At 45.3% G+C, this 115343-nt stretch carries 107 protein-coding genes (1 of these 107 only partly in view); 63 read left to right on the top strand and 44 right to left on the bottom strand.

Annotation, left to right across the window (positions count from 1 at the left end; translation table 11 throughout):
• Nucleotides 1-80 precede the first annotated feature (80 nt).
• Nucleotides 81-842 carry a class I SAM-dependent methyltransferase gene (locus tag ACHUFW_RS09995; protein ID WP_394202675.1) on the bottom strand — a complete coding sequence of 254 codons (762 nt, stop codon included), beginning with the start codon at nt 840-842 and terminating at the stop codon, nt 81-83.
• Nucleotides 843-1085: 243 nt separating this feature from the next.
• Here ACHUFW_RS09995 and ACHUFW_RS10000 point away from each other — a divergent pair, with 243 nt between their 5' ends.
• The 3 genes from ACHUFW_RS10000 to ACHUFW_RS10010 all read left to right on the top strand — a co-directional run bounded on the left by ACHUFW_RS10000 (nt 1086) and on the right by ACHUFW_RS10010 (nt 5667).
• The gene (locus tag ACHUFW_RS10000) at nt 1086-3386 is read left to right on the top strand and encodes a multiheme c-type cytochrome (protein WP_394202677.1); all 2301 of its coding nucleotides are present in this window, start codon (nt 1086-1088) and stop codon (nt 3384-3386) included.
• Nucleotides 3387-3536: 150 nt separating this feature from the next.
• On the top strand, nt 3537-4772 hold the full coding sequence (locus ACHUFW_RS10005; protein WP_394202679.1) for a winged helix-turn-helix domain-containing protein: 1236 nt from the start codon (nt 3537-3539) through the stop codon (nt 4770-4772).
• 52 nt (nt 4773-4824) lie between these two features.
• On the top strand, nt 4825-5667 hold the full coding sequence (locus ACHUFW_RS10010) for a 23S rRNA (adenine(2030)-N(6))-methyltransferase RlmJ (RefSeq protein ID WP_394202681.1): 843 nt from the start codon (nt 4825-4827) through the stop codon (nt 5665-5667).
• Nucleotides 5668-5710: 43 nt separating this feature from the next.
• Here ACHUFW_RS10010 and ACHUFW_RS10015 read toward each other — a convergent pair whose 3' ends face one another.
• Nucleotides 5711-6085: a nuclear transport factor 2 family protein gene (locus ACHUFW_RS10015; protein ID WP_394202683.1), complete on the bottom strand. Its 375-nt coding sequence runs from the start codon at nt 6083-6085 to the stop codon at nt 5711-5713.
• Nucleotides 6086-6136: 51 nt separating this feature from the next.
• Nucleotides 6137-7030, bottom strand: a complete 894-nt coding sequence (locus ACHUFW_RS10020) for a LysR family transcriptional regulator (RefSeq protein WP_394202684.1) — start codon at nt 7028-7030, stop codon at nt 6137-6139.
• Nucleotides 7031-7128: 98 nt separating this feature from the next.
• Between ACHUFW_RS10020 and ACHUFW_RS10025 the strand changes: the two genes are divergently transcribed.
• The gene (locus ACHUFW_RS10025; RefSeq protein WP_394202686.1) at nt 7129-8514 is read left to right on the top strand and encodes an MATE family efflux transporter; all 1386 of its coding nucleotides are present in this window, start codon (nt 7129-7131) and stop codon (nt 8512-8514) included.
• On the opposite strand, the gene ACHUFW_RS10030 is transcribed toward ACHUFW_RS10025, so the two are convergent.
• The 3 genes from ACHUFW_RS10030 to ACHUFW_RS10040 are packed head-to-tail and all read right to left on the bottom strand — an operon-like array spanning nt 8511 to nt 10817.
• Nucleotides 8511-9206: a lytic transglycosylase domain-containing protein gene (locus tag ACHUFW_RS10030; protein ID WP_394202687.1), complete on the bottom strand. Its 696-nt coding sequence runs from the start codon at nt 9204-9206 to the stop codon at nt 8511-8513. The two genes, ACHUFW_RS10025 and ACHUFW_RS10030, sit on opposite strands and share 4 nt — an antisense overlap.
• Nucleotides 9206-10216, bottom strand: a complete 1011-nt coding sequence (locus ACHUFW_RS10035; protein WP_394202688.1) for a DUF3137 domain-containing protein — start codon at nt 10214-10216, stop codon at nt 9206-9208. Before ACHUFW_RS10035 ends, ACHUFW_RS10030 begins: the two co-directional genes overlap by 1 nt.
• A 31-nt stretch (nt 10217-10247) precedes the next feature.
• Complete coding sequence (locus tag ACHUFW_RS10040; protein ID WP_394202689.1) at nt 10248-10817, bottom strand: LemA family protein; 570 nt, start codon at nt 10815-10817, stop codon at nt 10248-10250.
• A gap of 1486 nt (nt 10818-12303) precedes the next feature.
• On the opposite strand from ACHUFW_RS10040, the gene ACHUFW_RS10045 reads away from it, so the two are divergent.
• Nucleotides 12304-13917 (top strand): AbgT family transporter, encoded by a 1614-nt coding sequence (locus ACHUFW_RS10045; protein WP_394202691.1) that lies wholly within the window; start codon nt 12304-12306, stop codon nt 13915-13917.
• Nucleotides 13918-13975: 58 nt separating this feature from the next.
• On the opposite strand, the gene ACHUFW_RS10050 is transcribed toward ACHUFW_RS10045, so the two are convergent.
• From ACHUFW_RS10050 to ACHUFW_RS10065, 4 genes are all read right to left on the bottom strand, one after another.
• Nucleotides 13976-14401, bottom strand: a complete 426-nt coding sequence (locus ACHUFW_RS10050; protein ID WP_394202692.1) for a hypothetical protein — start codon at nt 14399-14401, stop codon at nt 13976-13978.
• Between the two features lie 124 nt (nt 14402-14525).
• A complete protein-coding gene (locus tag ACHUFW_RS10055) occupies nt 14526-17669 on the bottom strand; it encodes an efflux RND transporter permease subunit (RefSeq protein WP_394202694.1) in 3144 nt (1047 codons plus the stop codon).
• Between the two features lie 9 nt (nt 17670-17678).
• A complete protein-coding gene (locus ACHUFW_RS10060) occupies nt 17679-18842 on the bottom strand; it encodes an efflux RND transporter periplasmic adaptor subunit (protein ID WP_394202696.1) in 1164 nt (387 codons plus the stop codon).
• A gap of 593 nt (nt 18843-19435) precedes the next feature.
• Complete coding sequence (locus ACHUFW_RS10065) at nt 19436-20122, bottom strand: DNA-3-methyladenine glycosylase I (RefSeq protein ID WP_394202698.1); 687 nt, start codon at nt 20120-20122, stop codon at nt 19436-19438.
• Between the two features lie 132 nt (nt 20123-20254).
• On the opposite strand from ACHUFW_RS10065, the gene ACHUFW_RS10070 reads away from it, so the two are divergent.
• Both ACHUFW_RS10070 and ACHUFW_RS10075 read left to right on the top strand, forming a co-directional pair.
• Nucleotides 20255-21163: a LysR family transcriptional regulator gene (locus ACHUFW_RS10070; protein WP_394202700.1), complete on the top strand. Its 909-nt coding sequence runs from the start codon at nt 20255-20257 to the stop codon at nt 21161-21163.
• A 78-nt stretch (nt 21164-21241) separates the two neighbouring features.
• Nucleotides 21242-21886, top strand: a complete 645-nt coding sequence (locus tag ACHUFW_RS10075) for a glutathione S-transferase family protein (protein ID WP_394202701.1) — start codon at nt 21242-21244, stop codon at nt 21884-21886.
• A 3-nt stretch (nt 21887-21889) separates the two neighbouring features.
• Here ACHUFW_RS10075 and ACHUFW_RS10080 read toward each other — a convergent pair whose 3' ends face one another.
• Together ACHUFW_RS10080 and prlC are read right to left on the bottom strand one after the other, a co-directional pair.
• On the bottom strand, nt 21890-22420 hold the full coding sequence (locus tag ACHUFW_RS10080) for a thioesterase family protein (protein ID WP_394202703.1): 531 nt from the start codon (nt 22418-22420) through the stop codon (nt 21890-21892).
• Between the two features lie 127 nt (nt 22421-22547).
• On the bottom strand, nt 22548-24587 hold the full coding sequence (gene prlC / locus ACHUFW_RS10085) for an oligopeptidase A (RefSeq protein WP_394202705.1): 2040 nt from the start codon (nt 24585-24587) through the stop codon (nt 22548-22550).
• Between the two features lie 272 nt (nt 24588-24859).
• On the opposite strand from prlC, the gene ACHUFW_RS10090 reads away from it, so the two are divergent.
• The 6 genes from ACHUFW_RS10090 (at nt 24860) to ACHUFW_RS10115 (ending at nt 30848) form a co-directional block, all read left to right on the top strand.
• A complete protein-coding gene (locus ACHUFW_RS10090) occupies nt 24860-25627 on the top strand; it encodes a hypothetical protein (protein ID WP_394202707.1) in 768 nt (255 codons plus the stop codon).
• A 107-nt stretch (nt 25628-25734) separates the two neighbouring features.
• Complete coding sequence (locus tag ACHUFW_RS10095; protein WP_394202709.1) at nt 25735-26217, top strand: hypothetical protein; 483 nt, start codon at nt 25735-25737, stop codon at nt 26215-26217.
• A gap of 113 nt (nt 26218-26330) precedes the next feature.
• On the top strand, nt 26331-27686 hold the full coding sequence (gene gorA, locus ACHUFW_RS10100; protein WP_394202711.1) for a glutathione-disulfide reductase: 1356 nt from the start codon (nt 26331-26333) through the stop codon (nt 27684-27686).
• A gap of 234 nt (nt 27687-27920) precedes the next feature.
• Entirely contained in the window at nt 27921-28457 is a 537-nt protein-coding gene (locus ACHUFW_RS10105) for a porin family protein (protein WP_394202713.1), read from the top strand.
• Between the two features lie 302 nt (nt 28458-28759).
• Nucleotides 28760-29731 carry a TDT family transporter gene (locus ACHUFW_RS10110; protein WP_394202714.1) on the top strand — a complete coding sequence of 324 codons (972 nt, stop codon included), beginning with the start codon at nt 28760-28762 and terminating at the stop codon, nt 29729-29731.
• Nucleotides 29732-29900: 169 nt separating this feature from the next.
• Nucleotides 29901-30848: a YeiH family protein gene (locus ACHUFW_RS10115; protein WP_394202716.1), complete on the top strand. Its 948-nt coding sequence runs from the start codon at nt 29901-29903 to the stop codon at nt 30846-30848.
• Here the strand turns inward: ACHUFW_RS10115 and ACHUFW_RS10120 are convergent.
• Both ACHUFW_RS10120 and ACHUFW_RS10125 read right to left on the bottom strand, forming a co-directional pair.
• Nucleotides 30819-30983 carry a hypothetical protein gene (locus ACHUFW_RS10120; protein ID WP_394202718.1) on the bottom strand — a complete coding sequence of 55 codons (165 nt, stop codon included), beginning with the start codon at nt 30981-30983 and terminating at the stop codon, nt 30819-30821. The two genes, ACHUFW_RS10115 and ACHUFW_RS10120, sit on opposite strands and share 30 nt — an antisense overlap.
• Before the next feature lie 113 nt (nt 30984-31096).
• Nucleotides 31097-31777: a DJ-1/PfpI family protein gene (locus ACHUFW_RS10125; protein WP_394202720.1), complete on the bottom strand. Its 681-nt coding sequence runs from the start codon at nt 31775-31777 to the stop codon at nt 31097-31099.
• A gap of 424 nt (nt 31778-32201) precedes the next feature.
• Between ACHUFW_RS10125 and ACHUFW_RS10130 the strand changes: the two genes are divergently transcribed.
• Nucleotides 32202-35465 carry an ATP-binding protein gene (locus ACHUFW_RS10130; protein WP_394202721.1) on the top strand — a complete coding sequence of 1088 codons (3264 nt, stop codon included), beginning with the start codon at nt 32202-32204 and terminating at the stop codon, nt 35463-35465.
• A gap of 54 nt (nt 35466-35519) precedes the next feature.
• Here ACHUFW_RS10130 and ACHUFW_RS10135 read toward each other — a convergent pair whose 3' ends face one another.
• From ACHUFW_RS10135 to ACHUFW_RS10165, 7 genes are all read right to left on the bottom strand, one after another.
• Nucleotides 35520-36704 (bottom strand): HD-GYP domain-containing protein, encoded by a 1185-nt coding sequence (locus tag ACHUFW_RS10135; protein WP_394202723.1) that lies wholly within the window; start codon nt 36702-36704, stop codon nt 35520-35522.
• A 246-nt stretch (nt 36705-36950) separates the two neighbouring features.
• Nucleotides 36951-37160 (bottom strand): hypothetical protein, encoded by a 210-nt coding sequence (locus ACHUFW_RS10140; protein ID WP_394202725.1) that lies wholly within the window; start codon nt 37158-37160, stop codon nt 36951-36953.
• An 8-nt stretch (nt 37161-37168) separates the two neighbouring features.
• A complete protein-coding gene (locus tag ACHUFW_RS10145; RefSeq protein WP_394202726.1) occupies nt 37169-37909 on the bottom strand; it encodes a DNA-binding protein in 741 nt (246 codons plus the stop codon).
• Nucleotides 37910-37913: 4 nt separating this feature from the next.
• Nucleotides 37914-38453: a core component of ECF transporter gene (locus ACHUFW_RS10150; RefSeq protein WP_394202728.1), complete on the bottom strand. Its 540-nt coding sequence runs from the start codon at nt 38451-38453 to the stop codon at nt 37914-37916.
• 28 nt (nt 38454-38481) lie between these two features.
• Nucleotides 38482-39159, bottom strand: a complete 678-nt coding sequence (locus ACHUFW_RS10155) for an energy-coupling factor transporter transmembrane component T (protein WP_394202730.1) — start codon at nt 39157-39159, stop codon at nt 38482-38484.
• Entirely contained in the window at nt 39152-40489 is a 1338-nt protein-coding gene (locus ACHUFW_RS10160; protein ID WP_394202732.1) for an ABC transporter ATP-binding protein, read from the bottom strand. Before ACHUFW_RS10160 ends, ACHUFW_RS10155 begins: the two co-directional genes overlap by 8 nt.
• Before the next feature lie 18 nt (nt 40490-40507).
• Nucleotides 40508-42637 carry a TonB-dependent receptor plug domain-containing protein gene (locus ACHUFW_RS10165; protein ID WP_394202734.1) on the bottom strand — a complete coding sequence of 710 codons (2130 nt, stop codon included), beginning with the start codon at nt 42635-42637 and terminating at the stop codon, nt 40508-40510.
• 388 nt (nt 42638-43025) lie between these two features.
• Between ACHUFW_RS10165 and ACHUFW_RS10170 the strand changes: the two genes are divergently transcribed.
• Complete coding sequence (locus tag ACHUFW_RS10170) at nt 43026-44384, top strand: isochorismate synthase (protein WP_394202736.1); 1359 nt, start codon at nt 43026-43028, stop codon at nt 44382-44384.
• Nucleotides 44385-44401: 17 nt separating this feature from the next.
• On the opposite strand, the gene ACHUFW_RS10175 is transcribed toward ACHUFW_RS10170, so the two are convergent.
• Nucleotides 44402-45148 carry a substrate-binding periplasmic protein gene (locus ACHUFW_RS10175; RefSeq protein ID WP_394202738.1) on the bottom strand — a complete coding sequence of 249 codons (747 nt, stop codon included), beginning with the start codon at nt 45146-45148 and terminating at the stop codon, nt 44402-44404.
• Between the two features lie 276 nt (nt 45149-45424).
• On the opposite strand from ACHUFW_RS10175, the gene ACHUFW_RS10180 reads away from it, so the two are divergent.
• Complete coding sequence (locus ACHUFW_RS10180) at nt 45425-46084, top strand: 7-cyano-7-deazaguanine/7-aminomethyl-7-deazaguanine transporter (protein WP_394202740.1); 660 nt, start codon at nt 45425-45427, stop codon at nt 46082-46084.
• A 102-nt stretch (nt 46085-46186) separates the two neighbouring features.
• Complete coding sequence (locus tag ACHUFW_RS10185; RefSeq protein WP_394202742.1) at nt 46187-46651, top strand: GNAT family N-acetyltransferase; 465 nt, start codon at nt 46187-46189, stop codon at nt 46649-46651.
• A 641-nt stretch (nt 46652-47292) separates the two neighbouring features.
• On the opposite strand, the gene ACHUFW_RS10190 is transcribed toward ACHUFW_RS10185, so the two are convergent.
• Both ACHUFW_RS10190 and ACHUFW_RS10195 read right to left on the bottom strand, forming a co-directional pair.
• Nucleotides 47293-49446 carry a sensor histidine kinase gene (locus tag ACHUFW_RS10190; protein ID WP_394202744.1) on the bottom strand — a complete coding sequence of 718 codons (2154 nt, stop codon included), beginning with the start codon at nt 49444-49446 and terminating at the stop codon, nt 47293-47295.
• On the bottom strand, nt 49436-50818 hold the full coding sequence (locus tag ACHUFW_RS10195; protein ID WP_394202746.1) for a sigma-54-dependent transcriptional regulator: 1383 nt from the start codon (nt 50816-50818) through the stop codon (nt 49436-49438). Before ACHUFW_RS10195 ends, ACHUFW_RS10190 begins: the two co-directional genes overlap by 11 nt.
• A 327-nt stretch (nt 50819-51145) precedes the next feature.
• Between ACHUFW_RS10195 and ACHUFW_RS10200 the strand changes: the two genes are divergently transcribed.
• The 9 genes from ACHUFW_RS10200 (at nt 51146) to ACHUFW_RS10240 (ending at nt 58369) form a co-directional block, all read left to right on the top strand.
• Entirely contained in the window at nt 51146-51907 is a 762-nt protein-coding gene (locus ACHUFW_RS10200) for an ABC transporter substrate-binding protein (RefSeq protein WP_394202893.1), read from the top strand.
• Entirely contained in the window at nt 51904-52611 is a 708-nt protein-coding gene (locus tag ACHUFW_RS10205) for an ABC transporter permease (RefSeq protein ID WP_394202747.1), read from the top strand. Before ACHUFW_RS10200 ends, ACHUFW_RS10205 begins: the two co-directional genes overlap by 4 nt.
• A 3-nt stretch (nt 52612-52614) precedes the next feature.
• Nucleotides 52615-53337 carry an ABC transporter ATP-binding protein gene (locus ACHUFW_RS10210; protein ID WP_394202749.1) on the top strand — a complete coding sequence of 241 codons (723 nt, stop codon included), beginning with the start codon at nt 52615-52617 and terminating at the stop codon, nt 53335-53337.
• Nucleotides 53321-53911: a molybdenum cofactor guanylyltransferase MobA gene (gene mobA, locus ACHUFW_RS10215; RefSeq protein ID WP_394202751.1), complete on the top strand. Its 591-nt coding sequence runs from the start codon at nt 53321-53323 to the stop codon at nt 53909-53911. The genes ACHUFW_RS10210 and mobA overlap by 17 nt, the downstream gene beginning before the upstream one ends.
• A gap of 13 nt (nt 53912-53924) precedes the next feature.
• A complete protein-coding gene (locus ACHUFW_RS10220) occupies nt 53925-55727 on the top strand; it encodes a bifunctional molybdopterin-guanine dinucleotide biosynthesis adaptor protein MobB/molybdopterin molybdotransferase MoeA (protein ID WP_394202753.1) in 1803 nt (600 codons plus the stop codon).
• 20 nt (nt 55728-55747) lie between these two features.
• The gene (gene moaA, locus ACHUFW_RS10225) at nt 55748-56734 is read left to right on the top strand and encodes a GTP 3',8-cyclase MoaA (RefSeq protein ID WP_394202754.1); all 987 of its coding nucleotides are present in this window, start codon (nt 55748-55750) and stop codon (nt 56732-56734) included.
• A gap of 76 nt (nt 56735-56810) precedes the next feature.
• Nucleotides 56811-57272: a hypothetical protein gene (locus ACHUFW_RS10230; protein WP_394202756.1), complete on the top strand. Its 462-nt coding sequence runs from the start codon at nt 56811-56813 to the stop codon at nt 57270-57272.
• Between the two features lie 8 nt (nt 57273-57280).
• On the top strand, nt 57281-58096 hold the full coding sequence (gene mutM, locus ACHUFW_RS10235) for a bifunctional DNA-formamidopyrimidine glycosylase/DNA-(apurinic or apyrimidinic site) lyase (RefSeq protein ID WP_394202757.1): 816 nt from the start codon (nt 57281-57283) through the stop codon (nt 58094-58096).
• A gap of 93 nt (nt 58097-58189) precedes the next feature.
• Nucleotides 58190-58369, top strand: a complete 180-nt coding sequence (locus tag ACHUFW_RS10240; protein ID WP_394202759.1) for a hypothetical protein — start codon at nt 58190-58192, stop codon at nt 58367-58369.
• A gap of 60 nt (nt 58370-58429) precedes the next feature.
• On the opposite strand, the gene ACHUFW_RS10245 is transcribed toward ACHUFW_RS10240, so the two are convergent.
• From ACHUFW_RS10245 to hldE, 3 genes are read right to left on the bottom strand one after another with little or no spacing between them, the layout of a single operon-like run.
• The gene (locus tag ACHUFW_RS10245) at nt 58430-59935 is read right to left on the bottom strand and encodes a capsule assembly Wzi family protein (protein WP_394202761.1); all 1506 of its coding nucleotides are present in this window, start codon (nt 59933-59935) and stop codon (nt 58430-58432) included.
• A gap of 10 nt (nt 59936-59945) precedes the next feature.
• A complete protein-coding gene (gene coaD / locus ACHUFW_RS10250; protein WP_394202763.1) occupies nt 59946-60419 on the bottom strand; it encodes a pantetheine-phosphate adenylyltransferase in 474 nt (157 codons plus the stop codon).
• 27 nt (nt 60420-60446) lie between these two features.
• A complete protein-coding gene (gene hldE / locus ACHUFW_RS10255; protein WP_394202765.1) occupies nt 60447-61877 on the bottom strand; it encodes a bifunctional D-glycero-beta-D-manno-heptose-7-phosphate kinase/D-glycero-beta-D-manno-heptose 1-phosphate adenylyltransferase HldE in 1431 nt (476 codons plus the stop codon).
• A gap of 350 nt (nt 61878-62227) precedes the next feature.
• On the opposite strand from hldE, the gene ACHUFW_RS10260 reads away from it, so the two are divergent.
• Nucleotides 62228-63235: a glycosyltransferase family 9 protein gene (locus ACHUFW_RS10260; RefSeq protein ID WP_394202767.1), complete on the top strand. Its 1008-nt coding sequence runs from the start codon at nt 62228-62230 to the stop codon at nt 63233-63235.
• A 68-nt stretch (nt 63236-63303) separates the two neighbouring features.
• Nucleotides 63304-64257 (top strand): ADP-glyceromanno-heptose 6-epimerase, encoded by a 954-nt coding sequence (rfaD, locus tag ACHUFW_RS10265; RefSeq protein ID WP_394202769.1) that lies wholly within the window; start codon nt 63304-63306, stop codon nt 64255-64257.
• Between the two features lie 33 nt (nt 64258-64290).
• On the opposite strand, the gene ACHUFW_RS10270 is transcribed toward rfaD, so the two are convergent.
• Both ACHUFW_RS10270 and ACHUFW_RS10275 read right to left on the bottom strand, forming a co-directional pair.
• The gene (locus tag ACHUFW_RS10270; protein ID WP_394202771.1) at nt 64291-64683 is read right to left on the bottom strand and encodes an FAD synthase family protein; all 393 of its coding nucleotides are present in this window, start codon (nt 64681-64683) and stop codon (nt 64291-64293) included.
• Nucleotide 64684: 1 nt separating this feature from the next.
• A complete protein-coding gene (locus tag ACHUFW_RS10275) occupies nt 64685-65749 on the bottom strand; it encodes a CDP-glycerol glycerophosphotransferase family protein (protein WP_394202773.1) in 1065 nt (354 codons plus the stop codon).
• A 212-nt stretch (nt 65750-65961) separates the two neighbouring features.
• On the opposite strand from ACHUFW_RS10275, the gene ACHUFW_RS10280 reads away from it, so the two are divergent.
• The 3 genes from ACHUFW_RS10280 to ACHUFW_RS10290 all read left to right on the top strand — a co-directional run bounded on the left by ACHUFW_RS10280 (nt 65962) and on the right by ACHUFW_RS10290 (nt 68939).
• Nucleotides 65962-67071, top strand: a complete 1110-nt coding sequence (locus ACHUFW_RS10280) for a glycosyltransferase family 9 protein (protein ID WP_394202775.1) — start codon at nt 65962-65964, stop codon at nt 67069-67071.
• Between the two features lie 22 nt (nt 67072-67093).
• The gene (locus tag ACHUFW_RS10285) at nt 67094-67942 is read left to right on the top strand and encodes a glycosyltransferase (RefSeq protein WP_394202776.1); all 849 of its coding nucleotides are present in this window, start codon (nt 67094-67096) and stop codon (nt 67940-67942) included.
• 211 nt (nt 67943-68153) lie between these two features.
• Nucleotides 68154-68939, top strand: a complete 786-nt coding sequence (locus ACHUFW_RS10290; protein ID WP_394202778.1) for a glycosyltransferase family 2 protein — start codon at nt 68154-68156, stop codon at nt 68937-68939.
• A 32-nt stretch (nt 68940-68971) separates the two neighbouring features.
• On the opposite strand, the gene ACHUFW_RS10295 is transcribed toward ACHUFW_RS10290, so the two are convergent.
• The 3 genes from ACHUFW_RS10295 to ACHUFW_RS10305 all read right to left on the bottom strand — a co-directional run bounded on the left by ACHUFW_RS10295 (nt 68972) and on the right by ACHUFW_RS10305 (nt 72272).
• Nucleotides 68972-70063, bottom strand: a complete 1092-nt coding sequence (locus ACHUFW_RS10295; RefSeq protein ID WP_394202780.1) for a glycosyltransferase — start codon at nt 70061-70063, stop codon at nt 68972-68974.
• On the bottom strand, nt 70060-71127 hold the full coding sequence (locus ACHUFW_RS10300; protein ID WP_394202782.1) for a glycosyltransferase family 9 protein: 1068 nt from the start codon (nt 71125-71127) through the stop codon (nt 70060-70062). The genes ACHUFW_RS10295 and ACHUFW_RS10300 overlap by 4 nt, the downstream gene beginning before the upstream one ends.
• 110 nt (nt 71128-71237) lie before the next feature.
• Nucleotides 71238-72272 (bottom strand): glycosyltransferase family 9 protein, encoded by a 1035-nt coding sequence (locus ACHUFW_RS10305; protein ID WP_394202784.1) that lies wholly within the window; start codon nt 72270-72272, stop codon nt 71238-71240.
• A 159-nt stretch (nt 72273-72431) separates the two neighbouring features.
• On the opposite strand from ACHUFW_RS10305, the gene ACHUFW_RS10310 reads away from it, so the two are divergent.
• On the top strand, nt 72432-73157 hold the full coding sequence (locus tag ACHUFW_RS10310) for a 3-deoxy-D-manno-octulosonic acid kinase (RefSeq protein WP_394202785.1): 726 nt from the start codon (nt 72432-72434) through the stop codon (nt 73155-73157).
• A 10-nt stretch (nt 73158-73167) separates the two neighbouring features.
• Here ACHUFW_RS10310 and waaA read toward each other — a convergent pair whose 3' ends face one another.
• The gene (gene waaA / locus ACHUFW_RS10315; RefSeq protein ID WP_394202787.1) at nt 73168-74430 is read right to left on the bottom strand and encodes a lipid IV(A) 3-deoxy-D-manno-octulosonic acid transferase; all 1263 of its coding nucleotides are present in this window, start codon (nt 74428-74430) and stop codon (nt 73168-73170) included.
• 145 nt (nt 74431-74575) lie between these two features.
• On the opposite strand from waaA, the gene ACHUFW_RS10320 reads away from it, so the two are divergent.
• From ACHUFW_RS10320 to polA, 8 genes are all read left to right on the top strand, one after another.
• Nucleotides 74576-75214, top strand: a complete 639-nt coding sequence (locus tag ACHUFW_RS10320) for a TetR/AcrR family transcriptional regulator (RefSeq protein ID WP_394202789.1) — start codon at nt 74576-74578, stop codon at nt 75212-75214.
• A gap of 139 nt (nt 75215-75353) precedes the next feature.
• Nucleotides 75354-76016, top strand: a complete 663-nt coding sequence (locus ACHUFW_RS10325) for a TetR/AcrR family transcriptional regulator (RefSeq protein WP_394202791.1) — start codon at nt 75354-75356, stop codon at nt 76014-76016.
• Nucleotides 76017-76358: 342 nt separating this feature from the next.
• The gene (locus tag ACHUFW_RS10330; RefSeq protein ID WP_394202793.1) at nt 76359-77552 is read left to right on the top strand and encodes a glycine C-acetyltransferase; all 1194 of its coding nucleotides are present in this window, start codon (nt 76359-76361) and stop codon (nt 77550-77552) included.
• A gap of 9 nt (nt 77553-77561) precedes the next feature.
• On the top strand, nt 77562-78587 hold the full coding sequence (gene tdh, locus ACHUFW_RS10335) for an L-threonine 3-dehydrogenase (protein ID WP_394202794.1): 1026 nt from the start codon (nt 77562-77564) through the stop codon (nt 78585-78587).
• Nucleotides 78588-78671: 84 nt separating this feature from the next.
• Entirely contained in the window at nt 78672-78974 is a 303-nt protein-coding gene (gene glpE / locus ACHUFW_RS10340; RefSeq protein WP_394202796.1) for a thiosulfate sulfurtransferase GlpE, read from the top strand.
• 40 nt (nt 78975-79014) lie between these two features.
• Nucleotides 79015-79857, top strand: coding sequence for a rhomboid family intramembrane serine protease GlpG (gene glpG / locus ACHUFW_RS10345; protein WP_394202798.1), 843 nt, complete (start codon nt 79015-79017; stop codon nt 79855-79857).
• A gap of 118 nt (nt 79858-79975) precedes the next feature.
• Nucleotides 79976-80974: a glycosyltransferase family 9 protein gene (locus ACHUFW_RS10350; RefSeq protein WP_394202800.1), complete on the top strand. Its 999-nt coding sequence runs from the start codon at nt 79976-79978 to the stop codon at nt 80972-80974.
• Between the two features lie 695 nt (nt 80975-81669).
• Nucleotides 81670-84420: a DNA polymerase I gene (polA, locus tag ACHUFW_RS10355; protein WP_394202895.1), complete on the top strand. Its 2751-nt coding sequence runs from the start codon at nt 81670-81672 to the stop codon at nt 84418-84420.
• A gap of 596 nt (nt 84421-85016) precedes the next feature.
• On the opposite strand, the gene yihA is transcribed toward polA, so the two are convergent.
• A complete protein-coding gene (gene yihA / locus ACHUFW_RS10360) occupies nt 85017-85682 on the bottom strand; it encodes a ribosome biogenesis GTP-binding protein YihA/YsxC (RefSeq protein WP_394202802.1) in 666 nt (221 codons plus the stop codon).
• A gap of 168 nt (nt 85683-85850) precedes the next feature.
• Here yihA and ACHUFW_RS10365 point away from each other — a divergent pair, with 168 nt between their 5' ends.
• The 7 genes from ACHUFW_RS10365 to ACHUFW_RS10395 all read left to right on the top strand — a co-directional run bounded on the left by ACHUFW_RS10365 (nt 85851) and on the right by ACHUFW_RS10395 (nt 93531).
• Nucleotides 85851-86471: a c-type cytochrome gene (locus ACHUFW_RS10365; protein ID WP_394202804.1), complete on the top strand. Its 621-nt coding sequence runs from the start codon at nt 85851-85853 to the stop codon at nt 86469-86471.
• Nucleotides 86472-87215: 744 nt separating this feature from the next.
• Nucleotides 87216-87884, top strand: a complete 669-nt coding sequence (locus ACHUFW_RS10370; RefSeq protein ID WP_394202805.1) for a class I SAM-dependent methyltransferase — start codon at nt 87216-87218, stop codon at nt 87882-87884.
• Nucleotides 87885-87932: 48 nt separating this feature from the next.
• Nucleotides 87933-88466 (top strand): Der GTPase-activating protein YihI, encoded by a 534-nt coding sequence (gene yihI / locus ACHUFW_RS10375; RefSeq protein WP_394202806.1) that lies wholly within the window; start codon nt 87933-87935, stop codon nt 88464-88466.
• Nucleotides 88467-88543: 77 nt separating this feature from the next.
• Entirely contained in the window at nt 88544-89020 is a 477-nt protein-coding gene (locus tag ACHUFW_RS10380) for a DUF2489 domain-containing protein (protein ID WP_394202808.1), read from the top strand.
• A 152-nt stretch (nt 89021-89172) separates the two neighbouring features.
• Complete coding sequence (gene hemN / locus ACHUFW_RS10385; RefSeq protein WP_394202810.1) at nt 89173-90549, top strand: oxygen-independent coproporphyrinogen III oxidase; 1377 nt, start codon at nt 89173-89175, stop codon at nt 90547-90549.
• Between the two features lie 122 nt (nt 90550-90671).
• Nucleotides 90672-92507, top strand: a complete 1836-nt coding sequence (locus ACHUFW_RS10390; protein WP_394202811.1) for a DUF885 domain-containing protein — start codon at nt 90672-90674, stop codon at nt 92505-92507.
• Nucleotides 92508-92595: 88 nt separating this feature from the next.
• Entirely contained in the window at nt 92596-93531 is a 936-nt protein-coding gene (locus ACHUFW_RS10395) for an alpha/beta fold hydrolase (protein ID WP_394202813.1), read from the top strand.
• Nucleotides 93532-93567: 36 nt separating this feature from the next.
• Here the strand turns inward: ACHUFW_RS10395 and flhA are convergent, their stop codons facing one another.
• From flhA to ACHUFW_RS10430, 7 genes are read right to left on the bottom strand one after another with little or no spacing between them, the layout of a single operon-like run.
• Nucleotides 93568-95649, bottom strand: coding sequence for a flagellar biosynthesis protein FlhA (gene flhA / locus ACHUFW_RS10400; protein WP_394202815.1), 2082 nt, complete (start codon nt 95647-95649; stop codon nt 93568-93570).
• Nucleotides 95650-95664: 15 nt separating this feature from the next.
• Nucleotides 95665-96798, bottom strand: a complete 1134-nt coding sequence (gene flhB / locus ACHUFW_RS10405; protein ID WP_394202817.1) for a flagellar biosynthesis protein FlhB — start codon at nt 96796-96798, stop codon at nt 95665-95667.
• Nucleotides 96795-97574, bottom strand: coding sequence for a flagellar biosynthetic protein FliR (fliR, locus tag ACHUFW_RS10410; protein WP_394202819.1), 780 nt, complete (start codon nt 97572-97574; stop codon nt 96795-96797). The genes flhB and fliR overlap by 4 nt, the downstream gene beginning before the upstream one ends.
• A 2-nt stretch (nt 97575-97576) precedes the next feature.
• Nucleotides 97577-97846 (bottom strand): flagellar biosynthesis protein FliQ, encoded by a 270-nt coding sequence (fliQ, locus tag ACHUFW_RS10415; RefSeq protein ID WP_394202821.1) that lies wholly within the window; start codon nt 97844-97846, stop codon nt 97577-97579.
• A 38-nt stretch (nt 97847-97884) separates the two neighbouring features.
• Complete coding sequence (fliP, locus tag ACHUFW_RS10420; protein WP_394202822.1) at nt 97885-98613, bottom strand: flagellar type III secretion system pore protein FliP; 729 nt, start codon at nt 98611-98613, stop codon at nt 97885-97887.
• A gap of 2 nt (nt 98614-98615) precedes the next feature.
• A complete protein-coding gene (fliN, locus tag ACHUFW_RS10425; RefSeq protein ID WP_394202824.1) occupies nt 98616-98972 on the bottom strand; it encodes a flagellar motor switch protein FliN in 357 nt (118 codons plus the stop codon).
• Nucleotides 98965-99750 carry a FliM/FliN family flagellar motor switch protein gene (locus tag ACHUFW_RS10430; protein ID WP_394202826.1) on the bottom strand — a complete coding sequence of 262 codons (786 nt, stop codon included), beginning with the start codon at nt 99748-99750 and terminating at the stop codon, nt 98965-98967. The genes fliN and ACHUFW_RS10430 overlap by 8 nt, the downstream gene beginning before the upstream one ends.
• Before the next feature lie 663 nt (nt 99751-100413).
• Between ACHUFW_RS10430 and ACHUFW_RS10435 the strand changes: the two genes are divergently transcribed.
• The 8 genes from ACHUFW_RS10435 (at nt 100414) to ACHUFW_RS10470 (ending at nt 108266) form a co-directional block, all read left to right on the top strand.
• Nucleotides 100414-101292 carry a MotY family protein gene (locus ACHUFW_RS10435; RefSeq protein ID WP_394202828.1) on the top strand — a complete coding sequence of 293 codons (879 nt, stop codon included), beginning with the start codon at nt 100414-100416 and terminating at the stop codon, nt 101290-101292.
• On the top strand, nt 101292-102599 hold the full coding sequence (locus tag ACHUFW_RS10440) for a sigma-54 interaction domain-containing protein (protein ID WP_394202829.1): 1308 nt from the start codon (nt 101292-101294) through the stop codon (nt 102597-102599). Before ACHUFW_RS10435 ends, ACHUFW_RS10440 begins: the two co-directional genes overlap by 1 nt.
• Before the next feature lie 29 nt (nt 102600-102628).
• Entirely contained in the window at nt 102629-102967 is a 339-nt protein-coding gene (fliE, locus tag ACHUFW_RS10445; RefSeq protein ID WP_394202831.1) for a flagellar hook-basal body complex protein FliE, read from the top strand.
• 65 nt (nt 102968-103032) lie between these two features.
• A complete protein-coding gene (gene fliF, locus ACHUFW_RS10450) occupies nt 103033-104730 on the top strand; it encodes a flagellar basal-body MS-ring/collar protein FliF (protein WP_394202832.1) in 1698 nt (565 codons plus the stop codon).
• 80 nt (nt 104731-104810) lie between these two features.
• Complete coding sequence (locus tag ACHUFW_RS10455) at nt 104811-105797, top strand: flagellar motor switch protein FliG (protein ID WP_394202897.1); 987 nt, start codon at nt 104811-104813, stop codon at nt 105795-105797.
• A 2-nt stretch (nt 105798-105799) separates the two neighbouring features.
• Nucleotides 105800-106504 (top strand): flagellar assembly protein FliH, encoded by a 705-nt coding sequence (gene fliH, locus ACHUFW_RS10460; protein ID WP_394202834.1) that lies wholly within the window; start codon nt 105800-105802, stop codon nt 106502-106504.
• Entirely contained in the window at nt 106497-107840 is a 1344-nt protein-coding gene (locus ACHUFW_RS10465) for a FliI/YscN family ATPase (RefSeq protein ID WP_394202836.1), read from the top strand. The genes fliH and ACHUFW_RS10465 overlap by 8 nt, the downstream gene beginning before the upstream one ends.
• A 9-nt stretch (nt 107841-107849) precedes the next feature.
• Nucleotides 107850-108266 carry a hypothetical protein gene (locus ACHUFW_RS10470; protein WP_394202837.1) on the top strand — a complete coding sequence of 139 codons (417 nt, stop codon included), beginning with the start codon at nt 107850-107852 and terminating at the stop codon, nt 108264-108266.
• On the opposite strand, the gene ACHUFW_RS10475 is transcribed toward ACHUFW_RS10470, so the two are convergent.
• The 3 genes from ACHUFW_RS10475 to flgA form a co-directional block, all read right to left on the bottom strand.
• Complete coding sequence (locus tag ACHUFW_RS10475; RefSeq protein ID WP_394202838.1) at nt 108263-108715, bottom strand: flagellar protein FlgN; 453 nt, start codon at nt 108713-108715, stop codon at nt 108263-108265. The two genes, ACHUFW_RS10470 and ACHUFW_RS10475, sit on opposite strands and share 4 nt — an antisense overlap.
• Before the next feature lie 7 nt (nt 108716-108722).
• On the bottom strand, nt 108723-109010 hold the full coding sequence (gene flgM / locus ACHUFW_RS10480; protein WP_394202840.1) for a flagellar biosynthesis anti-sigma factor FlgM: 288 nt from the start codon (nt 109008-109010) through the stop codon (nt 108723-108725).
• 85 nt (nt 109011-109095) lie between these two features.
• Nucleotides 109096-109821: a flagellar basal body P-ring formation chaperone FlgA gene (gene flgA / locus ACHUFW_RS10485; protein ID WP_394202842.1), complete on the bottom strand. Its 726-nt coding sequence runs from the start codon at nt 109819-109821 to the stop codon at nt 109096-109098.
• A 107-nt stretch (nt 109822-109928) separates the two neighbouring features.
• Here flgA and flgB point away from each other — a divergent pair, with 107 nt between their 5' ends.
• The 8 genes in view from flgB to ACHUFW_RS10525 are tightly spaced (at most 35 nt apart) and all read left to right on the top strand, a layout consistent with a single transcriptional unit that may run on beyond the window.
• The gene (gene flgB, locus ACHUFW_RS10490) at nt 109929-110279 is read left to right on the top strand and encodes a flagellar basal body rod protein FlgB (protein ID WP_394202844.1); all 351 of its coding nucleotides are present in this window, start codon (nt 109929-109931) and stop codon (nt 110277-110279) included.
• Nucleotides 110280-110290: 11 nt separating this feature from the next.
• On the top strand, nt 110291-110710 hold the full coding sequence (gene flgC, locus ACHUFW_RS10495) for a flagellar basal body rod protein FlgC (RefSeq protein ID WP_394202845.1): 420 nt from the start codon (nt 110291-110293) through the stop codon (nt 110708-110710).
• 1 nt (nt 110711) lies between these two features.
• On the top strand, nt 110712-111380 hold the full coding sequence (locus ACHUFW_RS10500) for a flagellar hook capping FlgD N-terminal domain-containing protein (protein ID WP_394202846.1): 669 nt from the start codon (nt 110712-110714) through the stop codon (nt 111378-111380).
• A gap of 25 nt (nt 111381-111405) precedes the next feature.
• Nucleotides 111406-112614 carry a flagellar hook protein FlgE gene (gene flgE / locus ACHUFW_RS10505; protein ID WP_394202848.1) on the top strand — a complete coding sequence of 403 codons (1209 nt, stop codon included), beginning with the start codon at nt 111406-111408 and terminating at the stop codon, nt 112612-112614.
• Nucleotides 112615-112622: 8 nt separating this feature from the next.
• Nucleotides 112623-113357: a flagellar basal body rod protein FlgF gene (locus ACHUFW_RS10510; RefSeq protein WP_394202849.1), complete on the top strand. Its 735-nt coding sequence runs from the start codon at nt 112623-112625 to the stop codon at nt 113355-113357.
• 12 nt (nt 113358-113369) lie between these two features.
• Nucleotides 113370-114155, top strand: a complete 786-nt coding sequence (flgG, locus tag ACHUFW_RS10515; RefSeq protein ID WP_394202851.1) for a flagellar basal-body rod protein FlgG — start codon at nt 113370-113372, stop codon at nt 114153-114155.
• Between the two features lie 26 nt (nt 114156-114181).
• Nucleotides 114182-114844 carry a flagellar basal body L-ring protein FlgH gene (flgH, locus tag ACHUFW_RS10520; RefSeq protein WP_394202852.1) on the top strand — a complete coding sequence of 221 codons (663 nt, stop codon included), beginning with the start codon at nt 114182-114184 and terminating at the stop codon, nt 114842-114844.
• Between the two features lie 35 nt (nt 114845-114879).
• A protein-coding gene (locus tag ACHUFW_RS10525; RefSeq protein ID WP_394202854.1) for a flagellar basal body P-ring protein FlgI crosses the window boundary here: on the top strand, nt 114880-115343 show its beginning. 670 nt of this gene lie beyond the right edge of the window; only the first 464 of its 1134 coding nucleotides appear in the window; the start codon lies at nt 114880-114882; its stop codon lies off the right edge, out of view.

Consider the following 115343-nt stretch of genomic DNA (forward strand, 5'->3'; position numbering starts at 1 on the left):
AAAAGCCCACCATGGACAACAAAGATTATGCTTACTACGCCAAGATAAGACAGCAAACAACGACGCGCTAATAACAAAACTTAGCTTTTCATTGCCGCTTTAACATAAACATCAAAGCGATTTTTTTTAGTGGCAATCACGGTGCTTGGCTTAACACCGGCGAGATCATCGGCATAATCAGGGCGTTTTACCACCACCCGTTTCGTGGCAAGGGCCATTGCTGGTGCCAACAAACCGTCGGCATCAGTGTCGGCACCAACTAAGGTTTGAAATACACGCATCTCTTTTTTAATCTGCGCTGATTTCTCTCTATGGGGATACATGGGATCTAAATAGACCACATCGACCTCTCCACCTGACTGTTCACCAGCTTGTGCCAGCGCCTGTAAACTCGAACCATGAAACAATTGCATCCGCTGACGCATCCAACTACCTATTTCACTATCTTCGTAGGCACGGCGCAAACCATCTTCCAGCAGTGCGGCAACCACAGGGTTACGCTCCACCAAGGTCACCTTGCAACCTAATGATGCCAATACAAATGCATCTCGACCAAGACCCGCTGTGCCATCAACTACGCTTGGTGTCACGCCTTGTTTTAAGCCAACGGCTTTGGCAATCGCTTGCCCACGGCCACCGCCAAACTTACGTCTATGGGCGACAGCGCCACTGACGAAATCAACACTAATGCCTTTTAACTTGGGCTCATCTCGCTTGTTAAGAATTAACTGACTGTGCTCAAAAATTAATTCAAACGGCGCCTGACTGTCATGAACAAGCCCCCAACGTTGTGCGATGGATTCTAGGGATGGATATTGACGGTTAAAACAAATCTTAGTCACAACATAACTCAGTTAAAAAGCGGCTTCGCCATAATACCATTCATTGAATATAAGCGATGAAAAATTATAAAAACTCCTCAAAAAAGTCTCTCAAAAAATCTCAAAAATCCCCAATCCCGGTCAAAAGCGCCGAAGAAATTAGAAATAACAGCTAAACCGGTTTGTGTTCACAAAGGCACGGCACTAAATCAGGCAACCTTGCTATCAGCCTGACGTAGATAGGCATGATAAATAGAGAGTGAGATGATGAAACAACTACCATTTAAACAAAAACTAAGCCACGTGGCTTTGTTGTCAGTACTGTTGGCAGGGATGACCGCATGTTCTGATGGCGAAGACGGTAAAGATGGTCAACCTGGTGAGCCAGGTGGCCAAGTCAGTACTTCTGCAAAAGTGCTGACATTAACAATTGATCAAACCAGTATTACCGATAATGTGCTGACCATCGATTTTCGTGCAGAAAATGAATTGGCCATTCCGGTCATCAAAATTAATGCATTTAAAATCAATAGCGCCCAACTACTCCCAGAGCTGGAGGGCGAGCGTTCACAATGGCAAAAACTCGTTGGTGAAACCTGTTCGCCTAGCAAAGGTTGCCCGGGTGAATTAGTTGACAATATGGACGGGAGTTATCGCTACACGCTAGCCCAACCTCTGGTTAATGGCGGCATTAGTTTCGACGATAGCCTAACTCAACGCGTGCTATTTACCGCTTTGGAAACCGACAATATCCCTGCCACCGAAGTCATTAGTGACTTTATGGTTGATGGTATGGAAGTCAGCAATAATCGCAGTATTATCAACGCCGATACCTGTTTGAGCTGCCATGACGATATCGCCAGCATCAAGCACGGTGGAGCCCATCTAGAAAACTGCGCCAGCTGCCACACAAGCAACAACATGGACAACCCAGACGCCATTTGGCCAGTCCTTGCTCACCAAGCCCATATCGGTGTGATCCCTCAAGCACTGGGACAATGTACAACTTGTCACAGTAAAGAAGTGAATGAGCAGCACAAGCAAGCCACCAACTGGCATCAAGTTCCAACACGTGAGACTTGTTCAAGTTGTCATGATATGAGCAGCAACCCTGTTTATGATCACAGTACTCAGCCTGACAACAGTAACTGCTTAACTTGTCACGCGCCTGACAACACCTACGACGTGCACATGAGCGCTTCTGAAAAAGCCGTTGAAGGTGATGAGCGCAATATCGTCAACATACAGCTTGAACAAGCCAAATTGGTTGAGAAAAACAATCAATACTTTGCTGAAATCAGCTTCGCGCTGCTTGACCGCCAAGGGCAACGTATTAGCGTACCCGATGGTAACCCTGCCAATGCAGATTGGATTAAAAACCTGCAACTCTACACAAACTGGGGTACCTCTGTTGATTTCACCACCAGCCGTGGATACAGCATTTTTGTCAAGAGTAACAAAAAAGACATCACCCAAGATGGTAGCGATGGCATCACACCACCAGGTGAACGGGCGCGCACACCATTGTACAAATCAGAAGATAATGTCTTTACCTACTTGATGGGGCCAATTGTCACTCAAGACGCAATTTCTGGTGACTTAATTGACGACGCAGGATTTATTACCAATCGCCTGATTTACTGTTTCGATGCTGGCCAGAACCTCGTTAGCTGTGATCAAGCTGGCCACACTAAAAATGCCGAAGCAAACAAGCGTTGGTTCTTCAATAAAGATGGCCTCACTACCGCTCCTGAAGCCAAGCGTCCAGTGATTGTAAGCAACAAAACCTGTGGATCTTGCCATGGTTACGATGAGTTTAATGATAACTCTGAGTTAGGTTGCCGCAACTGCCATAGCCGTGATACTGAAATCAACCACGAACTGGCTAACACCACGTGTTTCTCAGGTCATGATCACGACGAACTAGGAGAACATGTTCGCCCATTCAAAGAACGAGCGATGGTCGCTAAAGGTAAGCCAGGCTTCTTAAGCTCTACCGCTGATATTGTTGACCCTTGCCTAGCGTGTCATAACCCGAATACGCCGCCAACTCAGGCTATTCGTGAGATGCACACTAAACCTAGTGACTGGGATTATGTTGAGCAGCTCACTGTCAGCCACCCTGACCACAAAGTATGGATGCACTCTTTGCATACCAACCAACGCGCAACCCAAGACCGTGAAAATGGTGTACGTAACATTGAGTACCCTGCTGATAAAGCCAACTGCTATCGCTGCCACGAGGGTGATACTTTTGGGGTTGACCGCCTCACAGCAGTGGGTCGCCCATTGGCACTAGATCTTGATTACGATCCGGATTCACGTGCGCATCCTGCCACGGATATCTCTGTTAACGCATACACCTCGCCAGTCTCTGCAACCTGTTATGCTTGCCATGCTAAACATGAAGACGCTAACGGTAATATGGTCATCAACAAAGCTGTTCGTGCCCATATGGAGCAAAACGGCGGCCGTTTTGGTGTTGCAGCCCATGAGCTTCAGGTTGAATCATGTGGTGTTTGCCACTCGGTGATGAACCTAAAAGAGGTACATAACTTAGACTAACCCTGCCATCAGTATTGCCACCTAGACTGCATTCTAGGTGGCAATTTATGAGTAAATAAAGACGCTGATCAAAAATCAATTGTTAAGATTTTTCCCTAGTCGTCACTGAGCATATACTGGTGTTGACAGCAAGTAAGATAGAGAAAACCTTTGCAACTTACCCCACACTTATCCCTCGATACTACGCAACAGCAACTTTACGATGCTGTGGCCGATACCGCTATTGAGTTAAGTTTTGCCGAAACAGCCGTTTTGGCACTGCTCATCGAGCAACATGAGCAAGTGGTGACTAAAGAGCAAATGTTAGCAACAGGCTGGCCTGGACGCATAGTCTCGGATTCGTCGATTCAACAGTGTATTAGCGTGCTGCGAAAGAAGCTTTGCAACTATCCAGATATCACCCTTAAAACCATTCCCAGACACGGATATGTGTTGCATTTACCTCGCACCAAATCGCGCCCAAAGTACAAGACGGGAACAAATGTACAATGGCTACTGTTGGTGTTGTTAATCATGGGGAGTGTGCTGTGGTATTTCACCTACTCGCATCAAAGCGACTTCCCATACCAAGAGCATAGCCTAGTAACAACTATCAGTAATACTGGTGGCGACATTAACTTGCTAACACCCAGCAATAGTGCAGGGCTAGATAACCATCAGGTCAACACCCGTCTGCACCAGCAAATTGTTGATGAGCCTCACTGGCAGCCGCCATTTGATTATTTTATGGGGTTTGCCCAGCTTAGGTCGCAAACCGATAGCATCGCCATCTGCCCCGACTACCGACAGACACAATGTCACTCAGACAAATTGATTAATATCACCGGCTTGCCCCAGCAGCCCGGTGAACTGCGACTCTCTGACTTTTTTGCCACCAAAATTCGCATGGAGCAGAAAACCTATAACAACCTCGTATTACCTGAATTAGATAACTATCAAGGCGAGCTTATCGAGCAGCTATATCATGGCGACCTGTATTTTTCTCAACACAATGCCCGTTTGGTTCGAGGGGATCTGAGAATTTCACTGGTGGATTTGACCGCCCACAGTGGCATATTCTACTTTGCCGCCTGTATCACCGATGAAGATTGCTATTCAGACCCAACCCGCTATGTATTTAAGGGGCAATTCCAGCGCACCACAGAAAAATGGCAACAACGTAAGGTTGAACGTTTTAGCGTCACCATTGAGTCCTCTGATCTCGCGTCTCCTAAGAAGCTGTCTAAAACCGCTCAAATCATCTATTTAAAGCTACGCAAACAACGGTTGACTGAAAATGAGATCACTTTTTATCGTATTTATCAGGATGACGGTTCAGCGGTTTGGCAAATCCCCGTATTGAATGACAGTCTAGTATGGATGATGCGCAAAAACCTAAAACTATGATCGGCTAATCAGATATACTGAGCCTATCGACTCCCTAAAATGACACCGCTCCATGTTAAGTTACCGTCACGGCTATCACGCTGGCAATTATGCTGATGTACTCAAGCACAGCATGTTGCTGCAAACCCTGCAGCTATTACATAAGAAAAATAAGCCGCTGGCTTATATCGACACCCACGCCGGTGCAGGCGGATATGCACTGAGCGATGCATTTGCTCAAAAAACAGGGGAGTATTTAGAAGGTGTTGCTAAGCTGTGGCAACGCAGTGACTTGCCTCCAGCATTGCAGCAGTACGTTGATGATATCAAACACTTTAATCAAGATAGTAACGATCTTGATTTGTATCCTGGCTCGCCCGCCTTTGTCGATATGAACCTGCGCGACAAAGATCGTATGGTGTTACATGAATTGCACAGCAGCGACCACCTTACCCTTGCAGAGCAATTTGCTGGAGACAGACAAATAAAGGTGCTAAAAACCGATGGGTTGAAAGGCTTGATAGCTGCAGTACCGCCCATCGAACGCCGAGGCGTGATTCTGATTGACCCAAGTTATGAGATAAAATCAGATTACCTTGAGGTTGCTAAAACGGTCATCAAAGCGCATAAGCGCTTCGCAACTGGCATTTATATGATTTGGTATCCAGTGGTCGATAGGGCACAAACCGAGGCGATGTTTGATTTACTCAAGCAAAGTGGCATCAAAAAACAACTAAGAATTGAGCAAGCGATTCGTGCTGATAGCCCAGAATATGGCATGACAGCTGCTGGCCTATGGGTGATCAACCCACCATGGCAACTGGATGAAATCGCAACAGAAACCCTAAATTATCTGCATCCTATTTTAAACAAAGGTGATGGCCATATCCGCGTTGAATGGGAAGTCGGCGAGTAGCAGAGACTATGCGAAGCAAGGTGTCACCACGCCGTGACACCTTTTATTCAAATGCTTCACACTCTGTGCCCTGATGATAGGCCATTTGCCAGTGGCCGCCATTGAGTTTCCAAATCGAACAACGATGAGAATAACGAATCATGAACTCACCGCTTTTTTGCATTTTGGCGCGATAAAGCAATTGTGCGACCCCTTCGGCCAGCATGCGCAGCTCAAAATCACTGGCGTGGAATTGCGGACAACTTTCTTGCGGTAAACGGCTCAATACCACCTGCTTGCCAAATCGCTGCCCTGATGCGCCTATTTCAATAAACTCATCATGTATTAGCTGAGACAATTCCGACACCGACGCGCGCACTTCAGCTTTGAGTAAATACAGTTCTAATTCAACGATACGTTGCTTTAATCCAGCCTCCACTTGCGAGCCCTCTTATTGCTACCGTGTTGTTAACTTAGCACGATTTTCAATCTATGCCTGTAATCGTTGCTGTTTGGCCAGCTGTTCTATTTCGTCATATAGCCAATTCATCACCGGCCCAAAAGCCTGATCTCGACGGTTTACCACCCCAATTTCAACCAATAACGGATCGGGAATATAATCGGTCGACAAGCAAATAAGATCATCAGCATACCAAGGCGATGTTGCAACATGCTCTGGCACTAACGCCCAACCCACACCATGAATGACCAATGCGGTCATATAATAATAGCTGTCGATGTACCAATGATTAGCCGATAACGCCTTTGGCTGGCTATCGCCGACGCGATCACGAATCACTAATTGTCGATATTGGTTTAACTGTTTAATCGTGGGGGCGTCCACCGAGGCTAGCGGGTGGTTTCGTGCCACCACAAGATGCTGCCTAAACTGACCAATAGACATAAACTCCAAGGTGTCAGCAAGCTGCTTTACGTGAAACAGAATACCGACATCCGCACGGCCGTCATCAACCCACTGAGCAATGTCATCTTGGCTACCATTAAAAATCGACAGTCTTAATAGCGGAAACTGGGTCGCTAAACGTGCGAAGATTTGCTCAAAGGCATTGATTGGCACCGCTTCATCAATCACCACGTTTAACGCCACTTCTTCACCACTGCTTACGGTTAAGGCCCGCGATTGCAGGCGTTGACATTGCGCTAATACCGCCTGTGCTTCGGCAAACATTTCTCGACCGTCAGCGGTCAATATCGGTGCTTTACCTGTTCGGTCAAATAAATGGATCCCTAAATCTATCTCTAAATTTGCCACTGCGGTACTTACGCGAGATTGCGCTTTACCCAGCTTACGGGCTGCGGCAGAAAAAGAGCCTTCTGTCACTGTGGTAACGAAAGCCTCCAACTGCGCAATGGACCAATTCATGCTGTGCTCCTATTATCCGAAATTCGGATAGTAACTAACTTTTTCTCTGCCCTATTGAGAGAGTAACCTATGCGCTCAAACATTGGCTAGAGTAAATCATGAGTACAGCAGCACCTTCGGCACAAGATCAATCGACAATGGATCAACACAGCGTAAGACGAGTGTTTTGGCGTTATGCCATTCCCTCAATCGCGGCAATGTTGGTTAACGGTGTCTATCAGATCGCCGACGGTATTTTCATCGGCCATTACATAGGCTCAACCGGCTTAGCCGCCATCGGTATGGCTTGGCCAATTATCTATGTTGTTGCAGGACTGGGGCTAATGGTCGGTATGGGCTCTGGCGCCCTAATTTCGATAGCTCGCGGTGCAAAAGCATCTACTGAGCAGGTTAACCAAATTCTCTGGCATGCGTTTACTATCATTATTGTGATGGGCTTACTTGGCGCACTATTTTTGCAACTGTCGGCCAGTAAACTACTGATGCTACAGGGCGCAGACGCTGCAACCTTAGCCATGGCACAAGACTACGTTAGGCCGTTTATCTGGGGCGCACCTATCACTATTTTAGCCGCCGCTATGCCAATTTTGATTCGCAATGATGAACAACCTAAGCTCGCTACGCTGTTTATGATGATCGGTGCCAGCCTCAATATTGTGCTCGATTATCTATTTATTGGTGTACTGGATCTCGGGCTATCAGGCGCCGCTATGGCGACCGTATTGGCACAAACCAGTATCTGTGTCTTGGGACTGATGTATTTCTTACGCCGACCCACCTCGGTAATGTCTGGCAGCAACGCACCATTTTCTTGGAGCTTGATTAAGAAGATCAATCTACTGGGCTCATCTAGCCTAGTCATGTACCTCTACACCAGCTTTGTTTTCGCTATTCACAACCGATTATTTATGGAGTTCGGTGGGACGATTACCGTTGGTGCATTTTCCATTGTTGGCTATCTTATGGTGCTGTATTACTTAATCGCTGAGGGTATTGGCGAAGGGGTACAACCGCCTGCAAGTTATTACCATGGCGCTGATAAGCAACATAAAATCAAACAGCTGATGGCGCTTGCTAGTAAAATAGTCCTTGGCCTAGGCCTAGCCTGGATGCTGCTACTGAACTGCATTCCAGAGTTAATGATTTCGTTGTTTAATAGCCAAGATCAAATCTTAATTGCTTCTGCAACCACAGGGATTCGTCTACACCTCAGTGCGATGCTTCTCGATGGCTTCATTGTGTTAGCAACCATGTATTTTATGGCGGTTAACCAAGGGGCGAAAGCACTGGCGATATCAATATCCAATATGCTGATCCAACTGCCTTTTTTATATTTTCTTCCACAGTATTTAGGACTAAATGGTGTTTGGTTAGCACTACCACTATCTACGGTAATACTCAGCACAGTGGTGATCCCTTTGGTTTGGCATGATGTTAATCGTAAGCCAACACCGCGGGCTCTGTTAACTCGCTGTCCAGGCTAACTTTCAGTGCGATAGCGGGCTAATAGAATCTGTACCCGTTGCACATAAGCTTGGGTTTCTGGGTAAGGTGGAATGCCTTGATAATGGCTTACTGTACTTGGGCCGGCATTATAAGCAGCGCATGCTAATGCAATATCACCGTCAAAGCGTTTGAGCATTTTAGCCAGATAGCGGCTACCACCATCAATATTCTGTTGTGGGTGAAATGCGTTTTCCACTCCCAGCTCTTTGGCGGTTTCTGGCATCAATTGCATTAAGCCCATGGCACCTGCACGTGATAAGGCGTATACATTAAACGCCGACTCGGCATGAATCACGGCTTGGATAAGCGCGGGGTCAAGATCATAGTCTTTAGCCGCGGCCAAAATCAGCTCAGTGTAATCATGGCCTTTAAGGGGCATATGTTGCCAATCAAGCGTTGAGTTAACGTCACAAGCAAAACAATCATATAACAGTACCCGATAGGTCGATTGACTAGGTGCGTGATCAGCAAACATCACCACACCATTGGCTTGGGTGTATTGGTAGACTTTGACTTGGTTGGTTTCATCAACAGGCGTAGCACTGGCACTGTTCAATATGCCATGCTCAGAATATTTCGCTTTATAGTGTGGCTTTTCCCCTCCTAGAGCCTGCAACCCCAAGCCCCAAACAAGCCACACTAATATTGATATCAGCCAAACCTTCGCCACTAAAGTCCCGTATATTCATCTAGCTTAAGTACTTCAATCATAGCAAACAGCTGGCGCATTTCGCGGTTTATCTGGCTAAACTCATACTCAAAAGTTGCCCCTTTAAAGATCGAGCCAAGCTCAAAACGGTTTTTGTTGCACGCCAACATGATAAGTAGTTTGTCTTCATAGAACGCACATTGGATCTTGCCACTAAAGCACCCCGCTAGCGCAAGCAAACGCTCCATGAAGGTTACCGTTAGCAAATAACGGGCTTCAATTTGATCTGAAGAAAACACATCAAACTGCTTCTCAAATTTAGGATCTTCAAGCTTAACCCGAGACAAACGTTTAAATGAGGAGGAGAGGAAATTAACAAAACTGCCACGGCTTCTGACTACCACCGTATGGCCTTTAAATGCCTTATGGCAATCGAGTTGCACCATCACACCATTAAATACGGTTTGCTTTTCAGTACGCTTATCTCTTTTTACATTGATGGTTAAGTGCAGCTCATTAATTGCAATACCTACGCCCTTATGGGTTCCTTGAACATAATCATCAAAGTTAGCGTCATGATAACTGGGCAGGAGTTTCGAGCGCTTCAATGTCGACAGGCTCATAGTATGGGTTTGACTATAAATAAAATCATTGCCGAAATAGCGAAAGATTTTTGGGAAAATAATCGTTTTGACATCACTTTGGTAACGACTAATGGGCCGCGCGCACCAAAAAACAAACGGTACAATAAGACCGACATAGATGAAAAACAGCCAATCACTGGGTTGACGACTGGCCAGCAGCGTAACCCCTAAAGCCAAAATAGCGTAAATGATAATACTGCTGTAGATTCGTTGCCGTAACGACTTTAGACACGCAACACGACGATTTTCAAATTGACGACAATGGGGAGCTAAATGCTGTTGATAGTATTCTTGAAGTGATGCTACCTCTTGCTCTTGCCCGCTGAGTTTTCCCGTCTGCCGCATTGGCTTGATTTTGGCTCCCAATAGGAAGCTAACTGCATTCATCAGCACTTACACCCTTGCTGGGACCAAGCAATCACTTTAAATAATCGCTGGCATCGATACTTTGTTTAGCGGCTTCATCTGCTTGATAAAACGGCATCACTTTAACACTCGCCATCGCAGCGATAATGGAACCTGGAAAAATCTCAACCGCATTGTTTAATTCGGTAATGGCTGCATTATAAAAACGTCGTGCAGCAGAAATATGTGCTTCAACCTCATTATAGGTTTGCATCGCCTGCAACATGGTCGCATCTGATTTAAGTTCGGGGTAGTTTTCAACATTCACCATAAGCTGGCTCATTTTTTGATTTAGCTGCTCAGCCGCGGCTAAATGTTCGCTGATGGCTTGAGTATCTTGCAGGTCATAACCACTGGCGACTTGAGTACGTAACGCGGTGATCTCAGTTAATAATGCCTGCTCATGATCCATGAATTTTTGTGATATTTTCAGAATATTAGGCACAAGGTTAGCGCGCTTTTTTAATTGCACGTCAATACCTGATAATGCCTCTCTTGCGGTATTACGTTTTTTAATCAAGCTGACATACCAAAGGTAAGCCACGATGGCGACCAATGCCAAAGCTAATAGTAACCCTTCCATTCTTATGTCCTTATTATTGTTTTAACGGCATACGACATTCGCTATAACCCTTAAACATCCCCTATTTTGTTCAATAATTCCAGTAATTTATAAAAAATAACCTATTGAGATAGCTGGTTACTTATTACGCCTTTTTCACTATAAGGCATTAACTTGCGCAACTTATGTTCAAGTTATCATAGTAATTTGTCAGCTAGCGAAGGAAATCCCTCTCAAGTAGGTAAAAGGTAAAATATTCTTAATCCCTATTAAGCTGTTTTAAACATAACCAATTAATTTTAAATAAAAAATTTAAAATTTACTGGCGGTATTATTTGGCCAGAGCGACAAACAATTAGGCAAAATCAAACCTATTTACCCTGCTAATTAGGATATAAACCCGCAATAACGAGATCTTGATCGCACTAATCAATAGTTCGGCCTAATTCAAGTTTGATTTCAGCTAGCGTTAAGTATGCATTGGCTATAATTGCGGCATCCTTTTTAAGGAAGCTTGTGAATATTCCCGTTTAGCCTCTTATTGATTAAGAGGCTTTTTTTTGCGCCAAATCCTCCTCTAACCCCAGCCTCCCTTACCGGAGTGGCCTTGCACGATTTTTGTTCAGCTTTGGTACAGATACCCTAGAGTAATATCCCTATTACCAAGCGAGACCACCATGATTAATCCCACCATGGCGCTAGGTAAAAGTTCAATCCAAGATATCCCTTCGGAACCCATGTGGGTTCCTTTTTTTTTGTCGCAAGACAAACACAATATACTTTTGATTTTAAAGTCAAAATAGCAATTTTCATTCAGCTTGGATACAGGGTTGTTTAGCTATGATTAACTCAACCAAGCGAGACCACCATGAAGATTCCCAACATGGCGCAAGGTGAAGTGTTCAATCCCAAATACCCTTTCGGAACCCATTGCGGTTCCATTTTTTTTGCCTGTAAAACACCGCAATGACTTTATTAATTTAATCTTAAAAAATGCGCTGTTTGATTCAGCTTAGATTCAGACTATCAGTCGTATGATGAATTCAACCCGGCGAGACACCATACGAAACCCCGACATGGCGCTAGGTCAAAATGCAATTCTTAATCTCCGTTCGGAACCCTATGTGGTTCCTTTTTTTTACCTGAATAAAACTGCCGCCGAACATTAACTTTTGTAAATGAAAACAAGGATTTTCATTCAGCTTAGGTACAGGCAATCTCACATAATATGAACTCAACCAAGCGAGACCACCATGATGACTCCCAACATGGCGCTAGGTGAAAAAGTTCAATCCCAAACATCCTTTTGGATCCCACTGTGGATCCTTTTTTTTTGTCCTTTATAATGCTCCCACTGCCTGTAATAGCAGCAAAGTTGCCTGAAATTTAAGTTTCAATTAAAGCTTCTGCGCCACTATGGCCGGTCTACTCGAAATTACCGAGTATTCTCACCTAAAAAAACGATATTAGGGTACATAAGATACCCACAAAATTTGAAGGATATGGTATGAGTGTAAACAAGTGTGACAGCGGCTCGCCGCCAAACACCAAACCTGAACAAATCGCCCAAAGCGGTGCGTTTGTACGTTTTCTTAATGTTGTAGAACGATTGGGTAACCTGTTACCACATCCCATCACCCTGTTTGCCATGTTCTGTTTAGCTGTCATCGCTATCAGTGGTATCGCAGGCTATTTTGAATTAACCGTGATAGACCCTCGTCCAGAAGGCGCTTCTGGCCGCAGCCCTGACGGTATGATCCACGTCGTTAGCCTGATGAATGCCGAAGGCTTACGAATGATCGTGTCAAACTTGGTCACCAACTTCACTGGCTTTACTCCCCTAGGTACCGTGCTTGTAGCACTTCTGGGTGTTGGTATTGCTGAGCGTTCAGGGTTATTGTCTGCAGCTATGCGCACGTTAGTAATGGGCGCTTCAAAACGACTTGTGACACTCACCATTGTATTTGCGGGTATTGTGTCAAACACCGCTTCAGAACTTGGCTACGTGGTACTGATTCCAATGGCGGCAATGATCTTCCATTCATTGGGTAGACACCCACTGGCTGGTTTAGCTGCGGCATTTGCTGGGGTTTCAGGTGGCTATAGCGCTAACTTATTGCTAGGTACGGTTGATCCTTTGCTGTCTGGTATTACAGAAGCAGCTGCGCAGATGATAGACCCTGACTATCTTGTCGGCCCAGAAGTTAACTGGTACTTCATGTTTGTTTCCACCTTCCTAATCACTATTTTAGGTGCACTGGTTACCGAAAAAATCGTAGAACCTAAGCTGGGTAAGTACGACACCTCTGAAGCCTCTATCAACCTTGATGAGCAAAAAATGGATGGTGTCACCGACGTTGAGCGACGCGGACTAAAAGCCGCTGGTCTGTCGATTTTGGTGCTAGGTGGCATACTCGCATTAACCATCATTCCAGAAGGTGCACCGTTACGTAATCCAGATACTGGCTTAGTTGCTGGCTCACCATTCCTAAAGGGCATTGTTGCGTTTATCTTTATCTGCTTCGCTATTCCAGGCCTAGTTTACGGTAAAGTGGTGGGCACGATGAAGAAAGACAAAGATGTCATTGACGCCATGTCTCACAGCATGAGCACCATGGGCATGTACATTGTATTAGTATTCTTTGCCTCTCAGTTTGTCGCATTCTTCAAATGGACCAACCTAGGCGCCATCTTAGCGGTAACTGGTGCCGATGCACTTAATGCGATTGGATTAACTGGGCCATTAGTCTTTGTGCTGTTTATTATGATGTGTGGCTTCATTAACTTGATGCTAGGTAGTGCCTCGGCACAGTGGGCGGTAACGGCCCCCATCTTTGTACCTATGTTGATGCTAGTTGGCTACGCACCTGAAACCATTCAGGCGGCCTATCGAATCGGTGATTCGGTCACTAACTTAATCACACCAATGATGAGTTATTTTGGCCTTATTCTCGCAGTGGCATCTCAATATAAGAAGAACTTAGGCATCGGTACATTGGTCGCGACAATGCTGCCATATTCTATCGTATTCTTTATTGGCTGGACTTGCTTCTTCTTCCTATGGGTATTTGTGCTCGGCTTCCCTGTCGGCCCTGGTGCAGCAACCTACTACACACCATAGTCCCGTGTAAGATAAATATCCGACAAAAGGCATCTCAACAGGTGCCTTTTTTATTGCCTCAATCGGCTCTCTTACTATATGAGCTCGTCTTTCGGTTCAAATTTCCGTTGCGGTATAAGCCCCAGCAACTGAGCAATGCCAGCATGATAAACAGTGGATCGACTAACCAACCTCCACCAAGGGAGAAGTCGCCTACTGGAATTCCTAGAGAAATCGGTGCACCTAACACCCAGAACGCATTTTGCCCTATGCCGCGAACACACAATAGTAACGACCAAAATAGGCTCATCCACAACCCTAGCCTTCGCCCGGTTGCTAACATCCCCAGCATGAATAGCGGCAACAGCATAAACGTAAATAGATAAACGAAGATTTCAAAGGTAAACGCAGCATGGGCAAGATGGGCGACAACGATTAACACCGCGATAATCGCTGTGCTAAATAGCAGCAGGCTAACGACAGAACGAACACTGATTGATCGCAATTTAGGCAGTATCCTTGTGGCTAAGCACCAATGAAAGCCTGCCAAGTATTCACTCGATACAGCTATCAAATTGTGGCCATAAAAAAGCCCAGCTTAGCTGGGCTTTTTCTTTGAATCAAACAACTTACTGTTTGGACGCTTGTTTGGCTGCTTTAGCCGCTTCGCGTTCACGCTTACTAAACAAGCGCTCTACCACCACAAAGAAGATTGGGATGAAGAAAATACCTAAGAAGGTAGAACTCATCATACCGCCAAGTACACCGGTACCAATCGCGTTCTGGCTACCAGAACCTACACCTGTACTGATGGCCAAAGGTACAACACCTAGACCAAATGCCAGCGAGGTCATGATAATCGGACGTAAACGTACTCGAACAGCATGTAGCGTCGCATCGACTAAGGTTGCCCCTTTTTCGTAGTACTCTTTAGCAAATTCTACAATCAAGATGGCGTTCTTGGTGGCTAGACCCACCGTTGCCAGCAAGCTTACTTGGAAGAATACATCGTTGGGCAAGCCACGCGCATTCATCGCGATCAATGAACCAATAATACCTAGTGGCACTACCAAGATTACCGCGAACGGTACTGACCAGCTTTCATATAACGCAGCAAGTACTAGGAACACCACAATAATGGACAAGGCATACAGTAACGGGGCTTGGTTGCCTGATAAACGTTCTTCATAGGATAGACCGTTCCATTCAATACCAAATCCTGGTGGAAGCTGCTTCACCATGGCTTCAATATCAGCCATTGCCGCACCAGTACTGTAACCTTGTACCGTACCACCTTGAATATTCACTGCGGGTAGACCATTGAAACGCTCTAGACGAGGCGAACCAAACTCCCAAGAACCAGTGGCGAACGCCGAGAATGCGACCATCTCTCCGTGTGCATTACGTACGTACCAAGTGTCTAAGTCTTCAGGCTGCATACGATATTGCGCCTCACCCTGAACATAGACTTTCTTCACACGACCACGGTCAATGAAGTCATTGACGTAACTGCCACCCCAAGCTGTACCAATTACACTGTTTACAGCATCAATATCGACACTTAACGCACGTAATTTAGCGTGATCAACATGGATCTGATACATAGGCGCATCTTCTTGGCCATTAGGACGAACACCCACCAAATTCGGGTTTTGTGACGCCATACCCAGTAGCATGTTTCTGGCTTCAATCAGCTTCTCATGCCCCTGACCACTACGGTCTTGCAGATACAAATCAAAACCGTTGGCTGTACCAAGTTCGATAACTGCTGGCGGAACAAACGCAAATACAAAGGCTTCTTTCATTTGCATAAACATGCCCATTGCACGTCCTGCAACTGAATGCACATCTTGTCCAGCTCCCTTACGCTCTGACCAATCTTTAAGACCGACAAACGCAATACCCATGTTTTGACCACTACCCGCGAAACTAAAACCAGATACACTAAACACTGATTTAACGTTGTCACCCTCTTGGTTTAGGTAAAAGTCAGTCACTTTTTCCATCACCTCTTTGGTGCTTTCTTGGGTAGAGTTCACTGGCAAAATAGCCTGAGTAAACAAGATACCTTGGTCTTCATCGGGTAAGAAAGCAGTTGGCATGCGCATAAATACCCAACCAACAGCAACCGAAATCGCAAGGTAAACCATCATCACTCGGCCAGTGCGCTTAATCATCTTGGCAACATTGGCTTCATAACGCGAGGTTAAGTTGTCAAAGCTACGGTTAAACCATCCGAAGAAGCCTGTCTTGGCATGACTAGCGCCCTTCTTAATCGGTTTAAGCATTGTCGCACACAATGCAGGGGTCAGGATAATCGCAACCATCACAGATAGTGCCATCGCAGTTACAATAGTCACTGAGAACTGACGATAAATGACCCCGGTTGATCCTGACATAAATGCCATAGGAACAAATACCGCTGACAGCGTTAAACCAATACCGACCAATGCTCCTGTGATCTGATCCATTGATTGCTTAGTTGCCTCAATCGGACTCAGACCCTCTTCTTGCATTACCCGCTCAACGTTCTCTACCACAACAATCGCGTCATCAACCAGTAGACCGATGGCCAGTACCATCGCGAACATGGTTAGTGTGTTAATGGAGAAGCCAAGCGCCGATAGCACGGCGAATGTACCCAATAGCACCACAGGAATCGCAATCGTCGGAATCAAGGTTGCACGGAAGTTCTGTAGGAACAAGAACATGATTAAGAATACCAGTACCACTGCTTCTAGTAAGGTATGGACAACGCCTTCAATCGAGTTCTCAACAAAGGGAGTGGTGTCGTAGGGATAAACCACTTCCATCCCTTCTGGGAAGAAAGGTTTTAACTCTTCAATTTTCTCACGTACAAGTTCGGCAGTCGCTAGCGCGTTAGCACCTGTTGCTAGCTGAATACCAATACCCGCTGCTGGCAAACCGTTGTAGTAGGATTCCACATCATAGTTTTCAGCACCGAGTTCCACACGTGCAACATCTTCTAAGAAGACTTTAGCACCTGAAGGATCGGATTTAATGATGATTTTTTGGAACTCTTCCGCTGTGGTTAAACGGCTTTGTGCCGATACAGTCGCATTAAGCTGTTGGCCAGCAACCGACGGTGCACCACCTAATTGACCTGCAGATACTTGAGCGTTTTGCTCACGAATTGAAGCAATAATATCCTGAGTTGTAAGGTTATATTGAGTCAGCTTCATCGGGTCAACCCATATACGCATCGCATATTGAGCACCAAATAGCTGAATAGAACCTACACCTGCAACACGGCTTAAGGGCTCTTGAATATTCGAGCCAACATAGTCAGAAATATCATTCTTTTCCAACGAGCCATCTTGGGAAACGAAACCCAGTACCATCAAGAAACCAGCACCGGATTTAGAAACGTTAACCCCTTGCGCCTGTACTTCTTGTGGCAGCAATGGCATCGCTAATTGCAGCTTGTTCTGAACCTGAACTTGGGCAATATCAGGATCGGCTTCGGCATTAAACGTCAGCGTGATCTGGGCATTACCAAAGCTATCACTGGTTGAGGAGATATACCTAAGGTGGTCTAACCCCGTCATACGTTGCTCAATAACCTGAGTAACCGTATCTTCCATGGTTTTTGCTGATGCACCGGGGTACACAGCCTGAATGACCACCGATGGTGGTGCAATACTCGGATACTGTGAAACCGGTAGCTTGGAGATAGATAGCACACCGGCTAACATCACCAAAATTGCGATCACCCAAGCAAAAATAGGGCGATCGATGAAAAAACGTGCCATAACTTAACCCTATTTCTGTTGCGCAGTTTCTGACTTAGTCATATCAACTTCTTTAGCCGATACTGGAGCGCCAGGACGAATTTTTTGTAACCCTTCAACAATCAGCTTGTCACCTTGAGCTAGACCGTCAACAACGCGCCATTGGTTATCAATCACTTCAGCAGTCGTGATGATACGCGACTCCACTTTGTTGTCAGCGTTTACTAGCATTGCCACTGCCTGACCTTTGGTGTTGCGAGTGATCGCACGCTGCGGAACCATAATAGCCTGCGGATCGGTACCAGCATTTAACATGGCACGCACGTACATACCGGGTAACAACACGCCATCAGGATTAGGGAATTCAGCACGTAATGTGACTGAACCGGTATTTTCATCCACACTCACTTCAGAAAATTGCAGCGAACCAATATGGTCATACTGAGTTCCATCTTCCAAAATCAAAGACACATCAGCATTTTCAGCGGCTTGAAGTGAACCTTGTTTCAGTTTGGATTTAAGACGTAGTAACTGAGCGCTCGACTGAGCAATATCAATATTGATCGGATCAAGTTGTTGGATTTTGGCTAGAATGTCAGCCTGATTCGCAGTCACTAGGGCACCAGCAGTCACCGAAGACTTGCCAATACGACCAGAAATAGGTGCATTGACATCGGTATACACTAAATTGATTTTAGCGGTGTGAATAGCCGCCTTGGCCACAACCACATTTGCTTGTGCTTCTTTATACAAAGCATCAGCTTCATCAAAGTCCTGTTGACTGATAGCATCGGTTTTAATCAACTCTTTAAATCGCAATGCTTTTGCTTTAGCTGATACAAGTGACGCTTCTGCACGAGCTAAATCAGCTTCGGCACTTTTCAGCGCAGCTTCATAGGTAGCTGAGTCAATTTTATACAGCGATTGACCTTCTTCTACCACGCCACCTTCAACAAAGCTTCGAGCAGTAATAATACCGGTTGCTTGGGGGCGCACTTCCGCCTCTAAATATGCCTTACTACGACCAGGAAGCTCTATTTCAATGGCTTGTGATTGCGCTTTAACGGTGATAACACCAACCTCTACGCTTTGTGGCCCTTGAGCTTGACCTTGCCCTTGCTGTTCCTGCTGCCCACAAGCAGTCATCCATAACGCCACACTGATTATCGAGGCAATTTTAACTATTTGCCGCATGAGCACTCCTGATCTTAACTTATCATTAACCAACCCTCCGCCTGAGTAGATAAAATCTACCAATAGCAGAAGATTAACCGCTTAAAATTTCGGGTAATATTTGAACGTGCTGTTATCTCACAACTTACTAAATGCAACAAGCCAAACTGCAGGGCTAAATTGTAAGTTTGTGCAAATAATTGGGAGAAATCATGATGTTATGTTAAGCAATGGTTAAATTGCGATCGATAACGGATCAAATGTTATTTTTGTGTAAATGGAGACTAAATGAGGCATATTCTCACGCTTCTTGTCTGTCACACTTACGCCGCTAACCGCAATATTTAACATCATAAATTCAACACACCGACTCAGCTAGGATTTCTGGCCACTCAAGAGCCTAAAAAAGGAAACCGAACAGCTATTCAATTAACATACTACCTACATTAGCATTACTATAGTGAATATAGGATGAATTTATCATGCTATTTACGATATAAATCGGAAAAACATCAGCATAAAAGTGTAATGAGCTTTTACAAGATAGCGCGATAAGCAAAAAACCATGATTGCCTTGAGTCACACTCCAATGATCAAGCCGTTTCCAGCCTACTTTATAAACGATTATCACCGACACTCATGGCTAGAATTCGGCTAATATCACTGTAGCTGCGTCCGGACTGTTGCTGCCAATCATTAAAAACAGCTTGAACTTGCGCTAAGCCTCTCTTGGAGGTGAATCCAGCATCAATCAACTTGTGAGCCTTAAAATAAGCCTGCACATCCTGGGTCAATAAAAAGGTATCTTTACCCACGGCCCGAAGAAAATAAGGCCCAGTATTGCCCCCCAATCGCTGGCCTTTACGTTTTAGGGTTTGCCACAACTCCACCAATTGATCATTTGGCCATTGCGCTAAAAACTGGGCAAAACTGCCGTGCTCGATAGCAAGTTCATGCACCATCAATGCATTATCATAAATCGCTTGGGTTTTCTTAAAATGACGGATGAGATTTGGATCTTCTGCCCGCTGTTGAATTTGCTCAGGAGACAGCATCAACACCTTATGCGGCACAAAATCGAAGAAAGCCTGCTGATAAGCAGGCCACTTATTATCTACCACCCGCCAAACAAAGCCACTTTGAAACACCTTTCTACTGACTTCCGACAATAGCTGCGCATCAGATAATTCGGATAAACTAAGCGATGGCTGATACTGCGCAAGCAACTGCTGCAGCTGGCTATCACCGCCTTTTCGTTCACTGGCACGCTGAAAAATAGTATTAAAAGACTCAGCAGTCATTAGGCTTACCTTAAACAATCAACTCTGACCGTTATTATACCCATTAGCCCCAAAGAATTGAGTATATTTGAGTAATTAATAAACAAGTAATATAGTTAATCTGTTAGTTTGAATAACCAATTGAGGAATCAAATGGACGCAGGCCACTTATATCGTATGCTGGTATTTGCCAGTGTCGTCAAACAAGGTTCATTGACCGCAGCAGCTGATAGCCTAGGGATTAGCCGCTCGATGGTTAGCCAACATCTTAAACGCTTGGAAACTCAATGTGATAAAACCTTACTGCAACGCACGACCCGCAAAATAAGCTTAACCTCCGAGGGGCAAGCCTTCTATTTTTACTGCGCAGAACTGCTACAGCTCGCCACACAAGCCGATGAGGCACTACTACCAGCAGATAATCAATTACGAGGTAGCTTAAAAGTATCCGCGCCAACGACATTTGGAGAACGTTGCTTAATTCCGGTACTTAACCTATTTCATCAACAATATCCGCAGGTTCACCTCAATTTATTATTGGAAGATACACAACGAGACATCATTGAGCACCATATCGACATTGCCATTACCAATAATCCGGTAACCGATCCGGCGATGACCCATATAAAAATTGCCCAGTACGATGAATACCTTGTCGCTAGCCCGCGATATATCGAACAGTTTGGCACCCCATTGCATCCTGATAATCTAAGTGAGCAACATTGGGTACTGCACAGCGGCAATCAATTACCCATCAAAATCAGATTAGACAATAGTGATAATGAGCGTTTCAATATTGCTATTACGCCCTTTGCGAACTGCAATACCATCAGTGGCACACTGGCATTGATCTCCCAGGGAATTGGCATTGGTATGCTAGAAGAGCACTTAGTGAGTGAGGCATTACTCAAAGGAGATTTGGTAAGGCTGTTGCCCGATTACCACTTAGGTAATAAAGGCATTTTTGCTTGCCACCCTTACCAGGACCAATTACCGCCTAGAGTGTCGGCATTGATTCAATTACTACAGCAGCATTTTAGCACCAATCAATCTCAGTACTAGGGGGCAATTCCCTGCAATGTGAAGATTTAGCAACTAGAATTAGGACTCTAGTGACGTAAAGAAAGGGAGGGATTAAAGATGGAGCTGTTTTACCATCCTTTATCTCGCTACAGCCAAAAGGTGTTACTTGCCTTATACGAAAAACAGGCTAACTTTTTTGCTCGGGTTATACACCTAGATGACCCAGTATCTCGGCAACAATTTCTCAAATTAAACCCCTTGGGTAAACTCCCCCTGTTGCAAACAGCTTCTGGTGAACATTTACAAGAAGCCAGTATTATCATCGAATACATAGACCAACAGTTACACCAAGGCACTCAGCTGATTAGTTCGCAGCCTGAACAAGCCTTGCTCATCAGGCGCTTCGATCGTTTGGTAGACCACGATTTTAATGACATCCTTTACCAAATATCTTGTTGCAAACAGGCATCGCTGGATGAAATAAAGCTATTAAGCCTACATAAACGACTTGCGCTAATGTTAGATCAGCTCGATAGCCAACTGAGTCAACATCATTGGTTATGTGGAGATGGATTTACCTTAGCTGATTGTGGCCTTATTCCATGCCTTGTAGAAGCTAAGGAACATATTAAGCTATATCAATATCAAGAGGTGAGTCGCTATTTGCATCGTGCGACAACCCGTGGCGCTTATGAACAAGTATTTGCCGAAGTGGCCAGTGCCAAGGAAAACGTACTTGCGGGCTACCGACCGATTCGGTAACTCTTACATATTACGCTCTTTTTTCAGCTGTAAGAACGCGATCCACTTTTGAACTTCTGGCGGTAACTCAGGTTGTGGGCCAGTAAAGCCCGCTTCTTTAACAATATCCGTAATCGGCACTTGCTTACCTTTACAAACAAATACACCCCTTACATGCACAATACAGTGCAACCCTTTAACACTGACAAACCTTTGTTCAATATAAAAATACTTCTCATCCCAGCCAACCAATTTAGATTCAATCTCAAATTTGGCAAACGGCTTGATATCGCGGATATATGTAAACTCAGCCGCATTGACTATCGGGAACCACTTCAGTTGTAAAAAACGCTTTAAAGAACCCATTTCAGCCAACATATAGGTGCGCGCCAAATCCATTAAGGCAGGATAACGCGAGTTGGTCATGTGCAAATTAATATCGCAATCTAGCGGTAATGCCCGAAAATCAATACGACTAGTGCCTAAGAAATCAATTTTATTGCAATGGCGAACCCGCCAGACCATCAACCAAATCAACCTAAAATAGAGATTCATTTACCACTTTCCCCTGTTTGTAAGGCGAAAAAGGCTATCAGAGGTCTTACCAGATCACAAGTCACAAAATTTACCAGTTATAAAAAAGGGAAAGCAGATGCTTTCCCTTTTTAACGTTTATATTTGCCTACTGTTCGATGCCACTATGACGTAACAACGCATCGATTTGCGGTTCACGTCCTCGGAAACGTTTGAACAATGTCATGGGGGATTCACTGCCACCCATTTCTAAAATATTTTCAAGGAAGCTTCGCCCTGTTTCTGGGTTAAAGATCCCCTCTTCTTCAAAACGAGAAAATGCATCTGCCGATAAGACTTCAGCCCATTTATAACTGTAATAACCGGCCGCATAACCACCAGCAAAGATATGAGCAAAGCTGTGTTGGAATCGGTTAAAGTCAGCCGCTTTTACCACCGCCACTTGCTGCCTAACTTCATCGAGCTTTTGCTGCACATTCGCGCCTTTTTCACTATCAAACTCATGATGTAAGCGGAAATCAAATAAAGAAAATTCCAACTGACGCAGCATCATCATACCTGACTGGAAGTTCTTCGCTGCCAACATTTTATCTAGCAAAGCTTTTGGCAACGGCTCTCCGGTTTCAAAGTGGCCCGAGATCTGTGCCAACGCCTGCTCTTCGTAACACCAATTTTCTAAAAACTGACTTGGCAACTCAACGGCATCCCAAGGCACGCCATTAATACCTGACACCCCACCAACATCTATCTTAGTTAGCATATGGTGGATACCGTGGCCAAATTCATGGAACAGTGTTGTTACCTCATCATGGGTAAATAACGCCGGCTTGCCATCCACAGGGGCATTAAAGTTACAAGTAAGATAAGCCACAGGTTTCTGTAAACCATCAACCGTGATACGACGCGCTCGACACTCATCCATCCAAGCACCGCCGCGCTTGCCTTCACGGGCATACAGATCTAAATAGAAACTACCACGGTGGGTATCGCCCTTGTCATAAATGTGGAAGAAGCGAACATCTTTATGCCAAGTATCAACATCTTGCTGCTCTTCAATACGCAAACCAAACAACTGTGAAACTGTGTAAAACAAACCCGATAGCACACGGTCTTCTGGGAAGTAAGGTCTTAGGGTCTCTTGGGATATTTCATACTTATGCTGTTTTAGCTTTTCAGCATAAAAACTGAGATCCCACGGCGCGAGTTCACTCACATCAAAATGAGCTTTGGCGAAGGCCGTTAACGCTTTTAATTCGTTTTGCGCTTGTGTTTTGGACTGCAACGCCAGTTCATTCAAAAACTCAATCACCTGCGCTGGCGTTTCCGCCATTTTGGTCGCTAGTGACTTTTCAGCAAAGTTGTCAAAACCTAGCAAACGCGCTAACTCGTGACGCAGTGCCACGATTTCATCCATCAAGGGGCTATTGTCAAACTCACCCGCGTTCGGACCTTGATCCGATGCCCGCGTTACGAAAGCACGGTAGCACTCTTCACGTAAAGCTCGATTGTCACTGTAGGTCATCACGGGTAAATAGGAGGGAATATCTAACGTAAACAGCCACCCTTGCTGATCTTTTGCGTTAGCCATCGCCTTCGCTGCAGCAACCGCTGACTCAGGTAACCCAGCTAATTCAGCTTCATCTGTGATGAGTTTTTGCCAAGCTTGAGTGGCATCTAACAGTTGATTTGAAAAACCACTGGTTAATTCTGATAAACGTTTAACCAGTTCACCATATTTTTGTTTACCCTCATCATCCAATCCAATGCCAGACAATTCAAAATCACGCAAACTATGAGTAACCACTTGCTGCTGCGCTTGGCTCAAGGTTGCAAACTGTTCAGACTCATGAATTTGTTTGTATGCTTGATATAAACCTTGGTGCTGACCAACGTATGTACCGTACTCTGAAAGCAAGGGTAAACACGCATCATGGGCTGCACGCCATTCATCTGTGCTAAGCACAGAATTCATATGCGAGATCGGCGACCAGATTTTACTCAGCTGATCATCAACTTGCTCTAAAGGCGCAATGAGGTTTTCCCAAGTAAAACCCGCTTGGTTGGCAAGCACTTCATCAATTTTTTGCCGACACTCGGCAATGCCCTGTTCTACAGCGGCTTGAATATGCTCAGGTTTGATTTCAGAAAACAGTGGCAACTCACTGCCGCGTAGTAGGGGGTTACTCATATCTCGACCTCTAAATCATAGTGTTAACCATTGACATATGGGCTAAGTACAACAGATTCAAGCGCAAACTGTTATCAGGGTTTGCCTATATGGCAGTAGCAGTCTAAAAACAAAAAAACCTTGAGCTTGTTCAAAAAAATAATTTACACATAATTTACGCTATAGGTATTGATAAGTGGTTCGCAAATAAAACCTATTAGCATTTACAGTTACGATTAGCGCACTAAGATGGCAGCGAATCTTTCGCCATCTACCTGAAATAGAGCCTTTCTATGACCAGACTGATTAATGTAACACTCACCAGTGCGCTGCTGTTGACAGCCAGTCAAGCATACGCGCAAACATCTAGCATCGCCGTCGACGATGTCCATAGCAAACCAACAATCGAACTTGACCAACAACAAGATGTACAAATTCTGCTAGACCTAGGTTGGGACTCAAAATATATCTCTGAGGGCCGTAACAACCTTGAAAACGGTGGAATATATTGGGGAATGGCAGCGATTGAATATGACAATATCAATCTGTACACCAAAGTAGGTCGAGGTGATACCGACGCGTATACCGAATGGAATTTTGGCCTTGAATACGGTTTAGCCATTAGCAATAACCTCGAGGCGACCATAGGTTATCAACGAGTTGAAATCTATGCCGACGAACGAGAGTCAGACAATGAGCTGTTTGCTGATATCACCTACACCAAATTCAATTGGTTAATCCCGTCGCTTGCTTATACTTATTCAACCGAAGCCGGTGGCTACTTTATTGAAGCCAGCTTACACAGCAACTGGCAACTAACCGACACCCTAGTTATTACGCCCTATGTGACTCAAGCCTTTGACTTTCAATATGCAACTGAAGATCACAATGGCCCTAATCACTTTCAATTTGGCATAGAAGCGCAATGGCAGCTAAACGATACGCTGGCTATCTCAGGGCATATTAGCCACACCATAGCGCAACAAGATATCAAGCAAGAATTAGCCACAGACAATCTCGATGAAACCTTCGCAGGTATCCATTTTAGCTTCAACTTTTAATCCAACTTTCCTCAGCTGTTAAAATTTTGCTTCACTGACAATTGTTGACTAGAGTTACTGCTAATTAGGGCGACGGATCGCCTTAGCTCACACACAAGGAATAGCGCATGGGAATCATTTGTCGTTATCTCGGGCGATTATGCGCCTGTTTGATGGTTTTGTTCGCCAGCATCAATCATATTATCGCCAACGAAAAACTGCCACTTGGCACCGTACTCGATAGCCAAGGCCGAGTTATCGAACTGCCGCAATCGCCGCAAATGGCATTAGAATATTCACCACCAAAGTTGGCCTACCCCACCCGCACTCAGCCCAAACGGGCTAAAACAAGCAAATCAGTTAAATCGCAGGCGAAACTAGGCACCAAGCAAAACAATACTCGACATTTAACCGTAGCGAACAACCCCAGTTGCCGCTGGCTAGCTGGACGAATCAAGAACTTACAAAAGCAACTCAATAGCCCAAGGCGCGGGCAATTTGGCTATTACGGTGAAGAGTTACGTATTCGTGAGCAGGAGTGGCAATGTTTACGTTGTGACGCCGAAGGCCCTAAGCAAACCGATCATAGCCGTTGCCAGTATAAAAGATAGCCTGCAACATCAAGCTGAATAATCCGGTCTTAGCTATCTTGAAAGCTGGTTTGCAAACATAAATGCCCCTACAATGACCAGCATCTGCATTAATGCAAAAATTGGAGAAAGACATGGCTCAGCATTTTGACTACATCTGTTTAGGCGCCGGCAGCGGTGGTATCGCATCAGGTAATCGAGCAGCAATGCGCGGTGCAAAGGTACTGGTTATTGAAGCAAAACACGTTGGCGGCACTTGCGTCAATGTTGGCTGTGTACCGAAAAAAGTGATGTGGTACGGCGCACATGTTGCCGAAGCAATGCACCTTTACGCCAAAGACTACGGCTTTGATGTTTCAGTCAATAAGTTTGATTGGAACACCCTAGTTGATAACCGCGAAGCCTATATTGGCCGTATCCATGAGGCCTATGGCCGTGGATTTGCCAGCAACAATGTCACTGTGGTTAACGGCTATGGTCGTTTCGTTGATGGCAATACCATTGAAGTAAATGGCGAACACTACAGTGCTGATCATATTTTGATTGCAACAGGTGGCGCACCGACCATTCCAAACATTCCTGGTGCTGAACACGGCATTGACTCCGACGGTTTTTTTGCACTTAGACAGCAACCTAAACGCGTCGCCGTTGTGGGTGCGGGTTATATCGCAGTAGAGCTGGCTGGCGTGCTGCACGCTTTAGGCAGTGAAACTCATCTGTTGGTGCGTAAGCATGCGCCCCTAAGAAACTTCGACCCAATGCTTACCGAGTCTCTAGTCGAGGCAATGGCAACTGATGGCCCAACACTGCACACCCATAGCATTCCTAAATCTGTCACTAAAAATGCCGATGATAGCCTGACCCTCGAGCTAGAAAACGGCAACAGTTTAACTGTTGATACCTTAATCTGGGCTATCGGCCGTTCGCCTGCTACATCCAATATTGGCCTTGAGAACACCGAGGTTAAACTGAATGACAAAGGTTATGTGATCACCGACGAGCAGCAAAATACCACTGCAAAAGGTATTTACTGCGTCGGCGACATCATGGAAGGTGGCGTAGAGCTCACACCTGTGGCGGTCAAAGCTGGACGCCTGTTATCAGAACGTCTATTTGGCAATATGCCTGATGCAAAAATGGACTACAACACGATTCCAACCGTGGTATTTAGCCATCCACCAATCGGCACTATGGGACTCACTGAGCCTGAAGCCATTGCGCAATACGGTGAAGACAAAGTCAAAGTCTACACTTCGGGCTTTACCTCTATGTACACTGCGATTACTGCCCATCGTCAAGCCTGTAAGATGAAGCTCATTTGTGCTGGTGATGACGAAGTGGTTGTCGGTATCCATGGCATTGGTTTTGGCATGGATGAGATCCTGCAAGGATTTGGGGTTGCGATTAAAATGGGCGCCACCAAAGCCGACTTTGATGCGGTTGTGGCCATTCACCCAACGGGGGCTGAAGAGTTCGTTACCATGCGTTAATCTCCCCATTGCGCACTGCACCTTAAAAGCTAGCCATAATGGCTAGCTTTTTTGTGCTCTAAAAGCGGTCACTACAATTTGACTACGATAAAGATCTGTACCTTGTTCTAGGATTGCAACCTCTAATGTATTCGATAAGCTAATAGTTATTGATTAAAACAATTTGAACTTTGATGAAATGATCACCTCAGCAAGGACAAACCTTGGCACTAAAAATTAAATGAGGAAATGATTATGAATCAAATGAAACTAATGATGCTCGCATCAACTCTCGCCGTCTCTTTAATGGCACCTGTAGCTTCTCATGCAACTGGATTCTACTTAGGTGGTAATGTAGGTTATGGCGCCCAAAGCCATGACTTAATAGAAAAAGCAGAGAGCACTGGCGTTGCTGCGATTAAAGCCGGCTATGATTTTAACGACTACTTTGGTGTTGAACTACGCTACGGTGGTGTAAACAAACAATCTTCTGAAATTGAGCTGAAAAACTTCGCTTCGGCCTACGCCAAAGTTCAATATCCTATCAGCCAGTCTTTTAGTATTTATGGCCTAGTAGGTGCAACGGCAACTCAAGTCCCCGAACTCAACCTAACGCCTGTTCCACAATCAGCGACCCAAACAACTCACTCTGTTGGTAGTGCAAGCTTCGGCATTGGTACTCGTTACGCATTTACAGAAAACTTCGGTATGAGTCTAGAACTCACCCGAATAGCCTCTCATGCAGAGTACAAGCTAGACTCTGTTATGCTAGGTGTTGATTACAAATTCTAATCAAAACAGGCAGTCACTCCACTGAGTGGTGACTGCCCACCACCTGCCTTTGCAAGTATTACCTAAATTGCAAACCTTATCGTCTCAAACATAGCATCAACAACGAAATAGAATACGTCACCCTACAATTAAGATTTATTTACTATCAAAATAAATAGATTTGAATTTATTTAACTCAATGCCGCACCTATAGTAATAATCAATCAGTACTCAGTTTTGACATGATAATGCTATGTTGCTCACCCCCCTTCACCTTTCATGTCAACACTGGGTCATTCATTTCAAAGTAAATAGAGGCCTACATGATTAAGAAGGCAAAACGCAAATTACTTTCAGCGCCCACCGCAATGGCTGGCTTAGCATTAGCAATTGCGAGTCTAGGTTGGAGCTGGGAAAGTTTCATCGATCTTGATGGCTATGGTCAGTGGATCAGCGCCGGCATTGCTAGTGTGCTGCTGTTAATTCTAACCACTCGTTTCATCGCCCATCCACGCAGCTTGCTTGACGATCTAGCGCACCCTGTTGTTGGCAGTGTGGTGCCTACATTTGCCATGGCAACCATGGTGGTTTCCAATTCACTTGGCCATGTTAACCCATTGGCTGGCGATGCACTTTGGTTGGTCGGGCTGACAATGCATATTATTTTCCTAGCTAGCTTTTTGTTTCATCGTGCTAGCGAGTTTGAGCTACACCACATGGTACCAAGCTGGTTTGTTCCACCTGTGGGTATTATCGTGGCCGATGTCTCTTTCTCTGGTAACCCTAACTTATACCTACTGGCTATGGCGGCATTGATCTTTGGTATGGGAACCTACGCCATATTATTACCCATCATGATCTACAGACTGATGTTCACCCATCAGATCCCTGATGCCGCAAAACCCACTGTGGCTATTATGGCGGCGCCCGCGAGTCTATCATTAGCAGGCTACTTAACCGTGTCAGCTAATCCGTCGCCATTGATCATTACGCTGCTGTTTGGCATTGCAATTTTAATGACACTGATTATATATTTCGCATTTTTCAAACTGCTACAGCTACCTTTTTCGCCCGGTTATGCTGCCTTTACCTTTCCAATGGTTATCGGCGCCACGGCATTGTTTAAGACAGCACAATGGCTGGAAGGGGTTGGCGTGGCAAGCCAATATGTGCAACAAGTCAATCTGCTTGCTGTCATCGAGCTGACTATTGCAACGTTAGTGGTGTGCTACGTGGCTATGCGATACTGCCAGTTCTATATACTGGGCATGAATCAGCCACAACTCCCCAACTAACTATTCCCAACAACTAACCTCAACAACTAAGTCCGACAACTAATTCCAACAACTAGGCCCAACAACCAAAGAGTAAGTTTTACTTAACCTATTAATAAAATGAATTGAATTTATTAACGTTACAGCAGTTTGTATAGTGTCAGGCGATCACGACTCTGAGATAGGCTGAATGACAGCGCAAACTGCTCCTTTTTACAAACAAGCTCGCTATTGGCCCTTTTGTTGTTTGGCGCTTGTCTGTCTGCTGCCGATAATTTCATCACCCGTGGCCCTGATACTCGGTTTAACCTTAGCCAGCCTAGGCTTAGTGCCAAACCAAATAAATTTAGGCCTAATTACCAAAAAATTATTAGCATTTTCGATCGTCGGACTAGGCTTTGGTATTCAGCTTGAGACGGCAATCGATACCAGTATGGCTAACTTGCCGTTGATCGTAGGTTCAATCATTCTTACCTTAATTCTGGGCTACGGTTTAACGCAACGATTAAAACTTGATAATAAAACAGGTCATCTTATCGCTGCTGGCACCGCAATATGCGGAGGAAGTGCCATCGCCGCAGTGTCACCAGCAATAAAGGCCAAACCAGAGCAAACGGCCATTGCCTTAGCAACCGTTTTTATCCTTAACTCCATCGCGCTATTTGTATTCCCAACGATCGGCCATTTACTTGAGTTAAGCCAATATCACTTTGGCGTTTGGAGTGCGATCGCAATTCATGACACCTCATCGGTTGTTGGCGCAGCATCGGCCTACGGTGATGAAGCACTAGTCACTGCTACAACGGTCAAACTCGCTCGGGCATTGTGGATTATTCCACTGGCTCTGGTAAGTGCCATGTTATTTGGCGGCAACCGCAAAAGCATTTCCATTCCCTTTTTCATTTTGTTTTATTGCGTCGCCATTGCCATTGGTCATTGGCTGCCACAAGGCGCCCCACTCTACGAAGTGATTTTCTCTGTCGCTAAGCGGCTGCTGATCATGTGTTTATTTTTTATCGGCGCTGGGATCACTGTGAATAAAATGCGCCAGGCTGGACACAAACCTTTATTGTTAGGTGTGTTGCTGTGGTTAGCTATTGGTGGCGGCTCATTGCTCTACATCGTCTGTTTTGTTTGAAGATTTCATGCCCAGTAGCGAATAAAGTAATAACACAAACGCACACAGGTCAATCACAGCACGCAATAGTCCATCGGTACTCAATGACGCGGTGACAAATACAACACAACATAAAATGATAATAAAACTGCGCACACTCTCCTCCCATGGCCAACCAACCAATGCAGGAGATTATTCCGTATCTGTCACCGAAGCGGTAATATTTGAATCAACTATTAAATAGCTAAAGACAATAAGTGGTCACATTTCTATACTGAAATAGCATAAGGATCATTGTGGCTATCACTATTCCATTGATACTCAGTCAATTGCTCAATCCGCCGAGCTTCTGCTTCTCCAAAGGTTTGCTTAATGTAATGCAGTGCCGCATCAATTCCCGCAGAAACCCCAGATGAAGTCAAAAATTTACCGTCATCGACCCAACGAGCAGTCGGCTGCCAAGTCACTTGTGAATTCAAGCTTGTCACCCAGGCATAAGCCATTTTATTGGTTGTCGCACTCACACCATTAAGCACATCGGTTTTGGCTAATAATGCACTGCCGGTACACACTGAAAACACCTTTTTTGAAACTTTGCATTGCTTGGCTAACCATGCAGTTAGCGCCTTATCTTCAACCAACTTGCGAGTACCGATACCACCGGGCACCAAAAATAGATCACATGGCACCACATCAGGAAACTGCCTATCGGTAACCACTTTTGGCCCTTGATAACTGCGAACGATAGACTGACTGCCTACGAGACTAATTTGCGCATTTGGCATATGGCCCAACATTTCAATCGGCCCATGCAGATCCAGGGTCTCATAATCATCAAAGACTAACGCCAATACCTGATGTTTAGGCTTATCATTGCTAAACACTGACGGTGAAAGCACCGCGCTGACCAAGGCTGCACTGCCGCCAATAAGTACATCTCTTCTATTCATATCATTCTCGCTGCAAATTGATCTTAACTCCCCCACAAACCAATCAATGGCTTGTTAGAGTCTGTTTACCTATCGAAATAATTTTTGCACCAGTTAGTTGAGCTTGGATACAAAACTGAGTAAATGCCATGAAGCTCAAGACTCTGTTAATTCATAGCCCAGATAAAGATGCACGACAAACACCGCCTAACCACTTCGGCTCCAGGTAAACAGTCTCTTGTGCTTAGAAGCCTTAAGCCCTGTTGAGTTCACTGTTAGCAATAAGGAAACACTAAGCTGCGGGATAGGCCACGCTATAGCGAAAACTGCGATCTCGATAAAGCAGTTTAATCCTATGAAAAATCGCTTAATTTTATGGTGAAAAATGCAAAAACATGCCGCTGTTCTACACTTGTTACAGACTAATTTAAATTAGGAAGGCTCAATGGCGCTGCGCTCTTTCCCACTACAACTATCACTAAACTCCATCGGCACCAAAGTGATTGTTGCCATGTTGTCGATTAGCTTATTGGTCATTGTGTTATCAACCTCAAACTATCTCATGAATCAACGCGTTTCTACTGATACTAGCAAAGTCAGCTTGTATGAAATCCCGAAAGCCATTGCAACCATCAATATGCTCGATGAAATCGGCGATATGAATGCCAATATTTTAGAGTATTCGCTAGGGGAAGTAGATGAAAAACAAGAGTTTGACAAAAACCAAGCCGAGTTTTATCTATACCTAACTCAACTTAAAAACGCCCTAAAAAACAATGACAAACGCGTTGCTGAAATTGAGCAACTGTTTCAAGACTATCAAACCGCAGCCCGTGCAGAAGTCTTTAATCGTTACAATCCAGAGAGCGAAGAGTGGGCTAAGCAGCGAGTCAAAGGCCTCACCGAAGTCACAGGCCGCAAACTTGAGCAATTACTAGACTCATTAAAGCAAAGTGAAATCAACGATGTTGGCTCCCAGGCAGATCTCAGAGAGGTGATCAACGATGATCTGCCAGGGGTGCGCTACTATTTGGAACTCGTCGATGAAGCCGGTGATATGGTGGCTAATCTGACCGAGTACATCAGTGGGGTTTACCAAGCGAAGCAAAGTTTCGTCGAAAATGCGCAAAATTTTGAAGAGTATTTGACTAAACTAAAACCCCTTGAGCGGCGGCCCAATGAAATGGAAGAGCTAAACGATGTTGAGGCGCTATACAAGGTACTAAGGGATGGAGGCTTTGAAGTTTTTCAACGCTACAATGCCACCAACAAAATCACTGCGATTCAAGCCATTGATGAGTTAGAACACAAAACCTTTGCTCGCCTTGAACAGTTACTTGATGACATGTCTAAAGAAGCTGAGTCCAGCGCGTCCATTTCACTCAATGGTCTGCATGATATTACCGAATCAAATCAATATGTTTTATTCACCTCTTTAATATTGGTACTTATCCTCAGTGGCGGCATCATCTTGTTTACTTACCAAGTCATTATCCGCCCCATCACCAAATTAAGTGGCACCATGAAACAATTAGCCGATGGCGACACTGATGTCGAAATCGTCTACCTCGGTAAAAATGATGAAGTCGGCAACATGGCTAAAGCCATGGAAGTGTTCAAACGCAACATCATTGCCCGAAACCAAGCAGAGCGAGAACTGGTCGAGGCTAAGGAAAATGCAGAAGCGGCATCAAAAGCCAAAGCCTCCTTCTTAGCGACCATGTCCCATGAAATTCGCACCCCCATGAATGGGGTGATAGGCATGATTGATTTGATGTTAACCACGCAGATGAATCATGAGCAACGGCAAATGACGTCAACGATACGTAATTCCGCATTTTCACTGCTCAATATCATCAATGACATTCTTGATTTCAGCAAAATTGAAGCCGGTAAGCTTACCTTGGAACATATCAGTTTCTCGATGGAAGAGTTACTTGAAGGCGTGGTAGATACCATCACACCCACCGCAGATAAACAGCAAGTAAGTTTACAGCTTTATATCGACCCACAAATTCCGAGTCACTTGATTGGCGATCCAATCCGAATCCGCCAAGTACTATTTAATTTAATCGGTAACGCAGTGAAGTTTTCTGCAGGTGATCATCAGCAAGGAGCTGTGAAAGTCTTATTAACCATGGCAGATATGGGCAGCAAAAAAGTCACTTTTAATATCGATATTATTGATAATGGTATCGGTATTTCTGAGCAAGCCGTCGAGCTACTTTTCAAACCCTTTACCCAAGCCGAATCTTCAACAACAAGGCGATATGGTGGCACAGGTTTAGGCTTGGCTATCTGCTACAACTTAATCAACCTCATGGGTGGCAGCATTAAAGTCAGCAGTGAAGTCGGCAAAGGCTCCACCTTTACCCTCGACATGTCACTACCATATGTTGCCCAAAATCGTATTAACCTCAGTGAATATCAACACACTTGTAACTTCCTTGATATCCAATCGAAATGGCACCAGCAAGTAGTACAAGAGTACCTACAAGACAGTCAAATTCCGCTGCACAACCTCACTGCTGCCAAACTGCAAACCTTGCCAGCAGAGCAACACGATGTCATCACCATCATCACCGATAACCTGCCCTCAACCATCGCCCAATACGCTGACTATATGCAGCCACCTTACCACTTGCCTTTGCGATTTCTTGTGCTGGATTATGCGTCAAGAGGTGCAGGAATGATGGATGAGCGCACCTTCGCCATTGCCGCATCACCGTTAAAACGCTCTACCTTACTATTTGGCTATCGAGTCACCCTAGGTAAAGATAGTCCACTCGACATTGCCGAAGTCGAAGCTCAGGAGGTCATTGCTGCCGATGCCAGTGTCGAAGACGCGGAAGCCGCCGGTCGATTAATTTTAGTGGCTGAAGACAATCAAACCAATCAAGAGGTCATCAAACGACAGCTGTTAAAACTGGGCTATACCTGTTTAATTGCCAATGATGGCGTAGAAGCAGAGCAGTTATATCCGCAACACCAGTTTGCCGCAGTATTAACCGACTGCCATATGCCCAACAAAGATGGCTATGAGCTAGCTGCGTCACTTAAAGCTTCTCAAAAACAACAAGGTAATCGTATTCCGATTATCGCTATCACGGCCAACGCCCTGTTGGGCGAAGCTGAAAAATGCCTTGCTGCTGGCATGGATGATTATTTAGCCAAACCCATTGAAATGGTAAAACTCAAAAAAGTGCTACAACAGTGGCTGCAGCCTTCACATGTTGCGCCAGCTAAATCATTACCAGAGATGGAGCCGATGGCATTTTCTCCACCAGCTCAGGTTATAGCCAGCAAAGCTATCGATACCCCAATTCAGCTGGCTGGCCAGCCAGCAGTGGCAGCAACGAATCAACATACCGAGATGTTTGATGACAGTGTTATCAGTGATGTGTTTGCAGATGATGTAGCCGATTATGCTGCGTCACTGGCAGACTTTTTAGAACTAACCATGCCGCAACTACGCGCTATGGCCAAAGACAATCAGTTTGATATCTCCACCATTGGCCAAATTGCCCACAAATTAAAATCGTCTGCAAAAACCATGGGCATAGTACAATTAGCAGAACATTGTGAAATCATAGAGCAAGCGGCAAAACACCAAGATATTATTGCCATTAGTCAATCACTCAGCGCAATTTCAACCCAACTCGATGAGGTAGAGGCTGCGGTCAACCAACGTATTGCTCAATATCGATAGATCCGATCACGCCACTCGTCAAGCCTATGGTATTGAGAGTGGCGCTGAAAGCGGTTAGTAGAAGGGTGAAGGGTCTACATCTAGGCTGCTTGGCGAGACACCCCGTTCGATATGCAAGTCAGACTTTAACAGGTCCACCATCGCTACATCGACATAACGCTTATGCTTATTGGAGTAGAAGCATTTTAGCACTGGATGCAGTGCATCGCGGTTTTTGGCATCCCAGACAATACCCACTCGGCCATCGGATAACTCCACCAATGATCCAACAGGATAAACCCCCACACAACGAATAAACTCATACACCAGTTTTTCATCAAGGTGAAACGGCGTAAGACTCAGTAGCACTTTAAATGCTGCCGCAGGGCTCATGGCTTCTTTATAGCAACGTGTTGCGGTCAAGGCATCAAAAATATCCACAATACAACTCATGCGACCATGTAGTGGGATTTCATCACCTTTCAAGCCATGTGGATAGCCTTTGCCATCGAGCTTTTCATGGTGCATTAGGCACACATCTTTACTGATCTGCGACAGACCGGTGGTTTCAGCCATAATTTCCGCAGCATAAACTTGATGCAACTTCATATGCTCAAACTCTTCCGGCGTTAGGCGACCTGGCTTATTCAAGATCTCATCATTGACTTTGATCTTGCCGATATCATGCAAAATACCGCCAATGGCCATCTGGCGTAAGATGTTTTTTTCTAACTTTAAGTACTTACCAAATGTGATCAACAAAAAGGCCACATTAATTGAATGTTCAAGTAAATAGGCATCTTTTGTACGTAACGCCGACACACATTTCAGTGCATCTGTATCGTCGAGCACCGATTCAATCATGTTATCCGCTAACGCTTCAAACGGTTCAACTTCAACCGCTTTACCTTCAAAGGTTTCAGACAGCACCTTTTTCACTAGCCCTTTGGCTTCAACCAAGAGCTTTTTAGCTTTAAGTTGCGACTGCTCGCGATTAACGGTTTTCTTGACTGCAGGTTTAGTCGGTAAAGGGGTCGCCTTTTTCAAGCCGCAGCGCTCATCAGAGCGCTCAGCGTCAACCCAAACATATTGGATACCGCTTTTGCTCAGCTTATCGATCGACTCTTGGCTGCGTATCTGCCCCGCGTTGGACACTGACACAGGTCCGCGCTTATCAACCGCCGTAACAAACATGCCAACCTGCAAACGTGGTACTGGAATACGCATTAAGTCGGCACGTGGCTTTATGGTTTCACCCATCTAAACTACATCCCCCCGGATGAAAGCAAACAAGTTACTTTACGTTAAATTCTAGACCTTTTATCAACACTATAGTGACAAGTACAACAAAATAATACTGAAAAAGGGCGACATTTTATGCTGAGTTTGGGGAAATGGCTATACATATGATCAGCAAAATCGCTAAAAAATCACACAAATTCCGACCATACGACAATTTGCTTTAGCAAACGCTTAATTAATCAATTATTTGTCAATAATCCACCGTTAGCCAATTGGGTAATTAACACACTCAATCCCTGTCGCTAACCAACGACGAAAAGCACAATTCACACAGGAAGTAACTTGATCATCAACCTGCTCGTCTTCGTCATCTTCCATAAAATTTTGGCATTGTTGCGCCATGTGTTGTGACGCCTGTAAGTCACTATCAATTACCGCGCACCAGCGGCCATCCTGTTGCATAAATAACTTCATTGCTCCCCCTAGTAGCTTTTTAACTGCTGTTTGTCGGCATTGATCCACTGCCCAGCTTTGGGGGTCACTAAAATACTGTTTTGATGTTGCCGAAAAACTGCTTTGAGGTTGCCCGTCACCATGATCAGCTCAGACAATCCCACCACATTATCTTGCAAATCAATCACTCTATCTGCACCAGTCATTTCAATAAGCTGAGCTGCACTGTATATCTGCCCACTTTGCTTTGATAATAACTGTCCCTTAACTCGGCCATCATCGCCAAACAGCCTGAGGCCAATGCCAGCAATCGCCCCTATCACGCCATCACCACTACCACCATGCTCACTTAAATCCACGCCAGCTTGCTGTGCAAGTTGATAGGCTTGCGCTTTGGTTTTCACCATTTTTTTCGCTGCAAGACCAAACTCGATCAGTGCGGCTTCATCATAGTCATTATGTAGATCTAGCAAGGCTAATCCAGGATCGGAAGCAGAAGCCATTTGTTGTGTTAGGTGCGTAATAGCGATCGCTTTAGCCTGCAATAAAGTGAACCGAGTTCGTACCTGAAAACACATCGCACTATTGTGTGAGGTATAGGGGATATCGGGATGCACATAAAGTTGGTGGCGAGTGACGAATGCACAGCGGCTTAATTGCCCCTCACTCAGCAGCAATGCAATTTCTTGGGCAATTTCTCCCGTGCCTTTGGTACCGATGTCATCGGTATCATCAATGCAAATTAATAGGGAATGTGTTGTTGAAGTCATGGCTTCACACCTCATCTTTATGTAATAAGTCATGGCTTTTAAGTCGACGCAGCACCGTAGGTACAATCATGGCTGCAGCAACCGCAAATAAGCTGCCGAAAAATAGACTTTTTGCCGCTTTTACTAAAGAAACTTGCAAGCTAAAGCCCACCAGCAAATCTCCCACAAATCCTTTCAATGCCCAGGCCAGTGTCGCGGCAATCGCCAAGGCAATAAAGCGCCACAACATAGGCAATACACTAGGCAACAACAGCAGCGTGATATCCATTGCAACGGCTGGTAGCGCAAACTTAGCCAATATCAAAGGTCCGCCTTTGCCAACACTGAGTACCATGGCAACCAAACCGGCGAGTACACCACATAAGGTAATAGCACCATAGCGACCAACTCCGCCGTAACAGATCAAATAGAAGAAACACATTAAAAACATGGAGTGACCAGTTAGGCCAAGTTTCAGGCGCAACATGCTTTTCAGTGCCACCAACAAGGTGGCACAAAAACCAATAAACAAAGCATCCTGTAAATGAAAACTCTTCTGTGACATCTTAAAACCTCAAAAATACTGCCGACGCTTAATATCGCCAATGCGTCGGCTTTTGTTGCTCACCAAACTTACGCAGATGCGCGGCACAGGCCATTTGCTTAGCTAACTTCAACAGTTGAATAAGTAACGGAATAAAAATGCAATGAACCAGCTCTGGCCAATGACGGGGATTACGTAGTGCTCTAGCAGACAGATTGGCACCACGCATACGCTGTATGGCATAGATGTCATGAAGCTCATTAGCAATATAAGGTAAAACGGATAACGACGCCGCGATAACGAAAGCCCACTTTGTCGGCAAAAACCAGCTGAGAACTTCTGCAATTCGTTCGGGGGAGCAACTCATCGCCAACCACCAACCCGGTATGGCTGCGAGCAACAACCGACACACAGCGATCACCCCTTCAAACAAGCGATCAGTTTGTTGCAATAACAAATACAACGCACAAGTCAGCACTAGCTGTACAACAAACAGCTTGATTAAGCTCATCAGTTTGCCGCGAAGCCAACATCCGTGAACCAACAACACCAAATCAATCAATAGCAGATAACCCAGTAATGTTTGATCAACTAAAAAAGCACTGCTTGATAAGACCAAAACCAACAGCAAGGCCACTGCGCAAGCGATAGGACTATCGACAACAAAATAGCGCTGCGTTTTACTTTTAGCAGGATGGCAAAAGGACTTAACTGCTTTATTAGCCAACCGCTTTGACCTCCACGCAACCACCTAACAATTGCTTATCTTGTATGGTCCAGCACCTATCTACCTGCAACTGAGGTAGATGACGGTGACTTGCTAACACGATAGCGCAGCCCCGCTGTTTGGCTTCTTGCAGCAGTTCAGCTATCTGTTGGCTGTAACTATCATCAAGGCCAGCAAACGGATCATCCAGCAGCAAAATCCGCGGTTGTAGGCACAACAACGACGCCAAAGCGATCAAGTGTTGTTGACCATAAGACAGAGTATGGGGCGAGTGTTTGCTTAATTCTGCCAGCCCCAATCGTTGCAACATCTCCATGGCTCGTGATTGCGGCAATTTGAAACGTTTTAAGCTAAAGCACAGCTCCTCATGTACCGTTGCCTCGAAAAGCTGTCGAGAAGGTCGCTGAAATAGCATCATCAGCTGCTGAGCAAATCCCCCCAATTTAGGCCGTTTGCCAAGCACCTTTATTGGCACCTGTATGATGTCCGCCTGACAACCTAATAGCGTTTTTAACAAGGTACTTTTACCGGTGCCATTGCCCCCCACGAGCGTCACCAACTCCCCTCCAAACAACTGCAAGCCTGCGCAGTCAAACAAACGCTTACCGCCATCAAATTGCAGAGTAAACTTAGGGGCGTCGATAACGAGTTGTGATGTGGATTGCGGTGCACAGTGGGCTTGCGTTGCCGGAAAAGACAGCGGTGTTAACGGTGCTTTGGGCTGAAGTGTGCCTGAAGTTAACAACCATGAATGGCTATAGAATTGCTCAAAAGCCTGTGGCTGATGCTCAACAATCACAATCGCGATCCCCTCAGAAAGCAAGCGCTGTAAAACACTTTGCAACTCAACAACGCCGGTGTCGTCTAGTTGCGCCCAAGGCTCATCCAACAACAGGACATCAGGTCGACACACCAGCTGAGCTGCAATCATTAACCGATATTTTTGCCCCAAAGAAAGGCTATTTACAGGGGTCTCCAAGCTAACCCACAAACCAACCTCTCGCAAAGCTGATTGCACTAGGCCAATCATATCTTTGCTGGCCACCCCCATATTTTCGAGTGCAAAAGCGATTTCAGCCCCCACCGTTTGCCTTAAAAGCTGAACTTGTGGATCTTGCATCACCATGCCAACACTGGCATCAGAATAGAACTCACCCGATAACGGCCGTGGTAGCACGCCAGCAATAACCCCCAACAATGTGGACTTGCCACTGCCCGTCGCCCCAGTGATTAAATGGCAATCTCCGGCACAAATACGAAGATTGATATCTTTTAACACTCCGGTGTCCTGTGGTGAGTAGCTCAATCCCACATGGCTTAGTTGAATCATTGCTGGCTGCTTCATCGACTACATGCGCCACTTAATACCAGCAAAGATTTCACGCCCCGCTTGTGGTAGCGCCTGACTTTGGTAGTAGTTCTCGTCTAGCAGGTTACTCACTCGCAGGTACACATCGAGATGATCTGCAATAAGTGGTTGAATAAGGTTGATATCTACCAAGGTATAGTCTTGAAGCGACTGCTCTACCCAGACTTTGTTACCTGCCACCTTTTGTTGTTCATAAAAATGCTGACCCATGATGTGTTCAGCATTAAGGTTAACGCGCAAACCAAAATCAAATTGATAATCTGCCTGTAGACGAATTTGATGGCGAGGACGATATTCCAGAGATTGCATACCTGGTTTTGCATCTTTATCTTCGGTATCTAAAAAACTATAAGCCAAGTTGAGTTGTAGCTGGTCGATACTGTTGTTTTGTAATGCGATATCGACGCCTTTAAACTGATAGCGTCCCATATTCTGATAAATACCATCAGTATCTTTGGCAATATAATCTTCAGAGTCAGTATAGAAACCGGCTAACGACAAAGAAGTGTTTACGCCCATGTCTTGGGTTAGTCCTAGCTCTGCATGTTTAGAACGTTCAGCAACCAGTTGATCGTTACCCGAAGATTGCGAATAGAGATTGCGCATCGACGGGAAACGTACTTTTCTCGCTACACCTGCATGAAGCTGAGTCCCCTCAGTCACTTGCCAATAACCTGCAGCCTGCAAGCTATGATCGGTCTCATCATCAACTACACGTTGCTGTTGGTGTAGCGCAGCACCGAAGGTCAATCCATAGTGTTGCTGCTGGTATTGATATTCACCCGCTAGGCTATAAAGCCACGCTGAGTCATCAAAACTTTCACTGCCGCTACCGTTTCCTCCGCCGCTACCATTTCCACCGCCGCTGCCGTTTCCACCGCCGCTGCCGTTTCCACCACCGCTGCCATTTCCACCACCGCTGCCATTTCCACTACCGCTGCCATTTCCGCCGCCACTGCCATTTCCACCGCCGCTGCCGTTTCCACCACCGCTGCCATTTCCATCGCCAGCATTGGTTGTGGTCGATTGCCAATGTTGACGCTCAGCAATTAATGACGTGGTCAATAGATGCTCAGGCGTCAGGCTGGTTATTAACTGAATATTTCCGCCTTGCACGGTAGACGTGCCATCTTGTGTTCGTTCTAGTACTTGATAGCTGTCATCCACATAACGGTTTTCTACCACATCACTGCGGTTGTAATACCCATATCCTCTAAGGGTAAACATCGAATTAAACTGATGACCGATGCCAACTTGGAAAGTCTGCGAGTCATAATCATCGACGCGCTCATACTTAGGCTTCCCTTCACTACTGCCGTCCAGCGCGGGTTTGCCCCAATCACCAGTGCGAACACTGAAGTTCGCTGAAAGCTGAGTTCGTTCACTTAATGCATAACTACCTTGTCCATATAAGCTGCTCAACTGACGATCGCTGTTATCACGCACATCGCCAGTTTCAGTGCCAGTTGCAGGGTAGTTGCTAGACAATGGAAAACCGTCAGTTTGTTGATGTGAAGCGGACAATAGCCCCTGCCAACGCTCACCAGAGCCTGCCACACTGATATCGCCATTAACCGTGTCATTGTCGGCCACTTCTATGGAGCCAGACAGGTTAGGCGACGTTTCTCCCTGCTTAGTGATGATATTGATCACCCCACCGGCACCACCAGGACCGTACAGTACGGATGTGGGTCCAACTGAAACATTTACCGCTGCTATTTGGCTCGCAGGTATCACGCTGGGATCAAATTGCCCATCTTCGGCACCATTGGCGGGCACACCGTTGATAAAGAACAATACATGTCGTGCTTTAAAACCACGCACATCGACCCTAGGAGTGCCTTGACCACCCACGCGCACATAAATGCCTGGCACATTCTTCAAAATTTGATCAAGCCGCGTCACACCTAGCGCCTCAATCTCATCGGCAGAAATATTCCAACTGGTCGTCGCAGTTTCAATCGCTGTTGGGCGCTCTCCCTTAACCACGATAACCTCTGATACATCAAGAATGGGTGCGCCCAGTTGGTCCGCACAACTAAAGAAAGGGGTCGCCGCTAAAGCAAGGGATAAAGTACTCAGACTCAATATGTTATGTTTGTTTTTCATTGCTCTTATGACATCTAACATGATTAAAAATCATATTTTTCAGAGCATCATCACTAACAACAAGCAAATAAAACCAAAAAACAAACCTAGATCGACTAATAAAAACAAACAACCAAAAGTGAGGACATCAAAAGCGACAAAATGTCCCAGAAAGACAATTTGTCAGACAAAAATTCACACCTCAAAGTGGGTAAATGAACGACCCCTTGTTGCACATTTGCCGAGCAAGTTCACAGGTTAAAAGCCTGCGACTTGACAGTTTTTGGCTAGACTATTAGTTTGTGGTAAAGATTCTTATTACCAATTGTTTGTCCCACAAAAGTGGTAGTGGACTGAGTAGATGGGCTCGGCACGCAACAGTTAATTCTGGTAATTTTTGGAGTATTGATTGAGCGCCACCTCACTAGCACAGGCTATCAAAACCCTCACCGCTAAACTAAGCAAATTACAGTTTCAGCCCTATGGTGAACCGATCGTGCAACTCTCTACAGAGATGAGTGCGTTGCCAACGATTGCCTGGTTGGCAGCTCAACCCTGCTACCCAAAAATCTATTGGAAGGGCCGAGATACCCAAGAAGAAGTCGCCGCTATCGGTGGCTGTAAGGACTTTGTTTTTGACGACAGCACCGATGACAACCAGATGTCATTGGAATATCAAAGACAACGCTCACTCTCAAGTAATCAAGACATTCGCTACTACGGTGGTGTAGCTTTTGACAGACAAACCACCAGCTGGCCTGAATATGGTCGAGCTCACTTTGTCTTACCGCGCGTAGAGATGCGCCGCAGTGGTAACCAATACCGACTCGTTGTTAATCTGAATATTGAATCTTGTGATGCTGAAACCGAACGCCAACTAGCGATCGAAGCATTACAACAACTTACACCGCCAGCACCACTTCCTCCGCCAAACAAAATTAATTTATTAGCCCGTAGTGACCGTCCCGATCGTAATCGTTGGACCGAATTGGTTAATAAAATAACCCATGACAAGTTCATCAAAGAAACCCCCAAAGTCGTGTTATCGCGATTAACACAACTTGAGGTTGATGAGAAAGTCGATCCATGGATGCTGCTGGCCTGCTGGCAAGGGCGCAATAGCAATAGTTTTCAATTTGGTTTCCAATTTGACGCTGATAGCGCCTTTATCTCTTGTACACCTGAGCGCCTATACCGTCGCCGGCAACGAGAGCTGTTTACCGAAGCACTTGCGGGCACAACCACCCGTGGATTGAACGAAGAAGAAGATAGATTACTGGCTAATCAGCTACTGGAAGATGGTAAAAATAGCCATGAAAACCAGCTAGTAAGAGAACATATTGTCGATGCACTGACACCGTTAAGCCATTATGTTGGTGCCGATGAGTTAGCAAAAGTCTTTAAACTCAGCCACATTCAACATTTGCACCGCGCCATACGAGCTGAGCTAAAAGCAGGTGTAGATGACTTTCAAATTCTGCAGGCTTTGCACCCAACGCCAGCAGTGGGCGGCTTACCCAAAGAATCAGCCTTAAACTTTATTCGTCAGCAGGAAGGTTATGCCCGCGGCTGGTATGCCGGCGCTTGTGGCTATTTTAATAAGTATGAAAGCGAATTTGCCGTAGCAATTCGTAGCGCGCTAATTGAGCCCAACCGCATTAACTTGTTTGCCGGTGCGGGTATTGTTAAAGGCTCAGAAGCGGCTGCAGAATGGAGTGAGTTAGAAAATAAGCTCGCCACAGTGTTGTCCATTCTTACTGAATTATAACAACTTACAGTGACTTATTACGGTGGCTTTGGGTTGCCGTAACGGTCATTTTCTTTCACGTATACATCAAACATCCTATCAAGCTCACCGCTACTAATTAGCACCGCGAGGTACTGATCAAAATGCGCTTTCATCACCACTCCATCACTGTTGTTGGCAAACACAAAAAACACTGGCGCTTTGATAACGGCTTCAATGATTTGAAATTGCCGCGGCCGGTTTAACTGGTTAGACAAACGTAACATTGAGGGCTTGTAGTCTAAAACCGCATCCACTTTGCCGTCATTGACCCGATTGAGCATGCTTAACAAGTCACTAGATTCTTCATAGTGCATAGGCACATCAATAAAATCATCAAATCGGTAAGCAAGTAGCGCAAGTACCTTTTTGTTAGACAAACTGTTGATTCCACGCCAGTGTTGAGCCATTTTTGGACTTAAGGCGACATCGACACTGTCGATTTCAACCGGTTTTTTACTGTACAAGATATTGTCCATGTCACCTTGGTAAAACCCCAGCCCCATGTGGACTCGCTCATGCTTGAGCAAATATCTAACCCGAGAAAATGGCAATACCTGAACATTGAGCTGCCAAATTGGCGCCGGAAAAATACGGTTAAGCACGTCATAATAGAAACCGCTACCATCGTGGTTGGTATAACCTTGTAGGTGTTCAGTGGCAACGTTGACCACGATTGGCGTAGCAAAGCTGTTAGCACTTGCCAGAAGTGCGATTGCAGACAACAAACTTAGCCAAGTCTTCACAGCCCCTCCAGTTGATATTGGGTGTTGAACTCTTATTTGAGCCAACAAAACGCTGTCTTAGTCTATAGTTTAGAAGCGATTAGCCAGTTATGGAGTAATATTTAGCACGCGATAGCGCGATTTTAATCATTTGGGCTTGCGTGTAGATGAAAGCTCACTATAATGTGCCGCCCTAAATATCGACAAAATCGCAACTGATAGCTTAACGGCGCTCAGTTTATTAATCACCTTAGCGGGTTCCCTCACCCCGCGCTAACCCATCAAAAAGGCCACAAGATGTTAATGTTATCTAATGCGCAGCTTAAACGCGCGCTGCTCTTACTTGTCAGCTTCCATATTTTGATCATTTGTGCCAGCAACTACTTGGTGCAGTTACCGTTTCAAATCTTCGGTTTTCATACGACATGGGGCGCATTCAGTTTTCCTTTTGTCTACCTAGCCACTGATCTTACTGTACGTATATTTGGTCAGTTTGCGGCGCGCAAAATCATTTTAAAAGCCATGTTACCTGCTTTGGTGATCTCTTATTTAGTCGGCGTGTTATTTCACAATGGCTTATTCCAAGGTGCAGGTGCGCTAGCTGATTTTAACAGCTTCGTCTTTCGTATCGCCTTTGCAAGCTTTGCAGCCTACCTGGTTGGTCAACTCATGGATATCACTGTTTTTGCCAAACTAAGAAAACAGCGAACGTGGTGGGTTGCACCTGCGGCTTCAACAGTGGTCGGTAACCTAGTGGACACCTTAGTGTTCTTTAGCTTGGCATTCTATGCGTCAACCGATAGCTTTATGGCAGTGCACTGGCCAGAAATCGCCATGGTTGATTATGGCTTCAAACTAGCAGTAAGCCTGTGCCTATTCTTGCCTGCTTACGGTGTATTGCTGCGTATATTGCAAGACAAAATCTTGCAGTCTCCATCACAACAAGCAATAAGTTGATCCAACAACTGGCCTGACCAGTAGTTTTGTATTAAAATCCCGCGGTCGAAAATTAACCTATTTACGGCCGCCATAAACTCGCGGCCCAATAAGAGAGCCGCGATGTACTCAATTAACATTACTCAACAAACCCAAATTGACACAGATGCAATCAACTTAATCGTTGAGTTGTGCAGTCAAATTCCTGAGTTTGAACGCCAATACAGCGCTGAAAGCATTCAACAGCGTCTCGCTAACCAAGCAAGTCTATTACAGTTGATTTATGTTGAAGGTGAAATTGCTGGGTTTAAGCTGGGTTATGCCATTAATGAACAAACGTTCTACAGCTGGCTAGGGGCAATATTACCTGACTACAGACAGTTAGGCTTAGCTCAGCAACTTTTGGCAGACCAAGAGCAATGGGCAATATCCCAAGGCTTTACTCAAATGGAAGTCAACACGTACAACCAATTCACTTCCATGCTAAAAATGTTGATTAGCCATCAGTATCAGGTAGCATCAGTGACTCTTGATGAAAAAAATATTTCGCAAAATAAGATTAAATTACAGAAACTTATCGCTGCTTAATAACAAATCTCTTATATTTGCAACAAAAAAGCTTGCAGACGCGAATGATAATGATTACTATTTGCATGCGTTCCAAAGCTCAATCTTAATTAAGCACTTCATCTCTGTTTAATTTAATCTGAGTTCGCAAGCACGACATTGCTCACACACTCTTTGTGGCCAGGATAACACTATCCTGGCTTTTTTTTCCTGCAATTTAGCCCATGTAACACAACCAAAATCTTTACATTAAATTTGCAAGATAATCGTTGCCAACCCAAATGATAATGATTATTATTTACATGCGTTCCAAGGACCGGCTCTTAAATACATCACGCTGTATTTAGGGCGTGTTGACCTTTCGAGCTGATTTTTGCAGCAGTTTGTGGGTTCTTTATACAAGGCAGAGGCTTTGATATGTAGTTGCACTACTTGATAAGCCAATAACGCAGTAGAAAGGAACCACAAACGCTGCCCGAAGGGTTCGGCTACAAGCGTTTTACTCTTTGTTGAGAGGTATTTTGCTTAGCATGCTAGGCGGCAAATCTCTCGCCTCGATAAAAACGCTTGTATCTCGAACAAAATTTAACCGCGAAAGGTCAACACGCCCTAGTTAGGTCTTCAAGCACGACATTGCTCACACACTCTTACGCCAGGATAAATTATTTTCCTGGCATTTTTTTATCTACGCCACCAGAGAAGTGTAAACCTTCATAAGGCAGGTTTATCTGATCTTCCTTCGCTTGGTGATATAAGCCAATAGTGAAAATGGTTCCCTTGCCTAATGTCGATGTCACATCAATGGTGCCACCAATACGTTTAATAATGCCATAACTCAGCGATAACCCAAGCCCGGTACCATCTTTACGTGTGGTATAAAAAGGATCAAAGATACGCCCTAATTGTTCTTCAGGTATCCCCTTACCCTCGTCTTCCACTTCAATTTTGACGCCAATGGGTTCATCTGCAACCACCCAGTCATAGGTGCGGATCCAAATACGACCTTGACCATCCATTGCATGGGCAGCATTGACCACCAAGTTAATCAATACCTGTAATAGCTGAGGTCGGTTCACTTGAATCGGATAGCTCGCATTCAGCTCCTGATTGAGTACAACCTGTTGTTTCTCAATTGAGTGACGCACTAATACCAACATCTCTTCAATGATCGGCGTAAGTTGGTGCATTTCCAACGGTGCATTAAACTCACCTGGGCGGCTATATTGCAATAAGCTGCGGATAATCGTACTGATGCGACCCACTTGCTGAATGACAATATCAATCTCTTCTTCAACGTCTTGCGCTTGGTCGCCTAACTCATATTTGAGCAGCTCCATGTTGCCCAAAATCACCGCGGTGGGATTATTAATCTCGTGGGCAATACCTGCCGTTAACTCACCAAGGGCGGTTAACTTTTCATTGGTCACCAGTTGCTGGCGGGTCTCGTTAAGCAATGCCACGTTACGTTGCAGCTCATCGGTTTTCTCTTGCAAACTGCGAGTTCGCTCTTCAACTTTCACTTCCAACTGCTCGGCAGCCGACTGGATCTGAGCGTTACGCCGCTGCAATAAATCAAGCATGCGATCAAACTGCTCTGCTAAGTTAGATAGTTCATTTTCACGCTCTAACCCTAGAGAACCAATGCGTAAATTACGCCCAGACTGCACCGCTTTTACCACGTGATGGATCCGTTCAATCGGTTGCAACAGGCTATAGGCACCGCGATATACCAATAATCCCGAAACCAACAGCACCAACATCAGTATGGTACCCAGCTCGATGATGTTAAGTAGATAGTTGTGAATAAAGGGCGATTCTGAGAAGCCTGTGTAGATCATACCAATACGCTGACCGCGAATATCTTCTAACGGCGCATAGGCTGAAATAAACCAGTCATTAAACACAAAGGCTCTGTCGACCCATAGCTGGCCCTGCACCAACACTTTTTGTTTCACCTCTTCAGATACCAAACTACCCAGCGCTCGGCCACGACTTTGGTTATCTTGTGGGAAAAAGTGCAGTGGTACGTTAGTACTAATGCGGGTGTTATCTAAGAAAATCGTTACCGTACCAATAGAGCGCTCAGGCAAAGTACCTTTGTCATAAACGAGATCACGAATATGGTCGACAATACGCATATCCCGATTAAGTAAGATGCCACCATCTAAGTACCAGGAAACTTGGCCATCAGCATCCATAATCGGCAATAAGCTGCGACTGAGCATACCGCGTGTCTCTACCGTTTTATCAGGTTTTTGTGAGCGTGGCGTTTCAACAAGATCAATGGCGGCAGTCTCTGTTAAAGTCGGACTAATACGCGCTAGCCGATTGGGTGCCAGCACCATCAACCCGGAGGTTGCGGCATCATCTTGAATCTTAGGTAACATCAAACGTAAATCGGGATCCGCAGCAGCTTCAGCAACGCTAACTAACCGCAGAAAGTCCAAATCAAGGGCATCGCGCTTGTGAGCAAGAAACGCATCGAGCTGTTGCCGTGTGGCTTTAGTGTTCTCATCAATATGACGAAAATCATTTTGAAACTCCCAAGATGCCTGTACTAATTCAAGTTGCTTCTCTTGGGTGTTTTGCACGGCAACCAAGGTGTTATTAGCTACGGTCAAGTCGGCTTTCACTTTCATAAAAAGCTGCTTGCCTGTGTAGCTAATATTCCAATAAATGGTAATAAACACTAGGCTGACCAACGTCAGCAAAATTGGTAACAGGGTCAAAATCAAAATGCGATAGCGTACTTTTGCTTGCACCTGTTGCCAGTTCACCCCAAACATGCGGGAAAACCAAGAAGGGTTAGTCTTCATCGTCTTTATTACCGTCAAACCACTCTTTATATTTGCGATCTAGTGTTTTACGCGATACGCCTAAGTCTCGAGCCGCAGCAGATTTGTTGCCGCCATGCAGATCAACCACTTGGGTAACATGATGCTTCTCTACTTCTTTAAGCGTCCAATCTAATGGATAACCTGAGTCGCCATTGACTTCATTCTTTGGCTGCTGTTTCCAATATTCGGCTGGCGGTTTACCAAGTAAGATACAGCGCTCAATCATATTGCGTAGTTCACGAATGTTACCTGGCCACTCATGCTGTTGCAATTTGAGCAGATCTTCATGGCTCCAGACCACTTCTTTTACCCCAAGTTCCGACGCAAGCTGGCGGGTAAAGTGGTGAGTTAACTCAACCACATCTTCAGGTCTGTCTCTCAGTGGTGGAATCACAATATCAAGCACATTGAGTCGGTAGAACAGATCCCGTCTAAAGTTGCCTTCTTCAACCTCTTCTGCGAGTTTGCGGTTGGTGGCTGCCAGCACCCGCACATCAATATTAATCTCTTTTTCACTGCCAACAGGGCGAATGGTTCGCTGCTCTAATACGCGCAACAATGCAGTTTGCATCTTCAGTGGCATCTCACCGATTTCATCAAGAAAAATCGTACCACCGGATGCAAAACTAAATAGGCCTTCACGGTTACTCTTGGCTCCGGTAAAGGAACCTGCGGCATGGCCAAAAAGCTCACTTTCCAATAATTCAGGTGCTATCGCGCCACAGTTAACTGGCACAAATGGCCCTTGGCGGCCAGACAATACGTGTAACTGCCGTGCCACCAACTCTTTACCGGTACCGGATTCACCTTCAATCAAAATCACCGCATTGGTCGGCGCCACACGTTCAATAACATGCTTCACTTCCATCATCGCATCACTACTGCCAATGATGGTTGAAGACTGATTGATCGATACCTCTCGGCGAAGCATCAAGTTTTCCCGCTTCAAGAGACGTCGCTCAATACAGCGGTCTACCGCTTTCATCATCTGCTCTAAATGAAATGGCTTCATGATGAAATCTGATGCACCGGCACGTAACGCTTTAATCGCCACGTCCATATCGGCATAACCGGTCATGAAAATAATGTCTGAACGACGCTCTTGGTCGTTCAGTGCTTCATGCCATTCAATTCCGCTTCGGCCCGGCAAGCGTATATCGACAATCAACAGGTCAAAGTGACAACGGCTACGCAATTGCTCTGCATCTTCAATGCTCGATGCTGTCTCAACTAAGGCAAACTTTTTCGCCATCGCTTTCTTCAAAAAGCTGCGCATGCCGGGTTCATCATCAACAATCAGTACCGAAACAGCTGATGGCAGTGGTTTCATCTCTTTCTTTGTCTGGCTCATATTGTCTTCTTTAGGACATTTTGACTCATATTAGTCTAATTCTAACACTATAGTTAAGAAAATTGGTCAGCCTGAACCACTAATACCGACCTTTGGGACATTATGTCTGGTCGGTAATTTCCAAGCTTGCGACGAAGATCACAATTACACAATAGAGTGTGACTTGCCGATTTACCGATAAAACTTGGCACTCTAATTGCTATTTAAGCCAGTGATATTCAAAGTTGAGTGATGAGATTGGCTTTTCATTACTCGTTTTATTGCCAGGGAGCATCAATGTTTAACGTAAAAAAAGCTTTTGGTTTTGCTATTGCAGCCACACTTATTATGGTATCGCCAGTTAAAGCCGAAGAAATTATTAAGCTTGCAACAACCACAAGTACTGAAAACTCAGGATTATTGAAAAACCTTTTACCCACTTTTGAGGCTGAAAGTGGTTATAAAGTACAGGTGATTGCTACCGGTACTGGTAAAGCGCTTAAGTTAGCTCGCCAAGGTGATGTTGATGTCATCATGACACACGCACCAGCAGCGGAAGCTAAGTTTGTTGAAGAAGGTTACGGTTTGAACCCGCGCGGCATTATGGCTAACGATTTTGTGATCTTAGGCCCGAAAAATGACCCAGCGAAGATCCGTGGCAGTAAGACAGCTGAGGAAGCATTTGCTAAAATAGCAAAGTCTGGTGCGACGTTTATTTCTCGTGGTGATAACTCTGGCACCAACATGAAAGAGCTTATCATTTGGGATAAAGCCAATATCGATAACAATTTCCCAAGCTACAAAGCCGTTGGTCAAGGCATGGGTAAAACATTATTAATGGCTAATGAACTACAAGGATATACCCTTTCAGATCGTGGTACTTTTGTAGCCTATAAAGCCAAGCTTGATTTAGCGATTGATTTTGATGGTGGTGCAGCACTTGCTAATCCATACCAAATCATGCAAATCAACCCTAAAAAATACCCAGACTTAAACCACGCAGGAGCTAAGGCTCTAAGTGACTGGCTAATCAGTGCTGAAGCTCAAGGCATGATTAATAGCTATAAAGTACAAGGTGAGCAATTATTCAAGGCAACATATAGCGAATGAACGACGGCTGGTTAGCCCTTATACAGCAGGCATTGAGCCTGCTGTTTTCTTTAGACCCTGATGTCTGGTCTATTGTCTCTGTCTCTTTTTCTGTTTCTTTTGCAGCACTAGCGATCACCTTAATACCCTCATTAATACTGGGGTTTATTTTGGCATTTGGCCGTTTCCCCGGACGCTGGCTGCTCACCAATTTAATTCAAACACTACAATCTATTCCTACCGTGGTCATTGGTCTACTGGTTTATCTGATGTTGACCAGAATGGGACCGCTGGGCGATTTGAAATGGTTGTTTACCCAAAAAGGCATGATTTTAGGGCAAATGTTGATTTGCGCCCCGGTATTAGTAGCCATGAGCCAGGCCGCCTTTACCAGTGTCGATAGACGTGCATGGGAAACCTCTCGTACCTTAGGCGCCTCTTGGAGTCGTGCCGTATGGACCGTATGTCGAGAGTTAAAAGTCCCATTGCTCATGGCGATTGTCGCGGCATTCAGTCGTATCCTCACTGAAGTAGGTTGCTCTATGATGGTTGGCGGCAATATTGCTGAAGTCACCCGTAACATTCCAACTGCCATTGCATTAGAAACCAGTAAAGGTGACTTTGCCCAAGCCATTGCATTAGGGCTGGTGCTGCTAATTTTATCACTTGTGCTTAACTTTACTCTAGGTACGTTAAGAGGCAAAGCTGAACCGAGGAGCCACTAACAGATGGTCAAGTTGACTGCCGATAATATTGAAATGCGTTTTGGAGAACGGTTACTGTACCGCTTCGAACACCTAAGTTTGGCACAAAATCAAACCATTCATCTTCAAGGTGATAATGGCTCCGGTAAAACAACGTTAATGAAGATGTTTGCCGGCTTACTTGCGCCATCAAAAGGTGAGATTGCAATTCATGGTACCGAGCCATTACCGTGGTGGCGCCGTAATCCACTACTTGGTCAAGCGGTTTATCTCCATCAGCACCCTTATTTATTTGAAGGTTCAGTGGCTGCCAACCTAGCCTATGTCCATTCTTTATGTAAATTAGATAAGCCCACCATCATCAAGCGCACCCAGCAAGTGGCACAGATGGCACAACTGGATCATTTGATGCAGCAAAATGCCGCCAACTTGTCTGGTGGCGAACGTCAACGGTTAGCCATTGCCCGTGCATGGATCATGCAGCCAAAATTACTCATGTTGGATGAACCGACATCAAATATGGACAAATTGTCGCAAGATCTGGTGCTGACGCTGATCAAAGATTTACAGAAACAAGGCACGGGAATGCTCATCAGTAGCCACCAAGCTTGTGTGTTAACGCAATTATGCAATCAAATTTGGAAGATTGAACAGCAAGGCTTGACGAGCAGTCAGCATATCCCGACCATGACAAAAACCACTCAAGCAAGCCAACATCAGGAATTTAGTTATGTCACAGCAAGTTGATGCGGTGATCCTTGCTGGCGGGAAAGCCCGCCGCATGGGAGGCGAAGACAAAGGCTTAGTCGAACTCAATGACCAGCCAATGATAAAACATGCGATTGATCGGATACTACCACAAGTTAAGGAGATCCTGATCAACGCAAATCGTAATCAAAGTGAGTATGCTAAGTTTAATTTCACTGTGATTAGCGATGAAGACTCAGGCTATTTAGGTCCACTAGCTGGCATGATAACTGCATTAGCGAAAACACAAGCAGACTATTTAATGGTGGTTCCCTGTGACTGCCCCTTGCTACCTTTGGATCTTGTCGAGCGAATGCTCAATGCCGTTGAGCAGCAAGGCGCAGAATTAGCGGTGGCAAGTGACGGCAAACGCGAACAACCGGTAGTCATGCTACTTAAACCTGAACTACGAGACTCAATGAAAGCGTTTCTTGATTCAGGGGAGCGAAAAATTGATTTTTGGTACGCGAAACATAATTACGTGGTCTGCGAATTTTCAGACCAGCCCAATGCTTTCGTCAATGTAAATACGCCAGAACAAAAACAACAACTTGCTGAGGCAATTGCCCACTAAAATTGAGGTGTTAATGAGCATTCCGTTTAATAATCCGCTGTCTATTCCTGTACTCGGATTCTGTGCCTACAGTGGTACAGGAAAAACCACTTTGCTTAAAAAGCTCATCCCCGAGCTTAATCGACGCGGCGTACGCCTTGCGGTAATCAAACATGCTCACCACAATTTTGATGTAGACATACCAGGTAAAGACAGTTTTGAGATGCGTAAAGCGGGCGCAAGGCAAATGCTGGTTGCTTCGCATATTCGTTGGGCACTCATGACAGAAGACGAAGTGGAAGACGCCCCCAAATTACCACACCTGCTGCAGCAAATTGAACAAGACAAAATTGATATCGTGCTGGTAGAAGGTTTTAAAAAGCTCGAACTGCCCAAAATCGAGTTACATCGAGCCGCCCATGGCAAGCCTTTTATCCACACCCATGACGATAACATCCAAGCCATCGCCTGCTGCGATGATACCGAGTTGCCTACAGAACTTCGCAGACTCGATATCAACAACGTTAGCCAAATTGCTGATTTTGTAATTGAATATAAAGACAATTATCAAGTCAAATCTAAACTACCACTGCAAGCGGCACCCGAATGTGGTTGCGAACTCGACACAGCTAAAACCCTGTCCGTTCGAGCTGGCATAGATAACATTCTCTCCTATGTGAAGCCGGTTACAGAGCAACAAAATATCGCCTTAGACGATCTTAGCAATCGTGTTTTAGCCGAAGACGCCATCTCGCCAGTCAACGTGCCGCAGCAAACCAACTCGGCAATGGATGGTTACGCTTTTAAGCACAGCGAACCGATGCAAAACAGCTACAAAATTGTCGCTGATGTTATGGCGGGCCACAGTTATTCAGGCACTTTGCAAGCAGGCGAAGCCGTGCGCATTATGACAGGTGCACCGCTTCCCGCAGGCGCTGACACCATTCAAATGAAAGAAATGGCAACCGAATCGTCAGATAGCGTTAGCTTTTCCGGCGACATAACCCTTGGCCAGCATGTGCGCCAAGCGGGTGAAGATATTGCCCTAGGTAAAACCGCTTTAGCAGCACATAACCGCCTGCAAGCCGCCCATCAAGGCATGCTAGCCTCATTGGGGTTTGGTCAATTACCTGTATTTAGAAAGCCTGTTGTGGCGGTATTCTCTACTGGTGATGAAGTTTGCCAGCCCGGAGAGCCATTGCAGCCAAACTGCATCTATGACTCTAATCGCTACACCATCAAGTCAATGGCTAAACAGCTCGGTTGCGAAGTCCTAGATTTAGGTATTATCCACGATTCAGAAGCGGCATTAATCGATGCGCTAAAATCAGCAGCCACTCAGGCCGATGTGGTGATCAGTTCCGGCGGGGTATCGGTTGGTGATGCTGACTTCATCAAGCTGGCGCTGGAAAAGGTAGGGCAAATAAACTTCTGGCGTATCAATATGCGTCCAGGACGCCCGTTGGCGTTTGGACAAATAGGTGACAGTTTATTCTTTGGTCTGCCAGGCAACCCGGTTGCTGTCATGGTGTCATTCATGCAATTTGTCCAGCCTGCTCTGCGTAAGCTCGCCGGCGAGAAGGACTGGCAAGCGCCGTTAATCCCTGCGATTAGTGACGATAAACTTCGCAGTCGTAAGGGACGTACCGAATTTACCCGTGGCGTATATCACCTTGGCCAAGATGGCCAACTGCACGTCACAACAACCGGTGCACAAGGTTCAGGAATGTTGAGCTCGATGGTAAAAGGAAATTGCCTGATCGTTATCGGTGAAGATGACGACCAAATGCTTCCTGGTGATACCGTCTATATTCAACCATTTTCCGACCTGCTGTAAGGTTGTTGTAGGTAAAAATTATGAGTTTGATCGTCGACACCTTTGGGCGTACTGTTGAGTATTTGCGCCTGTCGGTTACCGATAGATGTGACTTCCGTTGTGTCTACTGTATGAGTGAAGATCCCTGTTTCTTAGATAGGGAACAGGTATTAAGCCTCGAAGAACTTGCTTGGATCGGCCAGGCTTTTACTGAGCTTGGCGTGAAAAAAATCCGCCTTACCGGTGGTGAGCCCTTAGTGCGCACCGATTGCGACCAGTTAGTGAAACTGCTAGGTGCGCTGCCAGGGTTACAAGAGCTATCAATGACCACTAATGGCTCTCGTTTGACCCGCTTTGCCGACGAGATGAAGCAATCTGGGCTTAGCCGCCTGAACATTAGTCTCGATACCCTAAAGCCTGAACTCTTTACCCAACTGACTCGCAATGGCAAACTGGAACGGGTCATTGCCGGTATTGATGCCGCAAAAGCAGCAGGTTTTAACCGCATCAAAATCAATGCGGTGATTCTTCGTGGCCAAAATGATGATGAGGTACTAGATCTCATTGAGTTTTGCCGTGATAGAGAACTCGACATCGCCTTCATTGAAGAGATGCCGCTAGGTATTATTGATGAGCGCAAGAAAAGCCGTCACTGCAGTAGCGATGAAGTCAAAGCCATCATCAATCAACGCTATGCTTTGCACCTTTCAGATAAGCGAACAGGCGGTCCAGCACGTTACTACACCATGCCGGGTAGCAATATTCACGTCGGCTTTATCTCGCCTCATAGTAATAATTTCTGTCACGAGTGTAATCGTGTCAGAGTGACGGTGGAAGGTCGGCTATTACTTTGTTTGGGCAACGAAAACTCGGTCGACCTTAAAGCGATCGTTCGTCAATACCCTGGAGATATTGAACGTTTAAAAGCGGCAATTTTGGCTGCGATTAAATTAAAGCCCAAAGAGCATCACTTTGGCTCAGAGGGTGAGACACAGATTTTACGCTTTATGAATGCGACTGGCGGATAGCCAACCACTATTGAGACTCTGCCATTGCGTGATAAACTCATGTTACCTTTACGGATAATAACGAGTTTACTCCGCCATGGCGCGCTCACCAAAATCGAAAAGAAAATGGAACAACATCATCATTATCGCCTCGATAATTATGGTGTCTGTACTAACGCTTCTCGATAGAAAAACCGCCAAACTCCCCGACAATGCGGTCGCCCTATTTGATAAATCCGCCCCACTGACACAACTGCAGTTTGATGATTACTGGTTAGATGGTGGCGGCTTTCGTTGGCAATGTGATGAACGCGTGCTCAATTGCCAACAGTGGGCCGAAGCTTGGAAGCAAGTGATGATTTCACCGCAAGGGTTTCCCCCTGCGGTTGAGAGCACACCGCATCAATTACAAATCCAAGTCGATGACATTAAAGAGCCCCAAAGTTGGTGGTTTTATGCCGCAGAGGGCTACCTAAAATCGCCTGCTGGTAACTGGTACCTTATCCCCCCCAGTTTACGCCAACCTTTATCACCCATTATTAGCGCTGGACAGGAATAACATCGCCCATGCCAGAATTACCAGAAGTTGAAGTTACCCGTCAGGGTGTCGCGCCTTACCTAACCGATCAAACCGTCACTAAACTAGTTATACGCAATGACTCATTGCGCTGGCCAGTACCGGATTTAGCCCAGCAAATAGTTGGTCAAACTATTACCCAGGTTCGACGCCGAGCAAAATACCTGCTGATTGATACCGCAGCAGGCACGACAATCGTGCATTTAGGAATGTCCGGTAGTTTGCGTATTGTGCCTTGGGACACACCTGCTGAAAAACATGATCATATTGACCTACATTTGGCCAATGGCAGAATGCTACGGCTCAATGACCCACGCCGATTTGGTGCATGGCTTTGGTGTGAACTGCCAGAGCAGGCCCATCCATTATTAGAAAAGCTTGGGCCGGAACCGCTTAGCGAACACTTTAATGTCGAGCAATTAGCTGCTGCAATTAAACAAAAAAAGAAGGCCATAAAGCTGTGCTTGATGGATAATCATATCGTGGTTGGCGTAGGTAATATCTATGCTAACGAAGCTTTATTTGCTGCGGGAATTCACCCACAAATGGAAGCAGGAAAAGTCGATTTAGCGCGCTTAGAAAAGTTAGTCAATGAGGTAAAGCGGATACTCGCTAACGCGATAAAACAAGGTGGAACCACACTAAAAGACTTCACCAATGCCGATGGTAAGCCGGGGTATTTTGCTCAAAAGCTTCATGTTTATGGCCGCGGCGGCGAAACATGTACCCAATGTGGTCACATGCTCAGTGAGATCAAGCTCGGACAGCGGGCCACCGTATTTTGCAGCTTATGCCAAAGCAAATAATCTATATACCAACCTGTATAAGAAGTTGATCTACTCAGCGCGCTTTTGGCAATCTAATTCAAGGTGAATAACTGAAACAATGGTTGTTCCCTTGTGAAGTTATTCAACGCAGAAGTAGGCAGCCAAAAACGCGCCACAATGGCGAGTTTTAGTGCTCCTGATGCTGTGTTAACGAGCTTAACCGTAGAACAACTATGCTCTTCACTCGTCGCCTTACCTCAGAAGCACCCAATTCTCGCTGAGCGATCAAATCTTTATACAGATTGGTATTAGTGCTAAAACCAAAAAAGGCTAACACCTAAGTGTTAGCCTTTTACATTGGATAATCAGCGATTAAAAGCGATATTCATAAGTGCCAAATAGGGTCGCATCGGTTTCTTTGCTCTCAGTTTCAAATTCCGATTGCGATACCGTACCACCAATACTCATCATGCCTTGCCAAATTGGCATACGATAGCTTAATTCAAACATCAACAAATCCTCTTTACGAGGCTGTGGTGCCCAACCATGGCTAGGGCTGCTGCCATCTTTATTTAACTGAGCATAACGTAAAATCGATGTAATGCCTTTGCTATTGCTAAACTGGCCTATCATTCCCAATGCATAAACAACCGCGTCACTATCGTAGGTACTGCCTAACGAGCGATCATAATAACGTGAGCCACTTTTGTAAGTTGAATGTTCATAGAAACAGTTGAAGATATTTTGGTTGGTACCACAAGCCACCATGGTATCGCTATATTCAAAAAACAGCTTATATTGCTGGTTATCAAAATCAAAGCGCGTATCAACACCAAACATTTTGGCACAATCTGCTAAATCCCATGGCATCGGGCCACTGGAATCCTCACAAGTACGCTCTAAATAGATCCCGACCGGGATATCAAACCAAGTATCGGCATAGCGAGCATCAAACCCCGCCATCTGATTACCAATTTTGGTTTTCATTGATGGGTCACAAGAGGCCGAGCCATCAGAGCATTCAGTATTACCCGCAATGGCATCCCATAGCGTGCCGATATCACAAGGTTCACCCTCACCACAGAACATAGTTGTCCAAGACAAGCCTAATTCCAGCTGACGCAGAGGGCGAATGGTGCCTCTAAAGCTCCATAATAGTGGATTCTCCACTGCCCGCTCCTCTTCTAAGCGGCTAATACCTGTGGTCAAGGTCCAAGAGCCAATCCACGACAACCATGGCGTTTCAAAAGCAGCGGCATTGTTACGGGTAAGCATCACTGAAGGCATGGGACGGGTATTGCTAGAGCGATGCAATGCAGAGTCAAATCCGGGCCCCCACCACTGGTCTATAGTGCCCGCTGATATCATCCAATTGCCCAATGCAACCGCGAAATAGGAATCATCTAAGCGAATCTCTTTGTCATCGCTAGGATCATAATGCGCCGAGCCTGACACTTTAAAGGCAAACCTATCGCCTAAATACTCATGCGAAACTTTAACTTCAGCTTGCTCGCGATAATCAGACCCAAAGTGCTGAAAGCGAGCAGGATCCGTCGCCGCCGCGGCTTTAATACTGGTATTACCAAAATTACCCACAGCGCGGCGATAATAAAAGTTCACCCTTGCATAGGCATCAACCAAACCAGGCGACAATATCGACGGCTCAGCTTTAGCTAAGTCCCTACCAATCCCAGACCACATCAAGGGATAGGTATTAATCGGTACGGTAATAACCCCCGCATCAGCCAAAGCTTGAATATCAGCCCTAAGGTACACATCTGACGTATCAACCCATGGCGCAGTATGCGCAGCAAACTGAACGATAAACAGCAACGCTGCCAATAGCTTTACCGCCAATTTTTGTTTAATAAACATCATCCTAGTTTATTTATTCCTTAAGCAAAGCTTTCGACACTTCGGGGTGGACAAATTGACTGACATCACCGCCATGTAAAGCGACCTCTTTGACCAAGGTTGATGAGATGAATGAATTCTCTTCCGCTGGCGTTAAAAACACACTCTCTAAATTTGGACTTAAACGGCGGTTCATGTTCGCCAGTTGGAATTCATACTCAAAATCAGATACCGCTCTCAAGCCACGGACCAACACACTGGCTTGTTGCTCTTTCGCAAAATCAACCAATAGCCCAGAAAAGCCCACCACTTCGACATTATCTAAATGTGCAGTGACCTGCTTCAACAACGCCACTCGCTCTTCTAAGCTAAATCTTGGTTGTTTAGAAGGATTGGCCGCAATGCCAATCACCACATGCTTAAATAACTTAGCAGCACGCTCAATAAGGTCTGCATGACCATTAGTGACAGGATCAAATGTCCCTGGATAGATTGCTCTTGTATGCATAACTTCCTATTGCCTGTTCTTTAACAATTACTGATTAGCCATGATGTTTTCAATAATTTTCGTAGTGGAAATACCATCTTCAAAACACAGCACTTTAACAACGCCACCAGCTGCAATGACCTCTTTACCACCAGCGATCTCTTCAATCTTATAATCGCCCCCTTTAACCAATAAGTCAGGAAGTAGTCGAGCAATCACTCGTTGCGGGGTGTCTTCACTAAATGGAACTACCCAATCTACAGAAGCTAACCCCGCAAGCACAGCCATTCGACGATCCACAGGGTTAACCGGGCGACCATCTCCCTTTAATCGACGCACAGAGTCATCATCATTGACGGCGACAATCAGGCGGTCACCTTGAGCTTGCGCTTCTTGCAAATAACTCACATGGCCCGCATGGAGAATATCAAAACAACCATTGGTCATTACAACCCGCTCACCACGCAACCTCGCTTGCTCAAGGGCATAAGCAAGTTGGTCCTCAGTCACCACACCAAACCCCATCTCACCATGAGACTGTGATAAGGCTTCCACTAGCTCAATCCGGCTGACAGTTGAAGTACCCAGTTTAGCGACTACAATACCAGCTGCAGTATTAGCAATTGCACATGCTTCGGGTAAATCACTACCCGCGGCTAACGCTGTAGCCAAAGCCGATATCACAGTATCTCCAGCACCAGTCACATCATGCACTTCACGAGCAACCGTAGGAATATGCAATTCAGTCTCTTGGGCAGTAATGAGTGTCATCCCTTTTTCTGAACGGGTTACAAGTAGCGCTTCTAAATCAAAATCTTTCAGGAGTTTATGCGCTTTCTCTACTAAATCGGCTTCACTGGTAACCGGCCCTGCGACCAACTCAAACTCACTCAGGTTTGGCGTTAACAGGGTAGCACCGCGATATTTAGAAAAATCGCTACCTTTCGGATCTACCAGTACTTTAACGCCCTGTGCTTTGGCTTGGGCAATAAAGTCTAACGGGTCAATCAGTGCCCCTTTGGCATAATCAGACAAAATAACCACATCTACATTAGGTAATGCAGCAACGGCATTATCAAGCAACGCTTGGCTATCAACCGAGGTATATGACTCTTCAAAGTCTAAACGAATCAGCTGTTGGTTGCGTGACATAACACGCAGCTTGGTGATAGTAGGTTTGTCGGCTACGGTATGCCACTTAGGCTCGACACCGAGTGCTTGAATACCTGTAGTTAATGCTTGCGCATTTTCATCATTTCCCACAATACCAGCTAATGAAACTTGCCCGCCTAAGGTGGCAATATTTAAGGCAACGTTTGCTGCACCACCGGGACGATCTTCATTTTGATTGATGCGTACCACGGGAACTGGCGCTTCAGGTGAAATACGCCCCGTCGGTCCAGTCCAATACCGGTCTAACATGACATCGCCGACCACTAATACTTTAGCTTTTTCAAATGCTGGCAAAGAAACCTTCATATCGCTTTCACACCTAATAAAAAATGAGAGGCAATTGTACCTAATTTTACTCCCATCTGTTACCTCTAACAGCTATTTATGCTGTTCAAAATTATCTAACCTAAATGCTTATCATGACACATTGAAACGTCACCCATATCATCACAAATTAAATCAAACGAAAACCTCACTCAATTTCTCTAGCCTTAAATATTTACTCTTAAGTAAGCTTCATCACCAAAATGTACACTTTTATAGCTGCAAAAATGCTATCATTTACGCTAAGCTTTGTCGGTCAACGTACTGTGTTTCAACGAAACACCTAACTATTAATTGACCTAAATATTTAATGAAATTTGGTTGCTTTACCTATGATTGAAAGAGTTCTTGCTGTCCGACATGACAAAATTGGTGACTTTGTTCTATATTGGCCAGCGTTATTTCTATTAAAAACTGCACTTCCCAAAGCCAGTATAGAAGTCTTTGTATCTCCAGCAGTAAAGTCTCTTGCAGAAGCATGCCCTTATGTTGACCATGTCATTGTTGATATTGGTGATGATAAGGTAACCAGTCAAAAGTTTATCCAACGAGATTACGACGCAGTGATAGTGTCTTGTTCGGAGTTTAGAATTTATCGCATGATTCGCCATCTAGAAAAAGCTTACAAGTTGGCTCCAAAACATAATTGGTACCAGTATTTATATAAACATACTGCTGACGCCCAATATAAACTTGGAGAACCATGCTGGCGAGGCGGCTGTATGTTGGTCGAGCACTTTCTCACGCAGCAAGGAATAAACATACCTAACTTGCCACAAAAGTATTGGGATGTGAGTGAAGAGAAGCAAAAGTGGCAAACTTATTATGAGAAAGAGCCTCAAGAAAGATTAATCTTCATTCATGCTGGTACGGGAGGATCATCAGGAAGCCTTTCACCGAAAGATTTTGCTAACTTGGCAATCGATATAAGTAACAATACTAATGTCGATTGCAAATTTGTATTAACGTATAGTGGTAACGAAGAGCAACTCGCTCAACAGATTTATGAAAGACTTTCTCAGAAGTCAGTAAAAGCGATAATGGCAAAACCTCTACCCAATTTAGCTGATTTTGCTAAATCAATTGTTGCTGCAGATATGTTTATGGCGGGGTCAACAGGTCCACTTCATCTCGCTGGACTACATAATATACCCACAGTAGGTTTTTATGCCGGCAGAAAATCAGCTCCAATTGTACGCTGGCAAACTTTATCACATAAAGAGCGACGCCTATCGTACGCTCCACCAGTTGGAAAATTAACCGGTAAAAACATGTCTTTAATCGACTTTAAAACGGTTGCAAAAGATGTGGTTTCTTACCTCGACAGTAATTATGGTTAACTTGATCTGATAACAAACAAGTATTGTTATCCTAGTTTTCACTCATCACCCCGAATTGGAATACTAATATGATAGTCGTAACAGGCGCAGCCGGGTTCATTGGTAGTAACTTAGTAAAAGCCCTTAACAACATGGGGCGCAATGACATCATTGCCGTCGATGACTTAACAGACGGCACTAAAATGTTCAATTTGGCAGACTGTGAAGTTGCCGACTATTTAGATAAAGATCAGTTTTTAGCACAAATACAAGCCGGTGTGTTTGACGGTCAATTGGAAGTCATTTTTCATCAAGGTGCTTGCTCATCTACCACTGAGTGGGATGGCAAGTTCATGATGACTAACAATTACGAGTACTCAAAAACGCTACTGCACTTTTGCGACCGTAATCAATGCCAGTACATCTACGCTTCTTCGGCGTCGGTATATGGTGGTAGCGAAAAGTTTGTCGAACAACGCGACCTAGAAAAGCCACTCAATGTTTATGCTTACTCTAAGTTTCTATTTGACCAATATGTCCGTCAACAGCAACTAAGCTGCCAAGTGGCTGGGTTACGCTATTTCAATGTTTATGGCCCAAGAGAGCAACACAAGGGTGGCATGGCTAGTGTCGCATTTCACTTCAATAACCAAATCAAAGCCAATGGTGTATGTCGCTTGTTTGAGGGTGTAGATGGCTATGAAGACGGCCAACAGCTACGCGATTTCGTCTATGTTGAAGATGTGGTGAAGGTGAATATTTGGTTATGGCAAAACCCTGATGTTTCGGGGATCTATAACTGTGGAACCGGCCAAGCACAAAGCTTCAATGACGTGGCCAATGCGGTCATCAACTACCATGGCAAAGGCAACATTGAGTACATACCTTTCCCAGATAAACTCAAAGGTGCCTATCAAAGCTACACGCAAGCTGACTTAACCCAGCTACGTCAGGCAGGTTATACCGACACATTTAAGTCTGTAGAGCAGGCGGTACCTGAGTATTTAACTTGGTTAGCTAACCAGCACTTTATCGGTGAATAGCTAGCAATTGATTACCATGTAAAGAGATCCCTTTTAAGGGATCTCTTTGACAACTTCAATTAGTTGAGTCGTTGAAATAGCAGGGGTTCTGGGCAGATAGATCACATCACAAAGCGGTTTTAAATGGTCAAACTTGCCTAGCCAATCATCCCCCATCACCAAACAATCAGCTCGATGCTGTTTAATGTACTCAGCTTTAAGCTCTAATGACTCCTCTAAAAATACCTCATCAACACAACCCAAAGCTTTGACAATACGCATACGGTCCCTTTCGCAGCACACAGGATAACGTTGTTTCTTAGAAAAATTCAGCTTATCTGAAGAGACGCCGACAGTGATGTGGTTGCCAACAGCTTTGGCTCTTTCAATAATGTTTAGATGCCCGATATGAAACATATCAAAGGTACCAAATGTGATGATTCTCATCTTAATTCTCAGTCATTAAATAATTAACGATACGTTGACTACATTGGCCATCTACCGTGCCCGCAAGCTCATAGGTGTACTTAGCTCTTGCCGCAGCAAAAGACTCTGGCTCGGCAATTTGCTGATCAACCACTGACTTTAATTCTTTATAGGTTTTTGCATGGATTGCGACCCCAGCATATCGATATAAATCCTCATCCATACGTTGATTAAAGCGAAATTTAAAAATACCGCGATAACTCCAACGTAAATGATAGAAGTCACACCAAACAACGGGTTTATCTAACGCGGCAAATTCAAAAAGTGCCGATGAGGCATCACTAATTAGCAAATCTGCACTGGCCATAAACGGTAGTAAGTTTGCTTGCTCTGCGGTCGCCAAATAGACATTATCAAAGCTAGCCCAATGTTCTAGTAGGCGTTTTTGTTTTTTATAGGCGGGCTTACTCAGCGAAAAGTAATGGGGCTTAAGTAAAATATTATATTCACTAAACTCAGCAGGCCAATGTTTAGCCATTTTTTCTATACTGCTAGGATAAAAGGTCGGCGCATACAATAATGTTGGCTTATTCGGGTCTAGCCCCAACTGAACTAAATCGAGCCCAGGTTCAACACCTTGAATGATTGGATCGAGTTTGGCATAGCCTGTATCCACAAACTGCTTTTCAGGAAACATCTGTTGCAGCCGCTTCAACCGGTACTCACCTTCAACGAAGCGCACATCAAAGTCAGACTCAGATACTGTGTAGTAAACGGCTTTAGGGCCAATGCCATGTTGCATCAAGGCAGTGCCACATACCCCTTTTAACCGTTTATTTCCATCAAAGGCATTACCAAAAATCACCCATCGGGGCTTAGTGTCAAGGTAATAAGCCAATGCTTGCTCTTGGCTATCGACCCAAGTTACAGACAGTTGATGCGCTTTGACTAAGGCATCTAATACATCTTGTTGCTCTTTGCTGCGATAAATAACAAAGTGAACAGATTCTCCCCGAGCCAATAGTTCATGCATGACGGGGAAGTATTGAGGTAAATAATAGGGGTGCAATGCATCAAAGCAAATCAAAATTGGCCTTCAATTATTATTGAGCAAGACTCAAGTGAATTCTGTATATAGTTTTGATAATACCATAATCACATCACGAAACTATATCCGTACAGACAATTGTCTACTTAGGCTAAAAAAATCGGCTAATTAAAGCGGATAGTGACCGACTAACTTTTGAAATCGGTTGATTCAAGGTATGCTTAGCCTGTCAAAAACAGGAACAATTACCCATGCCAATTATCTCAACATCACGACTGGCTCAGTGTCGTCGTATGCTATTTATGTCTCCCGTAGCGCTGGGTGATTTCCTCTATTTGAAAACATTTTTAATTGCACTAAAACAACAACATCCTCATATTGAGTTAGACATATGGTTGGATGACAATCGTTGCAATGAAGATGCATGGCGACTTTCTCGTAGTAAAATCCTACAACAATGGATGGCTGCAGAGGGCGCATTCAACCTTACATTTGGCTGCACCCACTCTACCGAAGCCATGAATGCGCATGTGAAGCAAGCTAAACAACAAAACTATGACATTATTTTTTGTCATACCGTAAGTAAAAGCCATCAATACTCTCAATTAGCCAGAGAGATTTCTCCTTCTGCATTCATTGTTTCAAGCATCCCCAAAAAAGCGTCATTTGGCATATTGAATGGCTGGTTTTTCCGCCACTCCGATGCCACTTTTGTGCTAAAAGACGATATGTTGCCTGCAACACACCACATAACAGATCGCTATCAACATATCTTTGAGAGTATTACTGGAATGAACCTGTCTAAGCCAGATATGCTGCCGAATTTAGTGGTGCCTACAAATATCTCGCCAATAACTAAAGCTTGGCTAGATGAGCAATTTCCTGATCCAAGTAAGCAGGGAAAATTGCTATTTATGAACCATTTATCAACCAATGTAAAAAAAGATTGGCCAATAGAATATCTATTCGAACTCATCGAAAAAATTGCCGCAAAAGACCCTGGTCAACGTTTCATTATCAATACAACGCCGGAAAGTTATCCAAGCGTGACAGAGGCAACAGCGCTTTTTTGTCAAAAAACTGGATTACAGGTAGCAGTATTTACTGTTAATGAACACTTTTTCGAATTGCCCTCACTCATTGCCAGTGCCGATTTTATTATCACTGTCGATACCGCAATTTTACACTTCGCTTTTGCAGCGAAACGCCCCTTACTGGCAATGATGCGGCAGAAAAAGCCCTATTGGGCCCCCCCAGAAACAGCAACGTCTCACGTTATGTACGCAACAGAAGGTAAAGGCCATATTGCGGATATTTCAGTAGAGCGCGTGTTTAGCAAATACTCTCAAATGACCAGTTGAGATTGACCCAAAGGCAACTTGCGTGAAGAAAGCCATTTTTACTCTCGCTATCGGCGACAACCCCATGTATCGCGCCGCGGTAGATAGTTTTAAAGCCTACGGGAAACGTATTGGTGCCGATGTCATTGTTTCTGATCAATTGCACTATAAAATTGACATAAACAAACCCAAGTTTGATGCCAGCCCAGCATGGTCAGAAAAGCTCTACATTACTGAAGTTTTGAAAGAGTATGATCGCGTGCTTTATCTCGATGCCGACATGATCGTCACACCTTGGGCACGAGACATTTTTGCTGAATGTCCTGATTTAGATACAGTTTATATGTTTAATGAAGGTCGTCACAGAGATCGGGGGGCACAAGCTGAGCAGATCAACGCCATTTTAGGTGAAGTTGAGTGGCCCAAAGAAGATGACATGACAGTGTACTATAACTCAGGGATGTTCTTAGTTTCTAAAGAAACGGGCCTGTTTAATAACGCCAGCATTGAAGAGATGCAAGCCATCTGTAACCACGTCAAATTTTACGATCAAACCTATATCAACTATCTAATTCGCCGCGATGGTATTAAAAGTGTTGGGGCCGATGCTGAATTTAATCGCATGATGTTATTAGGCTACGATGACTATCAAAAGGCCGATTTCATTCATTATTCAGGCCGTGGCTACCGCCAAAAAGTCCCCATGCGTGACATGAAATACATTATTGATTACTGCGATATTTTTAAAGATACCTTATCTGATGAAGATATTTTGCTGTATAAGCAGCAAGCATGGCATGTGTATATGTTGAAGCAACAACGAAAGACTAAGTTGCCCATTGGGTTATTGAGTTTTGTGTTTGGCCTTATCCACCCTAGCCATAAATACTAGCGTTTATTTACTGTATGGCGTCCAATTAAGGAGAGCATATTGCTCTCCTTTTTTGTTAACAAACGGTACACCTCCTTTTCGCCTAGCCCATCACTTCATCTCAACACTTTTGCTGCAACCTTAACCATAAAAAAACAAAAAACACAGTAAATTCGACGACTTACATAAAATGACGTATATAAGAGGCGAACAATTTTGTGTAGAGGTTGCGATGAAAATCAGTTTGATTATTACCACTTATAATTGGCCTGAAGCACTTAAAGCGGTACTCGAAAGTGTATTGCGACAATCGTGCTTGCCTGATGAAGTAATCATTGCTGATGATGGCTCTGGTAAACAAACCGAGCAGCTAATAAAAGCCTACCAATCCACATTTCCAGTGCCACTGCACCATAGCTGGCAACAAGATAAAGGCTTTCGACTATCTCGTAGCCGTAATCAAGCTATCGATAAAGCCAACCATGACTATATCGTGATGATTGATGGCGATATGGTACTCGAAAAGAACTTCATCGCTGACCATAAGTATCATGCTCAACCCGCACGCTTCATTACAGGCAAGCGAGTCAAAATGAATGCAAAGTTAAGCGGCTTAGTCCAGCAACAACAGGCCTTACCTCATCCCTTATCCAAAGGAATTGCTAGAGGAAGAGAGCTAACAATACGCTGCCGAGCACTTGCAAACATGCTCAGCCATAAAACCCCTCAATCGACCGTGGGTATTCATGGCTGCAACTTAGCTTTTTGGCGCCAGGATGTCATTAATATCAATGGTTTCAATGAGGAATTTGAAGGTTGGGGCCCCGAAGATAAAGAATTTGCCCAACGCATGATCAATGCGGGTATATTACGCAAAGTCAGCAAGTTTAGCGCTGTTGCTTACCACCTTGATCATCAAGAGAGCTGCCGTGCCCAACTACACAAAAATGATGTGATATTCCAGCAAAGCATCAATGCCAAGCTCACTTGGTGTCGTGCAGGTATTAGCGAGTGTTAGCAATCGCAACCCAGCTATCGATACGAGCCTACTTAGTCCAATAGCGCCAAATATTGTTTAGCAACCTGGGTTTGAGAAACCTGTCGTAAAATAGAGGCATCATCTAAGGTCGGGTACTGACTTAACGCAGCGTCCATAGTATCTGCTAATGCAGCGGCAGATCGCATTGGTACCAAAAACTGGGCTAACTCTCCTGTCATTATTTCAGTAGGACCATGGGGGCAGGTTGTACTCACGATAGGTGTATGACAAATCAACGACTCAATTAAAACTGTTGGCAACCCCTCGTAATCAGAGCTTAATACCAACAATCGAGCATGTTTTATCCAAGGGTAAGGGTTAGCTTGAAAACCAGGCAAAATCACCTTTTCTGCAACACCGTAACGTTTCGCGATTTTGTAAGCTTTTTTCGGATTACCGCATAACAACACCAAAGGTATATTTTGATGCATTTTCGCCAGTGATTTAAACAAAACATCATGACGTTTTTGTTTAGCCACACGCCCCACATGCACAATATAGTTTTCAGGTATATTCTCAGGTAAGGGTGATTGCGCCAGCACCTGTATGGCCTCAAAGTCAAACGGATTATAGATGGTCGTCACTGAAGCAGGTTTAATCATCGACAACTGTTTTAGTTCGGTCTCAATGCCTTTTGATACCGTAATCAAGTGTTGGCCATTTAGAGCTCGTTTTGCACGCCGCATCTTAAAGTAAGCCAGCGGTCCGAGTTTTCGCTGCCGAGTTAACTCCGAAACTATCGAATTGTGGACCACACAATATAACGGTGACACCTTAACCTTTGTCATCAATATATTGGTTTTATCAAGATTGGATAAAAACAGGTCGAATCTGCCATACTGCTGCTCAAGCCTATCAATCCAAATACGCAATTGATTAGCAGACCGCTTTAGGTTTATTACACTGTCAATATTTTGATTTTTATGTTCAAAGCAAAAGTGCGTTGGAATCACCTCAGGAACTTGGTGTTCAATGTGAGGTAACATAATAAGCAAATGTGGCTCATGCCCTTGACGATGGAGCTCCATCGCTAAAGTGATAGCAACCCTCTCTGCACCACCACCGGCTAAGCTATCAATGGCAATAGCAATTCGCTTTTTCATGATAACGTGAGTAACTGCTCAATATCTTGCATCGCAATAGTGAGGCCATTGCCACGCGACAACTGAGCATTATTTGACTTCAAGAATTGTTGACTTTCTTCTTGTAATAGTATCAACGTCGCCTCCTCCATGGCATGCACATTGTCACTGCATGTCGCAATGAGGCCCGCTTTATAACACTGAGCAATGCGACTAGGCTGATCTTTAGAAACAGCCACGACTAAACTAGGGGTATTTAGGGCAATAGCCTGTAATAAGGTATCTCCGCCACTCAAAATCGCCGCTCTAGCAGCTGATAATAAGTTTATAAATTCGCTACTCGTAAAAGCCGACACTGCAATAACCCCAGGAAGTTCTGGAATTGCATGAGGATAATTAGGCCCATACACCATGACACTCGATATACCCGTCTTAGCATAGACATTTGTCGCCACTTCAGCCCAAAGGTCAGCGGCTAAGCCTGCTTTCAACTTGTGGCCCCCGGACCCCGCACTGTATAACAAGTAGCCCCCATGGCTTAACTGATATTGCTTTAGCAGAGCTTGCAGTTGCGATTCATCGGGTTGCGAAAAAATAGATCCGGTAAACTTAGGATATGGTCGGTTTATTAAATCGAGTTTGAGCTTATCTACAGCGCTAATATCACCAATCACAAATTCAGGCTGCACAACCCAATGACTGTCAGTCACTAACGCGCGCTCAATTTTCATGCCTCGCGATCGTTTACGACGGTGCTGGCTGATAAAAATCACTTTCGCCCCACAACGCTTGGCGTGCTTAAGCTGTGCTTTACGGCCGGCGGCATCAAAAATCACGATATCAGGCTGTAAGTCAGTCACCAGTTGATTGACTTCTTTGACTTTCTTGGTCGGCGTATCATCGACTAAATGAGTACGGTAAGGGCACTGATGAATATAGGGGGCATACCGATTAAGCACAAAGTCTATCTGCGCATCAGGCCAGCGGCGCATCACTTCGTCGGCAATAATTTTCGAGCGCATATATTCGCCGATACCTTCGTCAGAAGACACAGGAACGAACAAAAACTTAGGCGCAGCAGACATCGAATACATCCATAGTGTTCAGCTAATTGATTTTTACATCCCAGTAAAATGCTATTCAGCGTGGCTTAGCTAAACAGATCCTCAAGCCAATTAGCTTACCACAACAGCGGCTACTGTTGCGACAGCTGATCAATACGTTTAGTGACCATTTCCACCGTAATTAAGGCCATCAAATCTTGCCCTTTGGCCCGAGTTCCCCAAGGGACCTGTTGGCCATATTGTTTGACAATCGCCTCTGGATAAACGCTAACCACATGGTCCAGAAATAGGTAAGGTCCGGTTCGACCTGGATTGGAATGAGCATATAAGCCAATAACCGGTGTGCCTTGGGTCACCGCCATGTGTGCAGGCCCGGTGTCGGGTGCAATCACTAAACTTGCTTGCTTTAACACTGCCAACAATTGCGTCAAACTGGTGCGGCCAACCCAGTTTTCAATTTCACAGCGAGTTTCAGATGCGATACGGGTAGCTAAGTTAGCCTCAAGCGTCGTCGGGCCACCACACAATAAAACTCGATAGCCAAGATTAGCCGCGTAGTCAGCCACCGCGGCATAACGCTCAGGAAGCCAGTTACGCTCAGCTTTGCTGGCAGCTGGACAAATAACCATGACCTTATCGGTATCTGCAATGATTCCCCGAGCAAATTCAACATCTGCATCCGGTACTGGAATATGCCAAGATGGCTGCAAGTCCTGCACGCCTATAGCTTTGGCAAACCCCATAAAACCCTCTAAAACATGCGGCGTGGCGAGCGGTTCAACTTGATGGTTTGTCACCAGCCATTGACCTTCTTTGGCGCGTGCACGATCAAATCCAATCCGCACTTTAGCGCGTATCATTGTAGAAGCAATCGTGGCGCGCAATGCCACCTGCATATGCAACAAGACATCAAATTTCTCTGCAGCCAACGCTCGTCGAAGTTGCAAATAGCTGCGCCACCCCAAAGACTTATCAAATATCACAAACTGCACCCCCTCAAGGTGACGCAATAATTGATATTCAACTTTGCCAATGACCCAGGTTATCTTCAAATGAGGATATTGACGCTGAATAGCTTGCACCATGGCTACCGCGTGACAAACATCACCAATAGCAGAAAGACGCAATAAACACAGAGATTGGGCAGATTGTAAATGTAAAGTCATGGAGCTCGTCGAGGTCTTAATCAATAACAAGAGTGTAATCGACAACCAGCATCACACCAAGCAATGCCGCTAAAAACTGTCGAATGCCACTCAACGGTGACTCTATCGCGCCACTTAGAGTAGAATAGCGCCATGCCAAGCTATTAAATCAATCAGTTCATGCAAATAAAAACCATAGATAAACATATCCTTGCCTATTGCAAAGATACCCCTGACAGCATTACTCCTCTGTGGTTCTCGCCAGCATTTTGGCAACAACATCAAGCTGTGACTGGCACATCAACGGGGCGCTATACCACGTGGTTTATCGATCCGAATACAATTAGCATCAGCAGCGATAATGATTGGGTATTGCGCCACTATTACCGTGGTGGATTAATCGAAAAGCTCAGCCGAGATGCCTACCTCTATACCGGTTTGCACAATACCCGCGCTGTTGCAGAGTTAAAACTGCTAGAGCAACTATTTGGTGAAGGCTTCAATGTCCCTAAACCTATCGCCGCACAAATTACCCGCCATGGTCTGCACTATCAAGGCGACATCATTATTGAGCGCGTTGCAGGCGCACGCGATCTCGTCGCCCATCTAACAAAAACCTCAATGACAGCTCAACAATGGCATGCCCTAGGAAAACTGATTGCAAAGTTTCATCAGCGCGGCGTCTATCATGCCGATTTAAATGCAAAAAATATTTTGCTAACGGGTGAGCAGTTCTACTTGATTGATTTTGATCGCGGCTGCATCAAAACACCAAATCCGCGTTGGCAACAGGCTAACTTAGCGCGCCTATTACGCTCATTTAAAAAAGAAAAAAACAAACAACCACAACTCAGTTTCACGATGGAAAATTGGCAAGCGCTACAACAGGGTTATAGCGCGGTGTAGCTGTGCTTAATCAGCCTAATGATTCAATAAGGTGACGTAGTTGTTTATTGACGGCGCCTTTGTTGTCAGCAACCACAGCCAGACTAGCTTGGCTAGCATCACGATAGGTTTCAGGTTGAGAAAGCAGCGCAATTAAAGATTGTGCTAACCCATCGCTATCTTGCACCACCTGTAAACCACCAGCTTGTTGCAACAATTGGGTGATTTCAGCAAAATCCCAATGTTGCGGACCAACAAACACCGGTAACCCAAGTGCCGCAGGCTCTAATGGATTATGGCCACCATTATCAATTAAGGTTCCACCAACAAAAGCAAGATCGGCTGCGCCATAAAATTGCAGCAACTCGCCCATGGTATCCCCCAGTAATACCTGAGTTCCGTCATCCACTGTCTGTTGTAAACTACGCCGGCTTAGAGATAGTTGATTGGAAACCACAGCATCGGCAGCAGCATTAAACTGTTCGGGATGGCGCGGCACCATAATCATCAGCGCACTCGGGTAGCGTTGCATCACGGTTTTATGAGCAGCAATCATCTGAGTGAACTCGCCAGGGTGAACACTTCCTGCTACCCACACCGGCCGCTGCTCTGCTCGCCAAATTTGACGCAATGCTTTTGCGTTAACTTTTAGTTCATCGGAAATACTCAGATCAAACTTTAAACTGCCTGTGACCGACACCTTCTTAGAATCAACGCCCAGAGCCACAAAACGCTCCGCCGTTTGTTTATCTTGCGCCAAAATACAATCAAGTTGCTGTAACATGGGAATGGAAAGTCTAGGACGCTGTTGATATTTAGCAGCAGATTTAGCTGATAAACGTGCATTGGCAAGCACCAGCTTAACGGCTTTTTTATGGGAAAAATGCAGTAAGTTAGGCCACAACTCGGTTTCCATGATGACACACATCTTTGGCGCAACCTGAGTTAAAAACCGCTGAGTACATAGCGGAATATCAAACGGTAGGTAACAGTGCTGGACTTGATCGCCAAATGCCTTTATCACTTCGTTGGAGCCAGTGGGGCTTGTGGTGGTGATGGTGACACTAAGTTGAGGTGATTCAGCCAGTAACTGTTTAATTAACGGCACTGCCGCTAGAGTCTCCCCCATCGACACACAGTGAAAAAGTACATCAGTACGGCGTAATGACTTTAGACCAAACCGCTCTGACCAGCGCTGGCGATAGCTCGGACTTTTGATTCCTCGAAAAACCAAATACAGCACTAATAAAGGCGAAATAAGATATAGGATCACTGAATAGACAAAACGATTCATAAAATGTGTACTTAGGGTCTAGGTTAGGCGGTATTGCCTCAATTCTAACATAAGCCTGATAATATCTGTGATTCGCCGTTAAAGGCTTGCGTTAGAGGCAAAGATTGTTAATGATAACGACAAATGGAAAAGGATTGCTAACTCGATGAAAACCAGCGAAAAGATTGTGCATGGCAGCTTAAAATTATTCAATGAGCATGGTGAGCGCAGTATCACCACCAATCATATCGCCGCCGATCTTGGTATTAGTCCTGGCAATTTGTACTATCATTTCAAAAACAAAGAAGACATTATTCAGTCAATATTTTCTTTGTATGAAGCCAAGTTACAAGATGGCTTTCAACCCTATGTCGATCAGCAAGTCGATGTCGAATTGCTCGTGGGATACTTCGATACTATGTTCGATATTCTGTGGCATTTCCGCTTTATGTACACCAACATCACCGATATTCTCAACCGTGACCAAGCATTACTTGAACGCTATTTGATTGTCCAAGAGCAAGCATTAGCTCGCTCTAGCGCAATTTTGGCTAACTTAAAAAAAGATGGCTTGCTCGATATTGAAGACAATGACATTCGCCCTCTTGCTGATACCATGCGTATGATCGCCTGCTTTTGGATTGGCTATAAACAAACTCACCTAAGTACCGTGACCATTGATAAAGCTGTTATTTATCAAGGTCTACTTCGCGTCATCATGTTACTCAAAGCCCACGCGACAATGAGCTCCTTGCCGACCTTTAAACGCTTAGAGCAACACTATCAGCAGTTAGCCAATAGCTAGCAAGACCAATAAGTGGTCTGAGTAGCCTTGATGAATATTGTGCTGATAAATTGGTGCGTTATCATCAAACAATACGAGCTATTGTCAGAATGTGCAGCAATGTCGATAGCACCGCTTAGTTAAACGCGATAGGAACATCATGAAAACCCGCGATAAAATCATTCACGCAAGCCTGGCTTTATTTAATGAACACGGTGAGCGAAGCATCACGACCAACCATATTGCTGCACATCTAGGTATTAGTCCCGGCAACCTGTATTACCATTTTCGCAATAAAGAAGACATCATTCGCTGCATATTTGACTTGTATCAAGAGCACCTCACCGCAGGGTTTCAGCCCTATGAAAATGACGAGGTCAATATCGACCTGCTCGTTGGCTACTTTGACGCGCTTTTCTATACCTTATGGGAATTTCGCTTCATGTATGCCAACTTAGTGATCATTCTTGGCAGGGATAGCGAATTAAATCAGCTTTATGCAAAAACCCATGAAACCTTCCTGCAGCGCGCCTCGCAAATTCTCATCAAACTGAAACAAGATGGCGTACTCGATATTGCCGATGAAGAGGTCGTACCGCTAACCGATACAATTCGCATGATTGCTTGTTTCTGGATCAGTAATCGCTTAACTCACCAGGCCGATCAAACTCAAATAACCAAAAGCGCCCTTTATGAAGGAATATTGCGGGTCATCATGATTTTTAAGGCTTATGCCACACCCAGCGCTAAGCAAACTTTCCTTAGAATTGAAGAGCACTATCAGCAACTTGCCCAGCAACAAGTCACTGACGAAGTCGCCTAGCAAATTAGTAGAGCTCACCTACGCGAGCTCTCTAAGCCTCATTCAGCAGCCAAGCAACTAAATGTGATGTTAATATTCACATTAGTTTTTGTTATCTAAAAGTGACCTATGCACGATCTTAGGTAATCCTAGTAAAAAAGAGTGTCTGCTTAGCTTCATTTAAGGTTAGAATTCGGCCACCTTAACGGGATTTTTCGACGCCAACAACCAAGCGAGCGCCTGAGAAATCGTAATAGACATCTAATACCATTGCTCTCACTACACCAAATTAAGCGAATATTCGCTATGATTAATCGATTACTTAGTGAGCAGAACTAGAAAAATAAGTGAAGGAGACAGCAGGTGGCTACGACCTCATTCTACAAGCAAATTAATCAACAGCTAGAAGATATAAAAGCTGAAGGCCTGTATAAAAGCGAACGCGTTATCGTTTCTGCACAAAAAACAGAAATTGAAGTTAATGGCCACGAAGTCATGAACTTCTGTGCTAACAACTACCTTGGATTAGCAAATCACCCAGAGCTGATTAGCGCTGCTCAAGCAGGCCTAGACAAACATGGCTTTGGTATGGCTTCGGTGCGCTTTATTTGTGGTACTCAAGACATTCACAAACAATTAGAAGCAAGCCTAAGTGACTTTTTGGGTATGGAAGATACCATTCTTTACTCTTCATGCTTCGACGCAAATGCGGGATTATTCGAAACTTTACTCAGTGCTGAAGATGCCATCGTTTCTGATGCGCTTAACCACGCTTCCATCATCGATGGTGTTCGCTTGTGTAAAGCCAAACGTTTCCGTTACGCCAACAATGATATGGCTGACTTAGAAACCCAACTTAAAGCGGCTAAAGAAGCGGGTGCCCGTCATATTCTTATTGCCACTGATGGTGTGTTCTCTATGGACGGTGTGATCGCCAACCTTAAAGGTGTGTGTGATCTAGCTGACAAATATGGTGCGCTGGTTATGGTTGATGATTCTCACGCCGTCGGGTTTGTTGGCAACGAAGGCCGTGGTACTCACGAGTATTGTGAAGTCATGGATCGCGTTGACATCATCACAGGTACGTTAGGTAAAGCACTAGGTGGTGCATCAGGTGGATTTACTTCTGGTAAAAAAGAAGTCATTGATTGGCTACGTCAACGCTCGCGCCCATACCTGTTTTCCAACTCACTCGCACCTTCGATTGTGACTGCATCAATTCATGTTCTAGAGATGCTCAAATCAGGTCAGGCACTACGTGAAGCCGTTTGGGAAAACAGCCGTTATTTCCGCGAAAAAATGACCGCGGCAGGCTTCACATTAGGCGGCGCCGATCATGCCATTATTCCGGTCATGATTGGTGATGCCAAACTTGCCAGTGATTTTGCTAACCGCTTACTTGAAGAGAACATTTACGTTATTGGCTTCTCTTTCCCTGTGGTACCTAAAGGCCAAGCCCGTATCCGTACCCAAATGTCAGCGGCTCACACCAAACCTCAGTTAGATAGAGCCATTGATGCCTTTACCCGTATCGCAAAAGAGATGGGTATTATTTAGGATCTCATTATGAAAGCACTCAGCAAGTTAAAGCCAGAAGAAGGCATTTGGATGGTTGATGCGCCTAAGCCTGAGCTTGGCCATAACGATCTATTAATTAAAATCAGCAAAACCGCGATCTGCGGCACTGATGTTCATATTTATAACTGGGATGAATGGTCACAAAACACCATTCCTGTTCCTATGGTTGTTGGTCATGAATATGTTGGTGAAGTGGTTGAAATAGGCCAAGAAGTACGCGGATTCAATATTGGCGATCGCGTATCTGGAGAAGGTCATATCACTTGTGGACATTGCCGCAATTGCCGTGCTGGCCGTACCCATTTATGTCGCAATACCTCAGGTGTGGGAGTCAACCGCGATGGCGCATTTGCTGAATACCTAGTGATTCCAGCATTTAACGCGTTTAAGATTCCTGACGATATCTCGGATGATTTGGCAGCCATTTTTGACCCATTTGGCAACGCTGTTCATACCGCTTTATCTTTTGATCTGGTTGGTGAAGATGTATTAATCACCGGTGCAGGTCCTATCGGTATTATGGCTGCAGCCGTTTGTAAGCACGTTGGCGCACGCCATGTGGTGATCACCGATGTAAACGAATACCGTCTTGATCTGGCTAAGAAAATGGGCGCGACCCGCACAGTAAATGTTGCCACAGAGCGCTTAGAAGATGTGATGGCAGAGCTTGGCATGACAGAGGGCTTTGATGTTGGCCTTGAAATGTCTGGCGTACCAGCAGCATTCCACTCAATGCTCGATACCATGAATCATGGTGGCAAGATTGCCATGCTAGGTATTCCTGGCGGCGATATGGCCATTGACTGGAGCAAAGTGATCTTCAAAGGGCTAGTGATTAAAGGGATTTACGGCCGAGAAATGTTTGAAACTTGGTATAAGATGGCCAGTTTGATCCAATCAGGATTAGATATTTCGCCAATTATTACCCATCACTATAACATTGATGACTTCCAAGCTGGCTTTGACGCCATGCGCTCAGGCCAATCTGGCAAAGTCATTCTCGACTGGCGATAACGCCCCGCAGAATAAGGAGCTGTACAGCTGCAGCTCCTTATTGCACACTATGCTGCATTAGCAAAGTAGCAACCAGGAAGTAGCATGTCTGCGTTTCAACATTTAAGCGTTAATCAACTCATCCAAATGTGCCAAGAGAGCACACCACAAATAGTCGATATTCGCGATGCCGCCAGTTTCGAAGCAGGCAATATCCCGCAATCAATCCACCTGACCAATGAAAACTTAGCCCAGTTTATTGGCGATGCCGATATGGATCAGCCATTAGTGGTGGTCTGCTATCATGGTATCAGCAGCCAAAGTGCAGCCACTTACCTTAACGAACAAGGTTTCGACGATGTTTACAGCTTAGATGGTGGTTTTCAGGCTTGGCGAGAACAGCTATAGTTCACCCATAAGCTCTTAAGCGCACGATAGAGGAAAACCTATGTGGGAAGTCGGTTTACTGCCCAATCCACGAGCAGCACAAGCTTTAGTCGATTACCTCAAAGGTCAAGGCATTGCATGCCAAATTCACCCTCATGCTGAAGGGGTTATCTTAACCGTTAACGATGAAGCTCACCTTCAGCAAGCTAGAGTAGAGTACCAAGCTTTCCTCAACCACCCATTTGATGAAAAGTATCTGCAAGCATCTTGGGATAATGGCTCCACTCAAACAAAATTTGATTATGGCGCCCCGTCGTTACAGCTTTTCAGCCAATTCATCACTGGTGCGGGGCCGTTAACCTTAACGATAATCGCGCTATGCAGTGTCATTTTCATTGGATTCAATGTGGGCTTTGCCAACCCAATATTTGAGTATCTTTCTTTTTTCGGCGCAGTACCACAAGCTGAACTCAGTCAGTTTTGGCGAGTATTCACACCTAGTTTAATGCACTTTTCAGCCCTTCATATCATCTTCAACTTACTATGGTGGTGGTATCTAGGTGGCAAAATTGAAAACCGAATTGGCCTTGCGCCATTAGCCATCATTTTAGTTGTCGCCGGCACCCTGCCAAATATCGTTCAATTTTATATGACCGGACCCAATTTCGGCGGTTTATCTGGCGTTGTTTACGCCGTGTTTGGTTACACATGGATTATGGGCACCCGAGCGCCCCAATGTGGCATAGGCTTACCCAAAGCCTATGTTGGCTTCATGCTGTTTTGGCTAGTTCTTGGCTTTACCGATATGTTTGGACTGTCCATTGCCAATGGTGCTCATGTAGGTGGGCTGTTAGTCGGTGTATTACAAGGCTTTATCGATAGCAAAAGGCTCGCTAAAAGTTAGTGATAAAGCATATAACTACACTAGTGTTGTCACAACTAAATAAAACTGTACCTGCAATCATTGTTTTGCAAATTTGAAACAGGTATAAAGCACATTATTTTAATTTAGGCGATAGACCATGGAACGTATACTCATTGTTAGAGTCGATAAGCTTGGAGATTTTTGCCACACCCTACCAGCTATCTCATTACTTAAACGCTCTATGCCTTTTGCTCAAATAGACGTTATCGTTTCACCTTTAATTGAATCACTCGCTAAGCAGTTTGATTTTATAGATAATATTTTGATCTATAAAAAAGATGATCCAAAGCTTATCGACAAAATTAAAGCCAACAACTACCAAGCCGCACTTATCCTGCATAGCCACAAAGACATGGCTAAAATAACAAAAGAAGCCAATATTCCATATCGTTTAGGCCAAAGGCGAAAATGGTATCAGTACCTGTATACTCACAGAGCCCCACTTAACCGCAGCGCTTGTTTAAAACCTGAGTGGCGATATTGTACAGATCATATTGAATATTTTTTATGCAAAAACCATATTCCTCCCGCAGATATCGAACAACGACTGTGGGATGTGCAAAATGAAAAAGAAAAGTGGCAAGAGTTTTATGGTAAAACAGGTGATGAAAAGCTCATCTTTATTCACCCAGGAAGCGGGGGCTCCGAAGGCTCTATATCTCCTCAACAGTTTGCTGACCTAGCAAATATTATCGCCACCAAAAGTGGTATTGCATTAAAGTTTGTCGTTACCTTTGGTCCAAGTGAGAAACCACTCGCTGAACAGGTCGTACAACTCATAACTGACTTCGGCCATATTGCTGAGCCTGCAAATCCAATAAAGAATATAGGTGAGTTTTCACGCTCTCTAGTCGCAGCTGATGTCATGATAGCTGGTTCAACAGGCCCTTTACATGTCGCAAGCCTTCATAATGCTATTACTGTAGGATTTTATCCTCATTCATCAAGAGATGACAAAATTAGATGGCAAACATTAAGTGACTATGAAAACAGGCTTTCTTTTTCTCCCCCAATGGGAGAAAAGACCGGAGCGAATATGACGCTGGTTGATATTCAAAACGCAGCGAACCAGGTTGCAATCAGGCTACAAACTTAATCGAATAATCAGCTAAATAGTGTGAGGGCCAGACTGCTGTTCTACAACTTCTATAGTCATAACAGCTGCTCTCACGCTATCTTTACCCCGAAATAAACTTAGCAACGACAGTTGATAGCATTGAACAATTGCAACATTTATAACCCCACACCGAAGGTTAAAACAGGATAAAAGCTTTCGTTGATTTCTATCAATCCCAATACTAATTAGATATCAACACACATTAGAGCAATAAGTTTACCAAAGTAAGAATAGGCAACCCTAAGCGATGTTTAAGCTACTTACATTATTGAAGTTAGTAAATTCTTATTAAAGTGCCCTTCTATATACGATTATGTTTTAACCAAACTGTAACAAAAGCCTTGATCTGACTATTTTTCATGCTAAGTTAGTGCATCGACTTTACTGATAACCTTTATTGGTTGACGTCAAGTCTATTTACAAGACAAAAAATAATAAGTCCACAAATTAGAATTTATTGTTAAGAAGTCATATCTAGTTCACACTTTTATTTTTTAAAGTTAAAAATCAACAACTTAAAAAACATTTCCCGTAGTCTTTTCTAAGCCTATGGATCTTATGCTATTTTTAGCTCACAGAGTTATCCACAGGCAGTGGTTCAATTTAACATGGCCGAAATCGCCAGTCTGTGGCATGCTAGCGCCATCATAGAATTGCTAAATCGAAACAACTATATGCCAACTATTGCTGATAACCCTTTAATCCTTGTGGATGGTTCTTCTTATCTTTACCGAGCTTATTATGCACCCCCACATTTAACTAACTCTAAAGGTGAAGCAACGGGCGCAGTTTATGGCGTGATCAATATGCTGCGTAGCTTATTGAATCAATATAAACCAAGCCAAATGGCCGTGGTATTTGATGCTAAAGGGCCAACGTTTCGCAACGAAATGTATGCAGAATATAAAGCCCAACGTCCACCAATGCCTGATGATTTGCGCAGCCAAATAGCACCGCTTCACCAAATTATTAAAGCGCTCGGTCTGCCATTAGTCAGTATTCCTGGAGTAGAGGCTGATGATGTGATCGGTACCATTGCCACTCAAGCCAGTAAAGAAGGGCGTGCGGTGTTAATCAGTACTGGCGATAAAGATATGGCTCAGCTTGTTGATGACAACATTACCCTTATCAACACCATGACCAATACCATTTTAGGTCCAGCCGAGGTCACAGAAAAGTTCGGAGTAGGACCTGAGCTGATTATCGACCTGTTAGCACTGCAAGGAGACAAGGCCGATAATATTCCAGGCTTACCTGGCGTAGGAGAAAAAACCGCTCTAGCTATGTTAACCGGGGTTGGAGGCGTAGAAGCCATTTTGGCCAATCCTGATAAAATGCCGGCCCTTGGCTTTAGAGGCGCTAAAACTATGCCGGCTAAAATTGCTGAACATGGCGATATGCTCAAACTATCCTATGAACTCGCCACAATAAAGTTGGATGTTGAGCTAGACCAAGACTGGCATGAACTCAACATCAATGAGCCAAACAAGGATGAATTGATCAAATGCTACGGTGAGATGGAATTTAAACGCTGGTTAGCTGAAGTACTATCAGATAAACCCACCACAGATGCCGGTGACGAGCCCCAAGCCGATAGTGCAGCCAAAACTGTTGAAACCCATTACAGTACAATCTTAACGTTAGAAGAGCTTGATACTTGGGTAGAAAAGTTAGCCAACAGCGCACTTTTCGCAATCGATACTGAGACTACCAGCCTAGATTATATGCAGGCAAAACTGGTTGGTTTGTCCTTTGCTGTTGAGGCCGGAGAAGCAGCCTATCTTCCCCTAGCCCATGATTATGTCGATGCACCTGAACAACTCGATATGGAAATGGCGTTAGCTAAGCTTAAGCCCTTGCTCGAAGATCCTAAACTGAAAAAAGTTGGTCAAAACCTAAAGTATGATATGAGCATTTTGGCCAATGTGGGTATCGAGCTAAAAGGGGTAGCTTTTGACACTATGCTTGAGTCTTATGTATTTAATTCAGTGGCCTCCAAACATAATATGGATGATTTGGCACTGAAGTACCTAGGGCATAAAAATATCAGTTTCGAAGAAATTGCCGGTAAAGGTGCAAAGCAGCTGACCTTCAATCAAATTCCACTAGAAACCGCTGGCCCTTATGCCGCTGAAGATGCTGATATCACCCTGAGGTTACATCAACACCTATGGCCACGACTTGAAAAGGCCAGCGAACTCGCCAGCGTCTTTACCGATATTGAACTGCCACTCTTGTCGATATTATCGCAAATCGAACGTAACGGTGTGTTAATCGATAGCATGTTGCTTGGCCAGCAAAGTGAAGAGCTCGCACGCAAGATCGACGAGCTAGAACAGCAAGCCTACGACATCGCAGGTGAAAAGTTTAATCTAAGCTCAACCAAGCAGTTACAGAAGCTATTTTTCGAAAAATTAGGATACCCGGTAATCAAAAAGACTCCCAAAGGTGCGCCTTCTACTGCAGAAGAAGTGTTAGTGGAGTTAGCCTTAGATTACCCGTTACCGAAAATCATCTTGCAACATCGCAGCCTGATTAAACTGAAAAGTACCTATACCGACAAGCTACCGTTAATGGTCAACCCCAAAACGGGGCGCGTGCATACTAGCTACCACCAAGCGAATGCAGCTACAGGGCGTTTATCATCCAGTGAGCCAAACTTACAAAACATTCCGATTCGAACCGAAGAAGGACGCCGTATTCGTCATGCTTTTGTTGCTGCAGAAGGCCGCAAAGTGCTCGCAGCGGATTACTCGCAAATCGAGTTACGTATCATGGCGCACTTGTCTCAAGATAATGGCCTATTAAGCGCCTTTGCTGCCGGTAAAGATATTCACCGCGCAACGGCAGCAGAAGTATTCGACGTCGACTTTAGTGAAGTCACTACTGAGCAACGCCGACGAGCCAAAGCGGTGAACTTTGGTCTTATTTATGGCATGTCAGCCTTTGGCTTAGCAAAACAGCTCGACATCCCGCGTGCAGAAGCTCAACGCTATATCGATACCTACTTCCAACGCTACCCAGGCGTATTAAAGTATATGGAGGACACTCGTGCTGAAGCGGCTGATTTAGGGTACGTATCAACGCTATTTGGCCGAAGATTATATCTGCCAGCGATAAAAGACCGTAATGCCATGCGTCGCCAAGCGGCTGAACGTGCAGCCATTAACGCCCCCATGCAGGGCACAGCGGCAGACATTATTAAGAAAGCCATGATCGATGTTGCTAAGTGGATTGCCGAAGAAACCCAAGGTGAGATCACCATGATAATGCAAGTACACGATGAATTAGTATTTGAAGTCGATGAACAACACGCACAATCACTGCAAGACAAGGTATGCCAAATCATGGCAAATGCCGCCAGTCTAGATGTTGAATTGCTGGCCGAGGCCGGCATTGGTGATAACTGGGAACAAGCACACTAAGCACCATTATCCGTCAGTTTCGGCCAAGTTAGCAGCCAAAGCCAAATAAACGTCCCTAAAAGATCATTTTGGGGACGTTTTTTGTTTATTTATCACTAACTCGCTCAAAATATGAGAGAAAAGTGAAATTTTACAACCAAAACCAGCCTAAAAAATGCACTAAACTCTAGACATCGATCACATTATTGTCGTTTTTTATAAAAAACAGTTTTTCATATGCCGTCTAATGCGCTAATATTCTCTGCGTAGGGTACAGAGGTTAAGATGTTCTATCTTTCAGACCTTTTATTTCACTTTAAATAGTGACAGCCAAATTATGGCGCCCCAGCAGATTCAATCTGCTGGGGCTTTTTTTCGCCTTAAATTTATTTTAGAGCAAATACTTTAAACCGGTATCCAAATGCGCTATGCTGTCTTCATTGAGCGCCATCGACCTAACTTGATGGAACTTGAGTCTTGTTGAATTTAGCTTCTCCCCAAAAGAGCTAATTTATATTTTTGCCGATGGTTTTCCGTCGGCATTTTTTTGTTTAAAAATTCCTTAACGGCAAAAAAAACGCCCCCAAGTGGGAGCGTTACTCGTCCAATCAGCTTAGCTACTCTTGTTGCTCTTGAGCCTGCTGTTCAAGCGCCTCAACCAACCACTGCGGATGGCACCACTCATTAAGAATACCGAGCACTTTATTTTTACCTAAGCCTTTAAGTGACGAGAATGGTTCAACTTTAACGGCATCACCATAGTCAGCCAGCTGTTTGCGCACACTATTAACGGTCTTCATGCGTGCGCTCTGAGCCAGTTTATCCGCTTTGGTAAGCAATGCTAATACAGGAATGTCGCTCTGTACGCCCCACTCAATCATTTGCATGTCTAGATCTTTGAGTGGATGCCGAATATCCATCAACACCACCACACCACTTAAACATTCGCGTTCTTGCAGATACTGTCCCAATGCTTGTTGCCATTTACGTTTCATTGCTAGTGGCACTTGGGCAAAACCGTAACCGGGTAAATCAACCAAACGACGATGCTCATCCAATGCAAACACATTGATCAACTGTGTACGTCCTGGGGTTTTACTGGTTCTCGCTAAGTTTTTTTGCTCGGTTAACAGGTTCAAAGCACTTGACTTACCCGCGTTCGACCGACCCGCAAAAGCGATCTCTACACCCACGTCGCCAGGCAAGTGTTCATCAAGATGCGCAATGTCAGGCGCACTGATTAAAAATTTAGCCTTACGGAAGTCCATACGAGATTCAGACACTTGCCACTCCAAAATTTGTTAATTCTGTACGTTAAATATCGAAGAGTTGCTTACATTTGCACAATTTCGTGTAAAATATTACTCCGATCACATAAATTACATTTTATCACGCTTGCAGGTATCCCTAGTAAGCTCAGGACAAAAAAATTAACTAAAAGTTGGAACGCCATGAAAAAGCTAGCAATTGCGCTATCAGTTTTAGCCTCAATCTCTTCACCTGTAATGGCTGAAGGCAATGCTGAAGCAGGGAAAACTAAATCAATCGTTTGTTCTGCCTGTCACGGTGTTGATGGTAACAGCATGATAGACATGTACCCTAAAATCGCCGGTCAGCAAGAAGGCTACCTTGAAAAGCAACTTATCGATTTACGTAAAGCTGCTCACACAGGTGGTAAAGAAGGTCGTAACGACCCAATGATGAGCCCAATGGCTGCCGCACTGAGTGATCAAGACATTGCCGACTTAGCGGCATACTACGCGTCTCAAACGCAAACCAGCGCTGACGTAAGCGATGTACCTGCGCTAGGTGAGCAGCTATACAAAGGTGGTGACATGACTCGTGGCATTACTGCTTGTATCGCTTGTCACGGCCCTTCAGGTAAAGGTATGGAAGCCGCGGGCTATCCAATGATCGGTGGTCAGCACGCCAACTACATCAAAATTCAGCTAAACAAGTTCCATGATACAAGTCGTAACAATGATTTGAATGGCATGATGCGTGACGTCGCTAAGAAGCTAAATAGTGACGATATCGAAGCATTATCTAAATATATTTCAAGCCTTAAGTAATTATTAGGGCTTGTGAATAAAAGGTGGCAATGCCACCTTTTTTATTCTCATAAAGTTTACGTTTACGTAAACATACCTAAATTGGTGCTTGACAGTGATCACAGATTTAGGTTTAATTGTGCCCGTATCGAGATGAACCCAACTGTTTGTAACAAAAATTTTTAATAACAACGAACAGATTTCGATATGTAATCATTTAAGATATAAGAATAAATATATTCAATAACAATAATATACTTAAGGCCACTCTCTAAAAATAATAAGAGTAGTGATTTCAACTTGAAGTCCAGGTCCAGAATATTTGTAAGGAAATTGGTTAGGAAGGCCAATCGCTGATTAAGCACTCCTCCTTACAGGTTCAGAGATGATAGCAACGCAGTGCGGCTGTTGATGCATTATTTCCCTGAACACCTAAGCTAAAAAAATCAACATGGATGGTTGACTAAACGTCATAGAAGACAACATGGATAACGATGAGTCATTGAAGACCATCTACGGAAGCTGTGGTCAGGAAGGCAACAGGACGAAAATAAAGTGTCTGGATGACCGAAAACGAAAAAGAAATGCATGGAAAGCAGACTAAAAAAAGATGGATACTGACCGGGAAAGTCGCATAGCAAGTAAGGAAACTTGGAATCAGGATTAAGTACTTTGAGTACTTTTTGGAAGGCGACAGTCATACTGTCGCCTTTTTTTATGGCAAAATAGTCACACGCTGTCGTCAACAAGAGTCAATCAACATTCATGCGAAGATGTCCCCTATGCACGCGTAATCATGTTGTCAGTTTTTACCAGGATAGAAAGCGTCATTTTTTTCGATGTGAAACATGCCAGCTACTATTTGCCGACGCCAGCTCACACTTACCTCCCCATGCTGAACAAAATAAATATCGTCAAGCCAATAGTAAGCAACGCCCTTTACAACAATTTATTCTCAGCTTAGTCGCACAGTGCCAGCAGCAGCAACCAGGTCCATTGCTTGGTCTTAATTTTGGTCGTCTTGCCGAGCCTGCCACCATCAACACCATTCAAGCGCAGGGGCATCAACTGCTTCAATATGACCCTTTCTTTGCCCCAGACCATACCTTGCTGCAACGTCACTACGACTTTATCTGTTGCTACCGAGTGTTCGAACATTTTCGCTTTCCAAGAAAAGAATGGCAGTTACTGTGCTCACTGTTAAAACCTGGCGGTTGGATGGCGATTAGCAATCAGTTACTCAGTCAACTCAGTGGCTTTGAGAAGTGGCATCACAAAGATAATTTAACCCATGTCAGCTTTTATCAGCGCGCTACATTTGAGTTTCTAGCCAATCAAGCCAACTTTAGGCTATTATTCGCTGCAAATGATCTCATTTTGGTGCAAAAACCATCAGAATCTGATATAACACGCGACCCAAGTTCATCTGCTTGAAATACAGCTCAAGCCGATACACTATTTATTTGTTATTGAGATAAAGCTATGTCCCGCAAAAAAACGCGCAAAGCTAATGAAAATGCGCCTAAACTCGCACCAAGAACCAAGAAGAAAGACCGCGTGTTGGCGGGAAAAAAGCAAGAAAGCGGTAACCGTGCGGGTAGCCGTCACGACGCTAAAGTCATCAATCAAAAAGCACCTGGTGGCAGTAAGCAGTCAGCGGATCCACGCCACGGCAGTAAAAAGCCAGTTGCGCTATCACTGCCAGAGACAAAGGCTGAGGTGAAAAAGCCAAAGCAGCCTAAACTGACTGATGAGCAGAAGCTACTTAAGCTAGAAGACGATCCTAGACTTAATCAATTACTGGACATGCTAGAAGAAGGTCGTAACCTAAATGAAGCTGATCAAAAGTGGTTGGATAGCCAACTCAATGAGATTGAGCGATTAATGGAACGCCTTGGCATTTCAGAAGAAGATGACCTTGAGCATGTCATGAGAACCACAACCGGCTCTGACGATGACCTGCTTGAGAAATTTGAATCCGGCGCCGATCTGCTTAAAGACTACCAAGACAAATAACGCCCTAGTAGCGTGACATTATAAATGGCATCGATTTCGATGCCATTTCTCTATCAGCAACAAACAAGCGAGCACCCATGACAAACACGTTTCTTTTGCTTGGCTCACTGATTATTGTGGCACTGGCCACCTATGCCGGCTTTCTGTTGATGAAACTACGCCAACAAACCCAAGCGCAGCAAGCTAAGCTCGCTGAGCAACAACAAGCGGTTCAGCAACGCGAGCAGGCGATCACTACCGATATTCACTATATTGCTACCGCTATGCTAGAAGAGCGCTGTGAACTCTCTGAAGGCGTTATGCGCATCGGCAAATTGTTTGCTATCGCCAACCTCAGTGATCAAGTCGCCGCTCAGTATCCAGCATTATTTGAACATTTTACACTGATTGAGTCTCACCCGATCATGGAAGCACGCAAAGCTTTGCCTAAAAAACAGCGAATGCAGCTAGACCTAACTAGAATGAAATCTGAAAGTGCATTAGAAGCTCGTATTTTACAAGAAGCTAAACAGATTGCAGAAACCTACCAGATGACGGCAAACGAGAATCATTAACACGCCTTCAACAATGATAGGCTTCATAGTTTTCAGTATTTTAATATCCGAAGTGTGTACAGATTCAAATTTTTCAACATGGATCAAGGTTATTTAATCGATTACATTGCATACTTCGGAAGTTGCTAAATTACCAGCTCGGAGGACACGCCTTGAAGCAGCCCACCCAAATTAATTGGGATCAGTCAATGATCGAAAAGTACAACTATAGCGGTCCCCGTTACACGTCTTACCCGACCGCACTAGAGTTTGATGATTCTTTCACTGAAGAAGATCTACTGACTTCAATTAAGAACAGCAAAAGTGACAAGCTATCGCTTTATATTCATATTCCTTTCTGCGCCAAGCTTTGTTATTACTGTGGCTGCAATAAAGTGATCACGCGTCACCAGCACAAAGCCGATCAATACATCGAGTACCTAGCCGCAGAAATCGTTAAGCGTGCGCCATTGTTTAAAAACTACTTAGTGACTCAAATTCACTGGGGTGGCGGTACACCAACTTTCCTAAATCCAGAGCAAATTTTACGTTTGTCAGCACTGATTAAAGAACACTTCAACGTGGCTGACGAAGGTGAATACTCTATTGAAGTTGATCCTCGTGAAATAGAACTTTCAATGTTGGACACCCTAAAAGAAGCCGGCTTCAACCGCATCTCAATTGGTGTGCAAGATTTCAATAAGAAAGTGCAAGTAGCCGTCAACCGTGAGCAAGATGAACAGTTTATCTTCGACTTAATGGCCAAAGCCAAAGAGATGGGCTTTGTTTCAACCAACATCGATTTGATTTACGGACTGCCTCATCAGACGCCTGAAACGTTTGCAGAAACAATGCAGCGTGTTCTGGATCTATCACCAGACCGTTTATCGGTATTTAACTATGCCCACTTACCTGCTCGCTTTGCCGCGCAACGTAAGATCAAAGATGAAGATTTAGCGTCACCGCAGCAAAAGCTAGATATGCTGCATCAAACCATTGAGACCTTAACCGGTGCTGGCTACCAGTACATTGGTATGGATCACTTTGCTAAGCCAGATGATGAACTGTCTATTTTGCAAAATGAAGGCCGTCTACACCGCAACTTCCAAGGGTATACCACCCAAGAAGAGTGTGACTTATTAGGTCTAGGTGTATCTTCAATCAGCCAGATTGGTGATTGTTATGCACAAAACCAAAAAGATATTCGTCCATACTATGAGTCGGTTGACGCATCAGGTCATGCACTATGGAAAGGCTGTAAACTTAACCGAGACGATGAAATCCGTCGTGTCGTCATTAAGCAGCTTATCTGTCACTTCGATCTTGATATGAACAAGATTGACGAGCAGCTAGGTATCACTTTTGAAGACTACTTCAGTGAAGATCTCAAACTACTGCAAACTTTCGTCGATGATAAGCTTGTTGATATTACCGACCGTCAGATCACGATTAGCCCAACAGGTCGCTTATTGATCCGTAATATCTGTATCTGCTTTGACGTTTACTACCGTGAGAAAGCCCGCCAACAGCAGTTCTCTCGCGTTATCTAAGCAAAATAGCTTGATACAAAAAGCCACCTTCAATAGGTGGCTTTTTTTATACCCTTTTGTTGTAGCTTTGAGGCATAATCAAACGGCTATACAAAACAATAACGAAGCAAAGGGAAAATGATATGTCCAAGCTATTTGTGCCGAGTTTACTCGCATTGAGCCTCAGCGCCTGCCAACTCAATACCACGGCCACCGACTACAATCGGTATGCATACGATGCACAAAAAGCCAAGCCTATCGCCATCAATGAGGCTGCTCAATCAGCCACCGCAAAAATTGTTGATCGCGATTTAAAAACCATTATCGAAGATGCGTGGCAACTATCCCTTAGCGCTAAACCTAGTCTGGCCTATAGCAAAGGCGACAAATCGGCTGCAGGTAAATTAACTGATTTATCCCCGCAAGCCTTGGCGCAGCGAAACAGCCAAGCGCAATCGTTATTAGACTCATTAAAGCGCTTAGATAAGAATAAACTCAACAAAACCGACCGCATTAACGCACAGATTTTACAGTACCAATTACAAAATCAAGTTGACCAATATCTGTATAAAGACCACTACGTGCCCATTTCGGCAGAAAGTGGCTTCCATGCCTACATCGCCAGTATTGCCAAAGGCAGCTTCAAAACCGAACAAGATTATCAAAACTACCTTAGCAAACTCGCTGCCTTACCTCGCTATTTTTCCCAGCAAATGCATTGGATGAAACTCGGATTAGCCGAAGGTTATACCCCACCTAAAGTGACGCTCAAGGGGTTTGAAGATAGCATTAGCGCATTTATTGTCCCTGTTGAGGACAGTGGCTATTTCCAACCCTTTACCCAGTATCCAAAACATTTTACAAAGCAACAAAAGCAAGCGTTTACCGCTAAAGGACGTGAGCTCATTGAGCAACAAGTCTTACCGCTATATCAAGACTTCTATGACTTCATGACCCAAGAGTATATCCCCGGTGCGCGCACCAATATTGCGGCAGCAAGTTTGCCTGATGGGTTAGCATTTTATGAAAACCGAGTGCGCTATTACACCACTCTGGACATGACAGCAGAGCAAGTCCACCAATTGGGCCTTAAAGAAGTAAAACGTATCCGCGCCGAAATGCAGCAAGTGATTGAGCAAGTCGGCTTTGAAGGTAGTTTTGCTGACTTCCTGCACTTTTTACGCACCGATCCTCAGTTCTACCCTAAGACTGAAGAAGAGCTGCTAAAAGAAGCTGCTTACATCGCTAAAAAAGCCGATGCGATGCTGCCTAAGTACTTTGGTAAGTTGCCACGCACCCCTTACGGTATCCAAAAAGTACCTGATGAAATTGCTCCTAAATACACCACAGGTCGTTATTCAGGAAGCAACCGTGACGACGAGCCAGGGTACTATTGGGTTAATACCTACGCCTTAGATAAACGTCCCCTGTACGAAATGGAAGCCTTAACCTTGCATGAAGCCGTCCCCGGGCACCATCTGCAAATTTCATTGAACAAAGAGCTCACCAGCTTGCCAAACTTTAGACGTTACAGCTATATCTCTGCCTTTGGCGAAGGTTGGGGTCTCTATTCTGAATACCTCGGCTTGGAAGCTGGATTTTATCAAGACCCTTACAGTAATTTTGGTCGACTCACCTACGAGATGTGGCGCGCCGCGCGCCTAGTTGTCGATACGGGTATGCATGCCAAAGGCTGGAGTCGTCAACAGGCGCTCGACTTTATGGCACAAAATACCGCGCTTTCACTGCACAATGTCACCACAGAGATTGACCGCTACATCTCGTGGCCAGGTCAAGCCGTCTCTTATAAAGTCGGTGAGCTTACCATTAAGCGTTTGCGACAGAAGGCGGAAGACGCACTAGGCGAACAATTTGATATTCGTGCATTTCATGATGCCGTCTTAGCCCAAGGTTCGGTACCAATGCCGATCCTTGAGCAACAAATCGATGAGTTTATCGCCACCAGCAAAGCCAACTAACTAGATGTCACCCGTCGCAGCAGCTAAACTGGTTGCTGCGACGGCAAACTCGTATTTATCCTGTCTATCAACCTAACTGACCAACATCATGATCGATACATTTAGCCAAGAATCTCAACTCAACACCGCCCCTCAACGCGCTTTTTGGCAGCAGGTCAAACACCAAAGTATCACCACCAAAGATGGCATCACATTGGCCTATGGTCAGATAGACCACCCTAGCCCTAAAGGCACTATCGTCATCAGTAATGGCCGAGTTGAGTCATACATCAAATACCATGAATTAATGTTTGATCTTTACCAAGCAGGCTATCAGATATTTGCTTTAGACCATCGTGGCCAAGGCTTGTCTACACGCATTACACCAAATCCACATCAAGGCCATATTGAGCAATTTTCGCACTATATCGAAGACTTTAGCCAGTTTATCGACGAAGTTGTATTAGCTAATGCTCAAGCTAAATTGTATTTGGTGGGTCACTCTATGGGTGGGTGTATCGGTAGCTTATATCTGCAACATAAACCCAATGTGTTTCATGCTGCGGTATTTTCAGCGCCGATGTTTGGTATTCGCCTGCCGATTAATCGCCAGTTTATTCGTTGGTTGGCACGTTTACTCACTAACCGTAAACATCCCAATTATGTACTTGGTGGCAAAGATTATGCTCCCAGTCCATTTAAAGGCAACGACTTAACCCATAGCCAAGCCCGTTATGAGGACTATTTACGCATTTATGCAGATGATCCACGTCTGCAATTAGGTTCGCCAACCAATCATTGGCTCGTTGAGGCCATAGATGCCAGCGAGCGCGCGGTATTAGCCGCAAAAGAAACACCTGTACCTAAGTTAATCCTACAAGCAGCAGAAGATACCATTGTCGATAATCAGGCACAGAATCGCTGCCAAAGCCAACACTGCCAAATCGTGACTATCGAAAATGCTCGCCATGAAGTGTTTATGGAACAAGATAAACCGAGAAACATCGCGCTAAGCCAATTACTGCAGTTCCTAGAGCAACACTAGCAGTGTCGCCAACAAAGGTTGGCGACTCATGCTGTGTTAGCCCAACTGCCCTGCCACCATTAATTCTCGACTCTCCGGTACCTCGTTGTAGGACAACACATGCAGGCCACGGGCAAATGCCAACGCATAACGCGCCAACAACGGCCGCAACTGTGGCGATACTAACAGTAGCGGGCTATGCCCCTGCGCTTTAGCATCAGCGAGTAGCTGCGGCATTTTTTGCTGTAACTGTGCCAATAACTGCGGCTCGACTGGGAAGCTATCCATAGCGACTTTGCCCTGCTGCTGTGCTTGTGTCAGTGCATTCGTTAAGGTTTGTTCTAACTCCGGCGCCAAGGTCATAACATTGAGAGTGGCTTCACTACCCGCAATAGAGTGCAAAATGGACTGTTTGAGCGCACAGCGAACATCTGCAGCCAACAAAATCGGATCTTTACTGTTTTCACTACACTCAAGCAATGTGGTACCAATGGTGCGAATATCTTTAAGTGACACTTGCTCTTTAAGCAGTAAGCGAAACACCTTTAGCAATTGAATTGGCGTCAACGCGGTACTCAAGGCTTCCGCAAGCTTTGGTGACTGTTTGGCTAAGCGGTCAGTTAACGCAATCACATCATCATGCTGCAACATTTCAGCCAGAGATTCGCGCACCAGCTTGCTAACATGGGTCGCAATGACAGTCGCATTATCCACTACTGAATAACCTAAATTGAGCGCTTTTGCCTTAGCATCATTATCAATCCAAACCGCGTCCATTTGATAAGCAGGCTCTTGGGTTAATATCCCGTCTATCTCACCGTATACAGGGCCGCTTTTAATCGCCATTAGCTTATCTGGCTCTAATTCCGCTGTCACAATAGGGTTGCCCATCAAGTTAATTTGATACGCGTTCGGCGCCAGCGCAAGATTGTCTCTCACCCGCACTTCGGCCAATAAAAAGCCTGCTTGTTCAGATAAAGTTCTACGAATACCGGTGAGACGCTTTTGTAGCTCAGCCCCTTTGCTGCGCTCCACCAAGTGCACCAAGCGGTAGCCTAAACGCACCTCAATTAAATCCGTGTACGGTAAGGCATCCCAGCTCGGTAACGAAGGTTCCGCCAAGCTCTTTTCTACCTGTTGCTCCACATTTTGGGCGACAGGATGGCCTTGGCGTTGACTTTGCTTCCATGCCGCAAAACCTAATAGTGCAGCAAAAGACAAAAATACCGCGGCGGGCATGCCAGGTACTACACCCAGAATTAACATCACTGCTGCCGCTGTCGCCAATGTTTTGGGGTTGGCTAATAACTGCTGACTCAGCTGAGTAGGCATCTCTTCAGCATCAGAGACTCGGGTGACAATAATCGCTGCCGCAGTGGCCAATAATAGCGATGGAATTTGGGCTACTAGGCCATCACCAATCGTCAGTAACGCATAGGTTTTAAACGCATCTGACGCCGACAAGTCATGCATAAATACGCCAATAGCAATACCACCTAAGATGTTAATCGCCAGAATCAAGATCCCGGCTATCGCATCACCACGAACAAACTTTGAGGCACCATCCATTGAGCCGTAAAAATCTGCCTCTCTAGCAACCTCTTTGCGTCGCTCTCTAGCCTGCTCTTGGCTTAATACCCCAGCATTAAGATCGGCATCAATGGCCATTTGTTTGCCCGGAAGCGCATCTAAGGTAAAACGAGCTGACACTTCGGATATCCGCTCCCCACCTTTAGTGATCACCACAAAGTTAATGATCATCAAAATTAAGAAAATCACTCCACCGACGACGTAGTTGCCATCGATCACCACTTCACCAAATGCTTGGATCACCCGCCCCGCGGCATCACCGCCTTGGTGTCCCTCAATCAGTACCACCCGGGTTGACGCCACATTCAAGGTTAAACGCATTAATGTGGCCAATAACAGGACCGTCGGAAATACCGAGAACTCTAAGGGGCGCCGAATAGACACGCCCACCAGTAACACCATCACCGCCAATACAATGTTAAAAGTAAACAAAATATCCAGCAGCCAAGGTGGTAAAGGCAGAATCACCATCGCCAATATCGCAAGCAACATAATGGGAATACCGATATAGGCTTTATTGCCTTTAAACGCGTTTGACAACCAGTTCATCGAGACTTATTTCCTTTAATCATGGCGTAAGTGGGGAGGTATGAAAAAGTGCGGCAAGGGTTCAGGTTTAGGCTGTTTACCTTCTCTTGCGGCTTTTATTTGTAATACGTAATTAAGCACATGGGCAATGGCGATAAATAGCGCTGCGGGGATCTGCTGCTCAATTTGGGTGGAGTAATAAATAGCTCGTGTCAGTGGCGCGGCCTCAATCACCTCAACATCATGACGCTTAGCAACTTGTCGCATATAGAGCGCCAGTTCATCGGTACCTTTAGTGACAACAAAAGGCGCTTCTGCCCGTGACAAATCGTACTTTAAAGCCACCGCATAGTGGCTTGGGTTGACCAAAAGAACATCGGCTTGTGGAATCGCCACATCAGCCCGAGAACGACCGATACGCTGCTGCAACTGCCTAATTTTAGCCTTAACTTCCGGCTTTCCATCTTGCTGTTTTTGTTCATCTTTAACATCTTGGCGAGACATGCGCAGCTCTTTATGATGATGCCAATACTGGTAAGGCACATCGATAAACGTAATCACCAATAATCCCAAGCCCAAATAGAACATACCTAATGACAGCATGTTGATGCCATGACGCACCGCTTCATCAACGGGTAGCTGATTGTAAGTCAGCAAGGTTTGCAGGTTGGTTTCCAAAAAATAAACCATAATGCTCAACAGCAAGGTCACTTTCAGTATCGATTTCACCAACTCAACTAGGGATTTAACAGAGAATATGCGCCCCACCCCAGAAATGGGATCGATACGACTGTATTTGAATGCGGCATTTTTAAAGCTAAATACCGGGCCACCGGGCATAGCACCGGCGACCATGGCAATAATTGCTACCATGATAAACAGCGGCCCCAGTAAACTCAGCATTGCCACTAAAGAACCGCCAATATGCTGCTGTAACACATCCTCCATCAGCAACTCTTCACGGGTCACCAACATATTAAACTGCGTCAGCTCGGCCATTTTGGCAGCGAACCAATCCGCACTTAGAGTCAGCATCAGTGCACAACCAATGATCAGTGCCGTTGATGCTAAATCTTTTGAGCGGGGGACCTGGCCTTTCTCGCGTGCTTTTTTTAATTTCTGCGGGGTGGCCTTTTCGGTTTTACTCTGACCAGAGTTCTTGTCACTCATGCAGCACCGCCAATAAACTGATACATCGCCGCTAAGGCATCGAGACACAAATCACTATATCGACTGGGTAGACCGCTAAAGGAGAACATGACACATATTAAGCCCATCAGCATCGACATCGGGAAACCTAACGCAAAAACGTTCAATGACGGCGCCGCTCGGCTCAGAACACCAAAGGTCATATTAACCATCAACATCGCCAATATCACCGGGATCGCCAGCATAAATGCCGATGCAAATAACCAAGCAAACCGACTCACTAATCCCATCAGTGGTAAATCAAAAATACCGCTGCCAACCGGCCACAATAGAAAGCTATCAACCAAAATACCAATGGCGACAAGGTGGCCATCTAAGGCCAAAAATAGCAAGGTGCCGTACAGCAAAAACCACTGGCTAAGAATTGGGTTAGAGGTGCCATTGGCGGGATCATTCATCACTGCCATCGCCAAGCCCATTTGCATCGACATCATCGCCCCCAAAAGGGTCATAACATGGATCAGTAACGACAAAAACAGTGCCAACATAAACCCTAACAGCAACTGTTCAATGGCAATGAAAACCGCAGCAATCGATAGGGCATCAACTTGCGGTACGCTGGGCAACATCGGCGCTAACAGAGCAGCAATACTCACCGCAAGTAAAATTCTCACCCGTGCCGGTACATAACTACTGCTGAAAAAAGGCAGCACCAAAAAGGCCCCCATAATGCGACAAAACGGCCACCAGAAAGTACCGATAAAAGCACTGATTTGTACTGCAGTTAGCGACAGCATAATCAACCGATAATATGGGGAATTGTGAGAAACAACTCGCCAAAGAAGTCACTGATTTTTTGCAGTAACCAGGAGCCAGCAAATAGCACCATCAATAACGTCAGCACCAAACGCGGCAAAAAACTTAACGTTTGTTCGTTAACTTGAGTGGCCGCCTGAAACACGGCAATCATCAGACCCACAACCAGTCCCGGAACCACTAGCACTGCCACCATTGCCACGACGAGAAAAATCGCCTCCGAGAACATGACAGTAAGATCATTCACATCCATTACTTGGCCCTACCTGCTTGTTGCTGCATGAATCTCTACTAGCCAAAACTGCCCACCAAAGTGCTGACCGTCATTGACCAACCATCGACAAGCACAAACACCATTAACTTAAATGGCAAAGAAATGATCAGCGGCGACAACATCATCATCCCCATTGACATGAGTACGCTAGCAACAACTAAGTCTATGATTAAAAATGGTAAAAATAGAAGAAAGCCTATCTGAAATGCGGTTTTCAACTCACTTAACACAAAGGCTGGCATTAGCACGAAAAACGGCACTTCATCCGCCGTTAAAGTGGTAGGCTCATTGGCAATTTTTAGCATCTGCTCAAGATCGGTTTCCCGCGTCTGTGCCAGCATAAATTGCCGCAATGGCCCCTCGCCTATCTTGACCGCTTCGGTGAGTTCAATATCGCCATTGTCGTAGGGTAAAAATGCCTGTTGATAAATTTCACTCCCCGTGGGTCGCATCACGAAAATGGTGATCACCAGTGCAATCCCAAGTAGCACTTTGTTTGGCGGGCTTTGTTGCAAACCAATGGCTTGACGCAAAATAGCCAGCACAACAATGATGCGAGTAAAGCTGGTCAACATCATCAATAGTGCTGGTAAAAAGCTCAGCACTGTCATTAGCGCCAAGATTTCTAGTTTAATATTAACAGCTTGTGCTTGTTCTCCCTGACCATAGGTAAACAGGGTTAGGCCATCATTGGCGGCCGCCATTGGCACAAAAAACATCAAACCAAACAGCAACAAAAAGCGCATAGTTAGTCATTAGCTCCTGTTAGACTAATAGACTCAACTTCAAGCAGACGCACACCGTACCGGCCATTGACCTCAACTACTTCACCGCGGCCAAGTAAGGCGCCATTAACTCGAATATCCAGCGGTTCACCAACCATACGGTCTAAACCAATCACGTCGCCTTCACCCATTTTTGTCAGTTCACCCAATGCGATTTCAGCACTGGCTAGCTCTAACGTCACTTGAACGGGTAACTGCTGGAAAAAGGACATATCTTTTACTGGCTTGCTTTTCACTGGTGCAGCTAAGGCTTCGTCAGCACCAAACAACCCGTCATCATCAAGTAAAAAATCGTCGTCAATCAAGCTTTGATCAGTCATTAAGAATGTCCTCTTGTGGAAATGCATCTTGAGTCAGTTTCGCCACCATTTGGCCTTCATGGGCGTGTACAGTGGCATAGAATAAGGGGCGCTTTCCGACCGTAACCGGACAGCGAGAGTGCAAGCTCATGGGTAAGATATCGCCGACGTTTAACCCCTTTAATGAAGTCACAGGGGTGACTTGCCGGCCAAGCTCTAACAAAATTTTGGTAGGGATTTGGCTAAGCCTTTTAGCTAACTGCTCTGATAATCCTTCCGCAGGATGATATTGACTGGGCTGCTCAGCCATCAATCCAAGCAACTTTTCAGTCATTAAAAACTGCATATCTGCACCGCATTGCTCTTTAGGAAATGCCAGCTGCCAACTAAATGGGGCATCAAGTGGGGTCTGGTTATTCACTAAACTCAGTTGCAATAACTGATCATCTAAGACCGTCACAGGTAATGCCGACAACGCGGCGACAATGAGTTTACGTGTTAGACGAAATTCTGACTGACTTGGCTGTCGTAAAGGTGAACATAACGGGCTAGCAATGCTGCCGTAATAGCCACTGGCTAGCTGGTCTAGAGTGCACCGGTCAATACGCCACCATGCTAATGGTGAGCCGTCGTAGCTCAGCAAGAACCAAGCGCCATCTATATCTGGCACGGTACCTTCAGATGGCGTCGACAATCTAGCGGTAAATACGCCGTGGTGACCTTGGCGGATGATGGGATTAAGCACGCCATTAACGTTCTCGATCAGCTGTTTTTGACAGCTTTCAATTTGAACAATCAACCTACTTCTCGCCAGTTTTTCCTTGATTAGAACAACTGGTCTTATATTTTCTGCTAGTGGTTTTTTTATTAACCTGGCCTTAGACGTTATTTTCAAAATCAACCTCAATATATAAGAGCGTCAAAAGAACAACACCCGAACTAAAAACAACAATAAAATGACGAACGCCATAAATATGACACAACCAAAAACTAAAGATTTTAATTAATAAAAACCACCAACATCAAAGAATAAAATAAACCATATAGCGACAGTTTTTATAAAAACTTAAATTATTTTTTTAAAAAAATGACAGTTAAAACAAAAAACACACAAAAACAAACAGTTAAAACTGTAATTTTTTGTTTCACAACGGTCTAAAATTGAACAATGCGTTTATATTAGATATTTAATGGAGCATTCAAACATATTAAACAGGCCAATTGAAATGAATTTTATATATTTTAAGTCCGACATTTACAACCAGGTCAAAAAACACAATAATTCACAAAAAAACCATTTACTTATAATCTAAATAGTGTTTTATTAGCGGCTCATATCTTTTTATAAAGAAAAAACATAATTTATAGACAGTCATAAAGTCGAAAAAGAATCTATCATTTAGAATAATAAAAAAAGGAAAGCGTTGGTTTGGTATCATTTAACAGTATTTTGTGCTGCATCATGTTAGTGACAATCTCTTTAGCCAGCACGACACACGCCGCTCCCATTGCCTATCAAACCCCGATGGAAAAATCGCAATGGCAATTTCATGGCAGCCCACATGGATGCGAAATTCGTCATCATGTTGATGGCTTTGGTGATTATGTACTAAGCGCAAAACCAGGAGAAAATACTGCAATCAGTCTAGAAGCTGAATGGCTTTCTTTGGATAAACAAACCAGCGATATCAATATCATCAATACCAGTTGGCAAACAGGTCAACAGCCACGCTCTCGCGGCAATACAATGCTTTACTGGCACGGACAACAAGCAACAAGCCAAACAGATGCAGCCCAGTTCGTTGAAGCGTTAGAGCAAAGCAAAACATGGAGCACCAGGGTGAATCTGAATGGTGATATTGGCTATATCATTAACAGCGCCCCCGTCAATACACGCTCTACCGCATTGGCATTTCGTCAATGTCGACAAAAACTACTACCCAAACCTTACGGATATGTCCGCCATGTGACGTTTAACTTTGCCAGCGGCGAGAGCTTGCTTTCAACGCAACAAATTGACGATATTCAAGCTATCGCGGCTTACATCAAAGTCGATCCGAGTATCAAGCAAGTGCTTGTAGACGGACACACTGACGGTGTTGGTGATCGCTTGGCCAATCTCGTCTTAAGCAAGCAACGAGCAGACGAAGTCAGCGCCCGTTTAATTGATGTAGGCATCAATACCGCGATGATTCAGGTTCGCCATCACGGTACCCGTTCACCGCTGGTGAGCAACCACAGCCCTGAAGGCCAAGCCAAGAATCGTCGAGTCTCTGTCAGGCTAATCAAAGATGTATCCACCACTAAGCTCGCGCAAGAACAAGCTGGAGTGCCACAATAATGCAAACCTACGACTACCGACTATCGAACATAGCACTGTCAACGCACATCCAAAATGAACTTGCTTTACAGGGTTTTATGCCAAAACAGGCTGTCACAACAACACCTTGGCTAGCCTTGATTGACCTTAGCCACACAGCCACAGAAGACGTTGCAACGGTGCTAAAGAATAACCCTGCAAATAACCAAATTGCCGTGTTAAAGCCGGAACAAACCGATATTGCCACCACGGCGATGCAACAAGGGGTGCAAGACTACCTACTGCACCCGATTGACGAGGCACAACTGCAATCACTATTTCGCCGACTACGTAGATTAGAGCAGCCTGATAGTGAACTCGTGGTCGCCAGTGCTACCAGTCGACAACTACTGATGCTTGCACACCGCGCCGCATCCACCGAAGCAAGCGTGTTACTCACCGGGGAAAGCGGCACAGGTAAAGAACCAGTCGCACGTTATATTCATCGTCACTCCAGCAGAGCCAATCAACCTTTTATCGCCGTCAATTGCGCAGCTATCCCTGAAAGCATTTTGGAGTCGATTCTGTTCGGTCATGTTAAAGGGGCATTTACCGGTGCCAGCAGTGATCAGGCTGGCAAGTTTGAACAAGCTAACGGTGGCACCATCTTACTGGATGAAATTGGTGAGATGCCGACTCTCTTACAAGCCAAGCTATTGCGTGTGCTGCAAGAAAGAGAAGTTGAACGCGTTGGCGGCCATCAATCTATCGCTCTCGATATCCGGGTTATTGCAGCAACCAACCGTGATCTGCGCGAAGCCGTTAAGCAAGGTGAGTTCCGCGAAGATCTGTTTTACCGCCTCGATGTGTTGCCACTAAAAATCGCACCACTACGAGATAGACGTGAAGATATCTTGCCGTTGGCGGAACATTTCCTAACCCGTTACCAGCCAATTCAGGCCGATAACTGCTATTTAAGCGAGCCAGCCAAGCAGCTATTAATGACCCATGATTGGCCAGGCAATGTTCGCGAATTGGAAAACACCATACAACGGGCATTAATCATGCGCCGAGGATTAGCATTGCAAGCTGCGGAGCTGGGTATTGCCTCTGAATCACACCACTGCATGGTGGCTGGAAACAACAGTGAATCAGGTCTGAAAGCATCAAAAAAACAAGCCGAATTCCAATACATTATCGATACGCTCAAGCGCTTTAGTGGACACCGTAGTCAAAGTGCCGCTTCACTTGGCATGACCACCAGAGCACTACGTTACAAGCTAGCGCAAATGCGTGAACAAGGCATTGATATCGATAAAGTGCTAGCAGAAAAAGGCCAAGCGGCTTAATCCACTCACGCTGATCTAGGGAACTTACCATGTCCAACGCGACACTTATCAACCCACAATCGATGATGGATACCATGAGTATCCATACCGAAATGGCCAAGGGGGCGATCAAAGTTGCCAGCAACCCGAGAGACTTTGGTGTCGCCAGTCCCAGTTTTTCAGAACTGATGCAGCAAAAAGTCACCGCGGTCAATGCTGACCAGAACCATTCATCGGCATTAATGCGGGCTGTAGACAGTGGGCAGAGCGATGACTTAGTCGGAGCAATGGTCGCCTCACAAAAAGCCAGTCTGTCATTTTCAACCATGATGCAGATCCGTAACCGCCTCGTACAAGCATTTGATGAAGTCATGAAAATGCCTTTGTAAATCAATGTACATAGTCCAATAAACAACTGCCAAAAGTCGAACTGTATTGCAAGGATTACTCGAACATGTCTACCACTCTTGCCCAAAGCGCTGACGCCATCACAGACGTCAATGAAAACCAAGATCTGCTGTCGAGCGCCAAATCGAAATGGCAGCAATTTAATCGTGGAGACCGTCAGGTTTTAGTGCTTGCTGTACTAGCCTGCGTCGTCGCTTGCGTCATCGTATTATTGCTATGGACCGCCTCACAAGGTTACCGGCCGTTATATGGGCACCAAGATAAAGTCGACACCTCACAAGTCATTGAAGTACTGGAAGCGGAAGGGATCAATTATCAGATTGAAACCAACAGCGGGCTGATCTTGGTTCAAGAAGATAAACTCGGCAAAGCACGTATGTTATTGGCAGCAAAAGGTGTCAAAGCGCAAATGCCAAGTGGTATGGAATCACTAGATAACTCGGGGATCGGTACCAGTCAATTTATCGAACAAGCCAAATACCGTCACAGTTTAGAAGGCGAGCTATCACGCACCATTATGGCGTTAAAAGCAGTAAGAACTGCGCGTGTCCATTTAGCTATACCTAAACGCACCCTGTTTATTCGCGCCCAACCTGAACTGCCATCAGCTTCAGTCATGTTAGACCTTTATGCCGGTGCTAAAGTCCAGCCTAACCAAATCGAAGCCATTGCCAATTTAGTCTCTGGCAGTGTGACAGGTATGACCCCTGAGCGAGTGCAAATCGTCGATCAAGAGGGTAATCACCTCAGTGCTGGGGTCGCCATGAATCAAGACATCACCCAAGCAAGAGACCGCCAACTAAAATACACCCAAGAACTAGAACAAAGCTTGATAAATCGCGCTTCGAGCATGTTGGCACCGGTTCTTGGGCAAGAGAATTTTCAAGTGCAGATCGCAGCACAAGTGAATTTCAACCAAGTTGAAGAGACCCGCGAAGCCATCGATCCGGAAACCGTACTACGTCAAGAAAACTCAAGCAGTGCCGAGACCAATAGCGAGATGGCTTTAGGCATCCCCGGCGCACTTGCTAACCAACCTCCTGGCGCTGACGCCGAGAACAATAACAATACCAATCGCAACCTCAACCAACAGCAAAGCCGTCAGTTTGAAGTTGGTCGCTCGGTAAGGCACACCCGTTTCCAACAGATGCAACTGGAAAACTTGTCGGTATCAGTGCTGCTGAACAATCAAGCGGCGGCAGAAGGCGGCTGGAGTGAGGCGCAACTTTCCCAACTCGGCACCATGGTACAAGATGCCATTGGCTTTAATGCTGCCCGCGGTGATCAATTTAGTATTAACAGCTTCGATTTCGCACCAGTACAAATTGCGCAGTTTGAGCCCATGCCTTGGTGGCAAACCGAGGGTTATCAAGCTTATCTGCGCTACCTGATTGGCGGGATACTCGGGTTAGGGCTGATATTCTTCGTACTACGCCCGCTTGTCAGTCATTTAACTCGTACTGTTGAACACCATAGCGAAGCCGATACCGCAGCCGAACCTATTGCGGCAATTGAAGAGCCACAACCTGCGCTTGCAGCCAGTGATGATCCGCAAGCACTTGCCGATCAGCTAATGGGCATGAATACCGGCACTGAAAGTGCTTGGATGGCAAATCAAGGTTTACCTGAACCTAGCTCACCATTAACTGTGAAGATGGAACACTTAAGTCTACTTGCGAACCAAGAGCCGGCCAGGGTTGCCGAAGTGATATCCCATTGGATCAGTGACAAAGAAAACCCTTAACCCTATGGCATGTGCGGTGTCGATGTTGGCACAAGTTAATCATAAAAAGTGAAATAAGAATGAGTGAAGCGAATATCAAAATGGACAACTTGGATCAAGCCGCCATGTTGCTATTAAGCATGGGGGAAAAGGGTGCTGCTCAAGTGATGGCACACCTTGATCGCAACGATGTTCAACACCTAAGTCATAAGATGGCCCGCCTATCGAGCATTACCCAACAAGAAGCAGAAGCGGTTCTGGGGCGCTTTTTCATGCGCTATCAGCAGCAGTCTGGTATCGCCAGAGCATCGCGAAGTTATCTGCAAAAAACCTTAGATCTCGCCTTGGGAGACCGGGTTGCCAAAAGTTTAATCGACAGTATTTATGGTGATGAGATAAAAACCTTGGTCAAACGTCTCGAGTGGGTTGAGCCACAGTTACTCGCCAGAGAGATCACCCACGAGCACAGTCAATTACAAGCGGTCTTACTGGGACTGCTACCAGCAGAAAGTGCCGCGCAGGTATTACAAAGCTTACCGGCCTCAGGCCAAGATGAGCTCCTAGTTCGCATCGCGCAATTAGGGGAACTTGACCGAGATGTTGTCGATGAATTACGCCAATTGGTAGAGCGCTGCATGTTAATCGCCATGGAGAAAAGTCATACCCAAGTGGCAGGTATTCGTCAGGTAGCCGATATTCTCAACCGATTTGAAGGCGATCGTGAACAACTTATGGAAATGATCCGCCTGCATGATAAAGGGCTGGCCAGCGACGTTGCCGATAATATGTTTGACTTCATCATATTGGGTCGCCAAAAACCTGAAACCTTACAGGAGATCATGGCCCAAGTACCGCCAGAGGTCTTAGCGATTGCGCTTAAAGGCATCGACGGCGAACTCAAAACCATTTTGCTCGATGCGCTGCCAAAACGCATGTCTTCTGCTATTGAAACCCAAGTTGATGCCATCGGTGCGGTGCCAGTTAGCCAAGCCATTGCTGCTAGACGTGAAATCATGGAGATCGCCAAGCAATTGATGGATGAAGGTGAAATCGAACTGCAGTTATTTGAAGAGCAAGTGGTGGAATAATCATGACCCGCAACCCCAATAACAAATGGCGTTTGAACTCTCAGTTGGCACGTCGACATCGTTTTGCGCCACTGCACACCTCAGACACCAATGAAGCACAAGAAGCAAGTTGGGATGACTACCAGCAAGCGTATGATAAAGGCTATGAAGAAGGGTTAAATAACGGCCACCGAGAAGGATTCGCCAGCGGTAAAGAAGATGGCCTTCAAGCAGGTCATGCCGCCGGTTTTAATCAAGGCCGCGCCGAGGGTGAACAAAGCGGTAGAACTAACATAGATCAGCAGCTCAATGAACTCATTACCCCATTAAGCGCGCTAAAAGACCTACTTGAAGAAGGTTACAGTCAACAAATTAATGAGCAGCAATCACTGATCCTTGATTTAGTGCGACGGGTTTCGCAACAGGTGATTCGTTGTGAGCTGACTCTACAGCCACAACAAATCCTCACCTTAATCGAAGAAACACTCGCTGCCCTACCCGACAACCAAGGCCAAGTGGCTATCCATCTAGAACCCACTGCGGTCAAACAATTAACCAACTTGGCTGCTGACAAAGTCGCTGACTGGCATTTGGTTGCTGATAACGATATATCCGCTGGCGGCTGCCGCATCGTAACCGAGCACACCGATGCCGATGCTTCAGTTGAAACGCGGTTAAATGCGTGCATGGACCAAGTTCAGGCCAAACTTGCACAAGCCAATGAATAAACCCTTACAGCTGGATAATATTCTCAATTGGCCAACCATACCGGTTGCGCAGATATATGGCAGATTGACCCGAGTGAAAGGGCTAATTCTCGAAGCAGTAGGCTGTGAACTCGGTATGGGAGACCGCTGCTTAATTGAGTGTCGCGACGGTCGCCATATTGAGGCTGAAGTGGTTGGATTTCACAAAGAGACGCTGTGTTTAATGCCGATCGAACACACCTCTGGGCTCATGCCTGGATCACGCGTTTTGCCCTATCACCAAGATCAGCAACTCACGATAGACAGTCGCTTATTAGGACGGGTGCTCGATGGTCGCGGTCAACCACTCGATACCGGCCCCATGCCATCATTTTGTCGAGATAACCTACCCCATAAAACGGTCACAAACCCGCTACTACGTCAGCCGATTCGTGATGCGCTCGATGTCGGTATCCGTGCCATTAATGCGCTATTTCCTGTGGGACAAGGGCAACGACTAGGCTTATTTGCCGGCTCAGGGGTGGGGAAAAGTGTGTTACTTGGCATGATGACCCGTTTCACTCAGGCTGATATTGTCATTGTTGGTTTAATTGGCGAACGTGGCCGAGAGGTCAGTGAATTTATTGAATCGTCATTGGGACCTGAAGGTATGGCTCGCGCGATTGTCATTGCCGCACCTGCCGATACCCCCCCACTGATGCGCCTTAGAGCAATGCGCTTGTGTCATCAGTTAGCTTGCGGATTTAGAGACCAAGGCAAACGCGTCTTGTTGCTGGTCGACTCACTCACTCGCTACGCTCAGGCACAGCGAGAAATCGCTTTAAGCTTAGGGGAGCCACCCGCCACCAAAGGCTATCCCCCTTCAGCCTTTGCTCAGCTGCCCAGCTTAGTCGAAATGGCTGGTAATGGTCAGCACCCTCAAGGCACTTTAACCGCGTTTTACACCGTACTGACTGAAGGCGATGATCAACAAGACCCTATCGCCGATGCCGCCAGAGCCATTTTAGATGGCCACATTGTATTAAGTCGCAAGCTGGCTGAGCGCGGCCATTTTCCCGCTATTGATGTTGCCGCTTCCATCAGTCGCTTAACGGCTCAACTTAGCGATAAGCCGCAAATGCAAGCGATTCAGCGCCTACGGCACCTTCATAGCCGCTACCAAGAGGTCAGCGAGTTGTTGCCGCTTGGAGGCTACCAACCCGGCCAAGATGCGGATATGGATCTTGCCGTTAAGCACTACCCCCAACTCGTCCAGTTTCTCACTCAAGCGATGGATGAGCGTGCAGACAAGCAAGCCAGTGTACAAGATTTACTGACATTGATAACGCCATTGCAGATGCAAACAGAGCCAGTTTAACGAGGTCATATGCGACAGTTAATCAAGTTAAAGCAGCAGGAAGAAAAAAAGCTAACTCAACTTGGACAGCAACGCCATGAAGCTGCAAATAGAGTGGCACAAAATAAACAACAGAGCGCGCTATTGCGTGACATGTTGTGCCAGTATCAACAATCCGCAAACAGTCAGCTCCACCCGTTACTATTGCAAAATAATACCCAACTGCAGCAAAGCCTGCGGCCTATGGTACAACAGGTCAGTAAAAAACAATGGTTGTTGGAACAAGAACAGCAACGAATTGATGATTTGTGGCGTCAACAGCTGCAACGCCAACAGCGCTTACAATGGCTGCATCAACAACGCTTACAACAACAGCGCCAGATGCTAAACAATCTTGAGCAGCAGCAACTTGATGACCTTGCTCAGCGCGTTAAACCCGCCGACTAACGCAAGCCCTGACCCAAGCTCTGGCCATAGTCATTCACACTTGCATCTTCTTGGCGCAAAATACTGGCAATGACAGCTTGCTGGGTCACCAATAACTTACCATTGGCGTCATTCATCGCTTGGCTTTCTTTTACTGTCGATAAGAGATTTTGCCACCATAAACTCAACTGCTCTTGGTGTTGAGCCGGTAGCTTATCAATCAATAACGCCATCCCCTCAGCGTCACCGGAAAAACCCAGTTGATTAAGGTACTGACATCGCGATTTTGCTCTGTGCATCAGCTCTTCACACAAGGCGGTTTGATGTTCATTGTGATGAGACAGCCCTTGATTATCGCGTCTTTGCATCAACTCTCGTTGACGCTTCAACAGACTCTTTAACTGCTTGTACCCTTCGATATCTTGACGAATTCCACGCACTAGTGACTGCAACACTTCTCGCTTGCTCATGGTTAACTTATCCATGTTGACGCAACATTGCCGAGGCTATTTCATCAAGATCAATGCGAAAACTACCGTCAGTGAGAGCCTGACGCAGTGCGGCGACCTTATCACTGTCTACATCGGCTATCTCAGCCAACTGCGGCTTAGCCTCGACAAGTAATTGCCAATCTTCACTGGTACTTTGTGCAGCACCGGCATTAGATTTAGCAGGCTGCTCATTCGTGGGGACAGGCTGTTGGGCGCGTTTGTTGACGCCAACTTCAGCACTTAACGGACTATTTACTTTGGTGATTTCCATCATGGTTACTCGGGTGATATTGCAGTCACTATACTAAAGCGACAACCCCGTGCTAAAACTGAAGCACCAAGCGAAAAATCATCACTCCCTAGAAGATCGTCGCCACCCGCCCTTTAGCGACTGGGTAAGCAATAATCACTTTGCCTGAACTTAAGTTTTTAACCCGAATCCCCTGACCTTCGCCACCAGACTCCAGCGCTTCACCAGGCATATTGGCATAAAAGCCATTGCTGCGCGCTTCTATAATCACCTTGTCGCCTAAATTAACCCACATTGGTGCAGTTAACTGATTAACTTGAATCACCCGATGACGACGGATCTGACGCTTAACCTGGCGGCCGAGTAACTCTGAGACTTGACCAATGATTTGACGATCATTGCCTGACAGCACCTGTGATTGAAACACAATATCTTGCTGGCCAATAATCTCGCCACGTTTCAATGCCCGCGCGGCCACAGGTAGCTTAGCGGTCACCGTCACTTTAGCGCGAATAAATAAACTCCAGCCCTCCTCAATACATTGTGCGCGGCGCTGCAAGTTGCCAAAAGGCATGCCACTGCTGGATTCAATCGTGATCTCAGTTGGACAAGGCGTCAAAGAGCGCGCACCAGTGGGCACCCGAGGTTGAATTTGTTTGCTAACAATTTCTATGCCGGTGAGCTGCTGCCATTGGGTAAGTTCAGCCTCAATTTGTTGGCTAAATTGTTGGGTTAACTGATCAACAACCGATGAAGATTGCGCCAGCCCCGGTAGCGGAAGTAATAGGGAAGCAAGCCAAACCAAGTAGGAAACACTTATTCCGATTTTCACCATAAACCTCAAGTAAACCATTGATAAATAATAATTATATTTATTGGCATGTAAATTGATTGCCTAGGTGCTGCAATTGAGAAATCGACCATACATTACTAGGAGTTTTCATGGCTATCAAGCTCGATGCCGCACTGGGCATACACCCACACACTCTCGATTTTCGAGTCGAACGCAGCAAAATGCTTGCGGGTAATCTCGCTAATGCTGAAACCCCAGGTTATAAGGCCAGAGATTTAGACTTCAAAACAGTAATGACTCAAATCAATGCCGGTATGACACCCGATCGAAACTATGAAGCGGCCTATCGAGTGCCATACCAATCATCCAGTGACAATAACACGGTCGAATTGGGCAAAGAGCAAGCCCGCTACTCTCAAAATGCTATGGACTATCAAACAAGTTTGACCTTTCTCAACATGAAAATCGCTGGCTTAAAGTCGGCCATTGAAGGCAAGTAGGAGAATCAGCTGTGTCTTTTTCTGAAATATATGATATCGCCGGCGCTGGCATGCACGCTCAAACTGTGCGGCTCAATACGGTAGCCAGTAATCTCGCCAATGCTGGCGCTGCCGCAGAAACCCCTGACCAAGCATTCAGAGCGCTAAAGCCAGTTTTTTCAACCATCTATAACCAAACACAGCAAGGTCAACTGAGTGGCGCACAAGTACAAATCGCCGGCATTGTCGAAACCGATGCCCCGCTTGATATGCGTTATGAGCCCAACCACCCATTTGCCGATGAGCAAGGTTATGTGGCCTATTCCAACGTCAATACCGTAGACGAAATGGCGGATATGATGGCCGCTAGCCGCGCCTTTGAAACCAATGTCGAAGTGATGAACCGTGCTCGCTCAATGCAGCAAGGTTTATTGCAATTAGGAGCAAAGTAACATGAGTGTACAAGCCCTAAGTAATACCCAAGATAGCAACCCACAAAATAGTGACATCATGAATTCAGCAGGCAGCAATGCCGGTACAATTAAAAATGACTTCATGACATTAATGTTGGCTTCAATTCAAAACCAAGATCCCACCAGCCCTATAGACAGCAACGAGTTTGTCACTCAAATGGCGCAAATTTCTCAAGTAGAAAGTCTTGAACATATGCGAGCCAATCAGGCCATGAGTATGATCATGATGGAGAATCTTGGCATTGTGCAGTCGGCGCAATTAATCGGCAAAAGCGCCATGGTTCCGGCCAGCGAGTTCACCCTAGGTGAAGAGACGATTGAAGGTAAAGTCTATTTAGAGTCTGCCGCTCAAGAATTAGAAATCGAAATTAAAGATGATAATGGCGAAGTTGTTGACACCATAGTACTCGGTCCTCAAGAAAGTGGTGACATCGCCTTTAGCATCAACCCCGAAGAACTAGGTTTACCCGCAGGTGACTACGAGATCAGTGCCAAAGTGACCTCAGGTGAAGAAACCACCACCGCCGACACGTTTATCAAAGCCCCCATCGAAAAAGTCCATTTTGTCAGCGCCTCAGGCGTGATGATGGCCGAACTTGGTAACGGCTTAGGCACCATCTCTGTACTTGAAATCTCAGAAGTATCATAACTATTAAGGTAAAGGAATCAGTAGCATGTCATTCAATATTGCCCTTAGTGGCCTACAAGCAACCACCCAAGACCTCAATACCATTAGTAACAATATTGCTAACGCATCCACGGTGGGTTTCCGTGGCGGTCGCAGCGAATTTGCCGCGATTTACAATGGTGGCCAAGCTGGCGGTGTCAACGTCATGTCCACCAGCCAAAACTTCTCCATGGGCGGCGGATTAACCTATACCGGACGCGAACTGGATATGGGAATTCAAGGCGAAGGATTTTTTATGCTATCCACTACCGATGGTGGCACCTTGTACTCTCGAGCTGGCATGTTTAATCAAGATGCAAATGGCTTTGTTGTTGACCCAATGGGCAATCGCCTGCAAGGCTACACTGTGGGCCCAGGTGGACAACTACAAACTGGTAATGTCAACGATCTGAAAATTCAGTCTTCGTCATTACCGGCTAAAGCCACCACCGACATCGACCAGATCTCTAACCTAGATGCCAGAGTCGAAGTCATCGACCCTGCGACGACACCATTTGATCCAGATGATGCTTCAACTTACCACTCATCAACCACTGTAACTGCTTACGACTCACTAGGTAAAGAACACGCATTGACTCAGTACTATGTCAAAACCGCGGACAACACTTGGGAAGTGCATTACCGCATGGATGGTGAAGATGTTACTCCGGCAGGTGGGCACAGCTTAAGTTTCGACTCAGATGGTAACTTAATTGCCGGAGATTCTGTCACCTTAGATATTAATGACCCTAACATTGTTGGTGGTGCATCTGATATGAATCTGACCCTAAGCTATGCTAACAGCACCCAATATGCCGCTGACTACAATAACTCCAGCCTAACTCAAAATGGCTACACCTCTGGTGAGCTAAACGGTATTCGTCTGGATAACGATGGCATGCTTTACGGCGTTTACACCAATGGCCAAGAACAAGTTCAAGGTCAAGTCGTCCTTGCCGCCTTTAATAATCCTAATGGTCTAACCCCAGTTAGCAACAATGCCTGGACCGCGAATCCATCAACAGGGCAAGCGATTGTCGGCACCCCAAGCACAGGCACCTTTGGCAGTATGGCGGGCGGTTATCTTGAGGGTTCAAACGTTGATACCACTGCTGAAATGGTGGGATTGATGAATGCCCAACGAAACTACCAATCTAATGCCAAAGTGCTGCAAGCCAACACCAGCATGCAACAATCTTTGCTTAACGCGATTTAGGTTCTCAAATGGATAAGATGATCTATACCGCCGCTAGCGGCGCAAATCGGATTATGGAAGCGCAAGCTATTCGAGCCCATAACCTCGCCAATGCAGACACCCATGGGTTTAAAGCCGATCTTGAGCGGGTTCAAGCTCAGGTTGTGCCCAGCATCGGTAACGGTCTTACCACGCGAGTGCTCGCCCAAACCCAAAGCAACAGCTTTGACCGTCAAAGCGGCGAGCTTAACCCCACCGGTCGCACCTTAGATTTAGCGATACGAGATCAAGGCTTATTCAGCGTTCAGACCCCAAATGGTGAAGGCTATACCCGTTCAGGTGCCATAGTGCCCGACGCTGCGGGCCAACTAACCATTGATGGTCGGGCTGTTGTGGGAATTGATGGCCCTATCGTATTGCCAGAATATCGCGAGCTATTTATTGGTGATGATGGCCGCATCAGCATATTGGCCGCTGCGGGTGAAGTGATTGAAGAGGTTGGCCAATTAAAACTGGTCAACCCAGATCTACAAACAATAGAGAAAGGCACTGATGGCCTGCTATATGCGCGGGACGGCCAAGTGTTAGCCGCCAATGATCAAGTCAGAGTCAGCAGTGGTTATCTAGAAGCGAGTAATGTGCAAGCGGTTAGCGAAATGATCGCATCAATGGATTTGAGCCGCCAATTTGAAGTGCAGGTCAAGCTCATGAAAAGCGCAGAAAAACTAGCAGAAGCAGGCAACCGACTGCTTAAGAACGCATAAAGGAGTATTCAGGTGCAATCAGCATTATGGGTAAGTAAAACCGGGCTAAGTGCCCAAGACGTCAAGATGACAACCATCGCTAACAACTTAGCCAACGTCAATACCACAGGCTTTAAGCGTGACCGTGTTGCCTTCAACGACCTATTTTATCAAACACAGCGCCAACCTGGTGGCCAAGTCGACGAGCTTAATGAGCTACCATCAGGACTACAACTCGGTGCCGGAACTCGGGTTGCAGGCACGCAAAAAGTGTTTACTACAGGTGACCTACTGACGACCAATCAACAGTTGGATTTAGCCATTGAAGGGCAAGGTTTCTTTCAAATTGAAGAACCTAATGGTGAGTTAGCTTACACCCGAGATGGCCAGTTCTTTCGTAATAACGATGGTTTAATGGTGACCTCTCAAGGCCTACCTCTGGTCCCAAATATCGAAATTCCTGAAGATGCTCTCACCATCACTATCGCTACAGATGGCGTTGTATCGGCACAAATAGCCGGTGAAGCAGAAGCACAGGAATTGGGGCAGATAACCTTAGTTAACTTCACTAATCCCGCAGGACTAGAAGCACGCGGTGACAACCTGTACCGCGAAACTGGTGCATCGGGCGCTGCGCAAGAAGGGATTGCCGGTGATCAAGCCATTGGTCAATTGCGCCAAGGGGCATTAGAGGGAGCGAACGTCAACGTTGTTGAAGAGATGGTTGAAATGATCTCAACCCAACGGGCTTATGAAATGAATGCCAAAGTCGTGTCGGCATCAGACGATATGTTGAAATTCCTCAACCAAGCCGTCTAGTTACTCATCGCGTTTAAGGAGTCTTCATGCGTTTATTATGGATAGGTTTAGCCTTGCTACTGTCGGGATGTGCGGCACACTTTCCCGAGCCGGACACCAAACCCGGTGAGCCACAGTGGGCGCCACCAGAAATCGATTACAGCTTGCCTGAAGCAAAAAATGGCAGTGTATATCGTCAAGGTTACATGCTGACGTTATTTAAAGATAAGCGTGCATTTCGTGAAGGTGACATCTTAACAGTCGCCCTTGACGAGAAAACCTACTCCAGTAAGCGTGCAGACACCAAAGCTAACAAAGAGCAAGATATGGCCATTGGCGGCCAAGCCTCTACTGGCAGTGATAGCTACGCTGCCAGCGGCAGCGGGTCAACCTCACGTGGATTTAAAGGGTCTGGGTCGAGCACTCAGCAAAACCAGTTGTCTGGCTCGATTACCGTGACTGTCGCCAAAGTCTTACCCAATGGTGCATTACTGATCCGCGGCGAAAAGTGGTTACGACTCAACCAAGGTGATGAATACTTGCGCTTGCTCGGACTCATCCGCACCGATGACATAGGTAATGACAATACCATCTCATCACAACGTATTGCTGATGCCCGTATCATCTACGGTGGCCAAGGTGCCATTGCCGATAGCAATGCCATGGGATGGGCGGCACGCTATTTCAACAGTCCATGGTTCCCGCTGTAATGCTATTTACTTACTTAACGACACGAGGCGCCTGTATGCGACGACTACTTCTTGGACTTGCTAGCGCAATCCTAGTGATCTCTTCTGCAGCCACCCCAGTTTATGCGCAAGGCCAACAACGTTACTTGATGGATATCGTTGATGTACAGGGTATTCGAGATAACCAATTGGTTGGTTATGGTTTGGTGGTTGGTCTAGATGGCACAGGTGATCGCACCCAAGTGCGATTTACCAGTCAGTCAATCGTCAATATGCTCAAGCAGTTTGGCGTGCAAATTGACGATAAAACCGATCCTAAACTGAAAAATGTGGCCGCTGTTGCTGTGCATGCCACAGTGCCGCCACTAGCCAGCCCAGGTCAAACTTTGGATATCACAGTATCATCAATTGGCGATGCAAAAAGCTTACGTGGCGGCACCCTATTGATGACGCCACTACGGGCGGTAGATGGTGAGATCTATGCGGTTGCCCAAGGCAACTTAGTGGTCGGCGGCGTTTC

This window comes from Shewanella waksmanii (assembly GCF_043643685.1).
Taxonomy (GTDB): domain Bacteria; phylum Pseudomonadota; class Gammaproteobacteria; order Enterobacterales; family Shewanellaceae; genus Shewanella; species Shewanella waksmanii_A.

Bases quoted from the DNA above. Each gene is read 5' to 3' on its own strand.
- ACHUFW_RS10000 (WP_394202677.1), top strand. From the start codon at position 1,086: ATGATGAAACAACTACCATTTAAACAAAAACTAAGCCACGTGGCTTTG.
- ACHUFW_RS10010 (WP_394202681.1), top strand. From the start codon at position 4,825: ATGTTAAGTTACCGTCACGGCTATCACGCTGGCAATTATGCTGATGTA.
- ACHUFW_RS10020 (WP_394202684.1), bottom strand. From the start codon at position 7,030: ATGAATTGGTCCATTGCGCAGTTGGAGGCTTTCGTTACCACAGTGACA.
- ACHUFW_RS10025 (WP_394202686.1), top strand. From the start codon at position 7,129: ATGAGTACAGCAGCACCTTCGGCACAAGATCAATCGACAATGGATCAA.
- ACHUFW_RS10035 (WP_394202688.1), bottom strand. From the start codon at position 10,216: ATGAATGCAGTTAGCTTCCTATTGGGAGCCAAAATCAAGCCAATGCGG.
- ACHUFW_RS10040 (WP_394202689.1), bottom strand. From the start codon at position 10,817: ATGGAAGGGTTACTATTAGCTTTGGCATTGGTCGCCATCGTGGCTTAC.
- ACHUFW_RS10045 (WP_394202691.1), top strand. From the start codon at position 12,304: ATGAGTGTAAACAAGTGTGACAGCGGCTCGCCGCCAAACACCAAACCT.
- ACHUFW_RS10055 (WP_394202694.1), bottom strand. From the start codon at position 17,669: ATGGCACGTTTTTTCATCGATCGCCCTATTTTTGCTTGGGTGATCGCA.
- ACHUFW_RS10060 (WP_394202696.1), bottom strand. From the start codon at position 18,842: ATGCGGCAAATAGTTAAAATTGCCTCGATAATCAGTGTGGCGTTATGG.
- ACHUFW_RS10065 (WP_394202698.1), bottom strand. From the start codon at position 20,122: ATGACTGCTGAGTCTTTTAATACTATTTTTCAGCGTGCCAGTGAACGA.
- ACHUFW_RS10070 (WP_394202700.1), top strand. From the start codon at position 20,255: ATGGACGCAGGCCACTTATATCGTATGCTGGTATTTGCCAGTGTCGTC.
- ACHUFW_RS10075 (WP_394202701.1), top strand. From the start codon at position 21,242: ATGGAGCTGTTTTACCATCCTTTATCTCGCTACAGCCAAAAGGTGTTA.
- ACHUFW_RS10080 (WP_394202703.1), bottom strand. From the start codon at position 22,420: ATGAATCTCTATTTTAGGTTGATTTGGTTGATGGTCTGGCGGGTTCGC.
- prlC (WP_394202705.1), bottom strand. From the start codon at position 24,587: ATGAGTAACCCCCTACTACGCGGCAGTGAGTTGCCACTGTTTTCTGAA.
- ACHUFW_RS10090 (WP_394202707.1), top strand. From the start codon at position 24,860: ATGACCAGACTGATTAATGTAACACTCACCAGTGCGCTGCTGTTGACA.
- ACHUFW_RS10095 (WP_394202709.1), top strand. From the start codon at position 25,735: ATGGGAATCATTTGTCGTTATCTCGGGCGATTATGCGCCTGTTTGATG.
- gorA (WP_394202711.1), top strand. From the start codon at position 26,331: ATGGCTCAGCATTTTGACTACATCTGTTTAGGCGCCGGCAGCGGTGGT.
- ACHUFW_RS10105 (WP_394202713.1), top strand. From the start codon at position 27,921: ATGAATCAAATGAAACTAATGATGCTCGCATCAACTCTCGCCGTCTCT.
- ACHUFW_RS10110 (WP_394202714.1), top strand. From the start codon at position 28,760: ATGATTAAGAAGGCAAAACGCAAATTACTTTCAGCGCCCACCGCAATG.
- ACHUFW_RS10115 (WP_394202716.1), top strand. From the start codon at position 29,901: ATGACAGCGCAAACTGCTCCTTTTTACAAACAAGCTCGCTATTGGCCC.
- ACHUFW_RS10125 (WP_394202720.1), bottom strand. From the start codon at position 31,777: ATGAATAGAAGAGATGTACTTATTGGCGGCAGTGCAGCCTTGGTCAGC.
- ACHUFW_RS10130 (WP_394202721.1), top strand. From the start codon at position 32,202: ATGGCGCTGCGCTCTTTCCCACTACAACTATCACTAAACTCCATCGGC.
- ACHUFW_RS10135 (WP_394202723.1), bottom strand. From the start codon at position 36,704: ATGGGTGAAACCATAAAGCCACGTGCCGACTTAATGCGTATTCCAGTA.
- ACHUFW_RS10140 (WP_394202725.1), bottom strand. From the start codon at position 37,160: ATGAAGTTATTTATGCAACAGGATGGCCGCTGGTGCGCGGTAATTGAT.
- ACHUFW_RS10145 (WP_394202726.1), bottom strand. From the start codon at position 37,909: ATGACTTCAACAACACATTCCCTATTAATTTGCATTGATGATACCGAT.
- ACHUFW_RS10150 (WP_394202728.1), bottom strand. From the start codon at position 38,453: ATGTCACAGAAGAGTTTTCATTTACAGGATGCTTTGTTTATTGGTTTT.
- ACHUFW_RS10160 (WP_394202732.1), bottom strand. From the start codon at position 40,489: ATGATTCAACTAAGCCATGTGGGATTGAGCTACTCACCACAGGACACC.
- ACHUFW_RS10165 (WP_394202734.1), bottom strand. From the start codon at position 42,637: ATGAAAAACAAACATAACATATTGAGTCTGAGTACTTTATCCCTTGCT.
- ACHUFW_RS10180 (WP_394202740.1), top strand. From the start codon at position 45,425: ATGTTAATGTTATCTAATGCGCAGCTTAAACGCGCGCTGCTCTTACTT.
- ACHUFW_RS10185 (WP_394202742.1), top strand. From the start codon at position 46,187: ATGTACTCAATTAACATTACTCAACAAACCCAAATTGACACAGATGCA.
- ACHUFW_RS10190 (WP_394202744.1), bottom strand. From the start codon at position 49,446: ATGAAGACTAACCCTTCTTGGTTTTCCCGCATGTTTGGGGTGAACTGG.
- ACHUFW_RS10195 (WP_394202746.1), bottom strand. From the start codon at position 50,818: ATGAGCCAGACAAAGAAAGAGATGAAACCACTGCCATCAGCTGTTTCG.
- ACHUFW_RS10200 (WP_394202893.1), top strand. From the start codon at position 51,146: ATGGTATCGCCAGTTAAAGCCGAAGAAATTATTAAGCTTGCAACAACC.
- ACHUFW_RS10205 (WP_394202747.1), top strand. From the start codon at position 51,904: ATGAACGACGGCTGGTTAGCCCTTATACAGCAGGCATTGAGCCTGCTG.
- ACHUFW_RS10210 (WP_394202749.1), top strand. From the start codon at position 52,615: ATGGTCAAGTTGACTGCCGATAATATTGAAATGCGTTTTGGAGAACGG.
- mobA (WP_394202751.1), top strand. From the start codon at position 53,321: ATGTCACAGCAAGTTGATGCGGTGATCCTTGCTGGCGGGAAAGCCCGC.
- ACHUFW_RS10220 (WP_394202753.1), top strand. From the start codon at position 53,925: ATGAGCATTCCGTTTAATAATCCGCTGTCTATTCCTGTACTCGGATTC.
- moaA (WP_394202754.1), top strand. From the start codon at position 55,748: ATGAGTTTGATCGTCGACACCTTTGGGCGTACTGTTGAGTATTTGCGC.
- ACHUFW_RS10230 (WP_394202756.1), top strand. From the start codon at position 56,811: ATGGCGCGCTCACCAAAATCGAAAAGAAAATGGAACAACATCATCATT.
- mutM (WP_394202757.1), top strand. From the start codon at position 57,281: ATGCCAGAATTACCAGAAGTTGAAGTTACCCGTCAGGGTGTCGCGCCT.
- ACHUFW_RS10245 (WP_394202761.1), bottom strand. From the start codon at position 59,935: ATGATGTTTATTAAACAAAAATTGGCGGTAAAGCTATTGGCAGCGTTG.
- coaD (WP_394202763.1), bottom strand. From the start codon at position 60,419: ATGCATACAAGAGCAATCTATCCAGGGACATTTGATCCTGTCACTAAT.
- hldE (WP_394202765.1), bottom strand. From the start codon at position 61,877: ATGAAGGTTTCTTTGCCAGCATTTGAAAAAGCTAAAGTATTAGTGGTC.
- ACHUFW_RS10260 (WP_394202767.1), top strand. From the start codon at position 62,228: ATGATTGAAAGAGTTCTTGCTGTCCGACATGACAAAATTGGTGACTTT.
- rfaD (WP_394202769.1), top strand. From the start codon at position 63,304: ATGATAGTCGTAACAGGCGCAGCCGGGTTCATTGGTAGTAACTTAGTA.
- ACHUFW_RS10270 (WP_394202771.1), bottom strand. From the start codon at position 64,683: ATGAGAATCATCACATTTGGTACCTTTGATATGTTTCATATCGGGCAT.
- ACHUFW_RS10280 (WP_394202775.1), top strand. From the start codon at position 65,962: ATGCCAATTATCTCAACATCACGACTGGCTCAGTGTCGTCGTATGCTA.
- ACHUFW_RS10290 (WP_394202778.1), top strand. From the start codon at position 68,154: ATGAAAATCAGTTTGATTATTACCACTTATAATTGGCCTGAAGCACTT.
- ACHUFW_RS10295 (WP_394202780.1), bottom strand. From the start codon at position 70,063: ATGAAAAAGCGAATTGCTATTGCCATTGATAGCTTAGCCGGTGGTGGT.
- ACHUFW_RS10300 (WP_394202782.1), bottom strand. From the start codon at position 71,127: ATGTCTGCTGCGCCTAAGTTTTTGTTCGTTCCTGTGTCTTCTGACGAA.
- ACHUFW_RS10305 (WP_394202784.1), bottom strand. From the start codon at position 72,272: ATGACTTTACATTTACAATCTGCCCAATCTCTGTGTTTATTGCGTCTT.
- ACHUFW_RS10310 (WP_394202785.1), top strand. From the start codon at position 72,432: ATGCAAATAAAAACCATAGATAAACATATCCTTGCCTATTGCAAAGAT.
- waaA (WP_394202787.1), bottom strand. From the start codon at position 74,430: ATGAATCGTTTTGTCTATTCAGTGATCCTATATCTTATTTCGCCTTTA.
- ACHUFW_RS10320 (WP_394202789.1), top strand. From the start codon at position 74,576: ATGAAAACCAGCGAAAAGATTGTGCATGGCAGCTTAAAATTATTCAAT.
- ACHUFW_RS10325 (WP_394202791.1), top strand. From the start codon at position 75,354: ATGAAAACCCGCGATAAAATCATTCACGCAAGCCTGGCTTTATTTAAT.
- tdh (WP_394202794.1), top strand. From the start codon at position 77,562: ATGAAAGCACTCAGCAAGTTAAAGCCAGAAGAAGGCATTTGGATGGTT.
- glpE (WP_394202796.1), top strand. From the start codon at position 78,672: ATGTCTGCGTTTCAACATTTAAGCGTTAATCAACTCATCCAAATGTGC.
- glpG (WP_394202798.1), top strand. From the start codon at position 79,015: ATGTGGGAAGTCGGTTTACTGCCCAATCCACGAGCAGCACAAGCTTTA.
- ACHUFW_RS10350 (WP_394202800.1), top strand. From the start codon at position 79,976: ATGGAACGTATACTCATTGTTAGAGTCGATAAGCTTGGAGATTTTTGC.
- polA (WP_394202895.1), top strand. From the start codon at position 81,670: ATGCCAACTATTGCTGATAACCCTTTAATCCTTGTGGATGGTTCTTCT.
- ACHUFW_RS10365 (WP_394202804.1), top strand. From the start codon at position 85,851: ATGAAAAAGCTAGCAATTGCGCTATCAGTTTTAGCCTCAATCTCTTCA.
- ACHUFW_RS10370 (WP_394202805.1), top strand. From the start codon at position 87,216: ATGCGAAGATGTCCCCTATGCACGCGTAATCATGTTGTCAGTTTTTAC.
- yihI (WP_394202806.1), top strand. From the start codon at position 87,933: ATGTCCCGCAAAAAAACGCGCAAAGCTAATGAAAATGCGCCTAAACTC.
- ACHUFW_RS10380 (WP_394202808.1), top strand. From the start codon at position 88,544: ATGACAAACACGTTTCTTTTGCTTGGCTCACTGATTATTGTGGCACTG.
- ACHUFW_RS10390 (WP_394202811.1), top strand. From the start codon at position 90,672: ATGTCCAAGCTATTTGTGCCGAGTTTACTCGCATTGAGCCTCAGCGCC.
- ACHUFW_RS10395 (WP_394202813.1), top strand. From the start codon at position 92,596: ATGATCGATACATTTAGCCAAGAATCTCAACTCAACACCGCCCCTCAA.
- flhA (WP_394202815.1), bottom strand. From the start codon at position 95,649: ATGAACTGGTTGTCAAACGCGTTTAAAGGCAATAAAGCCTATATCGGT.
- flhB (WP_394202817.1), bottom strand. From the start codon at position 96,798: ATGAGTGACAAGAACTCTGGTCAGAGTAAAACCGAAAAGGCCACCCCG.
- fliR (WP_394202819.1), bottom strand. From the start codon at position 97,574: ATGCTGTCGCTAACTGCAGTACAAATCAGTGCTTTTATCGGTACTTTC.
- fliQ (WP_394202821.1), bottom strand. From the start codon at position 97,846: ATGGATGTGAATGATCTTACTGTCATGTTCTCGGAGGCGATTTTTCTC.
- fliP (WP_394202822.1), bottom strand. From the start codon at position 98,613: ATGCGCTTTTTGTTGCTGTTTGGTTTGATGTTTTTTGTGCCAATGGCG.
- fliN (WP_394202824.1), bottom strand. From the start codon at position 98,972: ATGACTGATCAAAGCTTGATTGACGACGATTTTTTACTTGATGATGAC.
- ACHUFW_RS10435 (WP_394202828.1), top strand. From the start codon at position 100,414: ATGTTAGTGACAATCTCTTTAGCCAGCACGACACACGCCGCTCCCATT.
- ACHUFW_RS10440 (WP_394202829.1), top strand. From the start codon at position 101,292: ATGCAAACCTACGACTACCGACTATCGAACATAGCACTGTCAACGCAC.
- fliE (WP_394202831.1), top strand. From the start codon at position 102,629: ATGTCCAACGCGACACTTATCAACCCACAATCGATGATGGATACCATG.
- fliF (WP_394202832.1), top strand. From the start codon at position 103,033: ATGTCTACCACTCTTGCCCAAAGCGCTGACGCCATCACAGACGTCAAT.
- ACHUFW_RS10455 (WP_394202897.1), top strand. From the start codon at position 104,811: ATGGACAACTTGGATCAAGCCGCCATGTTGCTATTAAGCATGGGGGAA.
- fliH (WP_394202834.1), top strand. From the start codon at position 105,800: ATGACCCGCAACCCCAATAACAAATGGCGTTTGAACTCTCAGTTGGCA.
- ACHUFW_RS10465 (WP_394202836.1), top strand. From the start codon at position 106,497: ATGAATAAACCCTTACAGCTGGATAATATTCTCAATTGGCCAACCATA.
- ACHUFW_RS10470 (WP_394202837.1), top strand. From the start codon at position 107,850: ATGCGACAGTTAATCAAGTTAAAGCAGCAGGAAGAAAAAAAGCTAACT.
- ACHUFW_RS10475 (WP_394202838.1), bottom strand. From the start codon at position 108,715: ATGAGCAAGCGAGAAGTGTTGCAGTCACTAGTGCGTGGAATTCGTCAA.
- flgM (WP_394202840.1), bottom strand. From the start codon at position 109,010: ATGATGGAAATCACCAAAGTAAATAGTCCGTTAAGTGCTGAAGTTGGC.
- flgA (WP_394202842.1), bottom strand. From the start codon at position 109,821: ATGGTGAAAATCGGAATAAGTGTTTCCTACTTGGTTTGGCTTGCTTCC.
- flgB (WP_394202844.1), top strand. From the start codon at position 109,929: ATGGCTATCAAGCTCGATGCCGCACTGGGCATACACCCACACACTCTC.
- ACHUFW_RS10500 (WP_394202846.1), top strand. From the start codon at position 110,712: ATGAGTGTACAAGCCCTAAGTAATACCCAAGATAGCAACCCACAAAAT.
- flgE (WP_394202848.1), top strand. From the start codon at position 111,406: ATGTCATTCAATATTGCCCTTAGTGGCCTACAAGCAACCACCCAAGAC.
- ACHUFW_RS10510 (WP_394202849.1), top strand. From the start codon at position 112,623: ATGGATAAGATGATCTATACCGCCGCTAGCGGCGCAAATCGGATTATG.
- flgH (WP_394202852.1), top strand. From the start codon at position 114,182: ATGCGTTTATTATGGATAGGTTTAGCCTTGCTACTGTCGGGATGTGCG.